Raw genomic sequence first — 111,582 nt, forward strand, 5'->3', positions numbered from 1 at the left:
TTCTGCATACAGGTCATGGAACAACACCTCGTGGCCCGCTTCCGCGAGGGTGTCAGCGACCGTCCCGGCAATGGCGTGGTTGAAACTCCCGGGGCAGGGGTGGGCGAGGATAATGGATATCCTCATGGACCGGTCCTGCGGGGGTACTTTTGTGCGGTCGCCTTGAAGAACGTGTAACAGAAGACGCCGTCCGGTTCGCAGGTGCGGTAGAGAGCCCGGATGCCCCGATCCCACGCCTCCCTCTCCATCAGCCCCTGCTTCAGCACTTCGTCCCGGACACCTTCGACCATGGCGGTGAACGTCTGTTTCGTAAAACCTTCCACAAGGGCCGGGCGGGAAGAGTCCACGTACACCATGCGTGGTGAGACGTGGACGTCTCGGTATCCAGCATCCAAGAGGAGGGGATAGAGCTCTCTCCCTACCAGCGCATTGCCGCCAATGTCCTGCTGGAGCCTGACGAGGCACCCGACAGCCTCATGAGCATCGGCATTGTCAGGGTGGAAAAACGTTGACCCGTGATCCCCTTCGATGACCGTGATCGTGCCACCGTCTTTCAGGAACGGGCGGAGCTGCCTGAGCGCACGCCCGGGGTCTGCAAGGTGTTCGAGCACGAAACAAACGAAGATGTGGTCGAAACTCCCGGGTGGAAACGGAAGGCTGTAGATGTCCCCAACCCGGAACGTGACATTTGTGATCCCTTCCTTCCGGATACGTGCTTCCGCCCCCCGTATCGATTCCGGCGAGATATCGACCGAGGTTATCACGGCACCGGGGCTGTTCCGTGCAAGGATGACGGTCTGGGCCCCGATCCCGCACCCGGCTTCCAGCACCTGAGAGCCCGCGGGGTAGCGGGTGTCATCATGCAGGAGGGCAGTAAGAGCTCCCGCCTGGTCCGACAGGCGCTCCGATTCGCGGGTGGAATAACCGTGGACATAGCGGTTTTCGGGCATACGATCTTCAATGGTCCGGGATGGTGATCCGCAGGCAGGAACCTGCCATACAGAATTGCCGTACAAACTTGGTATTCAATGCACAAAAATGTGCTGTGTTGTTGGGATACCAGACCCAGGATAATTATGATCTTTCCGAGGCCGGACAGGATGGAAAACGGGATGATTGAAACGCTAATAAAGCAGGTTTTCCAAAAAATTACTGGGACCAGGTTCCCATTGCTTTCAAGGGCCAGTTACTGATAGTAATTGTTGCCTTATGATTATCATACAACTCAATGAAACCCGTGTACGTCTCACTGCTCCCTCGCTGCGTAGTGAATAGAATTCTTGCATTGTTTGAAGGATCATATGACCATGTGCCATCCAGAGCTGTATTTGGTCCAACCATTAATCCGATCTTCTTATCCGGATTGACAAATGCTTTGACAGTATAAGACGTTGTTTCAACAGGTGCGTCCACAATAATCGTCTTCATGGGCTGAATGCAATTCGATACAGTATTGGTATTGCAGGTGGGACAGGGAGTTGCCGGGCAGGTTGGACAGTTCTGACAGGGAGTGGTGGTGTTAGGACAGGCAGGCGGTGGACAGAATTCGCAGCAACCGGCGACAAAACATATCCCGCATAATAATACAAGAAGAAGAATTGCTGGTTTCATAAATGTTATGATTATATAATGAATATATAAAATATTACGATTTGTTCTGCTGTTTTTCATGATAATAAAAGATTCGATGAAAACAATGAAGACCGAACTGACCCATCCCTACACCATCTGATAAGGTACCGCTTGCGGATATCCGGGAGCGGAGGGTAAATTATAGCAGCGCGGGAAAAGATCCCCGGGTTCGGGAATGCACGGGAACTGATATTACATTTTCTCTATAAAAGGCAATGAGGAGATGCGATCGGGCAAAACATGAAAGCAGGAACTGATTTTAATTGTTGAGTAAAAGAAGGCCAGGGCCGAGATTCGAACCCGGGTCGGAGGATCCACAGTCCTCTAGGATAACCAACTACCCTACCCTGGCAGATGTCCCTTTTATATTGATTCCGGACTCTGATTAATGTATCCTTGCAAAACCCGGCTCCGCACTGCCGGCCGGCAGCCGGACCATGCGACTGCCATCTGAGGTCAGAGTGATAATTAATAGGGTCAGACATCCATTAGATATCAGGTGGCTCTGAACACTTTTTCCAGAACGTGAGGCGCGGCACGTCGGTGGCGGTGCACCGGGGATCGCGGATCCCCCGTTCAGAGCGGGAACGAGGGGTGGCAGGTGATGGCGGAAAACCCGAAGATCAGGACACCGATTGTCTGTGTCATGGGTCATGTGGATCACGGTAAGACCTCGCTGCTCGACCGCATCCGGGGATCGTCTGTCGTGAGTTCCGAAGTGGGGGCGATCACCCAGCATATTGGGGCAACGATCGTACCTATTGATGCTATCCGCACCATGAGCGGGACGATGGGCAAAGTTCCGATCAATATTCCCGGTCTGCTGTTCATCGACACCCCGGGACACCATGCATTCACCACCCTGAGGGCACGCGGCGGTGCACTTGCCGATATGGCGATCCTTGTCGTGGATATAAACCAGGGATTCCAGCCACAGACGATTGAGGCCCTCCAGATCCTCAGGAACTGCCGCACGCCGTTTGTCATCGCGGCGACCAAGATTGACCGGATCCACGGCTGGCGGGTGAACGAGAACGAGTCGTTCCTCGGATCGTTTGCAAAACAGAACGAGCGGGTCAGGAGCGATGTTGAGAACAAGACCTATGAAATCGTGGGAAAGCTTGCCGAACTCGAATTTTCTGCAGACCGGTTCGACAGGGTCACCGATTTCCAGCGCAACCTTGCCATTGTGCCGGTGAGCGCCCACACCGGCGAAGGTATTTCTGACCTGCTGCTGGTCATGATCGGACTTGCCCAGCGCTACATGGGCGACGAGCTCAAACTCTTTGTCGAAGGGCCCGGGGCGGGGACCGTGCTCGAGGTCAAAGAAGAGCGCGGCCTCGGGACGACCCTCGATGTGATCCTGTACGACGGGACTCTCGCTATCGGGGACGAGATTGCCGTTGCCACCCAGAACGGTGTCGTGGTGACGAAGGTGAGGTCGCTCCTCAAACCACGGCCGATGAAAGAGATACTGGTCGAGGACCGGTTCGAGCGGGTGAAATCGGTTGCGGCTGCGGCCGGGATCAAGGTCACCGCTCCGAACCTTGAAGGAGTCATAGCGGGATCCCCGTTTTTTGTCATCCGCGGCAACCGCGAAGAGATCGAGGAGAAGATCAAAAAAGAGATGACCGAGATCCATGTGACCCTTGCCGATGAAGGTATCGTTATCAAGGCTGACACCATCGGCGCACTTGAGGCACTCTGCAAGGAACTCGAGAGCAAGGAGATAGGGGTGATGCGGGCAGAAGTCGGGGCGGTCAGCAGGCATGACCTGATCGAGACCGAGACCATCAAGAACCCGATGTACCGCGTGCTCCTCTCTTTCAACACTCCCGTGCTGCCGGACGCGGCCGATATGATCAAAAATCCGCTCTACACCCAGGTGAAAGTCTTTGAGGGAAGGGTGATCTACCAGCTGATCGACCAGTATATCGCGTGGCGTGACGAGCAGAAAAGGCTCCAGGAGAAACAGCGGTTCGAGCATGTTGTCATGCCAGCCAAGATCCGGCTCCTCCCGGACTGCGTATTCCGCCAGAGCAACCCGGCGGTCGTTGGCGTGCGGGTTCTGGGCGGCAAACTGCGCAGCGACGTGGGGCTGATCAAGACCGATGGCAAAAAAGTAGGACACCTCAAGACCATGCAGCTCAGGCAGGAAGCGATACGGGAGGCCGACGCCGGTCTCGAAGTTGCAATCTCGATCGAGGGCGCCACCGTCGGCCGTCAGGTCAGTGTCGGCGATGACCTGTTCGTGGACATCCCGGAGCGCCATGTCAAAGTTCTCGAGAAGGAGATGCTTTCTACCCTGAACGTGAGTACGCAGGAGATTCTTGCAGAGTTTACGACGATGCGCCGGAAAGCCGATCCCTTCTGGGGCAAATAAACTTATCCGGCCGGCAGGGAACGCGAGGGTTTAATAGCGTACCGGTATAATAAAATGGGTACTTCTCATGGGTAGGCGAATCTGCCGGCAGCCGGAGATGTGAAACAAGACCCTTCGGGTTTTCTGGATAAATAGACGGAGCAAACAGAAATGGTGGAGTTTAAAATCGTTGTATCAGACCCCAAGACCGGTCGTGCCTTTAATGTTGATGCCAGTGGCGGAGCGGCAGGATCTATTGTGGGCAAACGTATCGGTGACGAATTCGATGCCGGCATGCTGGGCCTTGCAGGCTACAAGATCCTGATCACCGGTGCATCCGACCGTACCGGGACCACGGCAAAAAAAGGCCTTCCGGGTGCAGGGCGCAAGAAACTGCTTCTCTCCGGCGGGATCGGGTTTCACCCGAAGATGGACGGCGAGCGACGGAGAAAGATGATCCGCTCAAATGAGATCACCCAGGACTTCGTGCAGATCAATGCACGCGTCACCGCATACGGTGAAAAGCCGCTGGACGAGCTCTTCCCGAAGGTCGCCGGCGAGAAAAAAGCAGAGAAACCGACGGCAAAAGCCGGTAAAAGATAAAGGCAGATTGCCATTTTAACTACCGATTCGTAAAGAGAATTAAAGGGCAAAACGGTAAAAATCGTGCCCGGAATGTGAGATAAAAAAATATACCTGTTTTCTCATGGGAAAAGGCAGTGTTGCCGGTGCACCTATGAATGCACTCCGCACCGGCTTCCACTCTGTTTTACCAAAGATCAATGGAGAGAAATTATCCCCTGGTTTCTCCCGGAACAGAGTATTCAGGACATCTCGTTCTGTACCGGTCCTGAACGGAAACGCATCCCATGGCACTCACACCGGTTCGGACTGCTCTCACCAAAGAGGGGTGGGCAGGGGTTGTTGATGTTGAAACCCTTCAACCTCCTGTCTCACGGAAAGCATCTACAGGTTTAGTCATTGAACAGGGATTATACCTGAGATCAGGTTCGGAACGGGTTCAAAAAAGGAGCAGCCGGCCGGATGGTTTCGTGATCGTTTGGGTCACCACTCCCATGGTAATGGCAGCAGTCATGCGGCAGTTCCATTACCACTCTAAACCGTTCCCGTTGCGCTGGTCGCCGGTGTCCCTCAAAGGGTCTGCGCAGGTTGGGCGACACCCGTTGTGGCGTCCGCTGACAGTGTCACCGTACCATAACTGGTACTGACGCTTCCCTGCGTAAGCAGCTTGCCGCCCTTGTAGATCTCGACGGTCAGGGCATGTTTTGTCGAACTGTCCAGTTTCTGGAAACTTGCCTGGATACTTCCGTTTGCATTCACTACCTCAAAGTACCTGTCACCGGAACTCTGTACGGTCTGCAGATCCGACGGCATTCCGTAGGTCCCTTTAAATCCGCCAATATAGCTGACATGTACCTGGACACCGGTTGCGGGCACGGCCTGCGTGGTTGTCTCGACAACAACGATGGTCGGAGCCGCCGACCCTGCAGAAGTTGTCGGAACAGGAGATACGGTACTGCTCCCGGAACCTGCTGCCTGCCCGGACGACCCTCCGTTTCCCCAGAAAAATACGAGTGCAACAACCACAACCACAATAATACCCACAATCGTGGCAATAGTTACCCAGGGTTTATCGAAAATATCATTTTTCCTCTTTCTCATGGTTTCCGTCTCCGGATTCGGTTTATGAAAGATAGTGAATCAATCAGCAAAAAACTTTGGGCACCATGCCGGTCCGGGTTTATGCCGGCACGTATACCGCAACACAACTCAGCCTATCCTTTTTTTATCATCTGCCCGAGCGGTTCCAGGAGGTCTTCAAAGGGTACATCGTATTTTTTGGCGAGCAGGACGAGTGCTGCCGGCGGGAGGAGGTTGCCATCATATCCGTCTTTGATGATCCGGTTCATCTCCGCGACAACCGCGGTCTCCTCCATCTTTGCGGAGCGGGTGATCCTGGTAACGAGTTCCTGCACCGGATCATTGCGCTCGAATATGGCAGATGTCGGCTTGAACCCGATCGGGATAATAACCTCCGATATATCAAACCGGGGGGTATACAGGCCGTTCTCCTGGCCGATCAGCCCTTCCTCCTCAGCCCGGCGGAGGAGGAGGTTCGCCTGTTCGGTGCTCATCCATTTACGGTCAAGGGCATAGTAATAGACGATCTCATTTTTCCGCATCCCGTTCTTGCGCGTGTGCCGGAACGGAGCCGCAACGGTGAGCTTGAGGGTCACTTCTGGGCACCCAGGAGGATATTTTTCATATCCAGTGCATCCAGCCCTTCACCGCGCCCTTCCTTTGCAATATCGATATCGGTACGGGAGACCTGATCGGTGAGGCGGAGATAAAAAATATCATTCGCAATCGGGACTTTGCCACCACCGCGCAGGGCGAGCGCGAGAACTGATACCCGCAGGTCGGCGGCTTCGGTGATAACACCGGGCCGCAGGACGTCCGGGGTTATTTCGCCGAATGTCGCACGATCAACTGCTATCTCAACTTTTGTCTTTACCTTGACCAGCTCTTTTCCGGTGGTTTTTGTAGATTCCTCGTTGTTCAGGCCGGCGATATATTTCAGGGTCTCGTTAAACGGCATTCCCATCGCAAACGAGAGATCCACTCTCTGAGGGAAACGATAATAGATCCTTCGCATAGCTAGACTTTGAACATCTGAAAGAAAAAAGATTGCTGAACCGTGCGAAAGACTGCAGTTGTCGTACGTGGTCCGATGGCCGGAGGAAATTACGGGAATCCAAAAAGCCATTCAGGGAAAGGAAAACGGGAAAAAAGGGTTTTGATATCGTATCGGTTATTCGAGTAACAGCGCGTTGATGATACCGTCCTGGCCCGGGCGGCTCATGATGCGGGCGCGTCCGATCTCGGTCTTGATGATCGCACCCTTGGTGAGAAGGTTCCGGCGCACATAGTTCGGGTTTGCCCCATTCTCCTCTACCTTCTCGATCTTCACCTTTCTCGTCTCGCCGTTTGCCAGGTTGGTAACATTTGCAAAACTCGCACGCAGGGCACGCACCTTGTCGTTCCCGCCGAACGTGCGGATGATCCGTCTCCGGTCCTCACCGATATGCGTGTCTGCCGGTGCAAGCCCGATCTCTGCTCTCCGCTTCATCTGTGCCGGGCGGCGCCTGCCACCGGTTACCTTCCGTACTGATTCTCCCTGCCATTGCATGGTGTCACTCTCTTTCTGGTCTCCGGGAATCCTGCCCGAAGGTGGTGCTCTATATATTCCCTTCTGAATTATTTATAGTACTTCCTTTTCCCCGTGCGGTGGGCGGGTCATTTCAGGACAGGATCGCGTCAAGGAGCGGGGCAACCCCGTCTCCGGTCTTGAGGTTTGTCCTGAACACCGGCATCTGCGGGTTGTACCGGCGGATGTCCGACTCCATGCGGTCAAGGTTTGCCCCGACAAGCGGCGCAAGGTCGACCTTGTTTATCACGCCGATCGTACAGTCGCGGAACATCATCGGGTGCTTGTTCACCACGTCGTCACCTTCCGTCGAGCTCACGACAACGATACGCTTCTCGGCCCCGAGCCGGAAGTCCGTCGGGCAGACCATGTTGCCCACATTCTCGATAAAGAGGATATCGATGGTATCGAGCGGGAGGTGATCGATTGCATGCTCCACCAGGTGGGCATCGAGATGGCACTCCTTGCCGGTATTTGCATTATAGGCCGGGATCCCGAGCGCGATGATCCGTTTGAAGTCATCGTCGCCGTACACGTCACCGGCGATCGCCCCTGCTTTCAGGCCTTTTTTCCCGAGCAGCGGAACGATCCGTTCGATAAGGGCGGTCTTGCCTGACCCGATCGCTCCCAGCAGGTCGAACGCCCGCACCCCATGGGCCTTCAGGTGGTTCGCATTTTCGTCAGCAAGGGTGTTGTTGGCGTCGTAGACATCCTTCTCAATCCTGACGTCGATATGATGCATGGTATAACGTGGGAGCGTACACTGTTTATACCTTGACCCACAAACGATCCTGCAATGACAAAAGGTGAGTACACATTATATCCCTGCTACTTCAATGCCGCATATTCACGCGGGGAAGGCAGGAGGGTCCCGCGCAGCCTCGGGGTGAAAGGTCCGGTGCTCACTGACCTTGAGCGCGCCCTCAGGCGGGCCGGGGTGAATTTCAGGGTGGATGACCACCACCACCCGGCCCACTGGGCCCGGAGGGAGGGCCGCATCATCGCGGAATGGGGCGAGAGCAAAGAGCGGCTGATCCGGAAAGTTGCCCAGAAGATGGAGGTACGGAAATGAGCGGCATGTATGACCTCCATACGCACTCGATCCTTTCGGATGGCGAGATGCTGCCGATCGAACTGATCCGCAGGATGGCAGTATCGGGATACACAACAGTTGCGATCACCGATCACGTGGATAATTCCAACACCACCTCCGTGATATCGACGCTCAAGCGAGTGCAGGCATCGGCTGCGCTTTTCGGGGTCAGGCTTCTCTGCGGCGTAGAGATCACGCATGTCCCCCCGTCACTGATCGCGGACCTCGCACAAGAGGCAAAAGATGCAGGGGCGGACATCGTCGTTGTGCATGGCGAGACCCCGGTGGAACCGGTTGCCCCCGGGACCAACCGGGCTGCCTGCTCATGCGGATACGTGAATGTGCTCGCCCACCCGGGTCTTATCACTCCCGAAGATGCCCGGCTCGCTGCAAAAAACCGTGTCGCGCTGGAGATCACATCCCGTGGCGGGCACAACCGGACAAACGGCCACGTGGCAATGGTTGCACGGGAAACAGGCTGCCAGCTCGTCATTGACTCGGACGCGCATGCTCCGGGGGATATTCTTGACCAGCACGCGAAATTTATCGTTGCCCGAGGGGCCGGACTGAACGAGGCCGAGTCTACGCAGGTAATATCTTTAAATATCGACCAAATCCTCAGTTCCTGAAATTTCTATTTATACTTTCACGCAATTTTTAAATACCCTCGCGTCAAACATATATAGATTACCAAATTATTTCAACCATTGTATCCTTGAGGTTCTTTAGCATGAAGGTTGTTGGTCGAGCGATGAGCACCGTTGGCGATCGGATGCTCATCATCCAGTGCGATGCCGCCCAGCTCCCCCCGCTCTACAGTGAGCTCATCGACCGGAAGATGAAACCGGTCGGAAAGATCCTCGACCTCTTCGGAAATGTGAAAGCGCCGTATGCAGCAGTCCTCTGCCGTGAAAAATGCACCGTCCAGCCCAACGAAAAACTCTTCACGAAGTAGGCAAGCAATACGGGATAGCCGGTCAGAACGTTATCAGATCAACCCATGAAAATCAGGTGAATGTGGATGCAGGAAGTAGAGAAATTAAAAGTCCTCCAGTCTGAAAGAGAGGCACTTAAATCACGCACAAAGCAGAAAGAGCACGAGAAAAAAGCCGAAAACCATACGGAGACCGTTTGTCCAGAGTGTGGCGGCAGGCAGCTCGTGCATGACTACGAGCGGGCCGAGCTTGTCTGCCAGAGCTGCGGTCTGGTCATTGACGATGACTTTATCGACCGGGGGCCCGAGTGGCGTGCATTCGATCATGACCAGCGCATGAAGAGGTCCCGTGTAGGTGCACCGATGACCTTCACGATCCATGACAAGGGTCTCTCTACCATGATCGACTGGCGTAACCGGGACTCGTACGGGCGGGCGATCTCCTCCAAGAACCGGGCCCAGTTGTACCGTCTCCGCAAGTGGCAGCGCCGCATCCGCGTGAGCAATGCGACCGAACGGAACCTCGCGTTCGCGCTGTCGGAACTCGACCGCATGGCCTCCGCACTCGGTCTTCCGAGAAATGTCCGGGAAACCGCAGCAGTCGTGTACCGTGATGCTGTCGACAAGAACCTGATCCGCGGGCGGAGCATCGAAGGTGTCGCAGCAGCGGCCCTCTATGCGGCCTGCCGCCAGTGCAGCGTCCCCCGTACCCTTGACGAGATCGCAGAAGTATCGCGGGTCTCCCGGAAAGAGATCGGCAGGACCTACCGGTTCATCTCCCGTGAACTGGGCTTGAAGCTCCTCCCGACATCGCCCATCGATTATGTGCCGAGGTTCTGCTCCGGCTTGACCCTCAAGGGCGAAGTCCAGAGCCGTGCCGTGGAGATCCTCCGCCAGGCCGGCGAGCGTGAACTGACCAGTGGCAGGGGTCCGACCGGTGTCGCGGCCGCTGCAATTTATATCTCTTCAATCCTTGGTGGGGAGCGCCGCACCCAGCGGGAAGTGGCTGAAGTGGCCGGGGTTACCGAAGTAACCATCAGGAACCGGTACAAGGAGCTGGCGGAAAAGCTGGATATCGAAATTATCCTCTGATATTCTGACCTTTTTTATCTGTTTTGATGACACGGATATTTCTACCAGCGTGTCTCCGACAGGTTTGCACAAGGATGATTTCTCAATAGAACCCATTTCAACCGGAGTAACGTTCTCTCTTACCTGTCAAACGGATTATTCCCGGGTGCACCCGGACACCAACAACTATATTCCTGCGGCTCAAAACCTATAATCCACACCAGCAGCGGGCTCGTAGATCAGGGGTAGATCGTTACGTTCGCAACGTAAAGGCCGCGGGTTCAAATCCCGCCGGGTCCATTTAACGCCTTTTAAGATATTTAAGAGGGAGAATTATTTCTTCTGCAGGATCTCCTGCACTTCGCTCTCCAGCGTCGACTTCAGCCGCGAAACCGCTTCGTTGAGGTCATTCGTGGTAGTAACTGTGAACGAGTTATCGCTCTTGGGGTCATGATAGTTGACAGTGTATTCGATCTGTCCGTCTTTGGTCTTCTTGGGCTCTATGATCAGTTTTGCCATGAAAACTCCTTCCCGGATCGATTGCCCGGAGTATGGTTTTAGTATATCTCCCGGTTCACAAAATGGTTATCTATTCCGGCAAAAACTGCCCTGAATCAAAAAAAACGGGAATGGGTTCCCAAAAAAATCCCCGCGTGATCAGTAACAACTATAAGGAATCCGCAGAAAAATAGTATGCCACAGATCTAACGGTAAAAGGGCTCGTAGATCAGGGGTAGATCGTCACGTTTGCAACGTGAAGGCCACGGGTTCAAATCCCGTCGAGTCCATTCTTCATTTCTGCTGAATATCTCTTTATAGACCGCAGGGTCTTTCCGGGTTAGAAGGGCCGAGTCCGAAGGGGTCTTCAGGACCCCGGGGATGAGAAGAACTCATCAGAGTTCTTCGAGCCCTCGCGTTGAGACGGGGTCAAATCCCGCCGGTTTCATCCTTCTGGTATCTTTGTCCGGGACCGCAAGGTCTGGCTGTAAGGGAATCTCCGGCACCCGGGACCAGGAAGTACAGACAGACCTTTGCTGCCGATATCTTTCTACGCAAGGAGATGTTGCAACGGTTGATCCGGGAAGGTCAAATCTTCGGAGTGTTTGCACGGAGGGCATCACCTTGGTACTTGCAATCCGGAAAGAATCAGTCGATCCATTCAAGCAGCTGGTGCGATTTTTCTTCAGCACTCTTCCGGATCATTTTCTGTTTCACTTTTTTTACCGCTTCATCAGCAGGAGAGGGACCCCGCTCGAACTGCCCGTAGTCCATGTAATCACGGGTGATCCCATCATCGCCACCGGCAGTAATCTCATGGGCAGTTGATTCCGGCCCGCTGACCGGGTCGGGATTTGCCTGCTGGTCTCCCGTCCGGAGGACATCATGGACCATTACCGCAGGTATACCCTGGTCCTGATGCGTTTCCAGTGCGGTCATCACCGGAGGAGGTGGAGTGAGAACGGGGGGTGCAGCCGGGGTGACGTCCCGGACCGGCAGCGGACCTGACCGTGAAAGAAGAAAATCCACAAAGTCTTCCACCTCTTTACGTTCGTCGGGTGACAGCTGGCCGAGTTTGCTTTCCAGTGAGTTCATAGGGGACGCCCGGAATGTCCGTATAATAAAATGTCTCGCTGTAATGATATTTTAAGAGAGCGCCGGACCGGATACAAAAAATTATTTCCAGTGGTGCTGGTATCCCCGCTTTTCGAGGGGTTTTCCATCCGCCATCACTGCCTTTTCTGGGACGGCTGTGCCGATGACCGTTGCGGCGACCCCCTGTACCGGAAACCTGCCGGGGGCAATGGTAAAGATCAGTTCGTAGTCCCCGCCGCCATAGAGCGCCAGCTCGCGGGCCTGGTCCGCGGGAATCGCCGCAGGGAGGGGGAGCCGCGACGAATCGATTGAAAAACCGCACGGGTTGACACTCATCAGATCATAGAGTGAGAGGGCGATGCCATCACTGTCGTCCATCATCGCACTCACTCCTGCCCGGCCAAGGATCTGCCCTTCATCCACGCGGGGCTGAGGTTCGAAGAGCGCTTTCTCGTACTGGGGGTATCCGTCCAGTCGCGCCTGGGCCTGTCCCGGCGTGCCGGTGATGCAGACAAGGTCCCCGGGTCTTGCCCCGGTACGGCGCACGAGATGGTCTTTGTCCACGAGGCCGAGGCCGGTCGTGACAACGGTGAGCTCGTCGTGCCGGTCTATGTCCCCCCCGATTATGGCGGCGCCGAACCGGGTGCAGCAGTCTTTTGCCCCCTGCATCACGCCGGAAAGACTCCGCCAGTCATCGAGCCCTACGGCGATGAGCACGTATTTCGGGGCAGCTCCCATGCTCGCGATATCGGAAAGGGTGACGGCGGCGCTCATCCACCCGGCCTGCCAGTCCGTCATGCCGGGAACAAAGTCGGTTGTCCGGTGCAGCATGTCCGTGGTCGCGACCATGAACCGGTCCCCGCAGGGCAGGACGGCACAGTCATCAAGGCAGTTTTCCCGCCCGACGATGTCCATCACGGTTTCAAGGAGTTTCCGATCATCCACCTTTTCGTACCTCCTTACCCCGTTCGCTTTTGTACTCTTTGAAGATGTGCTCTATCATCTCCGATCTCTTCTCCCGCTCTGCCTTTGCCCGCCGGTCCCTCCAGCGGGTAAGCGCGGCTTCCAGGGTTTCTTTTCCGCACAAACCCTGGTTTCCCCGGACCTGCACGCCAGGCTCCGTATCGGACAAAAGCGGGACACCGGCTTCCGCAAACGAAGGCGGGAGCAACGGGTCGCCCTCATAGAGGACCTTTTCTCCCACGATGACTGCCTGTACCCTGAGCTCGGCGAGGTCCTTGATCACGCTCCTCCCCCAGCCGTCCGTGCGGGTCACAAAGATGAGGTCCCCTTCGTCAATTCCTACGTCATCGGCAAGCCTGCGGAGCCCTTCCCTGGTCAGGGTCTCCATGACTTTCACCGGCAGCACATCGCCGTCCATCGAAAGTTCGGCGAACTTTTTGATCCTCCCGAGCCGTTTTACGAGGTTGCGGTTATGCCTCTCTTCCTTGCGCAGGAGCTTTTTCAGGCTCTGGATCACTGCTTCCTTTTTTAGTACTTCTGTATCCTTTGCAAGCTCCACATCCCGTGAAGTATGCACCTTCCTCAGGCGCGACTGGAGCCGGCGGACCTCGTAGTCCTTCTCCTTGACTTCTTCCTGGAGTTCGGCAACAAACGTCCGCAGGCGTTTCACCATGCCGTCGAGCACCCGCACCCGTTCATCGTGTTTTGAATCAACCTGGACCGGCGGAGCGGATGTTTCCGGGACCGTGGCCGGTACTTTCATGTCGCCGAGGACCTGATCAAGAGACTGTCCGCGGATCACCCGGGCGCGGACCTCGTCGAGATCATGCCCGGGCGGGATCCGCTTCACCAGGTTCTGGAACTTCTGGCGGTACTGGCGGTAGGCATCGAGTGCCGCGGAGAGTGCGTCCCGTTCATGGTCGTTGGCATATGCAAACGGGGTGGTAAGGTCCACCTTGGTCTCAACACTCACGTCCTGCCGGGGCGTATAGGCAACCGCAGAAAATGCCCTGCGGATCTTTTCGACCGTATACGGCATCTCCTGCACGTCGGATGCGATGATCAACGGCTTTCCCACTTTGTAGAGTGCCTCGATCACATCGGACATGGTCATCTGCCGGGAACTTGCAAGCCGGAGGAGGTTGCCGTCAAGGTCAAGGGCCGCAATCGCTGTCGTTGTACCTGGATCAATCCCGACGATCATGTAACGGGGCTTGCCGGAAAGCGGGCGGAACTGTATCCGTTCGAGACGCTTGCCGCTGATCCTGACCTGCACGTCAGCTCCCCGGTAGGTCGAAACCGGCACCTGGTCCCGGGTAGCAAAGACCCGGAATGCCACGCGACTGCACCCGCCGAATGCACGGGTCTCCTTCTTGACGTACCTGAGCCCGGCAGCGGCAAGGGCCATCTCGATCTCCCGCCCTTTGAACTGCACGGCCCCGTGCATCTTCCGGACATACCGGTTCTGGCTCCACCCGCCCTTGCCCGGGGAGCGGTGGCGGCTTACGACGACTTCGCTCTCGTTCACAAAGGCTATCACCTCTGCACCCGCGCCCAGCGATGCCACCTGTGCGGTCGTCCTCGCTTCGGCAAAAGGATCGAACCGGTTGAAACTGATGTTGTACCGTGCAGCTACTTTCCCGAGTGTCTCCTTGCGCTCCCCCCCGGTAACCTGAACGAGCCGCGTCCGGGGCGGAAGTCCCTGCAGGAAGAAATAAAGCTCGTGCTGGTCGGCTGCAACCTCCTGCAGGCTGTCAACCGCGAGAATATCCGGTTGCTCATCGGCAAGCATCCGGAAGAGACGGAACATCGAGACCTCCGACTCGCCCTCGATGGTCTGGCCGTCCATGCGGACAAGGGCATACATTGGCCGCCGGGACCTGGACCGGACAGAGCCCCTGATGATATCGATGCCAAAGATCTTCAGCCGGTCACGCATTGGATCGCATCCCTGCTGTCGTATGTCAACTGGTATTTCCGGACAAAGAAGGAGAGGATGTTGTCGATATCCCGTGCCACGATTACGGCCGCATTCGGGTGGGTGGTCTCTACCCACTGTGGCCAGTCGATGAAGACGCACCTGCCGTCCTCAACAAGGATATTGTATTCCGAAAGGTCTGCATGGATGACACCTGCCCGGTAGACACGGCGGACACCATCGAGGATCTCATCGAGCACTTCCCGGGGACATTCCAGGCGGCAGCGGTTGAGGATCGTGCCGTGTATCAATGCCATGACGACCGTGTGCCGGTTCTGGCCGATGGGGAGCGGCACGCTGACGTGGGGGTGCAGTTTTGTCAGTGCCAGGAACTCCCGCTCTGCTGACTTCCGGGAGGCGATGAGCCAGGGACAGTGCCCTTCCTCCATGTACTCCCGGTTCAGCCGTGCGGAAGCAAATGACCGCCCTCCGATCCGGTGGAACTTGATCGCAACCGGCCCGAGCCCGAGGGCTTCGTATACCACGGATTCTTTACCTTCCCCGATAAGCGGGCCGAGGGCCGTAATCGTCCCGTTTCGTGAGAGCGTAGCAAGCGCAAGCGTATCGTATCCGCCAAAAACCAGGGCATAGCCGTCATAGGGGACCGGGTTGAACCGGACCATCCCCCATGCGATCAGGCGGGACAACCGGTAGTTGACTTCTGATTCCGACAGTTTTGTGGCAGTCCGGATCTGCTCGAGCGGGACCCAGGCGTAGCGTTTCATCCCGCGTTCAAGGGCAAGGAGTATCGTCTTTTCGTATTTATTGAGAGTGCGGATATGTTCCGCTGCAACGACCATGATCGTTAGAGTGGTTATTTCGCGGACTATAAAATCACATCTTCCGTACCAGCCCGGGAGGATTATCACAACCTTAAACATCTTTATCGTCGAGAATAGATCGGAAAAAACGAATGCAGTGCGACAAGTGCAGAAGAGAGGCGATCATTTTCCAGCCGTATTCGGGAAAGCATCTCTGCAGGGAGCATTTCCTGGCAGATGCTGAGACAAAGGCAAAGCGAACAATTCGCTCTCACCAGTGGCTGCGTCCAGGCGATCATATTGCAGTCGCCCTTTCGGGAGACAAAAAGAGCAGCGCACTCCTGTTTTTTCTGAAAAAGCTTACCGGAAAACGCCGCGACATCAGGGTCTCTGCCATCTTCATCGACGAAGGGATCGGCGGTTACCGCCATAGTTCCCGCGCCCGGGAGGTTGCGGACGCGCTGGAGACGGAATGCCATACGGGCTCACTGCGGGAAGAGTTCGGCATTACCATGGACAGCCTCGCAAAGGAGAAGGGAGGCAATTCGGTATGCGCCTGGTGCCGCACCCTTCGCGACACCATGCTTATGAAAATCGCTTCTGAACAGGGTGCAACAACGATCGCGAAAGGACGGTCGCTCGATGAAAATGCCCTGTCAACGGTGGAGTTCATGCTGCAGGGAGAGCCGGAGCAGCTGGTCAGTTCCTGCCGGGGGGTGCAGAACAGGATATCGTGGATAGCGCCGTTCAGTCATATTCCCGCCGATGAAGTGGATCTCTACGCGGACCTGCAGGGGATCGGGTTCCCGGCAACCGGATGTCCTTACGGGAAAATGCCGTTTCACCGGGACGTGAAGATCCTGCTGGAGGAGTATACCGCCAGCCATCCCGCAACCCGATATGCCGTTGCAAACCTCGGTGAGACGCTGGCCGGGTACGCGACATCGGCAGGAGGCAGAATCCTCGCCTGCAGACAGTGCGGTTCGGTCATCAGCGGTACGTGCCGGGCCTGTGAGATACGTGATGAGGTGAAGCACCGTGGTGCATAAACCCGGGCATATCTGGAGGGCGATCCGGAACTCCCCGGGGATCCAGATCTCGATCTACTTCGTCGCATTTGCTTCGCTCATCGGCCTGTATACCTATATATTCCATGTGTTCTACCCTATTCTTGAGAACAATACCATATCCTGGTCCCATGCCCTGTTCTTTGTCGTCGAATCGATGACTACGGTAGGATATACGGATATTCCCCCTTTTACCAACAATCTGACGATATTCCTTGCGATCCAGATCATGCTCTCGGGCGTCATCATGATCTTCATCGTCGTCCCGCTCCTTCTTGCCCCGTTCCTCACCACGCTCCTTGCACCAACTCCGCCAAAAAAGACTTCTCATGTCCTCACGGGGCACGCCGTGATCTTCGGCTCGGACGAGCTCACCCGGTCGGTGATTGACAGCCTAACCATATCAGAACATGATATCGTCATCGTTGAGCAGGATAAAGCAACGGCTCTTGAGATCGCGACCCACTACCGCAGGAAAGCGTATGTCATCTGGGGTGGATATACCGACCCGAACACGTGGTCTGCGGCACATATTGCCCAGGCAAACTTCATTGTCATCAGCAAGGATGAGCGACTGACGGCTAATATCATCCTTGGAATACGCAAGACGGCCGGGGGCAGGATCATCTCGGTTATCGATAAGCTCTCATTTGACCGGTACCTGCGCTATGCAGGTGCTGATTATGTCCTCTCCCCCAAAAACTCGACCGGCAGGATTCTTGCCCGCCACGCGGTCCTGAATCCCGAGGGAGATACCGTCCAGGAGATCCCGGGTATGGACCGTATCACCATCAATGTCAACCACACACCTGACCATGAGATCCGGTTGATCAACATTCCCGTGGTGGCGGGATGTATGGCTGAAGGGAAGAGTCTCAGGGAACTCCAGCTGTTCGAAAAGTACGGGATCCTCATCCTGTTCCTCTGGAAGTCAGGGACATTTGTCGCACAGCCGGGCAACGACGTGATCGTCGATGACAGCACCTCCCTTTTCCTTTTCGGCAGGGCGGATGCAATCATCAGAGCGATTCACGCCGAATTCGATGCCGGAGGGGGGAGGGATGCCAGGGCGGTCATCGCAGGGTTTGGCGATGTCGGGAGAGCGGCGTACCAGGAACTCCTCTCATCAGGAACGTCATGTACCGTTGTCGATTCAAGGCAGCACGAAGTTGCTGATCAGGTTGTCGGGAACGCCGAGGACGAACAGATCCTCAAAGATGCCCGGATTGAGAACGCCCAGTTCTGTATTGTTGCCCTGAACGACGATGATGTGAACATTTTCACCACGCTGATGGCCCGCAACCTCAACCCGAATATCCGCATCCTCGCCAGGGCAAATGAACCGGCTTCGGTCGACAAACTGTACCGTGCAGGGGCGGACTATGTAGCCCTTCTCCCCATGATCGGCGGCCAGACAATCGGGAGGATCATCCTCGCCGATACCGTGACCATCCTGCTCGACCTGCCAAACGGCGACATCGTGGTGATGAAACAGGTCATGCTGAGCCATTCCCGGACAGCCGGGTGGTTTGCACAAAAGAGCGGTGTGCGGATCATCGGCATCGAGAGTATGAACCGTTCGATAATCGCCCCGGGCCCAGATGAGGTTCTCAAGAGAGACGATAGTATCATCGCTGTCGGGAACACCGAACAATTAAAAAAGTTTATTCATCTACTTTAACCGGGTGAAATAGTGTCAGAAGATCTGGGGTGCAGGATGGGACAGGTCGAACAGATGATCCGCTACGCCTACTGGAATGCCGGGTGCAGGGGGATCATTGTCGGGCTCAGCGGGGGAATTGACTCTGCAGTTACGGCAGCATTCTGCTGCCGGGCTGTCGGTGCGGATAAGGTGCTCGGGCTCTCCCTGCCTTCAGGAGTGAGCAGGGCTGTTGATATCAGGGACGCCGCGGACCTCTGTACCGGGCTCGGCATGGCGCACCGAACCGTATGTATCGAACCCATGCTTGAAGCGTTCAGGTCCATGCCGGAATTCAGGGACACGCCGTATCTCTCGGGAAATCTCATGGCACGCATCCGTATGACCGTCCTGTACTATCATGCCAACCGGGATAACCGGCTCGTCTGCGGGACATCAAACCGGAGCGAGTACATGCTCGGGTACTGCACAAAATTCGGGGACAATGCAGCAGATATTCAGCCGATCGTCCATCTCTATAAAACTGACATTTACCTTGTTGCCCGGGAACTTGGCATTCCCGACCCGATCCTGCAAAAAACGCCTTCCGCAGGACTATGGGAAGGCCAGAGTGACGAGAGGGAGATCGGCCTTTCCTATACCGAGATCGACACAGCCCTCCGTGCTCTCGAGGACCAGGAATGGTCTGCCAGGACACCGGTGGAAGAGAGAGTTCTCGCACTCGTAAAAAAGAGCGAGCACAAGCGGATCTCCGCCCCTAACCTTTTAGCAATACCTCAAAAATAGCGGCATATTTTTCCGGCCGGTTCAGGAACGCGAGCGCATCCTCGTTCCCGATAAGGTTGTACAGCGGCCCCCTGATGATGCGGCGGGCCCCGTGTCCTGAATTGGGCCGGAGGTGCCGGACCGGTGGCAGGTCCGGATACTGAGGGTTTTTCTCCAGGTCGCCGGAACACAATTCGAAATATGCCGCACCGTGACGTTCCTCGTATTCCCGGTAATCACTCTCGAATGCGGTTGAGACAATATTGGCCATCACCAGGGTCTCGTCAGGAGTGGGATTTATCGAGACGTGCCCGTAACCGGGAGGGATGATAACAAGGTCTCCTGCGCATGCCGCGATCAGCACGATATCGTCAAGGGTGCGTGACTGGAGGAGGTAATGCGCCTGGCCTTCAAGCACTTCATAGATCTCAGGATATCCCACGCCGGCCATATTCTCAGGGTGATAATGGCCTTTGGTCTTGACCCATTCGCCACAGAGATCCCGGGGGGGAATGACCGTGAGATCATACCGGAGGTGGCGGGAATGGAGCCACCGCCAGTCGGCATCCGATCTCGCAAGATCGCGGTACATAAAATAGAGAGGATCTTCGGATGTACAGAGGGGATTGGCAAGGACAGGGCGCATGTCCCCGATTGTCCGGACTGCAGGGGCTGGAAGATCCCCGTCCCATCCAAGCATCACTTCTTCTTTCGCGTTCCAAGTAAATAATACCCGGCGCCGGCCATGAGCAGGACGATGATTACAACCACCGGCAGCAGCACGACACTGCTGAATGCCGGTTTCTGGACTACCTGTACCGGTACCTTGAACGTGTCGGAGACCAGGTTGTTATCCAGGGAATCCTGGTAACTGACCACGGTATCGAGCGCGTAATTATTGACTGCCGCATCAGAACCTGTGCTGATGTCGTAGCGTGCGGTTGCCATATCACCGGGTTTCAGGTCGCCGAGGTATGCGGTGTTGTCAGTACTTGAGAACGGATCGACCGCTGATAACCTCGATTCTGCATGGTAAGCAGTAACCGTACCGGTATTCTGGTACTGGACGGTGATAACACTGTCCGAACCCTGGGTCACCCTTGGCGTTGCGGAGGTGATGGAAAACGTGATCTTGGCCTGGACAGGGACCCCAATCGTCTGGGCTTCCGAGGTTACCGTATCTCCATAGCTGTTCTCGTAGGTCACGGCGACATCAACCGGATAGGTCTGATTTTGTGCATCGCTGGAAGCGGTGACCTCATACCTGCAAAAAACCGGTTGATTCCGCGGGAAGTCCCCGATAAAAATGCTGCTGTCGATCGGTATAACCGGGCTGTTCCCGTTCTGCAGCACCTTTACTATCGCCTCCCTCCCGTCATCTGACCCCATGTTGACCAGGGTGAGGTCCAGGTATCCGGTGGAACCGACACTCAGGTTCTCTGCCACAGATTTGGTTACCTTGATCAGTACCGTCGGGGTGATTTTTATGGTGATCGGAAACGTAACATTTTCCCTGACGTATAGGGAATTGAGGGTATCTGCTGCAGGCTGGGTCGAGGCGGCGAGATACGTGTAGCCGACCGTGAGCGGGAGCTGGTATTCACCGATCGTTGCATCCTGGGTTATTTTTACAATAATATTTACCGGGACCTGGCCCTGGGTGGGGATATCTCCGATGTTCTGAGGATCGCTCTTTACAACAACAGGGGCATCACCCGCTGAAAGTCCGACCGTAACCATTTTTGCCGTGGTCGGGACATCGTCGCGTGGGATGGGACCGGCGGAGTCGCAAATAGTTTGCGTGGATCCCATGGTGCAGGTATAATCCACGGATTCAATGGTACTGATACCGCTGTTCTTCACGATCACGCTTATCGTGGCATCCTGCCCCGGCGAAAATTCGTTGACACCTGATAGTACAGCGGACATCTGGGGGCTTGCGCCAGAATATGTCGTCACACCCATGACCGGAAGCGTGCACAACAGTGACAGGAGCAGGAAAAGGAAGATCTCTTTGCGATATGTCATCGGGCATCACTTGTTGTTATCGCTATAACAACATTTACTATTGCAGGATATAACGTGATGGCTCCATGACAATGCCTTCAGAAAATCCGTTCCGGCTCATTGAAGGTCTCAAATCGCCTGGATTGACAAAATTCGAAGCTCTTGTCTCCATCGAGATTCTTAAGGTGACGAGAGCCACTGCAACGGAAATCCATGGATCATCGGGCGTTCCGCGCGCATCATTCTGTCCGGTCATCGACCAGCTCATGGATAGACCTCGTTTCAGTCTCTCCGTCGATCCCGAAACGTTTTGCAGCCATGCCGCCAGAAGAAGCCATCGCCCGGCTGCGGGTACATGGCGACCGTGACGCGGATTATGCTCTCGGGAACCTCCCGGCCATCCACAACGGCAGGATGAAGGCTGGACAGGGGGTAAAGAACTGATCTGGAATATTCATGGCAGGGAGGGCCTGCAAAAAACCCGTCGATCTCATTTCCCGTGCAAAAAGGATATCCGGTTTTTTGCCCGCACCCGGATCTTTTCCGATGATATCAGAAAGGAACTCAACGCTGTCCCGGATATGGTCGACATAAGGGTTATCACTTCCCCGTGTGAAGGGCCATCTCCGGAAAACATGAAGATCTCTATTAAAAACACCTGCGATGCCAAAGGAACCGGACACAGCTTAGGACATAATGGGCGGGGGCATGTGCATCATTGGCGGGTACAGGGTAGTCGCGATTGCGGGATCCGGTGATGTGGATGCCGTTGCCCTGTTTTCAGAACCGGGAGGTTTTGCCCGTTTTTTTATCCGGTATTACAACCTTAATGTTGAATGGGCAAAAAAGAGACCACAGATCTCCCTTTCTCAGTTCTAGTAATCACGGATCTCTTCCATGTCGGAGATGTCCATGAGGCCCTTCATCGCCTGGGTCTGGACCCACCGCTCCCCTTCCCTGATCGCGGCCATCGGGTTTGTGCCCCCGATCGCCGCGATCGCAACAAACTGGGGGTTCACCGGCACGCCGAGGAGCGGGACATTGGGCATACCCACTTCAAGGATACCCGAGTAGCTGCTGCTCGCGAGTTCATCCAGCACCATACCGACGAGGGGCTCGGCCTCCATGTGGAATTCCCGGATATTGGCAAGGATGTTCCCGCTCCCCCGCCGCATCACGCTGGTGACAGACGTGGTATTCTGGGATATGAGGACCTGGAGCGGGTCGATCGTTGTATGCTCGTAGAGGATGATATGGGTGAACCGCAGGGGGGTGCGGTTTTCGATCTCAACAACACCTCCGCCGATCGGGTTTATCGGGATCCCCCGCCGGATCAGGAGACCGTCGAACGTGATGCTGCACATGGTACAGATTCCCGTACAGCCTTTCGGTATGACATAATCGGCGACCTTCTGTCCCTGTGAATAAAATTTTACCAGTCCGCTGACGCTGACTCCCGTTTTATACGCGTCCTTGAGGACGGATATTGCATAGTCCAGGTCCTCGTTTTTGATCAGGGACAGGTTGTAAACAACCTTCCCCTCCCCCGTAACCGGATCAAACGTGACTTGGATGGCATAATCTTCGATGTTGTGATTGACAAACTTGAGCGGGAGCATCATTACACTAATCTCGGACATCGCAATAGAAAAATTGTTCTATAAGACCATGGCAATTTATTTATGATGGAACACGACATGCGGGAAAAAGCCAAGAATGCGATGCGACTCATTCTTGAAGCGGCTCGTTTTGAAGTCGAAGAGGTCGACGACCCTCTCGACCTTTCAGCAGTGCGTGACGGCACGTGCCTTCTTGTGCTCTGTTCGAATGACCGCGACCAGATCAGCCAGTTCGATAAGACAAATTACAGCCTCATGATCGATGATCACGAGATGAACTGCAAGAAACTTCTGTTTTCACTCGAAAAGGACGTCGCTACCGAGAACTGCATCCAGTGGGGTGTCGACGAGTTCGTACGGTATACGGGAGAGGCTGTCCTTGCAGACATTTTAAACCGCGAGCTGGCACTGGACCTGACTCCTTCCAAGGCAAAAAAGACAGCAGTGGCAGCTGCTGCCGCAGAAAAAGAAGAACCATCGGGGATCACCATCCCCCATTTCCCGATAAAAATCTCCGAGCAGGCCGCCATCAGGACCGGCGGCGTACAGGGAGCGGCAAAACTCCGCTTCATACCGTATTTCCTCTTCCATTACCAGAGCTCGGGCGAGCAGGTCTACAAGGACCGGCGCATCCCGTTCGATGCGGACGGGTGGGGGGCGATCAACGCCATCAACGGCATAAAGATCGACCTCGATGGCAAACTTGTCGAGGATACCGAGATTCCCGGGGGCGCAGAAGTCTGCGACCCCCACATCCGGAAGGAGGAGGCGACCGAGAGGATCGTGAGCGAACTCATCGACCGGCTCACCCAGAAAGTCCGCATCAAGCAGGAGAAGGGAGATGCGATCTTCTATGAGGAGAAGATCCTCAAGCCGGACAAGAAAAATATCACGGTCGACGCAAAGCAGGTCTATATTCCCGTATGGCAGATCAGAGGCAAAAAGATCGTGGAAGTCAATGCATTTACCGGCGAGCTCCTCTCGGAACCGATGGACGAAGGTGTCGAAGTCTTTTAGACGAATGACCATAATTCAACGGATAGTATCCGTGGGGAGCGGTCCCTCCACGTTCTTTTTTGTCACGGGTTTCTCCCGTGGCCATGTGCAGATATCGCCAATGGGCAGCCCGGCATTTCCGGAGCCGTCATGATCGTTATCCTTGGCGGCGGACCTGCGGGGAGGCTGGCTGCAATGCGGCTCGCGTCGGCAGGCAGGGAGGTGAAGCTCATCGAGAAGGGGGGCATCGGCGGCCAGTGCCTCCATTCCGGCTGCATGCCGGTCTGTGCCCTGAACGATGTCGCCCGGCTGGTCCATACCGCCGGGACGCTCAACACGCTCGGTCTCACGGACTCTGTCCCGCGGGTCAACTTCCCGGCCATACTCCGCGAGATGCAGAAAGTCCAGTCAACGATCGCGTCGGTGCTCGACGCCGAGACAAAAGAGGCAGGGGTTGAGATCCTCTATGGTAAGGAGGGAAGGTTCGACGGGAACCATGTTGTCGTGGGCGACGAAAAACTGGACGCCGAATCCGTCATCCTTGCAACCGGGTCCCGCCCCAATATCCCGGAGATCGCGGGGATCACAAGCCCCGGCATCTTCACCCCGCATACGCTCCGGGATATGACGTGCCTGCCGGAGAGACTCGCCATCATCGGCGGGGGGATCGTGGCAGCCGAGTTTGCCTGGATCTTCTCCCGGTTCGGGAGCGAGGTGACCGTCCTTTCCCGGGGTTCGTTCCTGAAAACGATCGACGAACATCTGAGAAAGCAGGCAGCCCGGGAACTGTCCGGTGTGCATATCCGGGAGTGCACGGATGTCCTGGCCGTGGAACGGCAGGGGGGATGCCTCCATCTCGGCCTGGAGAGTGCCGGCTGTGCAGATGTGCTTGACTGCGACGCGGTCCTGATCGCTGCCGGTCTCATTCCCCGTTCCGAAGCACTCTGCGGTGTCAGCAGGCGGGCGAACGGCGAGGTGATCGTAAACGAGTACATGCAGACAAACCTGCCCGGCGTCTATGCCTGCGGGGATGTCACAGGCCCGCCCTACCTGACACCCGTCGCACGGCTTCAGGGGATCGTCGCGGCAGACAATATCCTCGGGAAACAGCGGAAGATGGACTATTCCGCAATTCCCCAGTCGATCAATCTCGGGTACGAACTCGCGTTCTGTTCTGACGGGAGCTCAAGCGCACGGCCCCTCGTCATCCCTGGTCCTGCCGGCCCGGACACATTCTGGTCGGTGCCAGCCTCCGACACCGGGCTCGCCAAGATTATGGTCGAAGCGGACGGCACGATCAGCGGTATCTGCTCTGCCTCTCCGGGTGGCGGGCTCATTGCCGGCTACATGGCGTTTCTCATGAAGCGCCATTTCTCTGTGCACGAGTTCGAGGACTTTGTCGAGGTCCACCCTTCGACTGACGGGGTCTACGGCCTCGCAAAATATGCATCCGAGGTCCTCAGAAAACGTAACAATCCCGGTTAAGCTCCATTTTTGCGAGATTTCCGACGCAAATGCTGATGGTATTATTACGGTTTACATCGCATAATACGATACACAGCATCCATAAGTCACCGTGGTGTTTTCCCCATGACCAGTCCCGCTGAAAACGTTGCATTCGACAGTACCAGGCTCGATAAGATCAGGGCGCTCCAGGACAGAGGCATCACCATCTTCCCGCCCGCCTTTGACCGGCAGAATACCGTTCTCGACATCAGGACCCGGTACAAAGATATCACCCACGAGAAGAGCCCCGAGAAGGTATCCACTGCCGGCAGGGTGTATATCGTGCGGAACCACGGGAAGACCCTCTTTGCGGACCTCGGGGACGAGAGCGGGAAGATCCAGCTCTACATCCGGAAGAACGATATCGGGGAAGAGCAGTTCGATCTCTTCAGCCAGTTCATCGAGCGGGGGGATATCATCGGAGTCACCGGGCAGGTGTTCCGGACCAAACTGGGGGAGATCACCATCTGGGTCGACACCGTCACCCTCCTGTGCAAGGCCGTCTGTTCCCTGCCGGAGAAATTCCACGGCCTCACGGATATCGAGAAGCGCTACCGCCAGCGCTATGTCGACCTGATCGTCAACGAGGATATCAGGCAGACGTTCCGGAACCGGAGCCGGATCGTCTCCCTCATCCGCAGGTACCTCGATGACCAGGGGTTCCTCGAGTTCGAGACCCCGATCCTGCAGCCGGTCTATGGCGGGGCCAATGCCCGGCCGTTCACATCATATCACAACTTCCTCGACCAGAAGCTCTTCCTGAGGATTGCACCCGAACTCTACCTCAAGCGGCTGGTGGTTGGGGGGTTCGAGAAAGTCTTCGAGATCGCCCGGAACTTCCGGAACGAGGCCGTGGATACCGATCACAACCCGGAATTCTCCATGGTGGAGATCTACTGGGCGTACAAGGACTTCCAGGACATGATGGCACTCACCGAGGACATCGTCGCCTCGATCGTTTTTGAAGTCCACGGGAAATTCGAGATCTCATACGGGGAGACCGTACTCAACTTCCAGAAACCGTGGAAGAAACTCTCCATGGCCGACGCCGTATTGGAGATCGCCAGTATCGACATCTTTGCTCAGACCGTAAAAGAGCTGCGTGCGCTCGCAAAGGAGCACAACCTGGACGATTGGGAAAAACCCGCATCCCAGCGGGAGTTTCTCATCCTCTTCTTCGAAGGGCTCGTCGAGGAGAAACTCATCCAGCCGACATTCATCTACGACTACCCGGTCGAGAACTCCCCGCTGGCAAAGCGGCACCGCACCAAGGAGGGATTCACCGAGCGGTTCGAGCTCTTCATCCACGGGATGGAGGTGGGGAACGGGTTCTCCGAGCTGAACGACCCGGTCGACCAGAAGGCCCGGTTCGAGGCGCAGGACGAGAAGCGGAGGCTCGGCGACCTCGAGGCCCAGATGATCGACTACGATTTCATCAATGCACTCGGGTACGGGATGCCACCCACGGGCGGCGTGGGTATCGGGATCGACCGGCTCGTGATGCTATTAACGAATAATAATTCTATTAAAGAGGTCATCCTGTTCCCCTCGATGAAGACGCTGAAGGAGGGGGATGAAGGGAACCAGAGGCAGGCAGAGACTGAGAAGAAGTAACCCCTTCAATGATGAGAATGGGTGATTGCAAAGGATGAATTACGAGTCCATGGACGAGACAACCAGGGTCCTTTCCGATAAGGAACTTATGGCCCAGATTAAAAAGGGCAAGCGAAAAGACGTGAAATCCCGTGACTTTGAAGAACTGGCAAAGGAACTGTGAATCTAAAAATCATCCATGATTTACCCATACACGATCTCGTAGGGGGTGGCAGCCAGATATGAAGGGTGCGCGATGAGACGGGTGTGTTGTGACGGGATGGTTGTAGCACCGGAAATGATCCCGCCCGTGTCCTGTTCCGTCTCTTTCTTTTTTAACAGCAGAATGGTTATGCCCATGTTGCACCCACCTTCATCCATGACTCCCAGCGAAAATCTCAAAAAACACCGGCATCACGAGGTCTTCTCCGCCGCCAGAGCAGATCACCTCGACTCCCGCCTGCGCCGGTTCCTCTACCGCCCAGACCGCCTCGCGGAGCGGTACGTGAAGCCCGGCAACCGCGTGCTTGACTTCGGCTGCGGGCCGGGGTTCTTCACCCGCGAGTTTGCAAAACGGGTCGGGGAGAGCGGGCTGGTCTACTCCGTCGACCTCCAAGAAGAGATGCTCCGGATCCTGCGCGAGAAACTTGAAACGGAGGGCCTGATGCCGCGGATCAGGATGCACCAGTGCGAACCGGACTCAATAAATCTCCCCGGCGACCTGAATGGAACCATCGATGCCGCATTCACCATCTTTGTCGTCCACGAAGTGCCGGACCCGGCAAAGCTGTTCCGGGAGATCGCAGCCCTCCTCAGGCCGGGCGGGACGCTCTACTATACCGAGCCGCCATTCATTGTTTCGGGCAGAGAGTTCCGGGATAACCTTGCGCTGGCTGAAGATGCGGGTTTCCGGCTGGTTGAAACGAAGTTCTTTTTTGTGAACCGGGCGGCGGTGCTGAAGAAGGAGTGAGAGAGCTATTCTCCACCTGTGGGGGAGGGAGACCTTAAAGACAGGGCTACCCACTCCTCCCGTACGAAGATAGGGGGGGGGAGCGGTTCCCGCCATGAGGGAGGGGTGGGGGAGGGGGTACCCCTCCGGGCACATGAGGGGCAGCTACCCTCTCCGCCCGGCAATGATCAGGAGAATGAACTCTCCGACGACACTCCACGCGAAGCGCTGGACACCCGGCTGAAAAACGAGGGGGGGTAGTTACCCCTCCCTTCCTCAGAGGGGGGTAGGAGGGGGGTGCCTCTTTGACATGAGGGGGTGGGAGGTAGGGGTACCTCGTACTGAGGCAGGGGTACCTACCCCCCTATGTCCGAACGGGGCGGCAGAACAGGCCTCCGACGTGAACTCCACGGGAAGACATGGTTTTGGCGATGCGGTTGGGGAGGGGTACCCCCCACCCAGGTGCTGAGGGGGTGGGTACCCCTCTTGTACTCAGGGGGGTGGGGGTACCTGCACCAATGGGCGGGATGGGGCGTTCCAACGGACAAAGAGGATACCGCTACAAGAGAGCCCCGGGGTTCAATGACCGGTAAAGATCAGAGACGGCGGTCATTGTCCTGTACCCCTTGTCCGTGATGATGTAATCCCCCCGCTCGTGTCGCTGGAGGATCATGCCGGAGTCCGCCAGTTTCCTGATGTGGAAGAGGAGGTTGCCCCCCCGCAGGCCGGTCAGCTGGGAAATGTCCGAGAAGGTCCGGGTCTGGATGGCAAGTGCCTTCAGGATCTGGAACCGCTGGAGGTTTGCCACCGGCTCCAGCAGATCCTTTACCACGGTCTCGTCAGGGATTTCCGCAGGAGCATCTCCCGTCTCGCGGGCCTTTGTATAGATCCCCAGCGATTGCATCAGCTCGACCTGCTTCTCGAACAGCCGGGATACTTCGGTGAAGCAGGTGTCGCACCGGTCATAGGGTCCCTTCTTCCGCATCGCCTTCATCTGCTTGCGGTACGACAGGATGATCTCGTCAGAGACCTCCCCATCACGGATATGCTGTGCGGTATTCTGAAGGAATTCCATGAACAGGGCAAAACAGGTGTTCCGCATCTTACAGTCCCCGACCATGTGGGCAGTGAGGTCGGCCTTTGCAGAATCGACCTGGTGGTTGGTAAACATCTCCGCATAATTCTTTTTAAGGTCGCCAAGGACCGAGTCGACGTGCTGCTGGTTCGCACGCTCGATGAACCGTTTCAGCTCGGTCCGGAGCCCGGTGATCTCGGTCTTCAGCTCGCGGATTTCCGTAATGGTTCCCAGTGCCGCACCCATGCTTCATCTCCTCTGTATTGCTGGTAAGAGCACCCTCATTACCGTACGGGTCATTTTTCTGTACCAGCATTCACTTGTATAGTTTAATGCCGCTCAAGTATATATTCATAACAAAGCGGATGCATATCCGGTGAAAGGAAATGACCAAATCAGTCAAGGACCAGATTCATGCACAGATCTCAGGAGCACTCGCGGGAGCAAAGTTCCCGATCAAGACGCCGGGTGATCTCATCGCAGCGTTCCCGAACGGTGCTGATACCACCTGCCAGGTCGGGGACCTTAAGATGACCGCAGGCGAGGCGGGAAAACTCCTGAAGGGGTCAGACTTCCCGTTCAAAAGTGCAAAGGCCGTCGCCGACGTCATCGTCGAAAGGGCAGGACTGTAAACGTTCCTTTTTTTGCACGATTCCGTTTTCCCTCAAGAAGGGGTACATGGGTTCCCGAAAGTACACGAGATGCTACTGTACATCTGGGGAGGGTAGTACTCCCTACTGAGGAAAGAGTGTCCCTACCCGGGATCTTTTGTTTTATGTATCCGGCCGGGTAGAGGAAAGGGATTTGAGCCGGCGGGGTTGCCCCCATCTCACCAGTTCCCGGACCTGCCCAGCATGCTGCCGGCATAGGACCGGATCGCCGGGTCCTCATCCACATCGGCAATAAACTCCTTCAGGCCCCGGACTGCGCCGGTACTCCGGATAGCGGCGAGCGCTGCCGCCGCCTGTTGCCGGGTAGAAACCCGCTCGTCCCGGTCTCTCAGGCGCCCGATCAGGACTTCGACCGCCCGCCCGCTCTTCAGCGTGCCAAGGGCACATGTCGCATAGACCCGGATCTCCGGATCACGGTCGCTCAGGAGGTCCATCAGAGGACGGACTGCCCGCGGGTCATCACTCTCCCCAAGCGCGATCACTGCCTTCAGCCGTTCTCCTTTGCCAGCCCCGTAGGCTGCCGTATTCGCAAGATCGTAGATGCCACCTTTCCCGGACGTGGCATTATACCATTCAATATCAGATTTTTCGATGCTCAAATCCATACCAACACCGTACATACTCTTGATTTTTCACACAACGATACCAGTTCCCTGCCGGATTACCGGAGAGGCCCGGTCCTAACAGATGAAGAAAAGCATCCGCTTACCATGAGCGGATCGTACTGTCCCGGCCATTTTTATTTCCCTAAAGATGCCTCGGTACATTGGACTAATATAATGCACTGGAGATATAAATACTTAATCCGGCTTATCAGTGCTTATGCACATCCGCAAACGCATATCGATGACAGACCTGTCCGGCAAATCACGCTGGCAGGGTTATTTATGGTACGGTTCGCCGTGATTGATCCGTTCTGCCCGGTAGATCTGCTCGAGCAGGATGAGCCGGGCCATCCTGTGGGTAAACGTCATCCGGGAAAGCGAGAGCCGCACCTCGCTTCTCTCAATGACCTGGGGGGAAAGCCCGAGGTCCCCGCCGATTATGAACGTGAGCGGACCCTCGCCTGCGATCTCCCAGCGCCAGAAAGCTTCTGCAAGTTCTTGGCTTGACCAGTCAACTCCCTGGGGATCGAGGGCTATCACCAGGGATCCGGAAGGGATCACCGCCAGGATGCGTTCTCCTTCCTTCTTCTTTACGATCGTCTCAGCGGAGTCCGGGGAAGGGGTCGGTCGCTTCTCTTCAGCTAGTTCGAGGATCTGCAGTTTCACGTACGGCCGCAGGCGTTTTTCATATTCTGCAACCCCTTCCCTGAGATATTTTTCCTTGATCTTCCCGACCGCGATTATTTTGATCTGCATTGACCCGATCCAACTCTCAAACCGATTTGCATACCTGATGCTATATGTTTAAAAAGAGACGGGTGGAACTATGTTACCTATGGATTACTTTTGCGTTCTTTTGTATCGATTTTCTGGTGGGATAACACATCCAGAAGCACTTCTTTCATCATGTTTTTCATGAGCTCCCGGCCCTCATCTGATGACATATAGTCCTTGAACAGCTCTTTGAACTGTCCCATATCGTGGTGATTATCGACGAAGGATAATAAAGCTTGCGTGATGCAGTCAGAGACCGTGGAGAACTTCTTTTCATCATAAACAAGTTTATTGACCTTCTCGTAGATATTGGGCGGCATTTTGTAGGAGATCGCTACACGTTCGCCGCGGACGGCCGGTCCTTTTTCTGCCATTCCCTATAAACTTGGGTAAATTACTATAAATAGCCTGTTAATCGCCCTGAATATTCCATAAGTAATCCAAATTTTCTGATTGTAATTCTTACGTCATACATAAGGAATACTTTTTATAGCGCGGGAGGTAATAGAAAATTGTCGTAAGGTGGTTTTGTTGAACGAGATACTCCTGTTACTCCTGCCAATTGTTGGTGTTTTTGCAATCGGCTGCAGTATTGCACTCCTCGCACTGGGAAAAATGATCGACAGGTTCCCGGTTGGCGATGAATCCCGGCGGGAACGGGGCCTCGCAAGTCCCGTCGAGTCAACAAAGATCGCAGTCGTCATCTTCTGGGTATTATTTATTATCGGGTGCTGGAGCGTCCTGCAGGAGACCACGTTCGGCCTCATCCTTGGTATCACCACCTTCTTTGCTGCCTGTCTCTTCATGTTCACCGCGCTGGTATTTTCCTTTGCGGTCCTCAGCACCATGAGGAGACGCAGGGACCGGGTGCAGACTCCGGTGATCCAGGTCGGCACACCTGATACGATCGTAACTATCTCACAGCAGGGACAGGGACAACCGGCCGTTGTGTCCCGGAAACGGTACAATCACCCCGTATCCAGCTTTATGACGGACGCGTTGCTGAAAAAAGACTAAAAAAATATTATCCGAAAATCTTTTTTGACTGTTCGAGAGCATCCACGGCAGGAAGTTTCTTGCCGGTGAGGAATTCGATACAGGCTCCGCCGCCCGTCGAGATGTGGGTGAAGTCCTTCCCGATACCCAGTTTTTCTATCACGGCTGCCGTATGCCCGCCACCGACGACCGAGAATTCCACATGGGACGCTGCCCTGAGAAGTTCGTACGTGCCGGTCGCAAAGTCCTTATCTTCAAAAACGCCGGCCGGCCCGTTGAAGACAACGGTCCCGGCTTTTTTCAGGGTCTGGACAAGGTGTGCAAGAGCATCCATGCCGAGGTCGAGCACCGGCGCATCCTCGGGAATCTTCGCGACCGGGTATTCAACACGGCGGTTGTTCTCCCGGACAGCCACCGATTCCGGCAGAACAACACGATCGCGGTAGCGGGTGAGGATCTCCTTTGCTTTCCCGATCTCTTCCTGGTATTTGAGCTGGGCAATCAGCTGGGTGGAGGGTTTTCCGATGTTATATCCTGCGGCTATCAGAAACACATTGGCAACAACGCCGATGACGATGACCTGGTCTGCGATACCGTTTTCCAGCACGTGCCGTGCAACATCGATGGAATCGTCGACCTTCGTACCACCAAGGACCATGCAGACCGGGCGGGGTGCTCCGGAAAATACTTTCGAGAGGGTGAAAACCTCCTTTTCCATGAGGAGTCCCCCGGCAGAACGCATGGCGAGCGGGAGCCCGACAACGGTCGGCTGAGAGCGGTGGGCTGTGCCGAATGCGTCGTTCACGAAAATATCGGCCATCGAAGAGAGTTTTTTTACCAGATGCGTCTTTTTGGCTTCCTCGGGTTTCAGGGTCAGGTTCTCTTCTGCATTGAACCTGACATTTTCCAGCATCAGGATATCCCCGCTCTTCATGGCCCGGACAGAATCACGGGCATGGCTCCCGAAGATACTGTCCACGTAGGTAACAGGCTTTCCGAGAAGGTGTTCAAGTTTCTCCGCATGGGCTTCAAGCGTTGTGAAATCCTTTTTCCCGGGCCGGCTCTGGTGGGTAACGATCACGACGCGGCTGCCGGACAGCGCCCTGATGGTCGGGAGGTGCTCCCTGAAACGCTTGTCATCGAGAATAAGGTTGGTGGCAGGGTCAATGGGGGAGTTGAGATCCAGTCGCAACAGGACGGTTTTTCCTTCAGCTCCCAGTTCCTTTATGGTTCCAATGGGCATCCATACCACACTCTGTGTTGTTATGAACTGGTCCTTGCCTTGATCTTCTTCATCCGGAAGAGTTCTTCCCGCTCCATCTCGTCGAGACGCATCTTGATGAAGTCCCGTGCTGCCGTCAGTTCGGGAATGACTTTGAACTCAAGTGCATTGACACGGCGCTTGGTCTTTTCGATCTCATCGAGCAGGCGTTTCATGGTCGTCTCGATCTCCGCGCTCTCGATGATCGATTCCACGAGTTCTTCGAACGCCGATGCAGTCTCGTCGATTACCGTGGAAGTTCCGAGCATACCGTAGCCCCTGTCGACGACCGTTTTCCGGACTTTCGAGGACTCTATCTCGGGAACGACAACCCCCATGATGTTCTTGCTCTTCAGGGTGATCTCCGGCACTTCCTTGACGGAAAATGCGGCAGATTTCACGCCAATGGCACCTTCGACCGTATTTGCCAGCGCCATCATCTCCGCGGCATGCCCGTATTTCCTGAGGAGGTCGCCGCGGCTGTCCTTTGCATTTGCCAGGATCTTGAAAAATTCAAGGATCAGTCCATCGCGCTTCATCTTGAGGATCTTGTAGCCGCGCTCCGAGAGCTGGATCTTCCGTTTCAGGTTGATCAGTTCGGAACGGGTTGGCTTGATATCGCGCAGCGCCATGGACTTCTTACTCCTTCTTTGCTCCGGCCTTGAACTTCGGATGGTACTTGGTGATCAGCTCGCGGTCGATACGGGTCAGCTGCTCTACCGGGAGCGTGGAGAGGAGTTCCCAGCCGAGGTTCAGGGTGTCCTCGATGGTGCGGTCCTCATCGTAGCCCTGCCGGACAAAGCGGTTCTCGAAGAGGTCCGCGAACTCGAGGAGGAGGCGGTCACGCTCGGAGAGCGCGTCCTTGCCGACGATGGCCACGAGGCCGCGGAGGTCGTTCCCTTCTGCATAGCCTGCGTACATCTGGTCAGAGACCTTCTTGTGGTCCTCGCGGGTGTGGCCCTTGCCGATACCGAGGTTCATCAGACGGGAGAGCGATGGAAGCACGTTGATGGGCGGGTAGATGCCCTTGCGGTGCAGCTCACGGTTGACCACGATCTGGCCTTCGGTAATGTACCCGGTCAGGTCGGGGATCGGGTGGGTGATGTCGTCACCGGGCATCGTCAGGATCGGAATCTGGGTGACCGAGCCCTTCTGGCCCTTGATCATACCGGCACGCTCGTAGATACAGGCGAGGTCCGTGTACATGTACCCGGGATAGCCGCGGCGTCCTGGAACTTCTTCGCGGGCGGCCCCGATCTGGCGAAGCGCCTCACAATAGTTCGTCATATCCGTCAGGATAACGAGAACGTGCATACCGAGCTCGAAAGCAAGGTACTCGGCGGTGGTCAGGGCGAGGCGGGGCGTGATGATACGCTCGACGGCCGGGTCGTCCGCAAGGTTGAGGAAGACGACTGCCCGTTCGAGGGCCCCGGTGCGCTCGAAGTCCTGCATGAAGTAATTCGCTTCTTCCTTGGTGATACCCATGGCTGCGAAGACCACGGCGAAACTCTCGGTCGAGCCGGGCACCTTCGCCTGACGGGCGATCTGGAGCGCAACGTTGTTGTGCGGGAGACCCGCGCCCGAGAAGATCGGAAGCTTCTGGCCGCGGACAAGGGTGTTGGTACCGTCGATGGTAGAGATCCCCGTCTGGATGAAATCCGCAGGCATGCCCCGGGCGTACGGGTTGATCGCAGCACCGGTGATGTCGAGGCGCTTCTCCGGGACAATCTCCGGGCCGCCGTCGATGGGTTTGCCGCCACCGGACAGGATACGGCCTAACATCTCTTTCCCCACCGGCATCTTGATGGTCTCACCGGTGAAACGGACGCCGCTGTCCCTGCCGATACCGGTCGTGGTCTCGAAGATCTGGACAACGACCAGCTCGTCGCTCGTGTCGAGCACCTGGCCGCGCTTGGTTGTGCCATCGAAAAGGACTATGTTCACGAGTTCCCCATAGGCAATCGGCTCGGTCTTCTCGACGAAAACGAGGGGACCGGCAATCTTACTTATCGTCCTGTATTCCTTCATGCTGCCGACCTCAGTGTGTTGAACTCAGCGTCCATCTGCTTCTCGATCTTTGCCAGTTCGGGCTTGTAGTCCTTGATGAACTTGATCTGGGGCAGCTCGTTCTTGGACTTGACGCCGTTGATCTGTCCCGGGCTGACACCAGCGAGCTGGGCAGCGTAGGCAAGATCGGCGAAGAGCTTGATCGCCTTCATCATGTCGTACTGCTTCGTCATGTCACAGAACGTGTCGACTGCATCGTACGCGTTCTGCTGGAGGAAGATCTCACGGATCATACGGGCGACCTCGATGGTCACCTGTTCAGACTCGGGCAGGGCGTCGGAACCGACGAGCTGGACGATCTCCTGCAGTTCTGCTTCCTTCTGGAGGACTTCCATGGCCCATGACCGGAGCTTGTTCCATTCGGGAGAGACTTCCTTGTCGTAGTAGTCGTGGAGGGCTTCGAGATAGAGCGAGTAGGAGTTGAGCCAGTTGATGGCCGGGAAGTGCCGGCGCTGGGAGAGCTTGGCATCCAGCGCCCAGAATACCTTCACGATACGCAGGGTGTTCTGGGTGACCGGCTCGGAGAAGTCACCGCCGGGCGGTGATACCGCACCGATGACCGAGACTGAGCCGGATCTCCCGTTCAGGGTCTCGACAAGGCCGGCACGCTCGTAGAACTCGGAGAGCCGGGCTGCAAGGTACGCGGGGTAGCCTTCTTCGCCGGGCATCTCTTCGAGACGGGACGAGATCTCACGCATGGCTTCCGCCCAGCGGGATGTCGAATCCGCCATCAGGGAGACGTCGTACCCCATGTCACGGAAGTACTCCGCGATCGTGATACCGGTATACACGGATGCCTCACGGGCGGCGACCGGCATGTTCGAGGTGTTGGCAATGAGCACTGTCCGCTCCATGAGCGGTTTGCCCGACTTCGGGTCCTCAAGGTGCGGGAACTCGGTCAGCACTTCGGTCATCTCGTTCCCGCGTTCACCGCACCCGATGTAGACCACGATCTCGGCATCCGACCACTTGGCAAGCTGCTGCTGGGTGACGGTCTTGCCGCTCCCGAACGGTCCCGGGATAGCTGCCGTGCCGCCCTTTGCGATCGGGAAGAGACCGTCGAGGATCCTCTGACCGGTGATCAGGGGGATCGTCGGGTTCTTCTTCTCCCTCACGGGGCGGGGGACACGGACCGGCCAGCGCTGGATCATCGGGTACTCGCGCCCGTCGTCGAGAACACAGATGATCTCATCAACGGTAAAGTCCCCGCTCTTGATTGTCTTGACAACGCCTGCCTTTGCATTGGGCGGGAGCATGACCCGGTGGACGATGTTCGTTTCCTGAACCTCGCCGAGGATCGCTCCCGGTTCGACCTTGTCGCCGGATTTTACGAGGGGCTTGAAGGTCCATTTCTTCGTGTGGGAGAGACCGGGCGCCGAGACACCACGCTGGATGAAATTTCCCATCTTCTCCACGAGGACAGTCAGCGGGCGCTGGATGCCGTCGTAGATACTGGTCAGGAGGCCCGGCCCCAGTTCGACCGCGAGCGACAGGCCGGTGTTCTCCACCGGTTCGCCGGGCCGGATACCGGAGGTATCCTCGTACACCTGGATGATGACGTTATCACCCTGGATCTTGATGACTTCTCCCATCAGCGCTTCTTTGCCGACCTTCACCACATCGTACATGTGGGCGTCAAGGTTGACTGCCGTAACGACAGGGCCGGCGATTCTTTTGAGAACCCCTTGTTTCTGTTCTTTTGCTTGTTTGTCTTTTACTTCCACAGATCAACACCCACCGATCTCTTGATTCTGTCTCTCATTGAAAGGCCCCCTTCCTCGCCGCCGATCGCAATCACGGTCGGCTTCACGGAGTTTTCCAGCGTGGTGCGGAGCCTGCGGGGAATCTTCTCCATATCGCTGCTGTTGAGGACGAGGATCCCGACTTCCCCATCCTGCAGGACGCTGGTGATTTGCCCACTGAGTTTCTCGTCATCGTCCGTCGCGTAGGTCTTGCGGATGCCTGCGAGGCGGAACCCGAGGATGAACTCACTGTTGCCGATTACTGCGATCTCCATTTTACATCACCAGGTATTCCGCTATCTTGTCCGAAAGGAGTCTTGACTCCTTTCCTCTGGCAAGCGCCCGAAGGTTGAAGACCTCATATTTCTTCTTTTCCAAGTAGACAAGAATCGGGTAGATGGAGACAGGATTGCGTTTGGATATCTGCTCCATCCGTTCAAGCTGAACACGCGTAAGCCTTACCTCGAAGTCCCGTATCGTTTTTTCGCTCCTCATCTCGTCGAGCAGCGAGATCAGCAACTTCTGGCGGAACCTTGGCTTGAGTGCATCGATGAATTCGCCCTGGTCCCGGATTGCATTCAGGTTTGCGAAATCCGATGCCTCAAATGTCCCGCCCTTGATGTACATTTCCCGGACATCTTCTTCCAACCTGTCGGCACGCAATCGGAACAGGGTCTTGACATTCTTGATGTCGATATCAAACCTGATGAAATCAAGGAACAGTCTGCCTCCCTTGATGCCGCTCTCGGCTTCAGCGATGATCTCAGCATAGAACTGCTTATAGAGCTCATTTTCCATATGGGAAAACGATCCGCTCTCCCTGGCAAAGGGGTATTCACGTGCCAGCACGGAATACATACGGTGGCCTCTCAATGCTTCGATGATTCTCTCGGGGTTGTCTTCGGCCAGAAAACGATCGAGTACGGAACTGTCAAGACTGCCGGCAGGGATCAGGATCTCCTTGATCTTCCCTGCCTTGACACCCTGCATCTTGCCCCGGAGGATCGTGAGAATATTCTGGATATCCCAGCGACGAAGATACGCCTGGGTGAACTGTTTTAAGTTGCCCGGTGTGATCTCCTGGATCTTCTGGTATTCCTTGGCAAGGTTCCAGCTCAGGGCAACCTCAATCAGGTCAATACCTTTGAAGATCGTCCCAAGCTCATCTATCTCCTGTTTGTATTCAGTTTCTCCGATGAACCGGGTGATCTCGGGGAGGCTCATATTGAGCATCCGCATATATTCCTCGCGCGGGAGGAGTTTTGCCTTTCTCACCCGCATCCTGGTACACACGTAAATGTACGGTGCTGAGATATACCTCACGCCTGCCATACGTGTACCTCCTTACCCGAACAGGATATCGGATGCATCCTTCAACCCGGATTCCCACACCTTCGCAAGGAATGTCCGGTAGCTGTAATCAATCTGCAACGCGCCCCCTTCACCTTCGACGAGGAGCCCCCCGTCGATATCCACGGGAGTACCGACCCTGAACCCGGCAAATTCCGCACTCTCGGCGATGACGGCCTTCGCGGCCCCGACATCGCGTGCATTACAGGAGATGGTGCCTGAGGGGATCTCCTTTTTTGCCTCGGTGAGGAGTTTCTTAATGGCTTCACGATGGAAGCTTTCGGGGAGACGGGCAATCTCTCCGCGAGTGGATTCATACACGGTATCCAGCAAAGATTTCTGTGTGTTCAGGAGCTCGCGTTTGACCAGCAGGTTTGCTGCAGAAGCTTCCTGGCCGATAATATGGGCAGTCTGCTTTTCAGACTCTGTTTCTGCGGCAAGTTTGATCTCCTTGACCCGCTTGTCTACTGCCGAGATTATCTGGTCGGTCTCCTGCTTGGACTCCGCATGTATCAATTCTGCTTCTTTTTTGCCCTTTTCCCTGATATCTTCAACTACGGCTTCCAGTCCCATTGTCCGCCCCGTTTTATACGAACAGCAGCAGGAGCGCAACGACCAGACCGAAGATGACGATTGTTTCAGGAATAACCGTGAAGAGCAGCGCAAGTCCGAACATGTCCTTGTCCTCTGCAACCGCACCAACTGCTGCTGAACCGATCCCCATTTCGGCAACACCGGTACCGATACCGGTCAGACCAACTGCGATACCTGCGCCGAGTGCCTTCATTCCCAACTGCGATGCCTGAACAGATGCAAGATCTGTTGCTGCTACTGCTACTGCTTCTGCTGCCATAATTTAATCCTCCGTAAATCTTCGATTCATTCCGAATGGAACGTACTTTTTGCCTCCACCCTTGTAGAACTTGGTGAAGAATTCAACATAGTGCAACCTGATTGAGTGGAGCCCTCCACCCAGAATGCCCAGTGCCGTGTTGAGCGCGTGCCCGATGATAAACACCCCAATACCGGCAATGATAATGAAAATTCCAACAATTGTGAGATTTTTGAGCTGTGGCGTAATAAACATCGTAATGGACATAAAATTAACGACCATCGCGATAGCGACCGACGAGAGCCCGACTGCGACAAGACGGGCATAGGACAGCACGTGGGACACAATCGTCGGGATTTCAACAACCTCGAGGAATGAGTCCCGTGCAATGAACACTACACCGGCAACGATGAGTACTGCCCCTGTGAAAATGCCCAGGTTCAACCCGGCCACGATCACGGGAAGGCCGGTCAGATTGGGCATCAGCGGTACTGAAGCTACCGACCAGATGGCGATGATAAGCCCCCACATTACCGTAAGCCAACCGAAATTTGCAAGCACGGCTTTTATCCGGTGCCCCCCATGGTCCTGACGTGCATGGTTCACCATGCCGAGAACTCTCCCGAGGGTGATATGCAGGATGCCGATCCAGATCGACAGGACCATCAGTTCCGGGATATTGGGACCATGTCCTCCATTCTCCGCAGCCATCAGGTGCCGTGAGTAAAACACGGGGCTCCATCCCGGGATCGGAAATCCGAGGAACTCTGAAAAAAGGATACCAAAGAAGATGCTTGAGATACTCGCGTTCCGCAGCACTGCAAGCATCTGCCGTCCTTCCTCCCCTTTCAGGAATTTCCGGAGCCCGAACGCCATCGCGAGCAATATCAGACCATATCCCACATCACCGAGGATCAACCCAAAAAAGATGGGAAAGACGATGGATACCATCAGGGTTGGATCAATTTCAGTATACCTGGGCCGGCTGTAGACATCCATGAGCACCTGAGTTGGTGTTGCAAACGATGGATTGTTATACTCTACAGGCACGTTCTCATGTTCATAGTCTACAGATAATTCGGTAACAAAAATTTTGCCGCCTGCAGCCTTTTCCAAAGCCTGAGTTACGGTGGCAACATTTTCGGAAGGGACCCACCCCTCTGCCACGAAGGTCTGTTTTGTCGTCGCAAACCGGAGCGGAGCTTCGGTCTGCTCAACTTCAGCTTTTAAGAATTCCTCGCAAGCAACAAGGAAGTCCGCATGGCTCTTTCTGACTTCCCCGAGCTTCTGGTTAATCTCCGCAATTTCCTGATTGAGTGCAGAGATCTGCCCGGCATAATAATCGATACGTCCCTGTGGGGCACCGGATTCGTCCGGGAGCGGTACCGACTGGAACGCTGCTTCCTGGAGCGCCTTTTCGACCTCTGTCCGCTGTTCGGCGGGAACAATGGCAACGAGGAAATTCTTCTCCTTCCCCTTTGAAAAATACATCTCGCTCGGAACGGTCAGGGTAACTTCGCGGGACACAAAACCGGCAAAAACGATGAATCTTTTATAACCGTGGTAGAGATCCAGATCAGCCGGAACGTTTATGAACGGGGTGATCTCGGAGATCTTCTGTTCGTACTCTTTCACCTGGGTATCAAGTTTTGAGCGCCTGGCCGTCAGGTCCTCAACTTCTCGTTCGAGAACCGGAAGTTCCTGTTCAATCCTTTTTCTGCTCTCCGCCCGCGAAGAGGGCTTCGCCGCCTCGATGTCATCCCCGCGGACCGAGATGGCATTGGCGATCGCCCGTATCTTGATGAGATCAGCGGACTTTTCGCTTGCTCCCGGAAGAGGCGTCCCGATCTTAAAGCCCTCGTAGCCTTCTGCCCCGGCATCGACAAATTCTTCGATATGGAACAGGTTATGACGGTATAATTCCGCAATAACCGGGACCATCTGGTCCCGTGAGGCGGCGATGAGGAGCCGGCTCATCTGCTTAGGCTTTAACATGCAGCTGCTCCTTAAACCGCAAAACCAGCAGCTGCACCGCTTTTGAAAGGTTCTTTTCTCCTTTCTCTTTCAGTGCCGCTGCGCGCTGATTGCCACGTTTTATGATTTCAGCGTGCTTAAGTGCCGCCTGGTGCCGTGCTTCTTCCAGTTTCAGCTTTTTGTATTGTTCTGCATTGCTCTGCGCTTTTGTTACCAGGTTATCAGCTTCAAGCTCCGCCTGAGAATGCCTGAATTTTTTCTCATCCTGGGCCTTGCTGATTACCGACTGGTACTCTTCTTCAGCTTTTTTGATGTCTTTTAGGACCTCAGTCTTCATCCAACCCTCCTCTCACGGCAGTACAATAATTGGTGAAAAAAACCATATATGTATTGTTATTTATGACCGGACGATCGCTGCCGGGAGGAAAAGAACGAAAATTTACCCGGGGATCAGGAAAATTCAGTTGAAATATGGCATTTCACGTATCGCCGGGTAACACCCACGGGCAGGCCGGAAATGTCCACGCCCCCCAAGATCCCCTTCAGGGTCAGGCCGGCCAGCTCATGACTCGAACAGACGAGATGCTGCTCCGGATGAGTCCCCCTCCGGATACTGCAGCTGGTGGTGATCACCGGGCCGACAGAGACGAGGTATGAGAACCGCTTTGAACCGGGATGATCCTTTGCAATGACGATCAGAGGCATATGGTAAGTCCTGACGAACTCGGCCAGCATGATCGCCGGCTCCAAGGCACCACCTTCCGGCGCTGAAACTACCACGAGGTCGTCGGGCTCGATGGTCTGGCAGTACTCCTTCTCCGGGGTCTCGATGCGGAGAGCGAACAGGGAACCTGCCTTTGCAGCCAGTAAAAAAGAATGCGTGCCACACAGCTGCAGCAACTCGTCACGCAGGGGCACTAGCATATTTCAGTCACGTTATCGGACTGACAACTGGAGCAGATGGGTTTCCTGCTGACGCTTTCGAACTTTTCGCCACAGTCTTTGCAGCGGTAGTTCTTCCCCTTTACCCGCTCGTCGAAATTGAGATCTCCCGTAGGCCCGCCACCAACAGTGCACATCTTCTATCACCTCACTACGACATCTTCATGCGAAGATTTAATGGTATCTGCCTGTAATGGTATCTGCCTGTAATGGTATCTGCCTGTAATGCAGCGGGGTCCTGGGAGTATTTTCCCCGGAGACCTATATGATGAGGTAATTGAACACCACGAGGGAGATGATGAGGAGGATACAGGAGTGCTTTACTCCTGCTGCTATCGATGACTCCCCCATCTGTCCCGCGATCAGCCCCGAGAAGAGTGCCTGGACGAGGCAGGCGTGGTACAGGAGCCTCCCGAATGTCACGATGGGTATGGTACCAATACCGGAAAGTGCTCCGGTAGTAGGGGCACCGTTGAGATTGATGTGGGCAAGGACCGGCAGGAACTGCGTAGTCAGGACCCCCACGACAAAGAGGAAGACAAAAAATGACAGGTACACAATTGCCGTGTAGATGAACATCTCGGCAGTTCTCTCTTTTTTCAGCACTTCGCTCATCTTGGCATCACTGAATGCGATAGACAGGACTTCGCTGATCTGTCCGCTCATCTCGCTGGCCTTGGTGATGAGCGTGACGGTACGTGAGATAGAGGGGGTGCTTACGCGTTGCTCGAACCGCATCAGCGCCTCCGTGAAGTTCGCTCCCCAGTCCATGTCCCGCTTGATCCTCCGGATCTCGTAACTGAGCAGCCCGAGGTTGGTATTCACCATGATGGCAATGGCCTGTACAATTGTCAGCCCGACCTGGTTGATGCCCGACATCCGCTCAAGAAAATCCGGGATCAGCGCCTGGATACCGAGGACTTTTCTGGACCAGAGCTCATAAAAGATTGCATACGGGATGAGCACGATGAGGAGCGCTATAACGAAGTGGCTGTCAACGATCCTGATAAGTATCTCGAAGTTCTGGTAGTGGGACACCCGCGTCCAGACGAGTACCATGTAGAGGACTGCAATGGGTATTGTGACATAAAGCGTGAGGTTGACATTGTGGACAAAACTTTCCAGGGGATGGCGGAGATGGTGGAAGAACGTCCTGACCCGGTCATATTTTTTCAGCTGCTCAAAAAGCGGTTCTTCATCGGTTTTTTTGATGATGGTAACATCGGAATAGGTATGGAGCCATTTTGTCCTGACATACCGTTCAGTCTTTTCCGCTTTTATCGAGATCAGGTCGATCAGCAGGATGAATATCATCGAGCCAACGGGCATAACTGCATAAACGACCAGTGACAGCTGCAGTACCGCAGATCCCCCCATCATTCCCATGACTACCATGATGATGATAAGGAAGAGGGGGCCGGCCACGAACAGGGTGACGTACGATTCGGCTACGATGGAGAGGAGATTGAGGAACTGCCGCTGCTCAAACTTCGCTTCTTCCTGGTACAGCCGGACTCTCGTCGAGAGGAAATCTGCCATATCCCCGCCGCTTTCTATGACGGAGAGGAGGTCTTCAAGGAAATTTTTCAGTTTTTCTGAGGGGGTGGTTTCCGAGAGATGGTGGATTGCCGAGACGACGTCATAGCCGAAAAAATCTGCATCCCGGACAATCTGGCGGAATTCAAGGGCAACTTCGCCATAAATATTTGCCCGGTCCGAAAGGGAGCGGAAGATAGTCATCAGCTCGGCTCCGCCACGTCTCATTGCATACATATAGGCAACGGCGTTATGCAGGGTCAGGTTGATCTTAATCGCCCGGGTCTTCTTTTCAATACCGGGGATTTTCAGCATGAGAACATAGCCGGCATACAGCCCTATGAAAAATGAGATTACCATCACGGACGCATGAACATAGATTACAGGAAGGACCGTGTTGAACAATACCGGTATCTGTACATTAAAAACATTGGTGATACCGGCGTTTCCCGGGAGGAGCGGCAGGAATACGAAAGTGGAAACGAAATACCCGACTACTGAAAAAAAGATTGCCGTAAGACCTGCAATGCACACGGATCTCCAGAGGTACTGGTCTAAGGTCATGCCGACCCTTGCTGATATCATATCCGAGTGCAGGCTGTGGTACCGCAGGGGGTCGCGTTTGATCCACCGGTAGACATACTGCCTGAAGATCATTTGAGTACCTTTCGCAGGTCGGCGATGTTGGCAAGAACAGTTTCCGGTTCAATATAATAGGCATGGAAAAGGGAGGCAACAGAGATATAATCCATGATATCCTGCTTTTTCATGGCATCAAGTACGGATTTTCTGGAGGTTATCTCCGCTTCGAGCTGGTCCCGGGTCCACCCTCTCTTTTCGGCGATATCCGCGTATACCTGGGATCTGCCGGTGTACGTGAACATGTCCCGGACCGGATCGTAGACAAAAACATTGTTGACCCTCAGGTTCCCGGTCGATGGATCGATGCCGGCAATCTCAACGATCTCCTGGACACGCCTCACGCGTTCAGTGCCGCGGTAGATCAGGGCCTGGACGCTCATGATATTCAGCGCCTGCATCATGTTCCGGGGTACATTCAGCGGCTCACTTTCAAGCCGGTGGATGGCAGCATCCACACTGCCCGCGTGCATGGTTGAAAACGTCGTATGGCCCGTGTTCATTGCCTGGAAGAGCGTCTGGGCCTCCGGGCCACGGACCTCTCCTACGAGAATGAATTCCGGCCTCTGCCGCATAGCAGCCCGCAGGAGATCGAACATCGTGATCTCATTTCCTCCCTCGGTCAGTGATCCGCGGGTGATGCTGGCAATCCAGTTGTCATGATGGAGGGTGATTTCACGGGTATCTTCGATGCTCACTACCTTTGCACCGGGAGGGATGAACAGGGAGACCGCGTTCAGGGACGTGGTCTTGCCGGATGCGGTCCCCCCGATGAAGATCAGGCTCTTGTTGTTCTCGATGGCAAGCCAGAAATATGCCAGGGAATCTGCGTTGAACGTGCCATTCTCCATCAATTCGACAGGGGAGAACGGCTCTTCCCTGAATTTCCGTATGGTGAACGAGGTCCCCCTCGTTGTCACTTCCGTGCCGAGGGTGAGCTGCAGACGGGACCCGTCAGGCAGGGTTGCATCGATCATGGGTGATCCCGTGGAGATATGTTTACCGGAACGCTGGGCAAGGGTAATTGCAAGTGAATAGAGGGCCTCGGATTCAAAGGAGATATTGGTCTTGATATTGCGGTACCCCCGGTGGTACAGGAAGAGGGGGATTTTGTTCCCGTCGCAGGAAATATCCTCGAGGAGCGGATCCTTCATGAGGGCATCGATCCGGGACCAGCCGATAAAGTTCCTGATGAGATAATACTGGAGTTTGAAAAGGGCCGCTTGTTCGAGCGAGAGGCCGTAATTATCCAGAAGGCCCTGTATTTTTTCTAGAAGGATGCGCTTGCGGTCCTTTTTGATCTCAGCCGATGTGAGGATCAGTACGTCACGTAAATCCTCGTAGAGGCGTTCAAGCAGCTCATATTCGAAGTCGGAAAGCGCCGGTTCAAAAAGGAGGTACTCTTTCTGGTTGGTCTTCCTGTTATTGGCGATGATGACCAGCGAGCGCCCGCGTTCAATCCAGTACTGGTCCAGCTGATCGTAACCCTCAGGGACGACCGCTTCGACCAGCGACCCGTGGAGGTCGAAATCATATTCCTCGATGATCGATTTTTCCTTCCCTTTGAGGAGGTGAAAGTAATGGCGGAAACTCGAATCGGGTTTTTTTGGTACCGGCAAGGGAACCGGGGCTGCCTCATCCTTCCCGGAGTCCGTCTTTCCGGAGATGGTTCCCGGGGGTGTGGAATCCTGTACCGGAGCCGGCTCATCCGTCTTCCGGGTCTTGAGGATCGATCGAAAAAATCCGGGTACCTGCATATATCAGCGCCCTCGCCCGATGGCGATTGGTTCTCTGTTTTATGATTCGGGGGATCAGCCTATTAAATTATGTGTGGTTTCGGAACATTTCAGGGTTTCAGTCCGTTTTTCGCCGCCGTTCCGGTTTTTACCCCAAACAACAGATATATTTATCACTCACGTAATGAGAGTTTCTTTCGAGATTTGTCATATCCATCGCCAGCGAGGCTTCAGATGCAGGAATCAACACACCAGAAAATGCCAACCGGGATCTCTTCACTCGATCCCATTCTTGACGGGGGAGTCCCGCCGGGTTCGGTTATCCTTCTCCTCGGAGATCTCGGTGCCGGCAACTATGAATATGTTTACAGCTCGATCGTCAATATTCTGCAACTCGCAAAAGAGGGGGCTCCCCGGGGAGCCGGAACTCCCCAGGAGATCCGGTATATCACCTTTACACGCCTTGAGGAAGATGTCAGGCAGGAGATTACCAGTTCGTTGCACATAGATGGGCTGGACGTTCTTCTGGACTCGGTCCATTTCGACGATCTTTCCGAGCTCTATTTTGATAACAGCGTCGTGCCTGATGAGTGGTACAGCCACAGCGATATCATGACAAGGCTCCAGAAAAGGACGAGTCGTGAAAATATCCTTCTCCAACTTTCCAAGGTAGTCAATGGCGTCAAACCCGGCAGCCTGATCGTACTGGACTCCATCACGGATGTGGCAACGCAGTCGACCATCCCCAATTACTGGACCAACCTCACCGGTTTTTTGCGGGGACTGCAGCGGGTTTCAAAACAGAGGGGGATAACAAGTTACCTGCTTCTCAGCCGGGGGATCCTTGATTCCTCAAAAGAGATAGAACTGGCTGACATCGCAGACGCAGTCCTGCTCTTCCGATGGGAAGAGACCACCGGTGCACGGCGGCAGCGGGTGATGTATTTCGAGAAGTTCCGGGGAGTGATGTCGCACCTTGAAGAGAGGGACCTGGTAAAATTCGCGGTGCGTATCTCGACAACCGGCGGCTTTGAGGTAAGTAATATCCGGGTGGTCATATGAGCGGTGAACGGGTCAAAATGGGGATTGCCGGGCTTGATGACATGCTGGGTGGAGGGCTTATCCCCGGCAGTATCTGTGGTATCATCGGCACCTACGGCACGGGCAAGACCACGTTTTCCATCGAATTTGTCTGGGAGGGGCTGAAAAAAGGCGAGAACATCATCTACATAAGCCTCGAGGAGCGCGAAGAACGGATCATCGGCTATATGGAACAGAAGGGATGGGATGTCGTTCCGTACCTGAATAAATCCCTGTTCGTGATCAAACTTGACCCGACAGATTTCAACCTTGCAAACAACCGGATAAAAAATGAGCTGCCGAAACTCATTGATGAAGTGAAAGCCAGCAGGGTGGTGATCGACCCCATCTCCCTTTTCGAGGATCTTTTTACCCTGGACTCCGAACGGCGCCAGGAGATGTTCCGGTTTGTCGAAGGCCTCAGGGACAAGAACTGCACGATAGTGCTGACATCTGAGACCGACAAGAGCAATGTATTTTCAAGCCGGCATGCACTCATCGAGTTTCTTGTCGACACCGTGATACTTCTGCGCTATGTCCGGGCTTCAGATCTGACTGATGTCCATCTTGCCCTCGAAGTTGTAAAAATGAGGATGTCCGCCCACTCCCGCGAGATCAAGCCGTACGAGCTGATGCAGGACCAGGTGCTGGTCTATTCTGAAGCGAACGTCTTCTGATTTTTTCTTATTTTCAGACAGTTATTCCGAACATGTTCAGCAGGATGAGGATCAGGACTCCCGGCAACCCCCCGACTGCACAGATGATCACGGTTGCAAGAGTGTACCCGAGATCGGGTTTTCCTATCCACTGCATGATATGAAAAAAATTGACAATGAACAGGCAGATCAGCCCCAGAACCGCGTTGATCGCAAGGACTGCAAGTTTTTTCACGAGGTACCAGGCAATGGCGATAACCGCTATGATAAGGACGATGGCAAGGAGAATGTCGGTCATTTGTTCCCTATTTACCAATAATATGCAGGTTATTTATTTTTATTGAAGGGAGGATGAGAGAGCCGACACTGCGCGACTCTTTGCTCAGCCCTGACACGGAGCGGTGCATATCAAAGACATTTCCCGACAGCATGGCACTCCGGACCGGTTTCCGGAACTCCCCGCCCTCCATCCAGAACGCATTCGAGAGTTCAACCGAGAACTCCCCGCTCATCGGGTTTGCGGTATGAGCCCCTACGACATTATGCACAAATACGACCCGTTCGTCATCGACTGTGCCGCGTTTCCCGTCCACTACAAAGTTATGGTGGCCGATTGCCGGCAGCCCGCCAAACCCGTTCCGGACAGCATTCCCGGTGCTCTTCTTCCCGAACCGGGAACCCGTCTTTATATCGTAGGCAAAGGATTCGAGGATCCCGTTCCGGATAAAATCTGTCCGCTTCGTGCGGGTGCCTTCCGCATCCCAGAGGACGCTCCCGTTTGCTCCGGGCAGGTGGGGATCATCGTACATGGAGATCCGGGTGTCGGCAACCGGTTCACCAAGCGACTCTCCGAAGCGGGACCGCCCGGCATGGACATTGCGACCGCTTAGTGCAGGAACAAAAACGTTCCCGAGCAGCTCCGCATAGGCAAGCGGTGAGAGGAGGAGGTCGTAATCGCCGGTAGGGATATCTTCTCCCCCGGCGGACCCGCACGCGTAGAATGTCGCACGTTCGCCGACGTTTTCAGGGTCGATCCGGTCGATGGACCAGGCGTGATCGAATTCATATCCGGTTGACTGCCCGCTGATGGCCTCAAGTGAGACAGATACACCGGTATGACGGTCGGTATAGAGGATTCCCCTGCTGTTCGCAAGAGTCACTTCCGCTGAAGAAAGTCCTGCAGAACCTGACGTAATTTCTGCAGGATGTTTTTTTGCCCCTCCGATCATGGTTTCCAGCAGGTCCCGGGCAATTTCGGGTTCAACCTTCATGGATGGATCAAAGGTGAGGGAACGCTGCGGGATCTTTTCGGCATCAGGCAGCCCGTCCCACTTCTGCGGGGTTGCAAGTTTTCCGCTCGCAATTGCAGCGTCCAGACATTTCCTCCACTGATCGGGGTTGTTGGTACTCGATGATCCAATCCGGCCTTCATGGATTGTGCGGATGCCAAGGCCACAGTCTCTGGAGGTTGTGGCAAGGTTAACCTTCTCTTTTTTCAGGTCGGCAGAAACCGTAGTGCCCGTGACATAGTAGACCTCAGCCTCGTCAACGGCCTTTTCTGCTTCCTGCAGGATCTGATCAATCCACGCCACTGCCACCAACCACCGCATCAGCCAGGAGGATGTGGGGAGCCCCGTCGCTGACCGGAACATTCTGTCCACCCTTCCCGCAATATCCCGGGCTCATGGCCCGGTCGTTCCCGCAAAGGATTATCCCGTGGAGCGTCATCAGTATCTCTCCGGAAAGCGATACGTCCCGCACCATCGCTGTGCATTCCCCACCCTTGACCAGGTACCCGTATTCTGCATTGAACTGGAAGATCCCCCGCCCGGGATCGACCTGCCCGCCGCGGGAACCCTTGAGGAAGATGCCGTCCTTGCATTCCGCGAATATCTCCTCGACCGTGGCGTCACCGGATTCGATGAAGGTATTGCTCATCCGCACAAGTGGCGGTTCTCCGGGCATCGCGCGTGCATGGCCCGCAACACCGTCGCCAACTGCTGCCAGCGACTCCCGGTTATGGAGGAATGCGTTGATAACCCCTTTCCTGATGATCTCGGTCCGGGACACGGCAACCCCTTCTGCATCTACCGGATCAAACCCGAATTCATGAAGGCCCGGATCGTCGACGATGGTGAGATTCCCGTCCCCGATCCGTTCCCCGTTCCTTCCTTTCAGGACCGAGTTTCCTTCGTGTATCAGGTCTCCCTCGCTCGCATGGCCGACGGCTTCATGAGCGAACACTCCCGCAAGTTCCGGGTCAAGGACTGCGCGCATCTTTCCGCCTTTTGCCGCGCCTGCGTCCAGCAGTGCAACGGCGATGTCAGCAGCTTTTTTGCCGGTATCCTGCTGGTGCCGGAGATTCAGACCGTGGATGGAGTGCTCGCGCTCGTACCCCATCTGCACATTCCCGTTCCGCGATGCGACCGCGAGTACGTTGAACCCGGACCTGCTCATCTCATATCCGTATTCATTTCCCGAACTGTCGGAGAACCGGACCTGCTCGATACGTTCGATATAGTTTGCCCGGCGGTTAACCACAGAAGGATGCACGGCACTTCTCTCAATTCCTGCCAGGAGTGCCGATTTCTCCTCAATGGTCACGTCACGGGGGTCTTCCTTCAGCGGGGGAACGGCAAGAACACCCCGGGGTGCATCCCCGAGCACGACGTTCTCCCGGGTAATACCGGCCAGCCTTGCTGCACGCCCGAGAAGTTCATCAAATCTTGTACCGGAACAGGGCGTATAATTGTCAATCTGGAGAACTCCCCAGCCAGTCCCGGTAAGCACCCTCAGTACGGCCTTGTTGAAAAAAGAGGTCCCGGCAGATTCTACAACACCGTTATCGATATCGATGTGGGTGATCTCGCCGGTCACATGCCGCAGGTCGTAATAGGAGATGCCGCCCATCGTATTCAGGCCGTTGTCTGGTTGATCCCCGGCGCATCTGCGATCATTGCTGTTGACCGGATCGCCATCTTCCTGAGTTTGGAGAGGAACCCGTCGGAATTTTCCGGGACCAGGGCGATCTTGAGGACGTCTTCGATATTGTCGACTGGTATGATCGTGACCAGGGATTTGAACCGCTCTTCGATGAGGACATCCCCGAGATTCATGCGGGGGATGAGGACGCTCTTTATCCCCGCCTTTGCCGCAGCCTCGATCTTGTATGTCACGCCGCCCACCGGCAGGACATCGCCGCGCACGGAGAGCGAGCCGGTCATTGCGACATCCTGACGGACAGGAATCCCTTCAATGGCGCTTACGACCGCAGTTGCAACACTCACGGATGCCGAATCACCCTCCACACCCATGTAGGTGCCGATGAACTGGATGTGGATATCGATGTTCTTCACATCCTTGCCGGTAAATTTTTTCAGGATCGCGCTGACGTTCTTGATGGATTCCTGTGCAATCTCCTTGAGCAACCCGGTCGCGATAACTTCCCCGCCTTCTTTTCCAATGGCAGGAGTCACCTCCGCCATGATCGGCAATACCGAACCGGCATCGCTCCCGGTGACGGCAAGCCCGTTTACGCGTCCGATACGGGTCCCCTCGACAACCGTCATCTCGTATTCCCGGAGATGCCGGGTGATCTCGTCCGATACCTGGTCTTCGATCGATCGGGCTGTCTTCTTCGCGGTAGTCACATGAGCTGCTGTTGTGATGGAAGCGTTTTCCTGCCGGGCGATATCCCCGGCCACCCGGATCAGTCCGCCGATGTCACGGAGTTTCAGGGTAAGATGTCCCTTGCGGTTCGAGCGCCTGCGGGATTCCCGTATGATCTCATCGATGGCACTCTGGTCGAAATGCGGAATCTTCCCGTCATTTTTCACTTCCTGTGCAATAAACCGGACATACTTCTGCCGGTTTTCCGGGGTATCCTCCATGCTCTCGGCCATGTAGACCTCGTAGCCGTACCCGCGGATACGGGACCTGAGTGCCGGGTGCATCCCCTGGATTGCATCAAGATTGCCTGCTGCGATCATCACGAACTTGCAGGGCACCGGTTCGGTCCGCACCATGGCACCGCTCGACCGTTCGCTCTGGCCGGTTATCGGGAATTCCCCTTCCTGGAGGGCCGTGAGGAGGTTCTGCTGGGAGTGGGGGTCGAGTGTATTGATCTCATCGATAAACAGGACGCCCCCGTTTGAACGGTGGATTGCACCGGGTTCGACCCGGTCATGTGCCGGCGTCTCCAGGCCCCCGCTCTGGAACGGATCGTGGCGGACATCGCCGAGGAGGGCACCGGCGTGGGAACCGGTCCCGTCGATAAAGGGAGCAATGCTCTTGGTATCGTTCGAAACAAGGAGCTTCGGTACCATCGTCTCTTCCCGCGGGGTGCTATACCGCAGTGCGATGAATACGAATGCGCCTGCAATGAGACCCATCAGGAGCTGCATGGTGATGATCGCATACCCTGCGATACCCAGCAGGAGCAGCATCAGGAGGGTCTGGCGGAACTGGATCTTCTTTTTTGCCTCGGCTTTATGGGCGGTAACGATCTGTTTCCCACGCCCTGCTGCCACGGTCCTGACAACCGGGTTATTAGGGTCATCGGAATTGGGGTATACCAGGATATCCAGAAGGTCTTCCTTGGGCAGGAGCTCGGCCATTGCCTTGGCGAGCATCGATTTGCCGGTCCCGGGACTGCCAATCATCATGACATGCCTGCGCTGGATTGCAGCCTTCTTGATGACTTCCACGGCATGTTCCTGGCCGATGACCTGGTCGATCAGTTTGGCAGGTACTTCGACCTGCGATGATGTGCCGGCAGTGCTTTCAGTGACAGCTGCTTCCGGGTTTGCACCGTCGGCAGTGGCCGGTTCCTGCGGCGGAGATAGGTGTTCAGAATTTTCCATTGCGGTTTTGCCCTCTTTTTACCCTTGGAGTTTCATATAAATTGTCTCATGATAGTTTAAGTACTTTCAGCTGATTGCATTCTTTCTGCCGCATTAAACCCTGCAAAGACATACATTCAATGCGAAAAAACTACAATACCTGTCATCCCATACTACGTTGCTCAGGCAAACCGCACAAATCCCGGATTCAGGATCGATAGCATGAAAGTAGTCTGTACAGAAAATTCCCAGGTTCTTGCCACCCGCCTTGCGAAGATACTCAGGACTCCCGTTGTAGATGTCCAGTTCTCCCGTTTTCCTGATGGCGAGCAGTACCTCGTGGCAGGAGATCTGGATGACGAGACCATTATCGTCGGGAGTGTCATGGGCAACGACGCACTTGTCCAGCTGCTGCTGCTGGTGGATGCGTGTGACAATTCTGTAAACCGGCTCGTTCTCCCCTACATGGCCTATGCACGTCAGGATAAGCGGTTCAGGCAGGGTGAACCGATCAGTGCCCGGGCCGTTGCACAGGCTCTCAGCCGGGGAGTATCGGATGTTATTACCGTCAATATCCACGAGAAAGAGATCCTGAAGTACTTTTCCGTCCCGGCACAGAACATCTCCCTTGCCGGGGATATAGGTGCATATATCAGAACACTGCATCTGGACAAACCTCTCATCCTTGCACCTGATGACGGGGCCCTCGCGTTTGCTGAACAGGTGGCTTCCGCCAACGGCTGGGACTTTGACCACCTCGAGAAGACCCGGCTCAGCGGGTCTGAGGTCAGGATGGCGCCCAGACAGTTGTGTGCAGCTTCACGGTCCGTCGTCATTGTCGATGATATCATCTCCACCGGGGGGACCATCGCAACGGCGACCGGGATGCTGTACCAGCAGGGTGCTAAGGACGTCTATGCTGCATGCGTCCACGGGGTCCTCACGGGCGGTGCGTATGTCAGGCTCATGGCGACCGGCATCCGCGACGTGATCTGCAGCGATACGATAGAACGGGCGTGCAGCAAGATATCCGCTGCAGACCGGATAGCCAGTGCCATCAGAAGACCCTGAGGAGTGCACGCATGGCGATTCATTTTCTGCACTCCAAAGGCTCCTGAAATGCGCTCCGTCCTCGATTCCAGCATCTTTTTTTCCGAATGCCCGGTGGCCGGTGAGATATTTACCACCCCTTCCGTGTGCGGCGAGCTGGTGGATATCCGGTCCCGGGGAAATTTTGAAAAACTGTGCGCAAACGGCTTACAGGTCATCTCCCCGGGAGGCCAGAGCAGGGAAACAGTGCGGGCTGCAGCTATCACGTCCAGGGACGCCGGGGTGATCTCAGAAACCGACATCGATCTCCTCGCCCTCGCTCTTGAACTGGAAGCTGCCCTCTACACGGATGATTTCGCCATCCAGAACGTTGCCGCCGTTCTTGGTATCCGGACCGTTCCCATCCACCAGCGGAAAGCGCGACGCGTCCACTGGAAATATCGCTGCCGGGGCTGCGGCAGGTATTTTGACCATGATGGCGAATGCCCGGTCTGCGGTTCGGCAATCAAAAGAAAACTTAAATAGATACCGGCGAATCTTTTTTCATGTCTTCCCTTGACGATCTGATTGGCAGGGCAAAGATGCTCCTTGCAGAAGGGCACAGCCCGGGTCAGATTGCAGACGAGCTCTCCCTTTCGATGGAAACGGTAACATGGCTTCTGACCCAGGCCAAAGGAACGAGCGCCCCGAAAGATGTCCATATCGACTGGACTGCAGTCTCGAGCCATGCTCCTCTCCTCGAAGAAACGGCACAGATGCTCCTGAACCGGTACTATCTGTCCCAGGTCGGGGATAAGGTCGGGTCTCCCGCAGCGGATGTCATCGTGGGCATCGCCCTATCGGGAATCCCGCTGGCAACGCTCATCGCCGTTCAGGAGGCCGCCAAGCTCTCCATCTACCACCCGGCCAAACAGAACCAGAGCAAGCAGCCGACGGGATCCATCAGCGGGAATTTTGCCATGGTCAACGACCAGCGGTGCATCATTGTCGATGACACCATAACATCCGGGAACACGATGCTGGAAGTGGTGAAATATCTGAAGAAACACAAGGCCATTCCCATTGCGATCTGGGTGATATTCGACAAGCGCGGCATCACGGATGTTGACGGTGTACCGATCTATTCGCTCTTCAAAATCTCCCGTATTGACTGATCCATCCTTTTTTCCTGAACACTTTCAGTATAATTTATATAGAAGTTCAATTCCACCTTTTACAACATCGGAGGATCCATTATGCTATCTGGACAGCCAATTATCATCTTAAAAGAAAATGTAGAGCGTAATTACGGGAAGGAAGCCCAGCGCTCGAATATTGCGGCAGCAAAGGCGATTGCCGGTGCTGTCAGGTCAACGCTTGGTCCGCGGGGAATGGACAAGATGCTCGTCGGCTCCACCGGCGATATCGTCATCACCAATGACGGCGCGACCATTCTCGGCGAAATAGCCGTTCAGCACCCTGGCGCAAAGATGGTGATCGAAGTCGCGCGGACCCAGGATGACGAGGTCGGCGACGGTACCACAACGGCAGTCATTCTTGTCGGTGCCCTGATGGAGCAGGCTGAAACCATGCTCGAACAGGGTATCCACCCGACCGTCATCGCCCAGGGCTACCGCATGGGCATGGAAAAGGCGCTCGAGATTGCGAGCAGCCTCTCCCTCAAGGTTGACCCGGCGGACCGGAAGACCCTGATCAAAATCGTCGATACCGCCATCACTGGCAAGTCGATCGAGTCGGTCAAGACCAAGCTGGACAGCATCATCGTCGATGCGGTCATGGCCGTTGCCGAGAAGGTCAACGGGAAGACCAGCGTTGACGAGGAAGATGTCATGATCAAGAAACAGAAGGGACAGTCGATGAACGATGCGGAGCTGATCCGGGGCGTCGTTATTGACAAGACCCGTGTCCAGGAGGGCATGCCCAAGAAGATCTCCAAGGCAAAGGTCGCCCTTGTGGCCACCCCCCTTGAGATCACCAAGACCCAGGTGAAGGCCAAGATCAAGATCTCCACCGCCGAACAGATCACGGCATTCAGCGAGCAGGAACGCGATGCCCTGAAGAAGCTCGCCGATTCGATCATCGACAGCGGCGCAAACGTCCTCCTCTGCCAGAAAGGCATCTCGGACGCAGCCCAGTTCTACCTTGCAAAGAGCGGGATCCTTGCGATCGAGGATGTGCCCGAGAAAGACATGAAATATGCTGCACGGGCTCTCCATGCAAACATCGTCAACAAGCCCGAGTCCCTGACCGCAAAGGACCTTGGCATCGCAGATCTCGTAGAGGAGGACACCGAGGGCAAGGTCACCAGGATCTCGGGGTGCAAGAACCCCAGGACCATCACCATCCTGCTCCGGGGCACGAGCGACTACCTGCTCGACGAGCTCGAGCGTGCGGTCGTTGACGGGACCCGCGTCGTGATGGACGCCATGGAAGACGGGACGTATGTTGTTGGCGGCGGGGCAGTCGAAACCGAACTTTTCATGAAGATCCGGGACTACGCCCAGACGGTCGGCGGCCGTGTCCAGCTCGCACTCGAAGCCTATGCGACAGCATTCGAGTCCATCCCTCTGACGCTTGCCGAAAACTCCGGTTTCAACCCGATCGACAAGCTGGTCGAGCTCAAGAACGTCCATTCCAAGGGGAAGAAGAATGCAGGCCTCAATGTCTACGAAGGCAAAGTCGTCGACATGCTTGCGGAAGGCGTTATCGAGCCCCTGAGGTCAAAACGCCAGTCCATCCAGAGTGCTTCCGAGACGGCGATCATGCTCATCCGCGTTGATGACATGATGATCACCCAGCAGGGTGGCAAGGGCGGTGCCGCTGCCCACGGAATGTAAACTTCCTGAAAGACAAAAAACTCAGAAGCCGGCAAAACCGGCCTCCTCTTTTTGGCATATCCTCCAGTACGAGACGGAAAGCCATAAGGTGTTTTCGGGTTTGTCAGTACTCACGAAGGGTACGGGCAAACGCAGATAACTATTAGAACAATCGATGAAAAAAATAAGAGAACCGGGTGCCGAGGTAGTCTAGCCCGGGAAGGCGGTAGCCTCGAAAGCTACTGGCGCTCCGCGCCTCGGGAGTTCAAATCTCCCCCTCGGCGTAAAAAATAATCGTTTTTCCATTTCCAGGGGGTTTCCGGGTATATTCCTGCCACGACCGTCTTTTTGTGTATATCAGATCCCTTTTCACAGGGTACCCACCCCCGGAAGCGTTCCAGAGAGCCGGACCAGCAGCGCAGGGTTCAACACAATACGCAGGACAACAGGGTACAAAAACAACCGGATACGGCATTTCCTGCCAGAATGCCACAATACCCCGGACAGAAGCCGAAAAAACAGATTAAATACGAAGATTCATGGAAAAAAGTGATATATTGTATTTTTTTCATTTCCTGCCATTTCAATAAAATTAAATAGGCCATGTTCTAAGTATATGGTTACAGGTGATCAGGATCTCCCACATAGGGGATCGTCATGTCGGGGTATGGTGAACCAGGATGATCCGGATAAAACCAAACAAACCAACAATTTCACCGGAAGTGAGGTCCTTTCGCGCCATACGCAGACTGAACCTTAACCGCACCTATATGCCTCTGAAGATTGGTGCGATAGTAGGATATATCCTCCTTGGTATGCTGTCAGCATCCACGTCCATGTTCGGCATCCTCGTCGGTGCAGCCCTCCGCATCGTAGGGTTATAACCGGATCTATTCATCTTTTCAGGGATGTCTCTTTTTTAGTCAGGCGAATTTTTTAGATCACGGCAAGGCAGAGGGCGACAGCCGCGCACCGTGGGTGCCACGTGAACAATATGGTAGGGATCCCTCTGGGATCCAAGATCCCTCGCCGCGAGGAAAAATGCCAGGATACCCAGGATACGTAATCAGCGGTTTCCCGGAGATAAGAGCACAGGTGATATCCTGGACCATCGATCAGACAACCGTGACCGTTCCCTGTTCATTCATCTGCACCAGACACGTGTATGGATATACCCCCGGACTATCAAACTTCTGGCTGAAAGACTGGCCTGAGCTGATGAGAAATGATAGAAACTGCTTATCGGCGAACTGGATCCGGTGTGCGGTGCTGGTGTCTGCATTAAACCACCTGACTGTCGAACCCACGCTCACGGTTACGTTTGCCTGGCTGAGCTGGGAATTCATGATAGTAATATCTGATTCCGAGGGTGTCTTTTCCACGGTTACAACTATATGCGTCGGCTGTTGCGTTGGTGTGGTGGGTTTTGCCGTCGTTACTATCGGTGTCGGGGCAGGCGTCGCGGGCTGCGTAGCCGGGGGTGAAGGGGATGCCCCGGTGCATCCGCAGGAAAAAACCAGAAAAGCGGCCATGAACAGGAGCACAAGGATTCTTTTCATAGATGTACCTCGACAGTATGCCTTATAAAAAGTGATCTTCCTCCCCGTGGATGCCGCCGGTCTCCGGAACCTGCAGGGTTTTTATGGCCATTTCTTCCATCCCGGCCATAAACTCCCCGATATGGTAATGGTCCGACCACACTAATTCACAGAACATGGGTGCAGGGAGCAGTCGTCCAAATTTCCAGTTGTCCGGGGGCGGGAGGGGGAGCAGGACACCGATTTCGTGCCGGTCAAGAGTCCTGATGGTCCGCAGCTCATCTACAATTCTTTCCGTGGCACCGGTGCTGCCCGCCCCGGTAATCCTGACAATAAAATCATTGTACCTCACCCGTGCTTTGCCACCGAGGCGTTTCCGGAGTACGAAGGCCAGCACCCGGTTGAACCTGCTTCCGTTCATGGAATAGATGAGAACCCCCGGCCTTCCGGGATCTCGTTTTCCGATGACGTGCAGCCCGGCCTGCCCGATAGCTTCCGGAATTTTTACGAGTATTTTCTGCAGGGCTTCACGCTCATCCGCACCCAGCGGCAATACCGAGTCACGTCGTGCCAGGATCTGCTGTACCTTACGGCAGACCAGGGATGTAAGTCCTCCTTCACTGCTCCCGGTCCAGAAGGTACGCGATGTTTCGGAACCGGATGGGACGACAACCACGAGATTGTGCCCTTCATCGCACTTTATCATCGTCCAGGTACGACCGCCAAGCGAGATCTCCCCGGCATCATGGCTGTTGACAAAGCGTGCATCAAGTTTCCCGACCACGTCTCCCTCCGGGGTCACGGCACGGTACTCGCCGCCCCCGGTTATCACGGAATACAGGTCTTTCCAGTTCGAACGCCCGAACTCCCGCTCCGCTTCCGTCCCCGGCATCACCATCTCCCCGTCGGTCGCGATATATCCCGAGCTGCCAAGATACCCGATCAGCTGGTCCATCATCGCCGGAGTGATCCCGGAAAATATGGGATACGAGAGCAGATCCGAACGGAGTTTCCTGCGGCTCACTCTCGGGTGGTTATGGAGGTAGAGGAAGACCTGCTGGAGAAGGACGTTGTAGGGTCTTTTTTGTGGCAGGAGGTCCTCGACCTCCCCGTTCATCGCGCATTCCATGACCGCAATACTGCAGAGCAGTTCGCACGGGCCGGTGAGCACCCATGCGACGTGCGCAGGCCCGCCACGCCTCCCGCTCCTGCCCATCCTCTGGAGAAACGAGGAGACTGAATCGGGGGGGCCGACCTGGACGACAACATCGAGATCCCCTATGTCGATCCCGAGTTCAAGGGTGCTCGTACAGATAATACAGGCACCGTCACCGGAGGAAAACGCCTCCTCGGCCGATCTCCGCGTGGCCGGAGAGAGCGAAGAATGGTGGACATGAAGGTTCCGGACCCTGCCGGAGAGTGATTTCACCATCTCCTCCGCAACGCTCCGGCTGTTCACGAATACCAGCGCCTTTTTCCCGGACACGATCCGTGCCAGCGCCTCAGTCCTCCGGCTCTCTTCCGGCTCGATGATGAACCGGAAGTGTTTCTCTTGCGGGAGGGCGGGGACAGAGACCACTTCGGTGCCATGGCGGCCTTCGGAAAGCCAGCGGAGAACCTCTTCGGGGTTTCCCGTTGTGGCAGAGAGCCCGATGCGCTGCACAGCCCGCCCGGCTATCCTGTCCATCCGGCTGAGGAGGACCCTGAGGTGTACCCCCCGCTCGGATTCTACAAACGCGTGGAGCTCGTCAACGATGATGTACCGGACCTGCCTGAGGTCTGCCGACAGTGCCTTATCCTGTAGCAGGACCTCAAGGGACTCCGGCGTGATCATCAGGAAGTGGGGGGGTTCGCCGTCTTTCCACGAACGGTCCCCCTTTGCTACGTCGCCATGCCTTTTCATGACGCTCAGGGAGGTCGGGACACAGAACGCGGAAAACCGCTCCTCCTGGTCATTGATCAGTGCCTTCAAGGGTGAGAGGTAGAGGCAGGCGACCCCGGGCCGCCCGTTTTTCAGGATGTCATCCATCACGGGGATGAGCGCCGCTTCGGACTTGCCCCCTGCCGTCGGGGCGATGACCAGTACATCGTTTCCTGAAGACACGCTTGCGAACGTCCGCTCCTGCACTTCCCGGAGCTCGGTCCATTCAAACCGCTGGGCCAGCACCTGCTGGAGCGATTCGTGCAGTGCTGAAAATACGGATGACACGTTTTCCTTACCAGCGTTGTGCCTGTGGTCTTATGGTCTTTCCGGATCCGCGCGACCGGGGAGTTGCCGAAGGAATGTTTGAACATCCGGACAGGGCCTGGCGGAGAGGGCGGTTTCGCCCGCCTCCCGGGAGAAACTATTTTGTCCTGAAGGTCGAGTCATAACCATGGAACTCGCACAGAAAAAGTGCACAACCTACAAGGCCGGCTCCCCGCCGCTGACACGGAAGGAGACCCTGGAACTCCTCAATGAGGTGCCCGGCTGGTCGCTCCATAACGGGCACATAACCCGAACCTTCGGGTTTTCGGATGCTGTACAGTGCATTGCATTCTTTTCAGAAGTCACCGATCTCTCGATGCAGGAAGGTCATTTCCCGGACATCTGCATGAAGGAGTCGCGGTTCGTGGAGGTCTCGTTTTACACCTACCCTGCCGGCGGGCTCACCCTGAACGATTTCATCCTTGCCGCAAAGCTCAACGCAAAAGGGAAAGGCCAGTAATTTTTTTTGGTCTACCGCATCAGTCAAGCGCGAATTTCCTGATGATCTTTTCCCGGATCGCTTCCTTGGGATACGCGCCGATGATCCGGTCTACCAGCTGCCCCTTGGAGAAGAGCATCATGGCAGGTATCGCGTCGATGTTGAACTGCATGGCGAGGCGGCGGTTGTCATCGGTGTTACACTTGCCAAACGTCACCCTGCCGGCAAACTCCTGCGAGAGCTCGTCCATGATCGGGGATATCCTCCGACAGGGCCCGCACCATTCCGCCCAGAAATCCACCACCACGAAGGGGTGGGTGGCGATGAACTGCTGGAAATGCATCTCGTCGACATTTTGTACCCCGCCTTTTCCCGCCTGGTTCATCTTCCCGGTTATCTCCTGTATCCTCTTCTCCCGAATCCGCTGGATCTCCTCATCCATGTTTCACAATATACCGGCGCTTTTCATTTAATCCTAGCGAAGCCACCAATGGTGGCATGAAGTGCAAAGTGAGTAAAGTATATCTGCGAATGCCATCTATATTATTACCCTGATTTACTAATGAAGCGAGGTAGGGTAGTCAGGATATCCCGACGGGCTCATAACCCGTAGATCGATGGTTCAAATCCATCCCTCGCTACTGGACTGTTCTGAAGATTTTTATCACCGAAAACGGTAATTTTAGCTCTGTAGAGATCTTGTTTTATCGTATTGATTCGCTTATAGTTTTTGACAGTTATGAGTGTGACCCCCTCTCTCCCCTAGAGGGGGAGGCAACGCAAGGGGAGCATCCCCTTGACCCTCTATTTTTCGGCGGGAGTTTCACTAACCATCTGAGGGACTATCCCAATATGGGGGAAATCTGCCGTTGCTCAAGGCAAGGGCAGATGCAAGAAGATGCGAGAGCATCTTCGCTGTGCCATGGTGGCAGCCAATCCGAAGAACGCTTACGCGTTCTTCTCTTGTCTCCATGACTCCGTCATGTCGACATCCCCAAGAGCGTCTAGGTCAAAAACCGATGATTTCTACAGAGCCGTTATTTTCTCATTCCGAGAACGATGAGTGCGCCGGCAACGCTGATAACTGCGATCCCGCTCGCCGTGGATTTCGTGGGTGGCGGGTGTGAGGATGCCTGCGTTGCCGGCGTGCAGGTGGAGTCCAGGGCTGCAAGACTCTCCCGCGCACCTGAAAAGCCGGGCCACGGCAGGGTGTAATCGGGATCGATTACCAGTGACTTCTCAAGGGCTTCCCGGGCATCCGTGCAGTTCCCGCCTGCAGCGAGGAGGACGCCTTTCACGTGCCAGTAATGGGCACTCTCGGGATCAAGGGCAAGTGCCTGCTCAATTGCGGCAAGCGCCCCGGTATTCATGCCCATGCCCTGCAGTGCCAGTGCTTTCACGCTATAGGTCGCCGGGTAGGAGGCGTTGAGCGCGATGCCGGTTTCTGCATCAGCGAGGGCAGCCTGGTAATTCCCGAGCGCGAGGTAGCTGTATCCCCGGTTGGCATACCGGACCGGTTTTGGATCCAGCAGGATGCCTTTCGACACGATATCGACCGATTTTGCGTACTGCCCCATCTTCCGGTAGCTATAGCTCTGGATGCAGAGAAGGTCTGCATTGTCAGGGTACCATGCGATGCCTCTTGTGGTTACGAGAAGAACATCCGTCCAGTTCCGCTCGGCTACCGCCGCTTTTGCATCGCTGATGTAGACAGAAGCATTCTGCGGGGGCATTCCCGGGGAGCCTGAACCCACGGATAATGTTGCCGTGAGGGTATCCCCGGCCCCCGCCGGCATGATGAAACAGATCAGGGCACCAATGATCAGCAGTTGCAGGATTTTCATGGATGGTTTTCCTGTAAGTGTGTTCGGTATTTGTGCCTCTTGATTTTTATTGTCGACGGTTTTGGGAGCGGTAGCTCAGGGCCTGCAGGCCACGGAACACACACGGTTTGCCGGTCCGGATTGGGGGAGAGACCAGCACCAGTGAGGGGGAGTAAAGGCGAAGTTGACAGCAGGAACAGGAAAAGAAAGGGGAGCCGGATCTTCTGTCACCCGCGCTTCACCACCGTCGTCCAGTTGTTTGTGAGCAGGAGGTCCACGTCTTCATTGCACGTGTCGCAGGCGATCTTCGGGCTCTGCACGACCATGCGGAACATCACGGCATTGCCCGGGTCGGGGACGATCGGGATATCGACATCGTTCTGGATGATGTACCGGTACGGGTCGAGGCTGCCGAAGTAGTATTCCTTCCACCGGTGGACCTGATCGGGTGTCGCGTTGTATGCCCAGTCGCCCCCCTCCGCGATGGTCACGTCCACCGGGACCCAGCCGTACCCCACAAGGTAGTACTCAGCCCAGAAGTGGGTTCCTTCGAGGCCCGGCACGAGCTGGTACCCGCCGACGGCCCGGGCCGGGATGCCCAGCGAGCGGCAGAGTGCGGCAAAATACATGCTCTGGCTCCCGCAGTCTCCGATGCCGGTATCGAGGACGTAGGTGGATTCTGGGATGCCGGCCGCATCGAGATAGATATGCGGGGCGTGGCTGTACGGCAGGGTATTGACGATGTACCAGTAGATCATCCGGGCCTGCAGGTACGGGTTGGTCTCGTTGCCTACGATCTCCTGTGCCTTCTGCTTCATCTCCGGGGTGATGACAATGTTCTTCCCGGAAGCTGTATACTTCAGGTATTCGGGGTCGCTCGTATTGTAGGCCCTGACTTTTGCCGGGTCGATAACGAAGCGCTGCTCGTGCTGAATAAACCCGTACCTGGTGGTGATGTTGAGGTACTCTCCGGTCAGGCTGGAAAGCGGGACCTCCATGTACGCAAGACCGATGTCAGCCCGGGTGTCGGGCATAAATTTCACATACTGCACCGGCTCGATGGAGATGACAGTCACGTTCGTCTGGGAGCCTGAATTGATGGGTGCCGGGACCCAGAGTCTGAGAACTCCGGTCTTCGGGAGGCTGTCCACCGGGACCGAGAGCTGCTGGGTGATTTCAAAGGTGACCGGTGACCGGTAGGGTCCGCCGGCCGTAACAGGCGGGGCGAGCGTGAGGTTTTTCACTTCGTCAAAGAGTGGATCCCTGCCCGCAACCGGCGGGTCAAGCGCGAGATCCTTCACCTCGTCATAGAAGGGGGATTTGCCCGACGCTGCGGTCATCATGCGCATCCGTGCCGGGTCGTGGTACCGGATGTTGGCGACGGTATCATAGAAGAACAGTTCCCGGCCGTCGCTCGTTATCCTTGCCGTATCCCGGGCCGAGAGCCAGGCGTTCACCTGGTCGGCAGAGGCGTCCGGGAAGGCTGCGCGGACCGCACTTTCCGCATCGGTGCGGTTGAGCGGGAACTCGATGATCATGCGGTACGCGGTGAACTCGTGGTTGAGGGCGTCGCGTGCGGCACTCGTATTCCCGGCCGCGGTGTACTGCGTGTACGAGTCGTTATAGAGCTGGGCGGCGGTCATGTAATTCGCGTTCCGGTATGCGAGGTCGGCCTGTACAAGGAGAGCATCTCCCGATGCTGCGGGGGATGCCGGTTGTCCCGTGGTGCAGCCGGCGGTGAGCAGGGCAGCGATGATCAGGACGGTAATTGCCAGGAAGGAAACGGGTATCTGTCTCATGGGTCACCTTGGACGAAAGGGGTATAGTAAAAGGACGTGGGGGTGGTACTTGAAGCTAGTGAAATGAGCGTGAGTGGGGGAGGTCGATCCGGAAAAAGGGGGTTCTTTCAATTTCCAGATACTAAACCCCATCGAAAAAACGGGACGATTACCGGCCCGCTAAATTGCAGGTTGAAAAATTGATAAATTCAGGTAATTTCACAAAATACCGGTTTTAATCAATATTTTCCATGCGCGTGGACATACCTTCCGGTGCAGAAAAAATGACCTCCCTCCGTTTGCCAAAAGGAGCCCTATTTGGGCTCAGATAACTTCAACTATCCTGTATAGAGGGAAATGGTGCGAAATTGGGTCGTGCGGCAAGGAGATTTCCCGGCGCGATCCGGCACGGGCCAAAAATATTTTTGGACCGATCGCGGGTGAGGCCCATATATTTTTGGGGCGTACTGAGTTGCGCCGGAAATTTTTAGATTGACTGGGGAGCGAGCTGCGAGCTATATGATGTCAGGACCGAACGGGTTTTGGGTCGGGGTGGGATGCAGATCCGGATCGTACGTATCGGGAGCTGGAAGCAACAAGTATGAACGGCGGGGGAGCGGTCCGCTCCCTACCCCTTCCTCGCCACCGTCACGATGAACGTCCGGTTCCGGTACACGACATCCACATCGGCAAACCCCGCCTCCCGCAGCCACGCGAGCTGATCCGAGAGTTTCTCGTTCTTGTCCAGCGTATCCCGGCGCTTCAGGATCTCTTCCCGCTGTGCGCCGGTCATAGGACCGTTTTGCAGAAATTCATTCCAGCAATCGAGATACCGCTGCCGGAAGTAGGGGGTCTCCCCGTCCGCCTGGTCGGCATTGACAAAGATCCCCCCGGGCCGCAGCACTGCATAAATCCGCCGGAAGAGCTCCCGCTTGTCCTCTGCTGCAAGGTGGTGGATCGACAGTGCCGAGCAGATGATATCGTACGGCCCGCCCAGCTCGCCCGTAGAATAATCGCTCACAACGTACCTGGTTTCCGGCCGGTCGGCAAACCGCTTCTTTGCCATCTCCAGCATGTTCTCGGAGATATCCATCAGGGTCAGCCGGGCATCCGGGAACTTCTCCAGAAGAAACGCGCTCAAAAGACCGGTACCCGCCCCGACATCGAGAATTTCCGGTTGCTGTTCACGGGATTCCATTGCCCAGACTGCTGCACCATAATACTGCCGCATATCGGGGATGATATACTCCCGCTGCGAGTCATAGTCCTGCGCGAACCTGTTGAACGCCTCCCTGATATGCTCCATGAAAAGTCCTGCCCGGATTCGGTGGTGACCAGAATCACCTATAGGTTTTCTTATTCTCCTTAAGGGACATAACCGAGGCAATGAGGCGGTCGTGGTTGTCCCTGATCGGGCGGATGGTGAGGATCACCTTCCTGCGCTTCGAGGTCGTTGTCACAATGGAGATGCCGGCATCATAGATGGAGCCTGCCATATGCTTAGTGGCCGCGGTGACCGGGTCGCTGACCTCTTCCCCGTTCGTCTCGCTTACGAACATCATGACATCCCGCCAGTGCCGCATGAATGCCTCTTTGAACGATTTGTCCACAAACCACGAGGCATAGGTATTGAACAATATGACCCGGCCCCGTTTGTCCAGAATGATGATCGCTTCACTCTCACTGTCCATCATCTTCCGGGGGTCGCCGACAGGCAGATTCCCCAGCGTCCTGACCCGGTCGGCGGAGATCGACAGCGCGAGATCCACGCTTGCCGTGATCTCGATTGCAGCGAACGGTTTGAAGAGGATCCCGCAGGGCTGTGCATACGTGATGCGTGCCACCTTCGTCTCATCGGAGGTCCCCGCGATGAAGACGACCGGAACATGGAAGAGCTGGAAGATATAATGGGCCGCATCGATCGCATCCATCAGCCCGGTGAGGTTCACATCCATGACGACGAGATCGGGGGCTGCATCAATTGTTTTTACAAGTGCTTCTTCACTGTTCTTGATCGTCCCCGCGATACTGTATCCTTTGTTCTGGAGTATCGGAGACATGAGGTTTACAATGATGGCATCGTCGGCGGCAAACAGGATACGGGGGGCGAGGGGCATGGGGCACCAGATGAGCGATCAGCCTATGCTGCTAGTATCAGTATCTGATGGTTAAAAAATTGATTCCGGGAAACCTTGCTGCAAGGAGGAAAAAAGTTCATGAAGTGGTGCACGCCTCAAACGGACAAAGATATTCCGGCCTGTCGGGTTCTCTTCACCGGCGGCTTACGCTTCAAAGGACCCGGATCAGGACTCGAACGTGACCAGCTTGGACTGGAACGTCCCGTCCACGAAATTGATCTGGCAGGTCTTCGCCTTCTCGCCTTCGATCGGCAGCGGGTAACAGCCGGTGAGACAGCCCGTGCAGAGGTCTTCGCGATCAAAACCGATCGCCTCGATCAGCGCCTCGATCGAGACATGGTGGAGCGTGGTCGCCGTGATGTTGTGCCGGACTTCCTCCTCGATACGGTTGCTTGCGATCAGTTCCTCGCGGGTCGGCATGTCCACCCCAAGGTAACAGGGGGCCTTGATGGCCGGGGAGCCGATCCGCATATGCACTTCCCGGGCGCCTGCGTCCCGCATCATCTCGATGATCCGCTTCGAGGTCGTTCCCCTTACGATGCTGTCGTCCACCAGAACCACCGATTTGTCCTTCAGGTGCGCAGGTATTGGGTTGAGCTTGATCCGGACCGCCTTCTCCCGCTCTTTCTGGGAAGGCATGATGAATGTCCGTCCCATGTACCGGTTCTTCATCAGAGACTCGACGAACGGGATCTTCGACCCTTCCGCGTACCCGATCGCGTAGGTGGTCCCCGAGTCAGGGACCGAGCAGACCGAGTCCGCCTTGACCGGGGCTTCCTCGTGAAGTTTATGGCCGATCTGGCGCCGGACATCATAGACCAGCACGCCGTCGATTATCGCATCGGCCCGGGCAAAATAGATATACTCGAAGATGCAGTGCGCCCGTTTGCCGGCCACGGCGATCTGCGTGCACCGGATCCCCTCTCCGTCGATCCGGATAAGTTCCCCGGGCCTGACATCCCGGATGAACTTCGCACTCAGGGCATCAACGGCCACACTCTCGGACGCAATCATGTAGCCGTTCTCGGTCCTGCCGATGCAGAACGGCTTGATCCCCAGCGGGTCCCGGAAACCGTAGAGGATCCCGTCGATCAGGATCACGACCGAGTAGGAACCCACGAGCCTGCGCATGCAGAGATTGACCGCATCTTCCACGGAGCCGGAGTTGCTGATCGAATCGATGAGGATCTTGGCGATGATCTCCGTATCAGTAGTGGTGGTAAAGATCTGGCCTGCCTGTTCGTATTCGGCCCGGAGCTCGCAGGTATTGACCAGGTTCCCGTTGTGGGCCACGGAAATGGAATGGTCCTGGAACTGGAAGTTCAGGGGCTGGATATTCTCGGGAAGGTTTGCACCGGTGGTCGGGTAGCGGACATGCCCGACACCGGCCGTGCCCTTCAAATCGGATAAAACAGACGGGGAAAAAACATCGGCAACCAGTCCGTTCCCCTTGAACTTATGGAGATTGGTGCCGTCAAACGTGGATATTCCGGCGCTCTCCTGGCCACGGTGCTGGAGAGCGTACAGGGCATAATAGAGCTGGATTGATACACCGCCAGCATCGACGATGCCAACGATTCCACACATGGTACAACTCTAATGCGTCGGGATTTTCGGTCGCTTGTTGTTCCACTTGTTGCTGATCATCTTGGTGCTTCTGCCAAAACCGCAGGCAGAGCAGACTTTCTTCTGGGCATGGAACGAGATCTTTCCACACCGCCGGCAGGCGATATGGGTGAACTTGTTCATCTTGCCCATGGATGGAGTGCCTTTTGACATGTTACTTCACCTTATTGTTCGAGTGATGGAGAGATATAAATCACGTTATCCCCACGGACGATGAGCGTGCCGACCTTCTGGGCCTGCCCGTTCTCCACTTCCTCGGCCTTGTCGAGGACGAGGTTCATATGTACATCATATCCCTGGAGAACGCCCCGGATCTCTCTCCCCCCTTTGAGAGATACAATAACTGGCTGACGGTTCAGCACCTGATCCAAAATATCCAACGGCCTTTTGGTCATAATACTACCCTGTTACCATCGCTCTGGAGTAATATATGTGTGCGAGCAGGTTACTTAAACATACCGTAGATCTCCCTGGGGCAATAAGGTTTCCTGCCGATCAGAGGCTTAAAAAGAGGGGGAGTTTTCATAGCGAGGCAAATTTTTTTCATGCCTGCACTCTGATTGTTGAAGCAGAACAATGAAAAAAATTGTTGTAAAGAAACGCCATTCCATCCGGAAAAGCCAGGGGCAGGAACTGCTGGCGCGGCTTGCAGAACAGATCGGGCCATCGGCAAACCTCTTCCATGGGGACATGATCGAAGTGCTCGAAACGAACGCGGATGTCTCTCTCTTCATGGTCCACAAGAAGCCGCTCCTCATGGCCACGGATGCGTGGGTCTTCCCCACCCTCAAAGGTGCAGTCCAGCTCCCGTTCCCGGAACGGCGGGTTGTTGTCGACGCCGGGGCCATCCCCTACATCGTCAATGGTGCGGATATCATGCGGCCCGGTATCACCTCGGTCACGGATGACGTGAAGGCACAGGCACCGGTCCAGATCGTTGACGAGCGGCACGGCAAACCCCTTGCCATCGGAATCTCGCTCTTTGATGCGCCCGATCTGCGTGCCAGTACGGCCGGAAAGATGGTAAAAAAATTCCATCACGTCGGTGATGAGATCTGGAACATGGAGATCTGACCAGCGTCCGGGACGTTGGGCATGCGGAAAACAGCCGGTTTTTCCCATTTTTTTTGCCTAAAACCCTGAGATGAGGCTTCAAAATAGATACTATTAAATAAGTTTCGTCATACAGTTTTTTTATGGTTAAAATCATAGATACCCTTCTTGGTAAGAGTTCCGCAAGCTCGGACGACGATTACATGGAACTCGATCTCGCTTCTTACGAAGAGCACGGCGGAGCCGGCCCGTCACTGCTCGTAAAGATCGCGACCATCACAGACCTCAAGGATACCCCCCGCGTCAAGGACGAAGTCTATTCCGGTAATATCGTGATCGTCGATATCTCCCGCCTGAAGATGGACAAGATCTCGTACGAGCGCGTCCTGAAGGACCTGAAAGAAGTGGCAAAGGATGTCAACGGGGACATCATCGGCCTCGGGGACCAGCGCTATGTCGTCCTGACCCCCATGTCCGTGAAGATCTCGCGCGACAAGATCGGTGGAGCGTAAGTGCAGACCGTCGTCCCGGGTCCGTGTCCGTCTTGCAATACTGAAATCGAATACCTGTATAAGACAGAAAATATTCCCTATTTTTCTGATATCCTCATCATTTCGGCGGTTTGTCCCTCCTGCGGGTACAAGTTTGTTGACACGCAGCTCCTGAAACACGGCGATCCTGCACGGTACACGATGGCCGTTGAATCGGAAGACGATCTCGCAGTCCGGGTCGTACGGAGCATGAGCGCCAGCATCGAGATCCCAGAAATTGGAGTACGCATCGATCCCGGCCCGGTCTGCCAGGGGTTCGTGTCCAATGTGGAAGGCGTGCTCGACCGGATCGAGCAGGTCGTGAAAGGGGCGCTTACCTGGGGCACTGACGTGGAGAAGGAGAATGCGGCGGCACTCCTCGCGGATATTGCCCGGGTGAAAGCCGGGACGTTTTCGGTCACCCTGATCCTTGAAGACCCGTGCGGGAACAGTGCGATTGTATCGGAAAAGGCGGAGAAGTGTGCGTATGTGCCGGAAGAGGAATATTCTCAGGAAAAAAATCCTGAAGAGTGAGTGCCGGATCTTTTTTCACGAGATCTATTTTGAAACTTTTCAGATAGAACGTATACAACGGGCGGCTACCTCAGGAATTTTGTACCTACATGACCCCCCCAAGCCCGTGATACTCGTTTCCCTGATGGCAACGTCGTAAATTTTCAGAAAACTGAGATCCCCCGGAAATTCTTGAGGGCGGGTCGCGTGGGTACAAACTATTTTTCACCAGCATTAATCCCGGGAAATTGCTGGAAAAATATGTCGGAGTCTCCATGATCGGGAATCTCCGGAACCGGACGGTGTGTACCCATGCGACCCCCCCTCTTGTGCCACCAGTCCCCCAAAGGGGGACGGGGCACATTACGATGCCTCTGAATGAGGGCCCAGCACACCTCAATGACTGATATTTTTCGGTAATGCAGAGGCATCGCAATGCTGGGGATGCCCACGCGGCGGTGGCGAGCCAAAGGCGGAGCCCCCAAGAGCGTCAAACCTGAAAAATAATGTGCGTTTTTCCTAGAAAAATCAAAGTCCGGTCGATCCGGATCATCTTTTCAATCACGTACACTGCAAAAAAGATCAATCTGCCCCTGCCCGACCCCCCGGGATTCCTTTTTCCGGAAAATGTCCTGTCATTTTCAGAAAAAACCCGATTCGCGATCAATCTGCAGGATGACCCGGAGACAGGAACATCCCTCCCCGGGCCGGCAGGGATTACCGTCGGAGTGGGGAGAAATCCCATCGGGAAAAACCCCTGTGGGAATTCCGGTATATCAGAGCACGCTGCGAGCCCGGTTGTACCACTTTTCCCCCAATCCCTAAATTTGAGAGGTCATAATTCGGAAAAACGCGGAACCGGGCCGGAATGAAAAGGCAATCTCCGGAGGGAATAGATGAGGTCGTATTTAGCAACGTTACAAGGACCGAAAGTGGGAGGGGATGCGGTTTGGGACGTGGGAGTATGACAGGATTCCGATACGCAGGCCGAAATCCCAAAAAAGTACCAGAGGTTACCTTCAGGTTATCTCCATCTCCCCGAGCCATGCTCCGGGCTCCTTCACGACCTCGCCAACAACCTGTGCCCCATTCACCATCTTCAGAACGCAGGCAACGCTCTCTTTCGGCACGACATACGCATAGCCCATGCCCATGTTGAAGGTGCGGTACATCTCTTCAGCCGAAATGTCGCCGGCCTTCTGGATCCACGAGAAGATCTCCGGGGGGGTGATGGGTGAATCGAACCGGAAGCCGTGGTCGCTCAGGCGCCTGAAATTGAGCAGCCCCCCGCCGGTGATATGGCACATGCCGTGCACCGTGCAGGCTGCTGTGACTTTCAGGACCTCGTGATAAATCCGGGTCGGGACGAGCAGCTCCTGCCCGAGTGTCCGTCCGTTCTCCAGCTTCTCATCGTATCCCGCGTGCTTCTCCACGACGCTCCGGGCAAGGGAGAGCCCGTTGCTGTGGACACCGGTTGACCGGACACCGATGATCTTGTCACCGGGCCGTATCTTTTCACCGGTTATGATCCTGTCCTTCTTCTGCATGCCGAGACAGGTGCCCGCAAGGTCGAGGCCGTTGACAAGCCCACGGAGCGATGCAGTCTCCCCGCCCACGATATCGATGTTCGCCTGCCGTGCGCCCTCGTTCAGGCCGATCCCGATCTGGGACATCTTCCTGGTCGAGAGCTTGTCGGTCGCGATGTAGTCCACGAACGCGACCGGTTCCATGTTCATGACGTAAAGATCATTCACGTTCATCGCGATGCAGTCGATGCCAACCGTGCTCCAGTCATTCATCCGGTCCGCAACGAGCATCTTCGTCCCCACGCCGTCTGTGGTCAGTGCAAGGGCCATCTCGCCGAAATCGATCAGCCCGGCGAAATGCCCGACCGATCCCATCATGGTGGCACTCCCTTTCCGCCGGAAGGTCAGGTTCCCGATGAGGGCTTTGATCGCCGTTGCTTCGAGATCGATGTCCACGCCGGCTTCCGCATACGCGTTCTTACTCATCGCTCTCCTCCGAGAGTCGGAACTCGTCGTGGAGGACGCGGACCGCCCGGGAGCCGTCATCCTGGCTCACCACGAACGAGATGTTGGCTTCCGACGACCCCTGCGAGATCATCATCACGTTGATGCCGGCTGCCCCCATTGCGGTAAAGATCCTTCCGCCGGTCCCCGGTGCCCCTGCCATCCCTGCCCCGACTACCGCAACCGCACAGACATCGTGGTTGTGCGATACTTCGCGCACAATACCCTGCTTCACGAGGTCGGAGAGGGCTTTTACTGCCGCCGACAGGTGCGACTCGTCGACGATCAGGGAGATATTGGCTTCCGATGACCCCTGCGAGATCATCATCACGTTCACTTCATGATCGGCGAGGATAGTAAAGATCGCTTTTGCCACGCCGGGTCTCCCGATCATCTGTGCCCCGTTGATATTGATGGCTGCGACCTTGTCGATATACGTGAGGGCCTTTACCACGCGGTTGTCCTGCTGTCCGTTCCGGACGATGACCGTACCCGGGTGGGAAGGGTTGAAAGTATTCTTCACCCGGACGAGGATATTCTTGCGCATGGCGGGCTCGATGGAGCGGGGGTGCATTACCTTTGCCCCGAAATAGGAGAGTTCCATGACCTCGAGGTAGGAGAGCGAGGGCATCACCCGGGCATCATTGATGACCCGGGGGTCGCAGGTCATGATCCCGTCGACATCGGTCCAGATCCAGATCTCGTCCGCATCGATCCCGGCACCGATGATGGAGGCGGAGTAGTCCGAGCCGCTCCGCCCGAGGGTGGTGAGGACCCCCTCCCGCGTGCAGCCCATGAACCCCATGATGACCGGTATCTCTTTTGCAAGCAACGGGCCGACCCGCCGTTTGATCCGTTCGTCGCTCTCGGGAAGGGATGTCGACTCGCCGTGCTGGGGGGTGGTGAGGATACCGGCCTCGCAGCCGTCCATCACCGTGGATGCAATGCCCCGCTCGCGGATGGCCGCAGACAGGATCGGGGCGAGCAGCCGTTCACCAAACGAGATGATATAATCCTTCGAGCGGGGAGTGAGTTCCCGCAGGTTATAGACCGCGAAGAGGATGTTCTGGAGACTGATGAGCTGCTCTTCGATCTCTGCACCGACATGAGCGACATGGTCCGGCGCAGCCCCTTCGAGGGTAGTCATGTGCCGCCGGGAAAGGGCCTGGATCAGGGGGGCGATGCCGGAGTCGTCCTTTGCAGTCGGGAGCTTGCCGGCTATCTCGATGAGCTGGTCGGTGACACCCCGCTGTGCCGAGACGACAACGGCAAGTTCGTCGCCTTTCCCGTGGTGCTCTTCGAGGATGTCGACAACGCGTCTGATACACTGTGCATCGGCAACGGATGTCCCGCCGAATTTCATCAGAAATCTCATGTGTTCTCTCACTCTGGACGTGCCATTTATTTATGTAACTATACGATCCACAAAATAATAAGATGCTTGCAGATGAGGTTGTGGACTGCCACGTGCTGGTGATCGGGAGCGGAGGTGCTGGTGTCCGCGCTGCCATTGAGGCATCGCAGTATGGCGATACGGTCCTCATCTCAAAGACCATCGTGGGAAAAGGGGGTTGCACCCCGATGGCGGAAGGGGGGTACAATGCGGTCCTGAGGGAAGAGGACTCGTGCGGGATCCATTACGAGGATACGATGAAGGGGGGAGCGTACCTCAACGATCCCGAACTTGTGAATATTCTCGTGAAGGAGGCCCCTCTGCGGATGGGAGACCTCGTAAAATGGGGGGCGGTCTTTGATTTTACTGACTCCGACGAGGTTGCCCAGCGCCCGTTCGGGGGGCAGCGTTTCCCGAGGACCTGTTATGCCGGTGACCGCACCGGCCACGAGATGATGACGACCCTCGTCGAGCGGCTCGATGCAACGAAGGTCACGACTCTGCAGGAGGTTACGGTCATCGACCTGCTGAAAGACGGAGAGGCGGTTATCGGGGCGATGGCACTTGACGAGAAAGGCGGCCTTGTCCTCTTCAAAGCAGACAGTACGGTCCTCGCGACTGGCGGCGGGACAAAGGTCTACGACATCTCCACCAACTCCTCGAGCGGGACCGGTGACGGGTTTGCCATGGGGTACCGTTCAGGTGCCGAGCTGATCGATATGGAGATGGTCCAGTTCCACCCGACCGGGGCAGTCTCCCCCTATGATGCCCGGGGGAGACTCGTGACCGAAGCGGTCCGTGGCGAGGGGGGTATCCTGCTGAATACGAAAGGCGAACGGTTCATGAAAAACTATGATCCCGGGCGGATGGAGCTCTCCACCCGGGACATCGTCGCACGGGCGATCGCGACCGAGATTGTGCAGGGGAGGGGAACGGAGCACGGCGGGGTCTATCTCGACGTGACCCACCTCCCGCGGGAGCAGGTCGAGACCCGCCTGCCGGTCATGCTCGAACAGTTCCTGAAGTTCGGTGTGGATATCCGCACGGAGCCGATGGAGGTGGCACCCACAGCCCACCACATCATGGGAGGACTCCGGATCACGCCCGAAGGGCGGACTACCCTGCCCGGGCTGTTTGCCTGCGGGGAGGTCGCAGGAGGCGTGCACGGTGCAAACCGGCTCGGCGGGAACTCGCTCGCCGACACGCAGGTTTTCGGGAAACGTGCCGGTGAGGCAGCGGGAAGATCTGAGAAACGGGAGAAAACGGTCGACCTGCGCCAGGTCGAGACCCAGCAGGTGCGGCTCGCGGGCTTCCTCTCCGGGAACACCAACCCGGCTCTCGTCCGAAGGGAACTCCAGCTGGCGATGTGGCAGGGGGCTGGCATCTTCAGGAATGCGGGGGATCTCGACAAGACGCTCCGGACGATACGGCAGCTCTCGGCAGTCAATCTCCGGGCAGCTTCCTTAAGGAACCTTGCCGAGTGCTGTATCGTCCAGAACATGTGCCTTACCGCATCGCTCATCTGCAGGAGCGCTCTTCAGCGCAAAGAATCCCGGGGGGCGCACGTCAGGACCGATATTCCCCAGTCGTATGATGCCGAACACTCCCCGTTCGGCCACACCTTTATCTCGCAGTCCCGCGAGGGAATCGAAAACCGGGAGGGAATCGCATGAAGGAACTGACCGTCAGGGTATTCCGGTTCGACCCGGAACACGAGCGTGAGGGGCATTTCGAGACCTACATAGTCACGGTCAATGAGGGTGCCCGCGTTCTTCATGTGCTCCATGCCATCCATGACGGGATTGACCCGACCCTCTCGTACCGCTATTCCTGCGCCTCCGGCCAGTGCGGGAGCTGTGCCGTGCGGGTGAATGGTGAACCGGTGCTCGCCTGCATGGACGAGGCTCACGACGGGATCACGATCGAACCCCTGAACCTCGCGGTGAAAAAAGATCTCGTGACCGATCTGGTGCCAAGACTTGAGGAAATTGCGTACCTGCTGCCGAAGAAGGAGACCGTGCTTCCAAAAAAGGCAGACATCGATGCCATGAAACCCCTCAGGGACTGCATCGAATGCCTCTGCTGTGTCTCGGTCTGCCCTGCTGTCGACGTGACAAAGTTCCTCGGGCCGACGGCGATGCGCCAGGAGATGCGGCTCGCGCTCGATCCCCGCGACAGCGGGGACAGGATTTCAGATGCAGTCCGGGAGGGCCTTTTTACCTGCACCAGCTGCCAGGCCTGCTGGAAGGTCTGCCCGAAGGAGATAGAGATCCCGGGAAAGGCGATCGAGAAACTCAGGGCGCACGCATACAAGAGGGGGTTCACCCTGCCCCGTCACCGTGAAGTGGCAGCACTCATAAGGGAGACCGGACGGAGTGTGCCCCGCACCACGGAATCGTTCCTTGAAAGAGTGGGTGAAGTTATCGAACCGTACGGCCCGGTGAAGGCGACCGTCGGCTTCTTCATCGGCTGCATGTACAATCTGCGCCAGCAGCAGTCAGCGATCGACGCACTGGAGGTACTCCGGCGCAACGGGATCCGGGTCATTATTCCCCGGGAACAGGTCTGCTGCGGTTCGCCCCTGATCCGGACCGGGCAACTCGACTACGTAGACACCCTGAAGAGGCGGAATATCGAGACATTCACATCGCGGGGCATCGACACGGTCATGACGATGTGCGCCGGCTGCGGCTCAACGCTGAAGAACGATTACAAAACGCCCTTTAAGGTCATGGACATCAATGAGATCCTCACGAAGTATGGCATTGAACCCCCGGCACGTCTCCCGATCAAGGCAACGTACCACGACCCCTGCCACCTCATGCGCGGGCAGGGCATCCGCGACCAGCCCCGCGAGCTGATCCGGCAGGTCGTGGACCTCGTCGAGATGCCCCCGATCTGCTGCGGTTCCGGCGGGGGCGTCCGGGCCGGCAACCCCGAGGAGGCGGCAGCCTTGGGCAGCCGCCGGGGAGAGGAGATACAAAAGACGGGTGCGGAGATCGTGATCACCTCCTGCCCGTTCTGCGAGTTCCACATTGCGGGACACACCGATAAACCGGTCAGGAATATTGCAAGTGTCCTTCTGGAAGGATACCGGGAGAAAGACCGGAAAAAAGGGATGCGAGCCGGGCACTGATCTGCTGAGAAGCCGGTGCTCTTTTTACAGGTTCCGGCTCTGTTAGAACCGTATTTTTCTGATCATTTGTTCATACTCTGCTGCGGTTAGGAGGGTGACCCCCGTTTTTTCGGGATTTTCATCAACCTTCAGAGGAACTATCCCTATATGGGGAGGCCCGAGCGGCGGGGAATTAATCGTCGCATCAGCGAAGAGAGCCTTATGGCTCTCTTCTCGTGTTCCTTCGTCACACAGCGAGGATTAATTGGAGAAGAATTCGTCAGAATTCTTCGACTGCGGATTCGAGAATAGTCGAAGAACGCTTCGCGTTCTTCTCCCGCCTCATCTCACGTTCCGTGAGGTTCGTCGCCCCCAAGAGCGACTGCATGTTTCTCTGAGGATTTCAACAGAGCCCCGGTTCCTTAGTCTTTGAACGTTCTCATCAGATACTCGTACGTTTCCAGAGCCGCCTTTGCCCCGTCACCGGAGGCAATGACGATCTGCTTGCTCTTGACGTTTGTCACGTCTCCTGCAGCAAAAATGCCGGGCGTGCTGGTTCGGCCGTTCAGATCGACGACAATCTCCTGCTTCTCGTTCAGTTCGACGAGTCCTGCCACCATATCCGTATTGGGCAGCCAGCCGATTTCGATAAATAGACCGTCGAGACCGATCTTCTGTTCTGCCCCGTTCTCGTCCCTGATGGTGACAGCGTCAAGGAATTTGTCGCCATGAAGTGCGGTTACCGTGGTGTTGGTATGGACGGTAATGTTCTTCCTGGTCTTCAGTTTCTCGACGTAGACCGGGTCTGCCCGGACAGAGCTGCGGACAATCAGGATTACGGACCGGGCAATCTCACTCATTTCGAGCGCGGTCTGCAGTGCGGAGTTTCCCCCGCCAACAACTGCAACCCGTTTTTCCCTGAAAAGGGGGCCGTCGCAGGTAGAACAGACCGACAGCCCGCGGCCGAGAAACTTCCCCTCGTCTGCAACACCCAGGTTCCGGGGGCGGTTGCCCTGCGTGAGGATCAGGCTTTTGGCCCGCACGGTATTATCCGAGATGGTTCTGATAATGAAGATATCGTCCTCTTTTGAGATAGAAGTGACCTTATCGAGTTCAAGTCGTATGTTGAGCGTCCGGGCCTGCTCCTCAAATTTTTTCATCAGGTCTTCCCCGGTGATCATGCGATAGCCCATGTAATTCTCGATCGCCCACGACTCCAGTGCCTGCCCCCCGATATTTTCACTGATAATCAGCGTGTACAGCATTTTCCGGGCACAGTAGACACCGGCCGTAAGCCCCGCCGGGCCTGCACCGACGATCAGGACATCATACGTATCTGTCACTGGCGGCTCTCCGAAGAGTTCGTTCAGCCTCTGGGTATCGAAACCGACGATTACTTCATCGCCAACGGTGATGACCGGAACTCCGCGCTGGCCGGAGAGCTCGATCATCGTTCTTGCAGCTTTTTCATCGGCACCTACATCGACGTTTTCGTAAGGCACACCGTATTTTTCGAGAAATGACTTTGCCATCCGGCAGTACGGACAGTTTTTTGTCGAATAGACGGTTACTTTGGTCATCATGCCGGAAATGTTCCGGTATACCATAAAGATATTGACAGGAGCAGATATTCGGATTCAATGCATGTATCGCAATCTTCTTTTTGGTCGACTCCCAATACACCATTGATACGAGACTATGAGCGCCGTACCTTCCGTCCGGGATATTCCTGTCAGAATCTTTTTTTGTCTCCTAGTCCTCTTTCTGGTCAGCGGGGTTCAGGCTTCCGCCTCAACTCTGAATGCCCCTCTGGAACCGGGAGTATATCTCAATTTTAATGAAGGAATCGGTACAATTGCCATGGATGCATCCGGGCATGGAAACGCCGGAACCATAACCGGTGCCGAACGGGTCGACAGCGGGGGGTGCGGGCAGGCACTTGTATTTGACGGAACGGATGATTACGTCAGCATTCCATTCAGTTCCGAGAACCACCCGGAGAAGCAGATTTCCGTATCCACGTGGTTTTATGTTGATTCGTACTATCCCCAGGTTTTGATCTCCAGTTATGATGAGGGCGGCTATCGGCTTGGCTTTGATGACGGTAGTGACCTGTGGTGGACAATAAACCTGGAGGGTAGCGGAGACGTATCAATTCCTGTCCAACATGAGGGTATTACGCTATCCCAGTGGCACCACGTTGTGGCTACCTATGACGGAAAAACCTCAAAAATATATCTTGATGGCATATTGAGAAACGAAGTGAATGCATCCGGCCCGATCCATTACGAATATCAGAACTATGTCATGCTGGGTGCCGATGCAGGACCTTCAAATACACCCGATTCAGACTGTCCACAGTATTTCGGGGGAGGTCTCGACGAGGTCAAGATATACGATACAGCGCTGACATACAGCCAGGTGATGGATGACCGGTTCAGCTGCTCCATGGAGCCGGTCGTACAATCCCAAGGTGTTCCGAAGATAAGAACTCCAGTATATTTCTGCACTGGCAGCGGTACTTTCTATCTTGGAGCCCGTGAACCGGTATCCCGTGTCCTCACATTTTTTGGCAGGGATGAGAATGAGACATTGAAGATTATCACACAACCGGGTTCAACGCTTATCGCAAAAGTATCTGATCGTTATACGAAACCATTCCCGGATACCTGGTACGTTGAAATTTCGGATGAACACGGAAGAGCGACACAATCCATCATATCACCCAATACCAGCAGCACGCTGGTTACTGCAATCATACCTTCAGGCAATGCAACGATAATTGTCAGTTACTACGACGGGAAGGATCGTTTCCCCTCGAGTGCCGCCCTATGGTTTGAAAGTATTCCGCCCCCTCCCCCGCTCTCCGTCATACAGCAGAATATCCTGATCAACCCGATCATCGTGATTTACTCGGCATCCTGGGCAACCCTGATAGCGTTGATCCTCGTCGTCGTGTGGCTTCACAGGCGCAGGATCGGTTCAAAATAAAAAATCGGGCTGCGGGGGTGAAATCCTCCCGTTCACAACGTGATTTCCCTGAACTGCTTGCCGAAAACTCCGCAGATCGGGCATTTCTCCGGGGGCTTCCCGAGTTCAATGTTCCCGCATACCGGACAGAGAAAAACCTTTTCCCGGCTGAAATCCTTTCCTGATTTCACTGCATCAAGCGCTCTTTTGTAAAGAGATGCGTGCACCTGTTCTGCCTTCATCGCATGGGTGAAGGCCAGCACCGCGTCCGTTCTCTTTTCGCCTTCAGCGACACTGATAAAATCAGGATACATTTTCATATATTCGTGAGTTTCGCCTGCAAGGCCCGCCTCAAGGTTCTTCTCCGTGGATCCGACTGTCGCAAGCACCTTGAGGAGTTTTTTGGCATGAATCGCCTCCGCTTCAGAAGCTGCCTTAAAGAGGGTTGCTACCGTTTTGAACCCTTCTTCCGCGGCTTTTTCAGAAAACGCCTGGTATTTCCGGTTTGCCTGGGATTCTCCGGCAAACGCCTCCTTTACATTCTCAACTGTTGCCATACGGCAATGGTATGGTGAGAGACTGACTTAAAGATTCTTCATGGGGCATACGCGGGAAAATTCTCCTTTTTGAGGATTTAGGAAAATAATTTATGGTGAATATAAAAAGAAAGATATTTGTTATCCCGCGGACAATTCTATTTCCACGCAGTACCTGAAGAAGGTAACCTGCGGACAATTACCGGGTTGTTCCATGAAAAAAATGAAAGATCTCCCTCTGCACGACCGGCCACGTGAAAAAATTGCCCGGCGGGGGGTATCGGTACTCTCTGATCATGAGTTGATCGAAGCAATTATCGGAAGGGGGACAAAGAGGAAAGACGTCCGGGAAATTGCAAAAGAGATCGATGTGATCCTCAGGGAACAACGACCGGGGGTCCGGTTTGAGGATCTCATGTCAATTGAGGGGGTCGGCTCGACCAAGGCATCCCAGATGATGGCATGTTTTGAACTGGGCAGGCGGTATTTTACCACAGCCGGTGATGCGCACAAGATTACCAGACCGGAAGATATCCTTCCTCTTGTAGCTCATCTTAAAGATAAAAAACAGGAGTATTTTATCTGCATCACCCTCAATGGTGCAGGGGAAGTCCTCGGTAACCGGATCGTAACGGTCGGTCTCCTGAATCACAGTCTCGTGCACCCGAGAGAGGTGTTTGCCGATGCCATCACCGATCGGGCGGCCTCAATTATCTGTGTACACAACCATCCATCGGGCTCTCTCGAACCAAGCAGCCAGGATATTGCCATCACGGCCCAGCTGAGAGATGCGGGATCGCTGGTCGGCATCCAGCTCATAGACCATATCATCATCGCAAAGAGCGGCCACTTGAGTATGAGGGAAAGAGGCTTCCTGTCGTGATTCTGAGGGTTTTAACCCATGTGGTACAGTGGCCGGCTGATGTACGATCATACGTGCCCAACTAAATTATGATAGGCCATCATGATGTTTTTCCGGACAGACAAGGAAGCTTTCACAGCCTTCTGTTCCGTTGAATCTGCAAAAAATTATGTATATTACGGCCAATATCCCATGAGGAGCTGAATGGTTTTTGGAGGATGTGGTGAGAGAGATCATCCGTATAATGGCAGCACCGGTTCCTGATTCTCTGGAGAAACATTGCTCATCCTGCCATCCCAGGTACTCCCGGCAGTTCCTGCTTGTGATACTGGTGGCCGTGTCTCTTATCATGTTACCGGTATCCGCTGCAGACCAGAATGGGCCAGGCGGCTACGCCGGCATACAATGGGAACGGATGTTCGGGGGATCCCTCGCGGGGCAGGGGCACGCAGTTATCCGCACCGGAGAGGGGAACTACGTCGCCACGGGATCAATAACCGGCTCTGACGGGAAAACGGTTCTTTATGCCGTTATGACTGACGGATCCGGCAACCAGATCTGGGATTACCATGGGAAGAAGGAGACCTATGAGGGGAACTCCATTATAGAGACAGCGGATAACGGTTTCATTATTGCCGGAAGTTCCGGGGACCGTTATGGCGACGGCCTGCTGCTCCTGAAACTGGACAGTTCGGGCACCAAAGTGTGGAGTAACATTTTCAGGATCGGGAAATACGGGCAGGCGAACTCCGTAAAACAGACCGGCGATGGCGGGTTCATTGTTGTGGGTTCCGTAAAAAGTGACGATTCTTCCCCGACCGGCTGGGACGGGTATATAGTCAAGACCGATGACAAGGGCAATGAAGAGTGGAACCGGAATTTCAAAGGCCAGAAGGATGATTTTGGCAACGATATCGATCAGCTGCCTGACGGGAGTTATATCGTTACGGGATCAACCGAAAGTTTTGGTTCCGGTGGCAAAGACCTCTTCCTGATGAACCTGGATTCAAAAGGTGATATGGCGGGCTTTACCACGTTTGATGGTCAGGGCAATGCTACGGGGATCTCCGTTTTCCAGAAAAGCAACGGCGAGGTGGCACTGTCCGGGACCAGCTGCCCGTCTGCCAGCCCAGGATCCGGTTGTGAAGCCACCATTATACGGACCACTGCCCTGAATGAGACCCAATGGGAAAAAAGCATCCCGCTCTCAGATCCCGGCGCAGGGATCGCTGCCGCTGAATCGTATAATGGCGGGTACATGGTTGCCGGGTTTTTAGGGCCAGACGACACGCGGGGACCTGCCGGGGACCTTTTTGTAACTGCCATCGATGATACCGGAAATGAGGTGTCTACCCGGACATTTGCCCTGGAACAGATTACGGTGATTTCGGGTCTCGCGGCGCTGCCGGATGGGGGGTTCGTGATCACGGGATCGGCCGGGGGAACCAGCTCTCAGTCCGGGACGAAATTTGCAATCGCCCGGATCGGGGCTGCCGGCGGGAATACGGCAATTGCTCCTGCCCAGACCACTGAACAAAAAAAATTTGATCTTACAGTACTGGTGAGGGGGGAGCATACCGGCGCAGATATCGGGAATGCCCTTGTCTATCTCGACGGCAGTGCGGCGGGTTTGACATCCGATACGGATTGGAGCCTCCTCCTTTCCGCGGTAAGTCGCGGACAACACTCTTTCAGGGTGACAAAGGACGGTTACGAGGAGATTACCAGGACGGTGGATGTGGAGTCCGACACGAGTTCGACCATCACGCTCAGCCCTTCAAAAGTCACCCCTATCATTGTTCATGGCCCGGTGGAAGATAAGATAGACGTGGTTTTTGTGCCGTCAGAGACCGAATACAACGGGGATACAAACCAAAAAATACCTGTGGACACGTATACTTCATGCCGCACCGCTTTTGAAAACGATGTAAACCGTCTGATCTCCTCGTACCTCAGTCTCGATTCGGTAACCTCCCGGAACATAGGGTTGCCGGCCGATTTCAGGAAGCGTATGAATTTTTATTATTACTGGGATCCGGATAATTTTGCCGATGCTTTTGACGGGTGCGCCGGGACGCTGCCGGCTCACTTCTGGGAGAATGCCCCGTTCACGGATGTTGCAGTGATCGTATATCCGACCTATATCGGATACTATACCGGCCCGCCCGGCAAACCCAACGGTTGCGCCAGCGGTCTGGGGCTGGGGTCTCATATCTGGTTCAAGATTTCTGCGGACGCAGGACAACTCATGTACCACGAGAACGGGCATGCCATGTTCGGACTTGTCGACACCTATTGCGGGAATACCTATTACGTGGAGAATGATCCCGATCCAAATGTCTGGAGCAGCGAGAGTGCCTGCATCGCCAGTGCAAAGGCCGGCGGGTGGGACGCATCCGTCTGTCACCAGATAAGCGGAATGACTTCCGGCAGTTCCTCCGGAACCTGTATTAAACCGTTCTGGGACTGGGATCCTGAACCGGACATCATGGGCAACGGAGCGTATTCGGGGACCTTTGGCAATTCCTCGACGACACGGATAAAATATATCTTCGATTCCATAAACGGGGGGAAATCATGACGAAAACGGCCCTGGCTTTCGGGATACTTCTCATCAGTCTTCTGATCGTGCCTGTCCACGGGTACCCCGGGGAAGACTACACCAAGATCCTCGTACTGCACCTGAACTTCAGCCATGGCCAGATAACAGAAGAGTCGGTTGAGATGCAGTACGGGCATCCGCCAGACCTGGGGATCGAGAGCGGCAATATCCTGGGCAGCCTGAAAACAATTGACGGAACGATCATCCGTGAGTTCAGTCTCTCGGATCCCCGTGTCCAGCTGGGCGATGCAATTGTAGAGAATAATGGTACGAACGTGTCTATTACCGGATCGGCTTATTACTCTGACAGCGCGGACTTCACTCTCGTCATGCCCTATTACCAGAACCAGATGACCCTCGATCTTACGGACAAAAACACCGGCAGGTTGTTGAAAAGCGTCAATTTTTCGCAGGCTATCGAACGTTTCCAGAGAGAATATCCGGATGACCCTGGTGGGTTGCCGGTTTACCAGTTGCCGGAGATAGGATCCACGCTTTACCTGGTCGCGGGAATCGGGCTCTCCGTGCTCTTACTGATAACGATCCTCATGATGGCGCGAAGGAAATAACCCGGGTGGCGACCGGTCTTCCAGTGCACTCCCTTCGTTCAGAGATCGTCAGGATTTCAGCTCAGGGATTGAGGGTCTTTCCGAGCGCGAATCCCTTGGCGTAAGCAGCTTCAAGGAGATCCGGCTGCGTACGAAGGTCTCCTTTCGTATCCATTCCGCTGATCAGCAGCTCGTCCCGGAGCTTGCAGTCAATAATCGTGAGAAACGCAGAGATGGTCAGTTTGGCCCCTACGAAAACCTCGGGGATATCCATTCCTGAAATACATATGACAAACGCTTTTCGCCGGGCTCTTTGTTCTGCAGTGAAAAAAGATTGTTTCCTGACATACTTTGCCATGAAGAATACCTGGAACCGGTCAAAGAACGATTTCAGTTTTCCCGGAACCCCCATTGTCATAACAGGCGTTGCGATGATCAGGCTGTCCATTTCCCTGAATTTCTGGTACATTGCCTGCATGTCATCGTCCAGGATACAGGTCTCGTGCTCTTTGCAGAACATCATCTCCATACAGGGCTGGAAATCCAGGTTCGCGACCACAATTTTTTCAACCGTGCACCCGGCATCCTCGGCCCCTTTAAGAGCCCTGTCCAGTAGCAGTGCAGTATTTCCTTTCGGTAACGGGCTGCCAAGTATCCCGATGATCTTCCCGGTCATACTACAACTGAAGAAAAATATGCAATAAAGGTTTGCAATGGTCTACTACGAGAAAGATCACGGCCCGTACGGTGCTTCGGGGAAAAAGTGCACGAACACAAACTCATATATATCTTTGACGTGAATGAGAGGTTTGGTGTTTTCTTATGACCGAACAGAAGACGTACGTTGCAGGACAGAAAGTGGGTCCGGGCAAATATGTGTGCATAGACTGCGGAAAAGAACTTACGCTCGACAAGAGCGAGCAGGACCTCAGGAAGTGTCCTGCCTGCTCCTGCGCAGAGTACCAGTGCTTCCCGATGACCCATATCCGCCCGGATGTCAAGACTCCAGAAGATGCCAAAAACCCGCCCAAACGCGGCAAGAGTTTCCAGTAACTTCTTATTTTTTCAATCGCTGTACCGTCGTGATGAATACGGGTGTTGAACGCCTGAGAGACTATTGAATGTCCCATGGGCGCTCAGCCCCGGGAAGAGTCCTGAAAGCAAGGAATCATGGTTAACGTATCGAAAGAGGGGCAGGTCTTCAAATGCGAGATCTGCGGGAATGTCGTTGTCGTGAAGGAAGCCGGTGGCGGCGAGCTCGTCTGCTGCGGAGAACCAATGCAACTGGTAGAGTGAGTGATTATGACCGAGAAAAAACTGAAAGAACTCGAGAAAAATATCGGCAAAGTCCCGAAATTTTTCAGGGAACTAACCGTAAAGGATCCTGAGATGTTCAACCTCGTGATGAAATTCGAGGAGCATATCTGGAACGATGGGAAACTGTCAAAGAAGACCAAGAAACTGATCGCTATTGCGATTGCTGCGGCACTCCGTGACCAGCACGCTGTCCGCGCACAGATCGCCGGGGCTTCCAGTCTCGGCGTGACCAAGGAGGAGGTAGAGGAGGCCCTCCGCGTGACATTCCTGCTCTCAGGAATGCCCGCCTATGTATACGGGAAGGCCCAGCTCGATGAAGTGATGAAATAAAGGAGCAGGCACATGACTGATGAGACTTGTCCCGCTTTGCCGGTGCTGGGAGAGTCCGCTCCCGAATTCGATGCGGAAACAACCCAGGGCCCGATCACGCTCTCCGGCCTGAAGGGAAGATGGGTGGTGATGTTCTCCCACCCTGCAGATTTCACTCCGGTGTGCACGACTGAGTTCCTTGCATTCGCATCGATCTACGATGAACTCAGGGCGCTGAACGTCCAGCTGATCGGCCTCTCGGTGGACAGTGTTTCATCTCACCTTGCCTGGATCCACGCTATAAGAGAGAAGATGGGCGTTCGGATCCCGTTCCCGATCATCGCCGACCTGAACATGAATATAGCCCGCAGGTACGGCATGATCCACCCGGGCCAGAGCTCGACTACCGCTGTCCGGTGCGTCTTCTTTATCGATGACAAGAGCATTATGCGGGCAATGATCTATTACCCGCTCCAGAACGGGCGGTTCATGCCCGAGATCCTCCGGCTGGTCAAAGCGCTCCAGACCACGGATAAGCACAAAGTTTCCACACCGGCAAACTGGCAGCCGGGAGACAAGGTCGTTGTCCCCCCGCCAAAGACTGCTGCCGAGATGGAGAAGCGGCTTACGGAAGGGTACGAGTGCAAGGACTGGTACCTCTGCTTCAAGAACGTGTAAGTGTACTGGTGGTGTAGCCTTTCATATTTTTGTGCGATCTGCAGCCTGTGAAACCCATCCCAGCCAGGTGCCATAGAAAAAGTCCCCATCTCCCCGGCAGTCCGTTCACCATCCAATCTTTTTTCACTGCGAATATCCTAGAAGAGTGTGATGACCATCAAAGTCCTCGCTTTCGCCGGCAGCCCGCGCCGGAACGGCAACTCTGAAACGCTGCTCGACTGGGTGCTTGCGTCCATGGGCGGGGAACCTGAGGTCGCCATAGAAAAAGTCCCTCTCACAGAGGCCAATATCAACCCATGCAGGGGGTGCAATGCCTGCGAAAAACTCAACAAATGTGTCCAGCGCGATGGCATGGATATCTACCACGACAAGATCATCGGAGCAGATATTATCCTACTCTCATCCCCGATCTTCTGCATGGGGCTCGCGTCGCAGGTAAAAGCGCTGGTCGACCGCGCACAGGTCTTCCGCTCCCGGAAATACGTGCTCAGGCTTCCCATCGTCCCACCCGAACGGAAAGGTAAGCGGCTCGGCGTTTTCCTCGCAACCGCAGGACAGAACTGGGATCATGTGTTCGATGCTGCAGTCCCTTCAGTGAAATGCTTCTTCCATGTCATCGATATAAAGGACGAGGACATCAGCTACCTGATGATAAACGGAGTCGATGAGATGGGGGCGATCGGGCACCACCCTACTGCAAAAACGGATGCGGAAAAACTCGGAAGATCCGTGATCGCCGAACTGAAAAAACGGCTCGCAGCGTGAAGCTTCATGACAATCAAGGTCCTTGGTATCTCGGGAAGCCCGCACCGGCATGGAAACACGGAAACCCTGCTCGACAGTTTTCTCGACGGGGCAAAAGCAGCCGGTGCCACGGTGGAGAAAGTCGTGCTCAAGGATCTCACCTATTCACCGTGCCGTGGATGTAACGCCTGCCACAAAACCGGTGAGTGCGTCGTCAGGGATGATGCGATCACCCTTTTCAATAAGGTACTGAACGTGGACTGCCTTGCCGTTGCCTCTCCCATTTACACGATGGGCATCACCGCTGAGCTCAAAGGGCTGATCGACCGGGGACAATACCTCTGGGCACGGAAATTCATCTTAAAAACGCTCTTTTTTTCCGACGACCATATCAAACGCCATAAAGGGCTCTTCATCTCTACGGCGGGCCAGTCGTGGGACCATGTCTTCGACGGGGCGTTCCCCATGATCACTGCCATCTTCAATGGCACCGGATTCGAATACTATGACAATATCATTGCGAATAACATGGACGAATACAAAGGGATCAAAAACCACCCGACAGCACTGAAAGAGGCGTTTCTCAAAGGGCAGAAAGTCGTTGCTGTACTACAGAAACTAAAAGATGAAGGACTGATTCAACCGGTCGCAGAGAAAACTCAAAATAATTAGAGGAGATAGAAGGATCCGAGCAGGATCCCAAACGCGGCGATGATGAGCACTGCGAAGACCGGAATGCTCCAGGCCATGACTTTTCTGCCATCGAGGATACTGATCGGCAGCAGGTTGAACGCTGCAATCATGGCATTGATCTGGATCCCGAAAATGCCGATTACGGTGAGGAGACCGGATGGTGAATGTGAAAGGAACTCTCCGAGAAGAACTACCCCTACAAAGACGCCGCACAGGAGAAGATTGACAACGGGGCCGGCAGCAGAGATTATCCCGTTCTGCTCCCGGGAAAGTCCCCGCCCGTCAGCAGAATTGGTATAGATTACCGTGGCCCCCGGGGCGGCAAACACGAAGCCGACCAGGGCGGCAAGGACAACGGCGATGAGGAGCATCGAGTTGTCCTTCCTGAATTCTGCCCAGTACCCGTACCTGATCGCGGTAAACTTGTGCGCCATCTCATGGAAGATGAACCCAATCCCGACGGTCAGGAAAGCAATTCCAAAATAGATCAGGACAACAACGGGATCGAGCCGGGGGATCTGGCCGAGTATTCCGTAAGGAGCAATTTTGATGATGGCAAAGGAGAGCGAGATCGCCATCCAGGCAATAAAAAGATCTGCCTCTTCGCGTCTTGTTATTCGTTCGAGCATGGAAAACACCAGATCAGATAGGATTTGCTTGGTTAATTGTTTTGGTCTCCATGCTCGTAAGGATTACGTTTATGTGAAATCTCGGATATGTATATGATATGTGCCTCGAGACAGTACGGGCTGAGATCACAAGGGTCGACCGGGAGATCATCCGGCTCATCGCACAACGACAGGAACTGGCCGGAAAAATCGCGAAGATCAAGGTACATACCGGGATTCCCATTCATGATGAGAGCCGGGCGGCAGATGTTCTCGGGGCTGCGTTCGAACAGGCTGTCGAGCGCAGGATCGATCCTGTTTCAGTCCAGAAAATTTTTGAGACGCTCATCGCCATGAGCGAAGACCGCCAGCGGGAATGCTCGGGAGAAGGAAATCTCCCATGACAGCGCCCCTTTTAAAAAAATGGTTCTGTAGAATTCCTATTTGATAGTGTAATTCGCTTTATATTCTTCAACGGAATGAGTGTGACCCCATCTCTCAAATCGAAGAACCCTTCGGGTTCTTCTCAAGCCTGCTCTTCCCTTTTGGAACAGCGGGCTCCTCCAAGAGCGACTGCATGTTTTTCTGATGATTTCCACAGAGCCAAAAAACGGCGATGAGAGCCGGGTGGCTTTCATGTATCTCTGATAAAAGGGAACTGGCTTTTTCATGCCGGATTTCAGCGGGTTATCCCAGTAACCCGAGAAAAATGATAGCGCTGAGACCTATCATTATCAGTCCGATGATCAGGCGGAGAGTCCGCCGGTTGTTCGTCTTCCACTCGTCTGCCCGCTCCGGAGAGAGCCCGAAGGCAAAGAGCAGGGTGACGATGACGAGCGGCAGGATAAAAATGAGATTATAGAGTAGAAGCCAGGAAAGGCCGGTGGCCAGGGTCAGGCTGCGACCCATAAGCGCAAGGATACCGATATAAATACCACCGGTACAGGAAAAACCGAATAATCCGGCAAGTATGCCCAGTACGAAAGCAGCGGGCAGTGATGCGGTCCGGACATAGCGGCCGATAAGACCCTTCCCTGAATCAGCGATCGCAAAGGTAAACCGGTCCGTGTTTTTAACGACATCGAAAATGGTTATAGCACCGAGAATAAATGCGATAGTTGCGCCGATGAGCGAGAATGGTTCTGACAGCCCGGAGAGGGAGATCATCGACAAAAAACCGATGCCAAGGAGGAGGTGGAACAGGAACACGGCTGCCGTGTACAGGCCGCCGGCAAGCAGGATTCGTTTCCTGTTCTCTGCCGCAGCGATAGAGACAAGAAGGAAGATCAGGACGGATAAGGCACAGGGATTGGAACTGTCGGCCAGTGCGGAGACCGTGACAACAGGGACGGAAAGGGATGTAGCCGGGGAGCAGTTCTCATGTTGCAGATTGGATAGTGCGGGTGCATTAGAGGTACAGGGAGCCGTCCGTTGCTCCTCTGCGAGAATACGTTCCTCGAAATGGTCCTTTATTTCGGTTTCCCCGACGAGGGCCTGGTCACCGATAAATATGACGGGAATACCGGAATTTCCCGTGTTGTACTGCCGGTTCATCTCCACAAAGGTTTGCTGGTTCGTGGTGTTATGGTACACTTCCAGCAGTTCCAGATGAAGATTGGGATATTTCTGTCGGAGTTCATCAAGAAGGGGTTGTACCGTTTCACAATGGGTGCACCCGTCACCATAAAAATATACTGCCGTAACGGTAGTATTTGAAAGGATATTATTTCCGGTGAGGGGGACACTTTCCGGTCCCTGCCGATCACTCACTGTTTTTTTTTGAGATAGTCCTGGACAAGACCTTCCAGTTTTGCGGGGATATCACGTTCTCCCACAAGCACGGTCTGGCCTATGACCACTTCAGGGACACCAGGGGGAATGGATATCCCTGCCGCAGCGTTTACCTGATTGTAGATAACCTGGTTTGTCTGGTTATGCCAGACCTCAAGGACCTGGATATGGGCATCGGGATATTTCTGCGTCAGGTTGTGCATGAAAGGCTCGATGTTGTGGCAGTGCGGGCACTCCTCACCATAAAAATAATAGATCGGGCTGTTGCCTGGTGATGTCACCGACGGGGCCGGTGCGCCTGAAAAAAAAACCGCGAGGCATGCAATGATCACAAAAGCGAGGATGGCGGCAACAATTTTTATTGTTCTGTCCATATCGGGAAACCCGTTACTAGTTTGCGGGTTATTGATTTAAAAAAATACCTGTCAAGGAAAAGATTATTTGAGGGAGATCATCGTGCCGACACCCTCGCGGGTGAAGAGCTCGAGGATGAGATTGTGCTCGATGTTGCCGTTGATGATGTGGGAAAAGCAGACCCCGTTTTCCACTGCCTTTATCACCGATCCGACCTTAGGGATCATACCTTCGGCAATGGCGCCGGATTTCTGCAGCTGATTTGCTTCATTGATTGTAAGTTTCCGGAACACCTTCGTCCTTCCGGCATCCATCACGCCGTCGACATCGGTCATGTTGACCAGTTTGTACGCCCTGAGCGCAATCGCGATATCCCCGGCAGCAGTATCGGCATTGATGTTCAGGCTGCCCCCGAACCGGTCGATGGCAATCGGCGCGACGACCGGGATATAGTCCTTGTCAAGCAGGGTGTTCAGGAGCGCCGGATCAATCCACTCGATCTCGCCGACGTGCCCGAGGTCAACTTCTCTCTGCACACCTTCTACTTCGACACGCTGGAGATCCATCTTCTTTGCAAGGATCAGATTCCCGTCGCTGCCGGACAGGCCGACTCCTTTTGCACCGCACTTGGCGATGAGAGAGACGATCCCACTGTTGATCTTCCCGACGAGGACCATCTGCGCGATCTCAAGGGTCTCCTGGTCGGTTACCCTGAGCCCGCCAACGAAAACCGACTCCTTCCCGAGAGCTTTCATCTTCTCGCTGATCTCTGGGCCGCCACCATGGACCAGCACGACCCGGATCCCGACGTAGTGCAGGAGCACGGCATCCCGGATGGCATTTTCCAGCACTATGGGATCGACCATGGCATGCCCGCCGAGCTTGATCACGATGGTCTTTCCGTGAAACTGCTGGATGTAGGGGAGGGCCTCGATGAGGACGTCTTCGCGTTTCATCATGTGGTATACCTCCCGTTGATCTCGACGTAGCGCTCGGTAAGGTCACAGCCCCACGCTGTTGCCTCCTTTTGTCCTGCTGCAAGATCAAGGATGAAGATCACCTTTTTGCCATGCATCGCCTCTTTCGCCGTCTTCAGATCCGCTATGATCTTCCCTGATTTCACCAGGGGGTGCTTTTCCGTTCCGTCACTGATCCAGAGAGAGACCGCGTTGGGATCAAAGTCGACCCCGGCGCGGCCGGCCGCAGCAATAACCCGCCCCCAGTTCGGGTCTTCACCATATACTGCAGTCTTTACCAAGGGCGATTCAATGATCGTACGGGCAACCTTTGCCGCCTCGTCTTCTTTGCGGGCGCCCCTGACCGTCACTTCGATGAGCTTTGTTGCACCCTCGCCATCTGCGGCGATCTGCCGGGCAAGGGAACGGCAGCATTCCTCGAGGGCTTCGGAAAATTCCCCGGCTTTCACCTTGCCGGACTCACCTGTCGCTGTGCAGAGCGCAATGTCGTTCGTGCTCGTGTCTCCGTCGACAACGACACGGTTGAAGGTTCTCGTGGTGGCCAGTTTGAGGGCTGCTGCGAGGGGTTTTGCACCAACGTCAGCATCGGTATAGATGAAGGCCAGCATCGTTCCCATGTTCGGGGCGATCATCCCGCTCCCCTTCGTTATCCCGCCAACGCTGAACGTCTCCTTCTCCACGAGTGCATGCTTGGGGAACGTATCCGTGGTCATGATCGCCTGTGCAGCGAGAATTTCTGCTTCCGGAGTGCGGTCGAGTTTTGGTGAGATCGTGTCACACTGGCGCTGGATGAGCGGGAGATCGAGGTACCTGCCAATCACGCCGGTGCTTGCTACACCGACACGGGCAGGGCTGATACCCAGCGCGGAACCGGCGTACTCTGTCATGGCAACCGCGTCCTCATATCCCTGCTTTCCCGTATAGGCATTCGCACAGCCGCTGTTGACGATTACAGCCTCCAGTTTTTCTGCCTGTATCTGTCTGCGCATAAGTTGTATCGGAGCGGCCTTGACAAGGTTCTCCGTGAACACGCCGGCTGCGGTGCCGTTCGCCCGGATGAGCGCGAGCCCGGATTTTCCCTCTTTGATACCCCAAGCAGTCACACCTTCAACAGCACAGATGTTCTGACAGTTCATTCCGCATCAGCCCCGGTTTTCCCCGGATACGAAGATCCGATCGCATTGATGATATCCGCCCGCGTTATTATCCCGACAATTTTTTTGGCGCGGAGGACCGGGAGCCGCGCTATCCCTTCCTTAAGCATGAGGGCGGCCGCGGCCTCGACGTCCATATCCTCCGATGCCGTCACAACCCGGTGCGTCATCACTTTTTTCACCGGCATATCCCCGATGTTCCGCAGCGCGTGTTTGGTCTTCTCCCAGTTGATATATTCGCGGATAGGAACTTCTATGATCTCAAAGGGTGAAGGCAGCCAGAGATCGTCAGAAATTCTTTCCGTCTCGAGGAGCGCGATGAGATCGGACTCGGTTATGATGCCGACGAGCTCCGTCCCGTCCGTCACGGGCAATCCCCCGATGTGATGTTTCCGGAAAAGCGCCACCACTTCGCGGAGAGAGGTCTCAGCTGAACAAACAATCGCCTCTTTTGTCATTGCATCCTTTACCAGCATGATATCCTCCTAGGGAAGCATCCCCGCACTGACGAGGCCGTCCCGTTCCGGGTATCCGCACATCAGGTTCATATTCTGGATGGCCTGCCCGCTTGCACCCTTCACGAGGTTGTCGATTGCGGATATGGCAACGACCCGCAATCCCTCGCTCTCCACCATGACATCGCAGAAATTACTGCCGCGGACGGCTGCAAGCACAGGTTTCTGAAGACGGACAAAGAATTCATCCCTGTAGAAATCCTGATACATCTTTTCCACTTCTTTCTGGTCAAGGGGCTCATTGAGCAGGATGTGAGCGGTTGTCAGGATACCACGGTTGACCGGGACAAGATGGGGGGTGAAGTAGCATTTCGCTGCCGAACCTAGGTACGCAAGCTCCTGTTTCATCTCCGCAAGGTGCCGGTGGGTCGTCCATTTGTAGGGCCCTACATTGTCCCCGACATTCGGGTAATGGGTGGTTGCCGAGGGGTTGTCTCCAGCCCCGCTCACGCCGGTCTTGGAATCGAAGATTACCGTGTGGGCATATTTTGCGAGAGGTGCTGCGGCAAGGGTAGCCCCGGTCGGGAAACAGCCGGGGTTTGCAACAAATTTCGCGTTGACGCATTCCTTACGGTGAAGTTCTGGGATACCATAGGGTGCGGAGAAAAAATCTGTGTGGGGTACACCGTACACTTTTTCAAATACTTCTTTTGGCAACCTGTAGTCCGCGCTCAAGTCGACAACCTTAATCCCACGTGAGAGGAGTTTGCCGGCATGGGTCATTGCCGCGGTATGGGGAACAGCGAGAAAGGCGAGGTCCGCATCAACAGCATCAATTTCCGGGTTTTCAAATTTGAGATCCGTGAAGCCTTTCAGGTGGGGGTGGACCTGGTCAAGGGGGGTTCCCGCAAGTTTGCGTGAAGTGGCACATACGACTTCTGCAGCGGAGTGGTGAACAAGGAGGCGGACCAGTTCACCACCGGCATAGCCGGAGGCCCCGATAATCGCAATTTTCATACAAGAGTATCCGAGTGTAAAAATTTAATGCTTTTTAAGCCGGCTTTTATAATCTGACCTGTTATTCCCGATATTTGATGAACCGGCTTACGGTTGTTCAAGTTTACGGGTATAAAGGCTGTACAGCCGCGATCCGAGTAGTTCTATCCTCTGCCGGTCCTCGAGGCCGTCCAGCAGATCTGCGGGAAGCGCGTTCATGCCTCTGGCTGCCCCGAGGTACGCCCCGCACAGGAGCGCGATGGTATCCGTATTTCCCCCGGTATTGGCGGCAACGGTGAGGAGATCGGGGGGATGCGGGTAACGGCTGATCAGGAAAAATGCGATTGGAAGGGTCTGGAAGACCGAGACATCATTGCCGATCTTGAGTAGAGCGGTTTCGGTATCCATCCCGTCTTCTTCGAGAACCAGGGCGTTCCGGATCTTCCCGCCGAGCACTTCGTCCTCGACTTGTGCTTTCTCAAGGGCCTTTTCCACAGGTTTCGGGGTATCATGAAGTGAATGGTAGAGAAGCGTTACCAGGGTTGAAACCGCCGCATGTGCTGCCGGGTGAGTGTGGGTCACGTTGCATGCCCTGACGGCGCGTTCACATCCCTCATTCATGTCGGGGAATGTCAGTGCAAACGGGACAGCTACGGGAAGGCAGCCCGATGTCGTGGATTTGACCCCTTTCTGGGGGATATTGTCAATTACCGGGTGTTCCAAGACGGCCGATACGGAACCATCAGGAAAACGAAGTGCTCCCCGTGCATACAGTTCACGGAGTGCTGCAGCATAGCGTTCTTCGTTGTACTTGCCATCTGCAAGGAGTGTCCCGACAAGAACCATCATCTGGGTATCATCAGTATACTGGCCGGGATTCAGTCTCTCGTTGGGATGTCCCTTGTACGGGCGCCGGTAACCGTACTTCATCTTGTTCAGGTTGGGAGAAGTACTCTCATTGGGCATGCCGAGCGCATCGCCAACTGCCGCACCGAGCAGGCACCCCTTGAACTTATCAAGCATTGATCTTATATTGAAAAACCCGGATAGATAACCCTTTTTATATCCCTCGTGTATTCAGGGGTGTTCATTAATAAGAAATTTAGAAATTTTTTTCATTCCGGCGGGCGATCCCTTCATTTGCGTCCTGACTGTCTTACTGAACTGTCTTACTGAGGTAGTTCTTCACATTTCCTGTCGAATTACTTTTCGACAAATTATATATACCATGTTCAACATGATTAATAATGTAAAATAGGTGGGTTCATGACAGGAGATTTCGATGTCAAACTCGTCGAGGAGGCGAAATATTTCACTCCCGACCCACAGTACAGGAAAAATGCATGGACGGGCGACTATCAGGAAGCATACAACAAATTCCTGAAGGATCCGGATGCGTTCTGGAGTGGTATTGCCCGTGAGCTCGAGTGGATCCGCCCATGGGACTCGGTCAAGGAACTGGACTACCCGTATGCGAAGTGGTTCACCAATGCAAAACTAAACATCTCGGCCAACTGTCTTGACCGCCATGTCAACAACGCACGGCGCAACAAGGTAGCCTTGATCTGGCGGGGGGAGGAGGGCAGGGAACGCATCTTCACGTACCAAAAGCTCCTTTCCCAGGTTGCCCGTTTTGCAAATGCTCTGAAGGAAATCGGGGTGAAGAAAGGGGACCGGGTCTGTATTTACATGCCGCTTGTTCCCGAGCAGATCATCGCCATGCTTGCCTGTGCCCGGATCGGGGCCGTCCACAGTGTCGTGTTCGGCGGATTCGGGGCAGCTGCCCTGAACATGCGGATCCAGGACGCTGAGGCTAAAGTTGTCATTACTGCAGACGTAGCCATTCGGCGCGGAAAAGCGATCCAGCTCAAAGCAATCGTCGATGAGGCCATCATCCACGCCCCGACTGTTGAGCATGTTATTGTCCTCAGGAGGAGGGATCCACCCGTGGACCTCCACCCCAAACGTGAGCTGGACTTCCACGAGATGATGGATGGGGTATCCGATGAGTGCCCGCCCGAAGTTATGGATGCTGAGGATCCGTTCTTCATCCTCCATACCAGCGGTTCAACGGGCAAGCCGAAGGGCATTGTCCATACCTGCGGCGGGTACATGGTCGGGACGTATTACACGAGCAAATACGTCATGGACATCAAGGACAACGATATTTACTGGTGCACTGCCGACCCGGGCTGGATCACCGGCCACAGCTATATCGTCTATGGCCCGCTGGCAGTTGGGGCGACGGTATTTATTACCGAGCTCACGCCGGATTACCCGGATGCCGGCAGCTGGTGGCACCTTATCGAAGAGCAGAAGATCACCATTTTCTATACGGCGCCTACTGCCATCCGAATGTTCATGAAGCTCGGGGAGAGCTGGCCCAACAAGTACAACCTGAAATCACTCCGCATCATCGGTTCCGTCGGCGAGCCCCTGAACCCGGAAGCATTCGAATGGTATTATCATGTGATCGGCAAGGACCGTTGCCCCATCCTTGATACCTGGTGGCAGACCGAGACCGGGATGCAGATGATTACCACAATGATCGGTGAACCGATGCGCCCCGGTTTTGCCGGGAAACCTGTCCCCGGCGTACTGGCAGATGTTGTCGATAAAGACGGAAAATCCGTAAAACCCGGTACCGGCGGGTTCCTCGTCATCAAATCGCCGTGGCCTGCAATGCTGCGCACGGTATACAAGGATGATGAGAGATACCGCAAGTACTGGACCACGATAAAAGACGTCTATGCAGTGGGGGACCTTGCCGTCAAGGGAAAAGACGGGTATATCATGATCCTCGGGCGGGCGGACGATATCATCATCGTTGCCGGCCACAACATCGGTACTGCCGAAGTCGAAAGTGCCCTCGTCTCCCACCACGCAGTTGCAGAAGCCGCTGTTATCGGCAAACCGGACCCGCTGAAAGGCAACTCCATCAAGGCGTTTGTTATCCTCCGCGTAGGGCACCAGCCAAGTGATATGCTCATGCAGGACCTGTTCCATCATGTGCGTACGACACTGGGTCCGATTGCCGTACCCCATGAACTCGAATTTGTCGAGAAACTTCCCAAGACCCGGAGCGGGAAGATCATGCGGCGTGTCCTGAAAGCAAAGGAGATGGGGATCGACCCGGGGGATATCTCGACCCTGGAAGAATGAGGAGTCCGGTTTCGGAAACCTGAACATGAACGAAAAAATCTGAAGGAATGGTAACAATGAGTTCGGAAAAGATGGAAACTATGGTAACAACCCGCGATCTGACCGGCAACCCGGCACCGCTCGGGTTGATGGGCTTTGGAATGACGACTGTCCTGCTGAACCTCCAGAATGCAGGATTATTTACGTTGGGGAGCATAATCCTCGCAATGGGAATTTTTTATGGAGGAATTGCACAACTCATCGCCGGGTCGATGGAATGGAAGAAGGGGAACACCTTTGCAACGACTGCATTTTGCTCCTATGGCCTGTTCTGGCTCTCTCTTGTGGCGCTCATCATGATCCCTTCGATGGGACTCGGAGAAAAGACCTCGCCTACAGCAATGGCAGCCTACCTTGCAATGTGGGGATTGTTCACCGCGGTGATGTTCATCGGCACACTCCGGTTCAACCGGGCGATGCAGGTCGTCTTTGCGACGCTCGCGATCCTCTTCTTCCTCCTTGCTCTCGGGGAGCTTACGGGGAATTCGGCAATCACCCAGATTGCCGGGTGGGTAGGGATCCTGTGCGGGTTCTCTGCGATCTATACCGCCCTTGCCCAGGTGGTCAATGAGACGTACGGGAAAGGATCGATGATCGTTCCGCTGTGGCCGGTGAAGTAACCACCGGATATTAATTCTCCTCTTTTATCCGTTCTGGTTCGGACGGGTAATGATCCATTCTTACCGTCGTGGTTTTCAGATCCGCAACAACAAGGCCACAACATCCGCCCCGGCGAACATCACTTTTGTTCGTTCCGGATCATTCCCGCAGGATCTGTGAACGAATGAAGAAAAAATGAAAATTCCCTTATGACAAGAGAGCATTCACCGGAGTACTTCTGGAATGTGTCTTGTTATCGCCGGGGAGACCGCTGGATTTTCTTCCGTTGGGCAATCCGGTACCCGGATACCACCTGGATGCTCCCGCCAAACGTTTCATTCAGCGCTGGATCCCCGGTATCGATATAGAGCACCGCTGTTTCCCTCAGCTTGTGCGGTGTGGCAGCAAGAATGATATTGTGTATTCCCACGCGCCGAATAACGTCTGCACTCAGCTGCTGGTTCCCCCGCCCGAAAACGAAACCCTGTGCACCGATCGGGCTGACGATGATCCGCATGTCTTTTTCCTTTTCGATCAGGCCAAGGAGCGTTCTTTCATCGGCGTCTTCTGCGACCAGCCTCCCGTTTTTTATCGCATCCACGCCGAGCAGGGTTTTTTTCACGCCGATCTTCCCGGCAATAGCTTCAGTCGTCGTGCCCGCACCAAGGATATACAGCGTTTCCGGATGCATGATCTCAACAATGAACCTGGCGATCTCCTCCTTTGCCCGTTCCTCGTCCGCCTCCTCAAAGACCTGCTTTGAGGCCTGCACCGTTCCGGGAACAGCCGGGACGCAGGCGATACCGTACAGGCGCGTCCTGAACTCCCCGGCCCGGTAGGCCTCCTCGTCGACGTCCAGCAGTTCGGCATCCCGCAAGACACCCGGCTTTTTCCCGCCAACGATCCCGGCTACGGTTGCCGGATCGATAGCAAATACCCCGGAGTACATCTTGACACCGGCCGGTATACCGAGAATGGGGACGTTTCTGCCAACAGCGTCAAAAATGTCCCGTGCTGTTCCGTCGCCCCCGCTGAAAAGGATCAGGTCAGCACCTTCCCCAAGGAAGACCCTGGCTGCACGTTTCGTGTCTTCTGCGGTGCTCTTATCAGGCGCATGATAGTGGACGACATAGTTCTGCAGGCCGGTTTTCTTAAGAACCTCCTCTCCCATGCTGCCAGAACAGGTAAGAAAGAGCAGCCCGGTCTTCTGTTTCAGGCCCCCGAGGGTGATCCCGGCACGATCAGCTGCATGTGGCTCTGCCCCGCGCCGTATAGCCTCGGCAAGTACGCCATCCGTCCCTTTCAGCCCCACCGATCCCCCCATGCCCGCTACAGGATTGACGATAAAACCGATCCGGTACATAAAAAAGAGATTTCAGGAGATTTTGGGTATCCGGGCAATTGATTCCCGGATCAGTTCGTCGGGATATTCGTAATCGACCAGAGTGCCGGCATAAAATGCGTCATAGGCCGACATATCGAAGTTGCCGTGCCCGGAACAGTTGAAGAGAATGGTCTTTGCTTCTCCGCTCGATTTGCATTTGAGTGCCTCATCGATGGCCGCTTTCACTGCATGGGACGTCTCCGGGGCGACGATGATCCCTTCCGTGCGGGCAAACGTCTGGGCTGCATCGAATACTTCGCTCTGGTGGTAGGCAACCGCCCGCATGACACCGTCATTGACGAGCCGGGACACGATCGGTGAGTCCCCGTGATACCTCAGCCCCCCTGCATGGATGGATGGCGGGACAAAGTCATGGCCAAGCGTGAACATCTTGAGAAGCGGGGTCAGGCCGGCCACATCTCCGAAGTCATACGTGAAGAGACCCTTGGTCAGGGAGGGACAGGAAGCCGGTTCAACACCGATGAGATCCACATCTTTGTGTTTCCCGGTAAGTTTGTCACCGGCGAACGGGAACGAGATCCCCGCGAAGTTGGACCCCCCGCCGACGCAACCAATAACAACATCCGGATAATCATCCACCATCGCCAGCTGTTCCCGGCATTCGAGTCCGATCACGGTCTGGTGGAGGCAGACGTGGTTCAGGACCGAGCCAAGCGCATAATTCGTGTTGCTGTGAGTTGCTGCATCCTCGACGGCTTCGGATATTGCGATACCAAGACTCCCCGGTGTCTCCGGGTCCTTTTCGAGCACCGCCCGCCCGGAATTCGTCTTTGTGCTGGGACTGGGGATACACTCGGCACCCCAGACGTGCATCATCGACTTCCGGTACGGTTTCTGCGTATAACTCGAACGGACCATGTAGATGGTGCATTCGAGCTCGTAGAGCATCGTCGCGAAGGCGAGGGCCGAACCCCACTGCCCGGCGCCGGTCTCGGTCGCTATCCGTTCTATACCGGCTTTCATGTTGTAATAGGCCTGGGGGACAGCGGTGTTGGGTTTATGGCTGCCGGCCGGGCTTACACCTTCCCATTTGTAATAGATCTTTGCCGGGGTCTTGAGGAATTTTTCGAGCCGGTGGGCGCGGTACAGGGGGCTCGGCCTCCAGAGACGGAGAATATCGCGCACATCCTCGGGTATATCGACGTAACGGTCCGTGGTCACTTCCTGCCGGATCAGCTCCATCGGGAAGATGGCGGACAGGTCCTCCGGGCCGACCGGTTTCTGGGTCGCGGGATGGAGGGGCGGATCGAGAGGGGATGGCAGGTCAGCCTGGACATTATACCATTTTTTTGGTATCTGCTCCTCATCGAGGAGGATTTTTGTCTGCATACAAGCTAGTTTGTCTTGTACAAATATATACATTATGGTACAGTATTGTTTATTTGTGTACCCGATTAGACATTTTTTGGCGATCCACCGGAATTGCCACAAACGATCTGGAGAGATATCAGGGATCAGAATGCGATCGGACATACCACCAACCGTCTCTTTCCGGTTTTATCTCCGGATATCCTTCAAAGTCTCAATCCACCTGATCTGCGGCATCATCCCGGCATGGCTGGAGGCATACATCCATCCCATCGATCCACAAGGGCTCGAGTACCCTCTTTTTTGTCTGCTCCAAGGCTGCATTGAGCGAAATCAGAAACCTATAACCGGTACCGCGGGTACTCAATGGTATGAGTCCTGACCCCTCGCCAGCCTGCGATGATGCCGACTGGAACGAGATCTGGAAGGCCCGGCAGAAGCGACACGAGTCCTCGCATTCCTTCAACGACCCTTCGCACAACTGGAACAGAAAGGAGAACGCGGAGCGCTACGATGCTAATTCCCGGAGCCGGTACGATGAGCGGGTGAAGTTTACCATCGAAGGCCTCGACATAAACAGGAACTCCCGGGTGCTGGATATCGGCTCCGGGCCGGGCACGCTCGCCATCCCCCTCTCGCCGCTCGTGAAGGAGATAACGGCGGTCGAACCGGGCGAGGGAATGGTCGCCACCCTGAACGAGCATATCCGGAACGAGGGGATCACCAACATCTCATGCGTCCGGAAGTGCTGGGAGGATGTCGATATCTCCCGGGATCTTGGAGGGCAGTACGATGTGGTCATCGCATCCCTCTCCCTCACCATGCACGACATCCGGGCAGCGCTCGCAAAGATGGACGATGCCTCCCGGAAGTACGTGTACCTCTACTGGTTCGTGGACTCGCCGTTCTGGGAGAAGATGTATAACGATCTCTGGGAGCCGCTCCACGGAGATCCCTACTATCCCGGGCCGAAGACCGACTGCCTTTTCAACGTGCTGTACCAGATGGGCATCTACGCGAACGTGGAGATACTGCCGCTCGACAAGGAGTACCGGTTCACGTCCCTGGAGGAGACGGTCGCGTTCTTCCGTAGGCGGTTCAGCGTGATGAATTCGGAGCAGGAGGGGGTGCTCGTGGAATATCTCACACCGCTGATCCGTCAGGACGGCCGCGATCTCGTCCTATCGGGCGACTCCACCTTTGCAAAGATCTGGTGGAAGAAAAAAAGAGGTGATGAATGGAGTTAATGAGGATTCCAAACCGGAATCAGCCCAGTCTTCGTATCCTTTTCACGGCTTCTTCGAGTTTCTCCATTGATGCCGCATACGATATCCGGATCCATCCTGGTGCATCGAATGCGCTGCCGGGGGTCACCGCGACATGTGCCTTTTCCAGCCAGCGGTTCGCAATTTCCATATCATCGCCGGTCACTTTGACGAAGGCGTAGAACGCCCCGTCTGCAGGAGCGGTCCTGTATCCCATGGCGGTCAGTTGAGCAATGATGTATTTTCTGCGCCGGTCAAATTCCCGCCGCATCTCTTCGACGCAGCGCTGGTCGCCTTTGAGGGCAGCAACTGCCCCCCACATTGCAAATGTCGTGGCCTGGCTGACCGAGTGCTGCTGGACTTTGGACATCGCACGAATGATCTCGACCGGAGCTACTGCATATCCGAGCCGCCAGCCGGTCATCGCGTACGACTTCGAGAACCCGTTGATGGTGATTGTCCGCTCTGCCATGTTGCCAAGTGAAGCGAGCGAGATGTGTTTCTTCCCGTACACCAGTGTCTCGTAGATCTCATCGGACATCGCATAGATGTCCCTGTCCTGGCAGAGATCCGCCACCAGGTTCATCGAGTTTTTGTCAAAAACAGCACCCGATGGGTTGGAGGGCGAGTTGACCACGATCATCTTGGTCTTCGAAGTGACCCGTTCGAGGATCGAGTCATCGAGCTGGAAGGTTTTCCGGTTGAGGGCATGCTTGACGACGTTTCCGCCGGCGATCTGCACGCATGGCTCGTAGGAGACCCACGCGGGAGTCAGGAGGATCGTCTCATCACCCGGGTTCAGGACTGCCTCCATCGCCTCGTAGATCGCGTCCTTCGCCCCGCAGGCGACAATGACCTGCCCGGGAGTACAGGGGAAATGGTTGTCGCGCTCGATCTTCTCGCTGATCGCACTGAGGAGTTCCGGGATCCCGTTGCTCGGGGCGTAATGGGTCTCGCCCCGGTTCAGCGCATCGATGCAGGCGTCCCTGATATGCCGGGGTGTGTCGAAATCCGGCTCACCGATCGAGAGGTTGATGACATCGATCCCTTCCCGTACCATCTTCTTGGCCTTGTCGGAGATCGCAATCGTTGCGGAAGGGGCAACGGCCGCGATCTTCTCCGAGAGCCGTTTCATTTCAATCGTTTGACCAGCTTGATGGCAGATTCGACGGCCCGCTTTGCGTAGTCGATCCGCTCGTTTGCCTCCAAGCGGGTCATCCCCGGCCCGGAGATGCCCAGCGTGACCGGCTTCCCGAACTCAAGCGAGAGGTCGATGATCTTCCGAGCCGCGTGCTGGACAACGATCTCGTCGTGCCGGGTCGAACCCTCGATCACGCAGCCGATGGTCACCACGGCATCGACTTTGCCGGCAGCGAGCATCTTTTTGATCGCGAGCGGCATGTCGTAGGCACCCGGGACATACAGGCATTCGGTCACTTCTGCCCCGAGAAATGCTGCGTGTTCACGGCCTTCTATCTCCATCATGTAGGTGATGTCGCGGTTGAACTCCGCGACAACGAATCCCAGTTTTATCGGGTCTGTTTCACACATATCAGATCAACTCTTGTGAATGGTTCCTCATAAATCCGTACGCTCAATCGGTTACTGTCGTGCCGGCCCGGCATCGGCAAATCCCTGCCGCTGCCCGGTCCCAGCTTCCTTCTCCAGCTCTCCGGGGTGGAGGACCAGTTTTACCGCATTGACCGCATGTTCGCGGGTGCGCTGTTCGGCAAGCCATGCCAGCTCCCGCCCGTCCTTTGCCTCGTCTTCGTGCACGAACACTTCGATTATATGGGTATTGGTCATGAGCTGGCACACGATGAGCCCCTGCGATGCCTCGTGGGCGCACATCCGGTCCTTGTCCTTGCCCCCGGGCATCCCGAGTGCCATCACGATGTCGCACCTGCGTTCCTCGATCAGTTTCTTGCAGGCCACGGGAAGATCCTTTATCCCAGGGACGGTTGCCCGTTCGATTGCAACGCTGGCGTGTTTCTTGAGCTCGTCGATGGCTATGGCTCCCATGTTGACGCGTGAAAAAGTGGTATCGGCGACCCCCACCTTCATCCCAGCACCTCGCCTGCTGCCTGGACGCCATCACCTTGCAGTTTGTATCCGTATTTCTTCAAAGCAACCTGTGTCGCAGCAAGGGTCGCGAGGATCTCCGGGGCGCTGACCGCACCCATGTTCCCGATCCGGAAGATCTTCCCCTTCAGGTGGTCCTGGCCACCCGCAATGACAATCCCCATCTTCTTGATGAACGCCCGCACCTCGTCATCCTTGACACCGGTAGGGTATTCAACCGCAGTGACTGTTGCCGAATACCCGTGTTTTGCATCGATCTTCGGAAAGAGCGACAGGCCCCATGCTTTTGCAGCTGCCTGGACAGCCTGCGACATCTTCCGGTGGCGGGCGATCCGGGCGGCAAGTCCCTCTTCCTCGATGAGGAGACACGCCTCGCGGAGTGCGAGAAAGAGCGGGACCGCCGGTGTATAGGGGGTCTCCATGGGTTTTCCGGCTGCACTCTTCTTGTAGGCCGCAAGGTCGAGGTAATAGGGAGGGTTTTTCGTCAGCCGTTCCCATGCCCGGTTGCTGACCGATACCATTGCCAGTCCCGCAGGGGCTGCGAGGCACTTCTGGGAGCCGGTGATTGCGATATCGACGCCCCACGCATCTGCCTCGACAAGATCGCCACCGATGGACGTGATGCCGTCCATGATGAAGAGCGCATCATGGTTCCTGGCAAGCCTTCCTACTTCCTGCGCAGGGTTCCTGATACCTGCCGAAGTCTCGTTGTGCACGAGCGTAACGACCTCTGCACCCTGCTCCAGCCGTTCTTCCAGCGCTGCAAGGTTGAGCGGTGTCCCCCACTCCGATGCGATCTCGTGTGCTTTCCCGTAGCGCTGGCTGATCTTGTAGAGCCGCTCGCCGAACTTCCCGTTGACAAGACAGGCGATCTCCTTCTCCTTTCCCACGTTTGCAACCGCGGCTTCCATGCCGGCGGTGCCGGACCCGCTGATCACAAAAAGGTCGTTGGTGGTCCCAAACGCGGTCCTGAGTACCCGCACACAGTCGGCATACACGGCGCCGAACTCGGCGCTGCGGTGGTTTATTGCCTGACGCATCATTGCATACCTGACCCGTTCCGGCATCGGTACCGGGCCCGGCAGCATCAGGAGAAGTTCTTTTTCCATGTGGATCTGCTCATAGTATATTTATATAGACAGGATATAAGTTTGGATGGCAGACATGGCAGACGTAGCAGTTATCTCGGGATCCGCATCCGATGCAGCCATTACGGACAAGGTGAAGAAGGTCCTCGGCGAGAACGGAATAACCTTTGACGACCAGATCATCTCGGCCCACCGCGATCCGGACCGACTGGACGCGTACATCAAGAAGAGCGGGGCAAAGGTCTTCATCGCGATCGCCGGGCTCTCCGCCGCGCTCCCCGGCGTGATCGCATCAAAGACGGATAAGCCGGTGATCGGTGTGCCGGTGAGCGGCACGCTCAACGGGCTCGACGCCCTCCTCGCGATCGCCCAGATGCCGAAAGGTGTCCCGGTCGCCTGTGTTGGGGTGGACAACGGGGACAATGCCGCGTGGCTTGCCATCCGGATCCTGAAACTGACACGATAACGGAGCATCACGCTCATCACCTTTGACCACCAACATTTTTTCTCATGACCTCGGAGCAGGAGAAGCGGGTCCTCCTGATGGTCACCTCGCTGGCTTCATTCCTCGTCCCCTACACGGTCTCTTCCCTGAATGTTGCGCTGCCGGCGATCAGCGCATCCTTCGACATCGATGCCGTGACGCTCGGCTGGGTCACCTCGGCATACATGCTCACCGCCGCGATCTGCATCGTCCCGTTCGGCAAACTTTCTGACGTTTACGGGAGAAAGCGGTTCTTCATTCTGGGAAATATCCTGTTCGCCCTGGGATCGTTCCTTGCCGCGGTCTCCTGGTCGGCTCCGGTCATCATCACCGCCCGGGTGATCCAGGCTTTCGGGGGCGCCATGGTGTTCTCTACCTCGATTGCCATCGTTACCTCAGTCTTCCCTCCCGGAGAACGGGGGAGGGCTATCGGGATCATCACGGCGACCATTTATGCCGGCCTCTCGCTGGGGCCTTTCCTCGGCGGCGTCCTTACCCACAACATCGGCTGGCCCAGCATCTTCCTGGTCAATATCCCCCTTGCGATCCTCGTCGTTATTCTCACACTGCTGTATATCCCCGGGGAATGGGTAGAGTCAGGGAAACGGCGGTTCGATCTGCCCGGCGCCTGCCTCTACGGTGTGATGCTCTTTGGCTGCATGTATGGCCTCACCCTGATGCCCTCCCCTTCGGGCATTTCCTGGATGGTACTCGGTCTTACAACCCTTGCTGTTTTTGTCTGGTGGGAGCAGAATGCACCGGCACCGATGGTCGAGATCGCGCTGTTCCGGAAGAGCCCGGTCTTCCTCTTTTCGAATGTCGCCGCCCTTATCAACTATGCCGTAGTCTTTGCCGTCGGATTCCTGCTCAGCCTGTACCTCCAGTACAACCGGGGCATCGATCCGCAGACCGCGGGACTGATCCTCGTTGCCCAGCCGGTCGTCCAGATGATCGTCTCACCGGCTGCCGGCCACCTCTCGGACAGGATAGACCCGCGTGTCCTCGCAACTGCAGGCATGGCATGCACCACGGCCGGGCTCGGTATCCTTATGCTGATCTCCGCTTCAACATCTATCTGGGTTATTGTGGCGGGCCTGGTCATCCTCGGGTTCGGGTACGGCCTCTTTTCTTCCCCGAATACCAATGCTATCATGAGTTCTGTCGAGGGACAACACCTCGGCCTCGCGTCCGGGATGGTCTCCACGATGAGGGCGATCGGCCAGATGCTCAGCCTTGCCATCGCGATGCTGGTCTTCTCTGCCGTAATCGGGACCGTGCAGATTACCCCTGCTGTCTATCCCCAGCTGCAGCAGAGCGTCAATATCGCATTTGCCGTTTTCTTCATTATCGGTCTGGGCGGTATCGCTGCATCGTATGCCCGCGGCACAACGCGGGACTGATCTCCGAAGCGTTGCCGATGCAGGGGTATTATGAGCCGGCCGGTTCCATGGAGGTACTATGCCTGTCCTGCGCGAACCGGTCGTGACCCTTGGGGATGTTTCTGTCCGGTCTGTTTCGCTTTCATCGCTTGACCTGGACGTGGCGATCCGGGTGCAGAACCCGAACCTGTTCGGGGTAACCCTCCGGGAACTGCCTTTCACGGTCACGTTCCGGACAGAGGGCAGTGACCGGCAGATCGCAGCTGGAAATACCGGGAGGGTGAAGATACCAGCCCGTACCAGCACCGTGCTGAGAGTCCCGGTCACTTCGCATAATTCAGCCCTTATCGGCGCGCTGGTGGCTTTTGTAGCCACGGGCGGGATAGAAGTGACTATACAGGGAACCGCCGTGATAAACCTCCTTGTTACCGGCTGGTCGGTACCTTTCAGAAAGACGGTCCCGGTTACGGTCGCGCAGGTTGCCAGGACGATTGCCGGGCAAAAGAAGTAAGAGTGGGCGATGACTGGCCTGTCACGGTCATGAAAGGGGGGGGGTCGATGCCCAACCCCCCCACCGTTTGGTTTTCATTTCGCGTCGACCCCCCCACCATTTCATAATAATATGGCAGGTGATCCCCTGTCTGACCGCTGCAAAAGGCAGTTGTTCAAAAGTGAATTTTATGGAAAACCGGGGGCTTGGGCTTGCAAATGTGGGGGGGAGGGGAGGGGCCCTTATCAGGTCCCGTTGAAGAGTACCTCTGCGGACGGCCCGGCCATTCCTGCCTCATCATGGCCTATCCCCGGCACTATGTGGTATTCCCAGTTCAGCGGCACATTCCGGCGAGCTGCTTCTGCCTGTGCCGTGGCAAAATACGTCTTTGCCCGCTCGAACCGGGTGCTTCCCTGCGCCTCCGCCTCAGGGAAGTTCGCAAGGCTGCTGTCGTTCGGGTTCGTGTCCCTGTCACCGGACATGATGATGAGTTTCCGGGCAAACACGTTCGGGAGCTCGCTCTCGTAAAGCGGCGAGTCTTTCAGCCCCATCGCGTAGGGGATCGTATAGACCGGCATGACATAAACCCCCGCGTTCGCTGCGACTGCCCGGCTGTACCTGGCTTCGGGAAGGAACGTCACCAGCCTCTGGACAAACTGGGCACCGGCACTGTGCCCGTCGAGGAGGTAGGTGTCCTGTGTTGCCCCGCTCTTTTCGCGGACGTAATCGAAGAGATGTTCGACTGCCATATAGGTCCAGTTCGCTTTCGGCTCCCAGTTCGTGGCACCATAGGTGTACCCAAGAGGATACCAGATGTCCCCGGGATAATACTTCTGGGAGAATTCCGGAACGATAAGGAGACTGGAATACTTTTCAGCGTAGCGAACCCAGGTGTCCCTGGGTGACTGTCCGCTGCGACCCGCTCCGGGCATGACGATCAGTATTGGCCCTGATTGGTTCCATGCAGCCGGACGATAGTAGTAGACCGTGATCGGGCGATCGGCGTTTCCGAGCGAATCGTTGAAGACAAACTGACCTCTTCCGACCGGAATGCCCATTGTTTCGGGGTTTATCGTTCCGAGGTTTATCGTTCCGGGAGTTATTACAAAGCGGGTTACGGGAGAGGTGAGTTCGTTCTGATTATGAGGTGGTGGCGTGGAGCACCCGCATACGGCAAGGGTGAACATGAGGATCATGCAGAAGAGAAGTGTTATGCCGGTTTTCATGTAATCAGGAGTGGGATATGCTCCATAAATAGGATTCGGTTATCCTCCGGAGACAGGAGGATCCGACGAAATAGTGGCAGACCTGATCAAGAAACAGAACTTTCCCGGACTTACACCACGGATAGGTTGGCATAGGTCGCGGATTCCCTACCCGGGCAGAAGAAGTAAGAGCGGGCAATGACCGGGCTGTCACGGTCATGAAAGGGGGGGGGGTCGATGCCCAACCCCCCACCGTTTGGTTTTCATTTCGCGTCGACCCCCCCCCTCCCAACATTTTTCAAATCCGATCTGACCCCCCGCCCCCTCAGCTGATTCTGACCCCCCTTATCAATTCTGGGAATCCCGCGATTCTGGGAGGTCTCGTCAGAAGTTCCATATGATGCGATGGCTATTCGGCTGCGTAAAACTGCAGGTTACTTACCTTTGAGAAGGGGGTCAGCAGCCGACCCCCCCCTCCATGTAATTTTCAAAAAGGGTTGACCCCCCCCCACCCTTTCACAATAAAATGGCAGGTGACCCGCTCGCTCTGGTCATTTCACTAGGGTGCATGAGTCAGCAGTGTGTGTTTACTTTTTTCCCATCAAGGTCCGGTACAAATTTTTCAACCAGGATTTGATTGATACGGAAATGATTTTCAATCGGGGTCATGATCATGATGAATTTTTCGAAATCAAAGTTTGATGAAAAAATTTAGGATCGATGCGCTGGTGTACGAGCTCTACTGGCTGACGGCCGATGAGATTATGGTGGTGGAAGAGAGCGTCGGGAAGTAACACATTCACATTTTTGCTCTGAGAATTCCCCTGATGTTCCCGGGGAGGAGGCAAGCATATCCCCATGCCGGTACTCGCCGCGTCCCAAACCGCATCCCCTCCCGCTTTGGGTCTCCATAACGTTGCTATATATGACCTCATCCATTCCCGCCGGAGATTGCCCGATTATTCCTGGCCGGGTTCCGCATTTTTCCGAATTATGACCTCTAAAATCCAGGGTTCGGGGGAAAAGAGGTACAGCCAGGCCCGCAGCGGGCTTTGATGTACCAGAATTCCCGCAGGGGTTTTTGACAGTGAAAGCCGCTCCATCTGACGATAACATCTGGCTTGGTCTTCGGTGAGATCACTCCTTTAAAACAGGATTTCTACAAAGCAGAATTTTCAATGATGTTTATTCTAGAGATAAACAGACAGAATATATTATATGGAGAAGTCGGCATCCCCGATATTGGATAAATCCTTATTTTGAAGATCTTTATCCAGGAAATAAACCACAAGATTTTCAGCCGATGTATCTCAATTCCCAAATTGAAAAAGAAATGGCATTTTTAATTTTACAGTCATCATTATTTTATCTATTTTGGATGATTTTTGAAAATGAGAGAGATTTAAATTGGCGGGACATTAATGCATTTCCATTCCCAGAAATTGAATTACTCGAGGGTCAATCCGATTATATTAGATCGCTAACAGATACATTATGGTCGCAAATGCGGATACGGTTTAATCCAAAAGCTGGATTAATAGGGGAATTGCAAGGAATGTCGGAACTTAAACCATTGGTTGATGAAATTGATGATTTCATCGGGCCTCTATATGGATTAAGTCCAGATGAAATCCTTTATGTCAAACAATATGATGCCGAGTATCGAAGTGTAAAAGAAGAAATGTGAGTGCCCGACACTCAATTCTGATTAAATACTCACTTCCCCTTCTTCCCCTTCCCCTTCTCTCCGGTCCCGAACAGCTCGTTCACCATCTTGACCGCACACAAATCCCCGCACATCGAGCAGGTCTCCATGTCCCCGTCGCGGCAGTGGATCTTCTTCGCATGGTCACCGTAAAGAGCGAGCCGGAACTGTTCGTCCCAGTCGAGGTTGTGCCGGGCCTCAGCCATCTGCACCTCGCGTTCCATCCGGTACCCCCCGGGCCTGCGGACGGTATCGCCGACGTGCGCTGCGATCTTCGCGATCCGGGTGCCTTCGATAATATCCGCGACATCCGGCAGGGCGAGGTGCTCGCTCGGCGAGACCATGCAGAGGAAGTCGGCCCCGTTCAGGCAGGCGACCGACCCTCCGATTGCCGCTACGACATGGTCATAGCCCGGCGCGATGTCCGTCACCAGCGGCCCGAGCAGGTAGAGCGGGGCATGATCGGTGATCTCCTTGATCATCCGAACGTTGTAGCCCACCTGATCGAGCGGCATATGACCCGGGCCCTCAATCATCCGCTGGACACCAGCCGCATGCGCCCGTTTCGCCAGTGTCCCGAGCGTCACGTACTCCACGGATTTGGCGAGTTTCTCCGCGTCCTGCAGGCAGCCGGGCCGCATCCCGTCGCCGAGGCTGATGGTCACGTCGTATCCGGCAAGCATCTCCAGGAGGTAGTCGTACTCGGCATAGAGGGGATTCTCCTCGTCGCGCTGCATCATCATTGCGCAGTGGAACGATCCGCCCCTGCTCACGATCCCCATCAGCCGTGGGTCTGCCCGGAGGGCGGCAAGGGCCTGCCGGTTCACCCCGCAGTGGAGGGTCAGGAAGTCCACTCCCTGTTCGCAGTGCTCGCGGATGACCTTGAAGAGCAGATCGGCGTCTACATCACCGGCATTGCCCGCCCTGCGGACGGCTTCGTAGACCGGGACCGTACCCACCGTTGTGTCGAACGCAAGGATCTTCTTCCGGATGGCAACGAGATCCCCCCCGGTCGAGAGGTCCATCAGAGCATCGGCACCATTCTCCAGCGCTGCCTGTGCCTTCTCCTCCTCAAGCGCAGGATCGCACCGGGTACCGGACGTACCGATATTCACGTTGACCTTGACTTGG

General features: G+C 55.4%; 118 protein-coding genes and 5 tRNA genes (2 of these 123 only partly in view). 53 read left to right on the forward strand and 70 right to left on the reverse strand.

What is annotated here, in order from left to right; all coding sequences use genetic code 11:
- The 3 genes from ABSB80_RS00630 to ABSB80_RS00640 form a co-directional block, all read right to left on the reverse strand.
- Positions 1-126: the beginning of an NAD(P)H-dependent oxidoreductase gene (locus ABSB80_RS00630; protein ID WP_428367109.1), read on the reverse strand. It extends 474 nt beyond the left edge of the window; 126 of the gene's 600 nt are visible here — the first part of the coding sequence; its start codon is at positions 124-126; its stop codon lies beyond the left edge, outside the window.
- Entirely contained in the window at positions 123-950 is an 828-nt protein-coding gene (locus tag ABSB80_RS00635) for a class I SAM-dependent methyltransferase (protein WP_428367111.1), read from the reverse strand. Before ABSB80_RS00635 ends, ABSB80_RS00630 begins: the two co-directional genes overlap by 4 nt.
- A gap of 961 nt (positions 951-1,911) precedes the next feature.
- Positions 1,912-1,984 (reverse strand) — tRNA-His (locus ABSB80_RS00640).
- Between the two features lie 252 nt (positions 1,985-2,236).
- On the opposite strand from ABSB80_RS00640, the gene infB reads away from it, so the two are divergent.
- A complete protein-coding gene (gene infB / locus ABSB80_RS00645; RefSeq protein WP_428367113.1) occupies positions 2,237-4,015 on the forward strand; it encodes a translation initiation factor IF-2 in 1,779 nt (592 codons plus the stop codon).
- Positions 4,016-4,165: 150 nt separating this feature from the next.
- Positions 4,166-4,597, forward strand: a complete 432-nt coding sequence (locus tag ABSB80_RS00650; RefSeq protein ID WP_428367115.1) for a 30S ribosomal protein S6e — start codon at positions 4,166-4,168, stop codon at positions 4,595-4,597.
- 549 nt (positions 4,598-5,146) lie between these two features.
- Here ABSB80_RS00650 and ABSB80_RS00655 read toward each other — a convergent pair.
- From ABSB80_RS00655 to hypB, 5 genes are all read right to left on the reverse strand, one after another.
- Entirely contained in the window at positions 5,147-5,677 is a 531-nt protein-coding gene (locus ABSB80_RS00655; RefSeq protein WP_428367117.1) for a hypothetical protein, read from the reverse strand.
- Positions 5,678-5,790: 113 nt separating this feature from the next.
- The gene (locus ABSB80_RS00660; RefSeq protein ID WP_428367119.1) at positions 5,791-6,252 is read right to left on the reverse strand and encodes a DUF2240 family protein; all 462 of its coding nucleotides are present in this window, start codon (positions 6,250-6,252) and stop codon (positions 5,791-5,793) included.
- The gene (locus ABSB80_RS00665; protein ID WP_428367121.1) at positions 6,249-6,671 is read right to left on the reverse strand and encodes a hypothetical protein; all 423 of its coding nucleotides are present in this window, start codon (positions 6,669-6,671) and stop codon (positions 6,249-6,251) included. Before ABSB80_RS00665 ends, ABSB80_RS00660 begins: the two co-directional genes overlap by 4 nt.
- Before the next feature lie 156 nt (positions 6,672-6,827).
- Positions 6,828-7,205 (reverse strand): 30S ribosomal protein S8e, encoded by a 378-nt coding sequence (locus ABSB80_RS00670; RefSeq protein ID WP_428367123.1) that lies wholly within the window; start codon positions 7,203-7,205, stop codon positions 6,828-6,830.
- A gap of 112 nt (positions 7,206-7,317) precedes the next feature.
- A complete protein-coding gene (gene hypB, locus ABSB80_RS00675) occupies positions 7,318-7,965 on the reverse strand; it encodes a hydrogenase nickel incorporation protein HypB (RefSeq protein WP_428367125.1) in 648 nt (215 codons plus the stop codon).
- A 54-nt stretch (positions 7,966-8,019) separates the two neighbouring features.
- On the opposite strand from hypB, the gene ABSB80_RS00680 reads away from it, so the two are divergent.
- From ABSB80_RS00680 to ABSB80_RS00700, 5 genes are all read left to right on the forward strand, one after another.
- Positions 8,020-8,295: a signal recognition particle subunit SRP19/SEC65 family protein gene (locus tag ABSB80_RS00680; protein ID WP_428367127.1), complete on the forward strand. Its 276-nt coding sequence runs from the start codon at positions 8,020-8,022 to the stop codon at positions 8,293-8,295.
- Positions 8,292-8,945, forward strand: coding sequence for a histidinol phosphate phosphatase domain-containing protein (locus tag ABSB80_RS00685; protein ID WP_428367129.1), 654 nt, complete (start codon positions 8,292-8,294; stop codon positions 8,943-8,945). Before ABSB80_RS00680 ends, ABSB80_RS00685 begins: the two co-directional genes overlap by 4 nt.
- A gap of 101 nt (positions 8,946-9,046) precedes the next feature.
- Positions 9,047-9,271, forward strand: coding sequence for an H/ACA ribonucleoprotein complex subunit GAR1 (locus ABSB80_RS00690; protein ID WP_428367131.1), 225 nt, complete (start codon positions 9,047-9,049; stop codon positions 9,269-9,271).
- A 66-nt stretch (positions 9,272-9,337) separates the two neighbouring features.
- Positions 9,338-10,342: a transcription initiation factor IIB gene (locus tag ABSB80_RS00695; protein ID WP_428367133.1), complete on the forward strand. Its 1,005-nt coding sequence runs from the start codon at positions 9,338-9,340 to the stop codon at positions 10,340-10,342.
- A gap of 207 nt (positions 10,343-10,549) precedes the next feature.
- Positions 10,550-10,621, forward strand: a tRNA-Ala gene (locus ABSB80_RS00700).
- 33 nt (positions 10,622-10,654) lie between these two features.
- On the opposite strand, the gene ABSB80_RS00705 is transcribed toward ABSB80_RS00700, so the two are convergent.
- Complete coding sequence (locus ABSB80_RS00705) at positions 10,655-10,840, reverse strand: hypothetical protein (RefSeq protein WP_428367135.1); 186 nt, start codon at positions 10,838-10,840, stop codon at positions 10,655-10,657.
- 197 nt (positions 10,841-11,037) lie between these two features.
- Between ABSB80_RS00705 and ABSB80_RS00710 the strand changes: the two genes are divergently transcribed.
- Positions 11,038-11,109: transfer RNA gene (locus ABSB80_RS00710), tRNA-Ala, on the forward strand.
- Positions 11,110-11,467: 358 nt separating this feature from the next.
- Here the strand turns inward: ABSB80_RS00710 and ABSB80_RS00715 are convergent.
- From ABSB80_RS00715 to ABSB80_RS00730, 4 genes are all read right to left on the reverse strand, one after another.
- Positions 11,468-11,914, reverse strand: coding sequence for a hypothetical protein (locus ABSB80_RS00715; RefSeq protein WP_428367137.1), 447 nt, complete (start codon positions 11,912-11,914; stop codon positions 11,468-11,470).
- A gap of 81 nt (positions 11,915-11,995) precedes the next feature.
- The gene (gene thiL, locus ABSB80_RS00720; RefSeq protein ID WP_428367139.1) at positions 11,996-12,859 is read right to left on the reverse strand and encodes a thiamine-phosphate kinase; all 864 of its coding nucleotides are present in this window, start codon (positions 12,857-12,859) and stop codon (positions 11,996-11,998) included.
- Entirely contained in the window at positions 12,852-14,816 is a 1,965-nt protein-coding gene (locus ABSB80_RS00725) for a DUF460 domain-containing protein (protein ID WP_428367141.1), read from the reverse strand. The genes thiL and ABSB80_RS00725 overlap by 8 nt, the downstream gene beginning before the upstream one ends.
- Positions 14,801-15,655, reverse strand: a complete 855-nt coding sequence (locus tag ABSB80_RS00730; protein ID WP_428367979.1) for an RIO1 family regulatory kinase/ATPase domain-containing protein — start codon at positions 15,653-15,655, stop codon at positions 14,801-14,803. The genes ABSB80_RS00725 and ABSB80_RS00730 overlap by 16 nt, the downstream gene beginning before the upstream one ends.
- A gap of 113 nt (positions 15,656-15,768) precedes the next feature.
- Between ABSB80_RS00730 and ABSB80_RS00735 the strand changes: the two genes are divergently transcribed.
- From ABSB80_RS00735 to ABSB80_RS00745, 3 genes are read left to right on the forward strand one after another with little or no spacing between them, the layout of a single operon-like run.
- Entirely contained in the window at positions 15,769-16,665 is an 897-nt protein-coding gene (locus ABSB80_RS00735) for a PP-loop family protein (protein ID WP_428367143.1), read from the forward strand.
- Positions 16,655-18,364, forward strand: a complete 1,710-nt coding sequence (locus ABSB80_RS00740; protein WP_428367145.1) for a potassium channel family protein — start codon at positions 16,655-16,657, stop codon at positions 18,362-18,364. Before ABSB80_RS00735 ends, ABSB80_RS00740 begins: the two co-directional genes overlap by 11 nt.
- A 12-nt stretch (positions 18,365-18,376) precedes the next feature.
- Positions 18,377-19,129 (forward strand): NAD+ synthase, encoded by a 753-nt coding sequence (locus tag ABSB80_RS00745; RefSeq protein ID WP_428367147.1) that lies wholly within the window; start codon positions 18,377-18,379, stop codon positions 19,127-19,129.
- Here ABSB80_RS00745 and ABSB80_RS00750 read toward each other — a convergent pair.
- Positions 19,101-19,808 carry a glucose-6-phosphate isomerase family protein gene (locus ABSB80_RS00750; protein ID WP_428367149.1) on the reverse strand — a complete coding sequence of 236 codons (708 nt, stop codon included), beginning with the start codon at positions 19,806-19,808 and terminating at the stop codon, positions 19,101-19,103. The two genes, ABSB80_RS00745 and ABSB80_RS00750, sit on opposite strands and share 29 nt — an antisense overlap.
- Complete coding sequence (locus ABSB80_RS00755; protein ID WP_428367151.1) at positions 19,808-21,136, reverse strand: COG1361 S-layer family protein; 1,329 nt, start codon at positions 21,134-21,136, stop codon at positions 19,808-19,810. The genes ABSB80_RS00750 and ABSB80_RS00755 overlap by 1 nt, the downstream gene beginning before the upstream one ends.
- 297 nt (positions 21,137-21,433) lie before the next feature.
- Between ABSB80_RS00755 and ABSB80_RS00760 the strand changes: the two genes are divergently transcribed.
- Positions 21,434-21,559 (forward strand): hypothetical protein, encoded by a 126-nt coding sequence (locus ABSB80_RS00760; protein ID WP_428367153.1) that lies wholly within the window; start codon positions 21,434-21,436, stop codon positions 21,557-21,559.
- A 431-nt stretch (positions 21,560-21,990) separates the two neighbouring features.
- Here ABSB80_RS00760 and ABSB80_RS00765 read toward each other — a convergent pair whose 3' ends face one another.
- A complete protein-coding gene (locus ABSB80_RS00765; protein WP_428367155.1) occupies positions 21,991-22,737 on the reverse strand; it encodes a DUF128 domain-containing protein in 747 nt (248 codons plus the stop codon).
- 60 nt (positions 22,738-22,797) lie between these two features.
- On the opposite strand from ABSB80_RS00765, the gene ABSB80_RS00770 reads away from it, so the two are divergent.
- The 4 genes from ABSB80_RS00770 (at position 22,798) to ABSB80_RS00785 (ending at position 27,013) form a co-directional block, all read left to right on the forward strand.
- Positions 22,798-23,751, forward strand: a complete 954-nt coding sequence (locus tag ABSB80_RS00770; protein ID WP_428367157.1) for a two-component system regulatory protein YycI — start codon at positions 22,798-22,800, stop codon at positions 23,749-23,751.
- Between the two features lie 129 nt (positions 23,752-23,880).
- On the forward strand, positions 23,881-25,215 hold the full coding sequence (locus ABSB80_RS00775) for a dihydrolipoyl dehydrogenase family protein (protein WP_428367159.1): 1,335 nt from the start codon (positions 23,881-23,883) through the stop codon (positions 25,213-25,215).
- Between the two features lie 105 nt (positions 25,216-25,320).
- Positions 25,321-26,850 carry a lysine--tRNA ligase gene (lysS, locus tag ABSB80_RS00780; protein ID WP_428367161.1) on the forward strand — a complete coding sequence of 510 codons (1,530 nt, stop codon included), beginning with the start codon at positions 25,321-25,323 and terminating at the stop codon, positions 26,848-26,850.
- A 34-nt stretch (positions 26,851-26,884) separates the two neighbouring features.
- Complete coding sequence (locus ABSB80_RS00785) at positions 26,885-27,013, forward strand: hypothetical protein (RefSeq protein ID WP_428367163.1); 129 nt, start codon at positions 26,885-26,887, stop codon at positions 27,011-27,013.
- Between the two features lie 20 nt (positions 27,014-27,033).
- On the opposite strand, the gene ABSB80_RS00790 is transcribed toward ABSB80_RS00785, so the two are convergent.
- Positions 27,034-27,189 (reverse strand): hypothetical protein, encoded by a 156-nt coding sequence (locus ABSB80_RS00790; protein WP_428367165.1) that lies wholly within the window; start codon positions 27,187-27,189, stop codon positions 27,034-27,036.
- 19 nt (positions 27,190-27,208) lie between these two features.
- Between ABSB80_RS00790 and ABSB80_RS00795 the strand changes: the two genes are divergently transcribed.
- Complete coding sequence (locus tag ABSB80_RS00795; RefSeq protein ID WP_428367167.1) at positions 27,209-27,799, forward strand: class I SAM-dependent methyltransferase; 591 nt, start codon at positions 27,209-27,211, stop codon at positions 27,797-27,799.
- Positions 27,800-27,893: 94 nt separating this feature from the next.
- Positions 27,894-28,022, forward strand: coding sequence for a hypothetical protein (locus tag ABSB80_RS00800; RefSeq protein ID WP_428367169.1), 129 nt, complete (start codon positions 27,894-27,896; stop codon positions 28,020-28,022).
- A gap of 315 nt (positions 28,023-28,337) precedes the next feature.
- Here the strand turns inward: ABSB80_RS00800 and ABSB80_RS00805 are convergent, their stop codons facing one another.
- Positions 28,338-29,099, reverse strand: a complete 762-nt coding sequence (locus tag ABSB80_RS00805) for a winged helix-turn-helix domain-containing protein (RefSeq protein WP_428367171.1) — start codon at positions 29,097-29,099, stop codon at positions 28,338-28,340.
- A 140-nt stretch (positions 29,100-29,239) separates the two neighbouring features.
- Between ABSB80_RS00805 and ABSB80_RS00810 the strand changes: the two genes are divergently transcribed.
- Positions 29,240-29,485 carry an MTH865 family protein gene (locus ABSB80_RS00810; protein ID WP_428367173.1) on the forward strand — a complete coding sequence of 82 codons (246 nt, stop codon included), beginning with the start codon at positions 29,240-29,242 and terminating at the stop codon, positions 29,483-29,485.
- 197 nt (positions 29,486-29,682) lie between these two features.
- On the opposite strand, the gene ABSB80_RS00815 is transcribed toward ABSB80_RS00810, so the two are convergent.
- The 3 genes from ABSB80_RS00815 to ABSB80_RS00825 form a co-directional block, all read right to left on the reverse strand.
- Entirely contained in the window at positions 29,683-30,129 is a 447-nt protein-coding gene (locus ABSB80_RS00815; RefSeq protein WP_428367175.1) for a HEAT repeat domain-containing protein, read from the reverse strand.
- 276 nt (positions 30,130-30,405) lie between these two features.
- A complete protein-coding gene (gene rlmH, locus ABSB80_RS00820) occupies positions 30,406-30,885 on the reverse strand; it encodes a 23S rRNA (pseudouridine(1915)-N(3))-methyltransferase RlmH (protein WP_428367177.1) in 480 nt (159 codons plus the stop codon).
- 77 nt (positions 30,886-30,962) lie between these two features.
- The gene (locus ABSB80_RS00825) at positions 30,963-31,277 is read right to left on the reverse strand and encodes a hypothetical protein (RefSeq protein WP_428367179.1); all 315 of its coding nucleotides are present in this window, start codon (positions 31,275-31,277) and stop codon (positions 30,963-30,965) included.
- 157 nt (positions 31,278-31,434) lie between these two features.
- Between ABSB80_RS00825 and ABSB80_RS00830 the strand changes: the two genes are divergently transcribed.
- Positions 31,435-31,920, forward strand: a complete 486-nt coding sequence (locus tag ABSB80_RS00830) for a hypothetical protein (RefSeq protein ID WP_428367181.1) — start codon at positions 31,435-31,437, stop codon at positions 31,918-31,920.
- A 7-nt stretch (positions 31,921-31,927) separates the two neighbouring features.
- Here ABSB80_RS00830 and ABSB80_RS00835 read toward each other — a convergent pair whose 3' ends face one another.
- From ABSB80_RS00835 to ABSB80_RS00900, 14 genes are all read right to left on the reverse strand, one after another.
- A complete protein-coding gene (locus ABSB80_RS00835) occupies positions 31,928-33,142 on the reverse strand; it encodes a phosphoglycerate kinase (RefSeq protein WP_428367183.1) in 1,215 nt (404 codons plus the stop codon).
- A gap of 20 nt (positions 33,143-33,162) precedes the next feature.
- On the reverse strand, positions 33,163-33,792 hold the full coding sequence (locus tag ABSB80_RS00840) for a V-type ATP synthase subunit D (protein WP_428367185.1): 630 nt from the start codon (positions 33,790-33,792) through the stop codon (positions 33,163-33,165).
- 7 nt (positions 33,793-33,799) lie between these two features.
- On the reverse strand, positions 33,800-35,188 hold the full coding sequence (locus ABSB80_RS00845; protein ID WP_428367187.1) for an ATP synthase subunit B: 1,389 nt from the start codon (positions 35,186-35,188) through the stop codon (positions 33,800-33,802).
- On the reverse strand, positions 35,185-36,951 hold the full coding sequence (locus tag ABSB80_RS00850) for an ATP synthase subunit A (protein WP_428367189.1): 1,767 nt from the start codon (positions 36,949-36,951) through the stop codon (positions 35,185-35,187). The genes ABSB80_RS00845 and ABSB80_RS00850 overlap by 4 nt, the downstream gene beginning before the upstream one ends.
- The gene (locus ABSB80_RS00855) at positions 36,942-37,244 is read right to left on the reverse strand and encodes a V-type ATP synthase subunit F (protein WP_428367191.1); all 303 of its coding nucleotides are present in this window, start codon (positions 37,242-37,244) and stop codon (positions 36,942-36,944) included. The genes ABSB80_RS00850 and ABSB80_RS00855 overlap by 10 nt, the downstream gene beginning before the upstream one ends.
- A 1-nt stretch (position 37,245) precedes the next feature.
- Positions 37,246-38,301, reverse strand: coding sequence for a V-type ATP synthase subunit C (locus tag ABSB80_RS00860; RefSeq protein WP_428367193.1), 1,056 nt, complete (start codon positions 38,299-38,301; stop codon positions 37,246-37,248).
- Positions 38,302-38,313: 12 nt separating this feature from the next.
- Positions 38,314-38,892, reverse strand: coding sequence for a V-type ATP synthase subunit E family protein (locus tag ABSB80_RS00865; protein ID WP_428367195.1), 579 nt, complete (start codon positions 38,890-38,892; stop codon positions 38,314-38,316).
- Positions 38,893-38,905: 13 nt separating this feature from the next.
- A complete protein-coding gene (locus tag ABSB80_RS00870; protein WP_428367197.1) occupies positions 38,906-39,172 on the reverse strand; it encodes an ATPase in 267 nt (88 codons plus the stop codon).
- 3 nt (positions 39,173-39,175) lie between these two features.
- Positions 39,176-41,146 (reverse strand): V-type ATP synthase subunit I, encoded by a 1,971-nt coding sequence (locus ABSB80_RS00875; RefSeq protein WP_428367199.1) that lies wholly within the window; start codon positions 41,144-41,146, stop codon positions 39,176-39,178.
- Positions 41,133-41,462: an ATPase gene (locus ABSB80_RS00880; RefSeq protein ID WP_428367201.1), complete on the reverse strand. Its 330-nt coding sequence runs from the start codon at positions 41,460-41,462 to the stop codon at positions 41,133-41,135. The genes ABSB80_RS00875 and ABSB80_RS00880 overlap by 14 nt, the downstream gene beginning before the upstream one ends.
- 113 nt (positions 41,463-41,575) lie before the next feature.
- Positions 41,576-42,049, reverse strand: coding sequence for an alpha/beta hydrolase (locus tag ABSB80_RS00885; RefSeq protein ID WP_428367203.1), 474 nt, complete (start codon positions 42,047-42,049; stop codon positions 41,576-41,578).
- Positions 42,043-42,204, reverse strand: a complete 162-nt coding sequence (locus ABSB80_RS00890) for a hypothetical protein (RefSeq protein ID WP_428367205.1) — start codon at positions 42,202-42,204, stop codon at positions 42,043-42,045. The genes ABSB80_RS00885 and ABSB80_RS00890 overlap by 7 nt, the downstream gene beginning before the upstream one ends.
- Before the next feature lie 124 nt (positions 42,205-42,328).
- Positions 42,329-44,260 (reverse strand): type II secretion system F family protein, encoded by a 1,932-nt coding sequence (locus ABSB80_RS00895; RefSeq protein ID WP_428367207.1) that lies wholly within the window; start codon positions 44,258-44,260, stop codon positions 42,329-42,331.
- Complete coding sequence (locus tag ABSB80_RS00900) at positions 44,257-45,999, reverse strand: type II/IV secretion system ATPase subunit (RefSeq protein ID WP_428367209.1); 1,743 nt, start codon at positions 45,997-45,999, stop codon at positions 44,257-44,259. The genes ABSB80_RS00895 and ABSB80_RS00900 overlap by 4 nt, the downstream gene beginning before the upstream one ends.
- A gap of 213 nt (positions 46,000-46,212) precedes the next feature.
- Between ABSB80_RS00900 and ABSB80_RS00905 the strand changes: the two genes are divergently transcribed.
- Both ABSB80_RS00905 and ABSB80_RS00910 read left to right on the forward strand, forming a co-directional pair.
- Positions 46,213-47,040 (forward strand): RAD55 family ATPase, encoded by an 828-nt coding sequence (locus ABSB80_RS00905; RefSeq protein ID WP_428367211.1) that lies wholly within the window; start codon positions 46,213-46,215, stop codon positions 47,038-47,040.
- Positions 47,037-47,735: a KaiC domain-containing protein gene (locus ABSB80_RS00910; protein ID WP_428367213.1), complete on the forward strand. Its 699-nt coding sequence runs from the start codon at positions 47,037-47,039 to the stop codon at positions 47,733-47,735. Before ABSB80_RS00905 ends, ABSB80_RS00910 begins: the two co-directional genes overlap by 4 nt.
- Positions 47,736-47,748: 13 nt before the next feature.
- Here the strand turns inward: ABSB80_RS00910 and ABSB80_RS00915 are convergent, their stop codons facing one another.
- From ABSB80_RS00915 to lonB, 4 genes are read right to left on the reverse strand one after another with little or no spacing between them, the layout of a single operon-like run.
- Positions 47,749-48,012: a pro-sigmaK processing inhibitor BofA family protein gene (locus tag ABSB80_RS00915; protein WP_428367215.1), complete on the reverse strand. Its 264-nt coding sequence runs from the start codon at positions 48,010-48,012 to the stop codon at positions 47,749-47,751.
- A 7-nt stretch (positions 48,013-48,019) separates the two neighbouring features.
- Positions 48,020-49,306 (reverse strand): TldD/PmbA family protein, encoded by a 1,287-nt coding sequence (locus ABSB80_RS00920; protein ID WP_428367217.1) that lies wholly within the window; start codon positions 49,304-49,306, stop codon positions 48,020-48,022.
- The gene (locus tag ABSB80_RS00925; RefSeq protein ID WP_428367219.1) at positions 49,293-50,624 is read right to left on the reverse strand and encodes a TldD/PmbA family protein; all 1,332 of its coding nucleotides are present in this window, start codon (positions 50,622-50,624) and stop codon (positions 49,293-49,295) included. The genes ABSB80_RS00920 and ABSB80_RS00925 overlap by 14 nt, the downstream gene beginning before the upstream one ends.
- A gap of 5 nt (positions 50,625-50,629) precedes the next feature.
- Positions 50,630-52,576: an ATP-dependent protease LonB gene (lonB, locus tag ABSB80_RS00930; protein WP_428367221.1), complete on the reverse strand. Its 1,947-nt coding sequence runs from the start codon at positions 52,574-52,576 to the stop codon at positions 50,630-50,632.
- 201 nt (positions 52,577-52,777) lie between these two features.
- Between lonB and ABSB80_RS00935 the strand changes: the two genes are divergently transcribed.
- From ABSB80_RS00935 to ABSB80_RS00960, 6 genes are all read left to right on the forward strand, one after another.
- A complete protein-coding gene (locus ABSB80_RS00935; RefSeq protein ID WP_428367223.1) occupies positions 52,778-53,626 on the forward strand; it encodes a ribose-phosphate diphosphokinase in 849 nt (282 codons plus the stop codon).
- A gap of 48 nt (positions 53,627-53,674) precedes the next feature.
- Positions 53,675-54,130 (forward strand): NOB1 family endonuclease, encoded by a 456-nt coding sequence (locus ABSB80_RS00940; protein ID WP_428367225.1) that lies wholly within the window; start codon positions 53,675-53,677, stop codon positions 54,128-54,130.
- Positions 54,131-54,150: 20 nt separating this feature from the next.
- A complete protein-coding gene (locus ABSB80_RS00945) occupies positions 54,151-54,759 on the forward strand; it encodes an orotate phosphoribosyltransferase-like protein (RefSeq protein ID WP_428367227.1) in 609 nt (202 codons plus the stop codon).
- A gap of 81 nt (positions 54,760-54,840) precedes the next feature.
- Positions 54,841-56,442 carry a thermosome subunit alpha gene (gene thsA, locus ABSB80_RS00950; RefSeq protein WP_428367229.1) on the forward strand — a complete coding sequence of 534 codons (1,602 nt, stop codon included), beginning with the start codon at positions 54,841-54,843 and terminating at the stop codon, positions 56,440-56,442.
- Positions 56,443-56,620: 178 nt separating this feature from the next.
- A tRNA-Ser gene (locus ABSB80_RS00955) sits at positions 56,621-56,705 on the forward strand.
- Positions 56,706-57,101: 396 nt separating this feature from the next.
- Positions 57,102-57,305 carry a hypothetical protein gene (locus tag ABSB80_RS00960; RefSeq protein WP_428367231.1) on the forward strand — a complete coding sequence of 68 codons (204 nt, stop codon included), beginning with the start codon at positions 57,102-57,104 and terminating at the stop codon, positions 57,303-57,305.
- Positions 57,306-57,536: 231 nt separating this feature from the next.
- On the opposite strand, the gene ABSB80_RS00965 is transcribed toward ABSB80_RS00960, so the two are convergent.
- Positions 57,537-57,980, reverse strand: a complete 444-nt coding sequence (locus ABSB80_RS00965) for a hypothetical protein (protein ID WP_428367233.1) — start codon at positions 57,978-57,980, stop codon at positions 57,537-57,539.
- 22 nt (positions 57,981-58,002) lie between these two features.
- Positions 58,003-60,168 carry a DEAD/DEAH box helicase gene (locus ABSB80_RS00970; RefSeq protein ID WP_428367234.1) on the reverse strand — a complete coding sequence of 722 codons (2,166 nt, stop codon included), beginning with the start codon at positions 60,166-60,168 and terminating at the stop codon, positions 58,003-58,005.
- Between the two features lie 166 nt (positions 60,169-60,334).
- Here ABSB80_RS00970 and ABSB80_RS00975 point away from each other — a divergent pair, with 166 nt between their 5' ends.
- The gene (locus ABSB80_RS00975) at positions 60,335-60,667 is read left to right on the forward strand and encodes a 4a-hydroxytetrahydrobiopterin dehydratase (protein WP_428367236.1); all 333 of its coding nucleotides are present in this window, start codon (positions 60,335-60,337) and stop codon (positions 60,665-60,667) included.
- 19 nt (positions 60,668-60,686) lie between these two features.
- On the opposite strand, the gene trxA is transcribed toward ABSB80_RS00975, so the two are convergent.
- Positions 60,687-61,088: a thioredoxin gene (gene trxA / locus ABSB80_RS00980; protein ID WP_428367238.1), complete on the reverse strand. Its 402-nt coding sequence runs from the start codon at positions 61,086-61,088 to the stop codon at positions 60,687-60,689.
- Between the two features lie 124 nt (positions 61,089-61,212).
- Here trxA and ABSB80_RS00985 point away from each other — a divergent pair.
- A tRNA-Met gene (locus tag ABSB80_RS00985) sits at positions 61,213-61,287 on the forward strand.
- Positions 61,288-61,683: 396 nt separating this feature from the next.
- Here the strand turns inward: ABSB80_RS00985 and ABSB80_RS00990 are convergent.
- From ABSB80_RS00990 to ABSB80_RS01020, 7 genes are all read right to left on the reverse strand, one after another.
- Positions 61,684-62,490 carry a tetratricopeptide repeat protein gene (locus ABSB80_RS00990; RefSeq protein WP_428367240.1) on the reverse strand — a complete coding sequence of 269 codons (807 nt, stop codon included), beginning with the start codon at positions 62,488-62,490 and terminating at the stop codon, positions 61,684-61,686.
- Positions 62,491-62,696: 206 nt separating this feature from the next.
- Positions 62,697-64,268 carry a transglutaminase-like domain-containing protein gene (locus ABSB80_RS00995; RefSeq protein ID WP_428367242.1) on the reverse strand — a complete coding sequence of 524 codons (1,572 nt, stop codon included), beginning with the start codon at positions 64,266-64,268 and terminating at the stop codon, positions 62,697-62,699.
- A gap of 607 nt (positions 64,269-64,875) precedes the next feature.
- Positions 64,876-65,553 carry a class I SAM-dependent methyltransferase gene (locus ABSB80_RS01000; protein WP_428367244.1) on the reverse strand — a complete coding sequence of 226 codons (678 nt, stop codon included), beginning with the start codon at positions 65,551-65,553 and terminating at the stop codon, positions 64,876-64,878.
- Positions 65,554-65,587: 34 nt separating this feature from the next.
- Positions 65,588-66,364, reverse strand: a complete 777-nt coding sequence (locus tag ABSB80_RS01005; RefSeq protein ID WP_428367246.1) for a response regulator — start codon at positions 66,362-66,364, stop codon at positions 65,588-65,590.
- A gap of 186 nt (positions 66,365-66,550) precedes the next feature.
- Positions 66,551-67,972: an amidophosphoribosyltransferase gene (gene purF / locus ABSB80_RS01010; RefSeq protein ID WP_428367248.1), complete on the reverse strand. Its 1,422-nt coding sequence runs from the start codon at positions 67,970-67,972 to the stop codon at positions 66,551-66,553.
- A 9-nt stretch (positions 67,973-67,981) separates the two neighbouring features.
- Positions 67,982-68,164, reverse strand: a complete 183-nt coding sequence (locus ABSB80_RS01015; RefSeq protein ID WP_321506163.1) for a 50S ribosomal protein L37e — start codon at positions 68,162-68,164, stop codon at positions 67,982-67,984.
- Positions 68,165-68,175: 11 nt separating this feature from the next.
- Positions 68,176-68,406, reverse strand: a complete 231-nt coding sequence (locus ABSB80_RS01020) for an LSM domain-containing protein (RefSeq protein WP_428367251.1) — start codon at positions 68,404-68,406, stop codon at positions 68,176-68,178.
- A gap of 181 nt (positions 68,407-68,587) precedes the next feature.
- Here ABSB80_RS01020 and ABSB80_RS01025 point away from each other — a divergent pair, with 181 nt between their 5' ends.
- The 3 genes from ABSB80_RS01025 to ABSB80_RS01035 all read left to right on the forward strand — a co-directional run bounded on the left by ABSB80_RS01025 (position 68,588) and on the right by ABSB80_RS01035 (position 70,128).
- Positions 68,588-69,085, forward strand: coding sequence for an RNA-binding protein (locus tag ABSB80_RS01025; RefSeq protein WP_428367253.1), 498 nt, complete (start codon positions 68,588-68,590; stop codon positions 69,083-69,085).
- A gap of 122 nt (positions 69,086-69,207) precedes the next feature.
- Positions 69,208-69,576: a cell division protein SepF gene (locus tag ABSB80_RS01030; protein WP_428367255.1), complete on the forward strand. Its 369-nt coding sequence runs from the start codon at positions 69,208-69,210 to the stop codon at positions 69,574-69,576.
- The gene (locus tag ABSB80_RS01035; RefSeq protein WP_428367257.1) at positions 69,577-70,128 is read left to right on the forward strand and encodes a ZPR1 zinc finger domain-containing protein; all 552 of its coding nucleotides are present in this window, start codon (positions 69,577-69,579) and stop codon (positions 70,126-70,128) included.
- Between the two features lie 998 nt (positions 70,129-71,126).
- On the opposite strand, the gene purM is transcribed toward ABSB80_RS01035, so the two are convergent.
- Both purM and ABSB80_RS01045 read right to left on the reverse strand, forming a co-directional pair.
- On the reverse strand, positions 71,127-72,119 hold the full coding sequence (purM, locus tag ABSB80_RS01040) for a phosphoribosylformylglycinamidine cyclo-ligase (RefSeq protein ID WP_428367259.1): 993 nt from the start codon (positions 72,117-72,119) through the stop codon (positions 71,127-71,129).
- Positions 72,112-73,500 (reverse strand): aspartate kinase, encoded by a 1,389-nt coding sequence (locus ABSB80_RS01045; RefSeq protein ID WP_428367261.1) that lies wholly within the window; start codon positions 73,498-73,500, stop codon positions 72,112-72,114. The genes purM and ABSB80_RS01045 overlap by 8 nt, the downstream gene beginning before the upstream one ends.
- A gap of 74 nt (positions 73,501-73,574) precedes the next feature.
- On the opposite strand from ABSB80_RS01045, the gene tfrA reads away from it, so the two are divergent.
- Positions 73,575-75,203 (forward strand): fumarate reductase (CoM/CoB) subunit TfrA, encoded by a 1,629-nt coding sequence (gene tfrA / locus ABSB80_RS01050; protein ID WP_428367263.1) that lies wholly within the window; start codon positions 73,575-73,577, stop codon positions 75,201-75,203.
- Positions 75,200-76,666, forward strand: a complete 1,467-nt coding sequence (tfrB, locus tag ABSB80_RS01055) for a fumarate reductase (CoM/CoB) subunit TfrB (RefSeq protein WP_428367265.1) — start codon at positions 75,200-75,202, stop codon at positions 76,664-76,666. Before tfrA ends, tfrB begins: the two co-directional genes overlap by 4 nt.
- 401 nt (positions 76,667-77,067) lie before the next feature.
- Here the strand turns inward: tfrB and ABSB80_RS01060 are convergent, their stop codons facing one another.
- Positions 77,068-78,225, reverse strand: a complete 1,158-nt coding sequence (locus ABSB80_RS01060; protein WP_428367267.1) for an FAD-dependent oxidoreductase — start codon at positions 78,223-78,225, stop codon at positions 77,068-77,070.
- A 280-nt stretch (positions 78,226-78,505) separates the two neighbouring features.
- Between ABSB80_RS01060 and ABSB80_RS01065 the strand changes: the two genes are divergently transcribed.
- Positions 78,506-79,636, forward strand: a complete 1,131-nt coding sequence (locus ABSB80_RS01065) for a LamG domain-containing protein (protein WP_428367269.1) — start codon at positions 78,506-78,508, stop codon at positions 79,634-79,636.
- A gap of 32 nt (positions 79,637-79,668) precedes the next feature.
- Here the strand turns inward: ABSB80_RS01065 and ABSB80_RS01070 are convergent, their stop codons facing one another.
- Positions 79,669-80,172 carry a rubrerythrin family protein gene (locus ABSB80_RS01070; protein WP_428367271.1) on the reverse strand — a complete coding sequence of 168 codons (504 nt, stop codon included), beginning with the start codon at positions 80,170-80,172 and terminating at the stop codon, positions 79,669-79,671.
- A 193-nt stretch (positions 80,173-80,365) separates the two neighbouring features.
- On the opposite strand from ABSB80_RS01070, the gene radC reads away from it, so the two are divergent.
- From radC to ABSB80_RS01085, 3 genes are all read left to right on the forward strand, one after another.
- The gene (gene radC, locus ABSB80_RS01075; RefSeq protein WP_428367273.1) at positions 80,366-81,034 is read left to right on the forward strand and encodes a RadC family protein; all 669 of its coding nucleotides are present in this window, start codon (positions 80,366-80,368) and stop codon (positions 81,032-81,034) included.
- A gap of 223 nt (positions 81,035-81,257) precedes the next feature.
- Positions 81,258-83,594, forward strand: coding sequence for a PEGA domain-containing protein (locus ABSB80_RS01080; RefSeq protein WP_428367275.1), 2,337 nt, complete (start codon positions 81,258-81,260; stop codon positions 83,592-83,594).
- Positions 83,591-84,184, forward strand: coding sequence for a hypothetical protein (locus tag ABSB80_RS01085; protein ID WP_428367277.1), 594 nt, complete (start codon positions 83,591-83,593; stop codon positions 84,182-84,184). Before ABSB80_RS01080 ends, ABSB80_RS01085 begins: the two co-directional genes overlap by 4 nt.
- Before the next feature lie 61 nt (positions 84,185-84,245).
- On the opposite strand, the gene ABSB80_RS01090 is transcribed toward ABSB80_RS01085, so the two are convergent.
- Positions 84,246-84,839 carry a flavodoxin family protein gene (locus tag ABSB80_RS01090; RefSeq protein ID WP_428367279.1) on the reverse strand — a complete coding sequence of 198 codons (594 nt, stop codon included), beginning with the start codon at positions 84,837-84,839 and terminating at the stop codon, positions 84,246-84,248.
- Between the two features lie 146 nt (positions 84,840-84,985).
- On the opposite strand from ABSB80_RS01090, the gene ABSB80_RS01095 reads away from it, so the two are divergent.
- From ABSB80_RS01095 to ABSB80_RS01120, 6 genes are all read left to right on the forward strand, one after another.
- Entirely contained in the window at positions 84,986-85,216 is a 231-nt protein-coding gene (locus tag ABSB80_RS01095) for a zinc ribbon-containing protein (protein ID WP_428367281.1), read from the forward strand.
- Between the two features lie 117 nt (positions 85,217-85,333).
- On the forward strand, positions 85,334-85,459 hold the full coding sequence (locus ABSB80_RS01100) for a desulfoferrodoxin FeS4 iron-binding domain-containing protein (RefSeq protein WP_428367283.1): 126 nt from the start codon (positions 85,334-85,336) through the stop codon (positions 85,457-85,459).
- Between the two features lie 6 nt (positions 85,460-85,465).
- Positions 85,466-85,810: a carboxymuconolactone decarboxylase family protein gene (locus ABSB80_RS01105; RefSeq protein ID WP_428367285.1), complete on the forward strand. Its 345-nt coding sequence runs from the start codon at positions 85,466-85,468 to the stop codon at positions 85,808-85,810.
- 12 nt (positions 85,811-85,822) lie between these two features.
- Entirely contained in the window at positions 85,823-86,467 is a 645-nt protein-coding gene (locus tag ABSB80_RS01110) for a peroxiredoxin (RefSeq protein WP_428367287.1), read from the forward strand.
- Positions 86,468-86,617: 150 nt separating this feature from the next.
- Complete coding sequence (locus ABSB80_RS01115) at positions 86,618-87,232, forward strand: flavodoxin family protein (protein ID WP_428367289.1); 615 nt, start codon at positions 86,618-86,620, stop codon at positions 87,230-87,232.
- A 6-nt stretch (positions 87,233-87,238) separates the two neighbouring features.
- Positions 87,239-87,883, forward strand: a complete 645-nt coding sequence (locus ABSB80_RS01120; RefSeq protein ID WP_428367291.1) for a flavodoxin family protein — start codon at positions 87,239-87,241, stop codon at positions 87,881-87,883.
- On the opposite strand, the gene ABSB80_RS01125 is transcribed toward ABSB80_RS01120, so the two are convergent.
- Complete coding sequence (locus ABSB80_RS01125) at positions 87,880-88,533, reverse strand: zinc metalloprotease (RefSeq protein ID WP_428367293.1); 654 nt, start codon at positions 88,531-88,533, stop codon at positions 87,880-87,882. The genes ABSB80_RS01120 and ABSB80_RS01125 overlap by 4 nt on opposite strands.
- A gap of 98 nt (positions 88,534-88,631) precedes the next feature.
- Here ABSB80_RS01125 and ABSB80_RS01130 point away from each other — a divergent pair, with 98 nt between their 5' ends.
- Positions 88,632-88,916 carry a chorismate mutase gene (locus tag ABSB80_RS01130; RefSeq protein ID WP_428367295.1) on the forward strand — a complete coding sequence of 95 codons (285 nt, stop codon included), beginning with the start codon at positions 88,632-88,634 and terminating at the stop codon, positions 88,914-88,916.
- Positions 88,917-89,199: 283 nt separating this feature from the next.
- Here ABSB80_RS01130 and ABSB80_RS01135 read toward each other — a convergent pair whose 3' ends face one another.
- The 7 genes from ABSB80_RS01135 to ABSB80_RS01165 all read right to left on the reverse strand — a co-directional run bounded on the left by ABSB80_RS01135 (position 89,200) and on the right by ABSB80_RS01165 (position 95,262).
- The gene (locus tag ABSB80_RS01135) at positions 89,200-90,282 is read right to left on the reverse strand and encodes a hypothetical protein (protein WP_428367297.1); all 1,083 of its coding nucleotides are present in this window, start codon (positions 90,280-90,282) and stop codon (positions 89,200-89,202) included.
- Positions 90,279-90,677: a thioredoxin domain-containing protein gene (locus tag ABSB80_RS01140; RefSeq protein WP_428367299.1), complete on the reverse strand. Its 399-nt coding sequence runs from the start codon at positions 90,675-90,677 to the stop codon at positions 90,279-90,281. The genes ABSB80_RS01135 and ABSB80_RS01140 overlap by 4 nt, the downstream gene beginning before the upstream one ends.
- 63 nt (positions 90,678-90,740) lie before the next feature.
- The gene (gene argB / locus ABSB80_RS01145) at positions 90,741-91,613 is read right to left on the reverse strand and encodes an acetylglutamate kinase (protein WP_428367981.1); all 873 of its coding nucleotides are present in this window, start codon (positions 91,611-91,613) and stop codon (positions 90,741-90,743) included.
- Positions 91,613-92,770 (reverse strand): bifunctional ornithine acetyltransferase/N-acetylglutamate synthase, encoded by a 1,158-nt coding sequence (gene argJ, locus ABSB80_RS01150; protein ID WP_428367301.1) that lies wholly within the window; start codon positions 92,768-92,770, stop codon positions 91,613-91,615. Before argJ ends, argB begins: the two co-directional genes overlap by 1 nt.
- Entirely contained in the window at positions 92,767-93,264 is a 498-nt protein-coding gene (locus ABSB80_RS01155) for a CBS domain-containing protein (RefSeq protein ID WP_428367303.1), read from the reverse strand. Before ABSB80_RS01155 ends, argJ begins: the two co-directional genes overlap by 4 nt.
- A gap of 9 nt (positions 93,265-93,273) precedes the next feature.
- Positions 93,274-94,260, reverse strand: coding sequence for an N-acetyl-gamma-glutamyl-phosphate reductase (argC, locus tag ABSB80_RS01160; protein ID WP_428367305.1), 987 nt, complete (start codon positions 94,258-94,260; stop codon positions 93,274-93,276).
- Between the two features lie 87 nt (positions 94,261-94,347).
- On the reverse strand, positions 94,348-95,262 hold the full coding sequence (locus ABSB80_RS01165; protein ID WP_428367307.1) for an ADP-ribosylglycohydrolase family protein: 915 nt from the start codon (positions 95,260-95,262) through the stop codon (positions 94,348-94,350).
- 243 nt (positions 95,263-95,505) lie between these two features.
- On the opposite strand from ABSB80_RS01165, the gene acs reads away from it, so the two are divergent.
- Positions 95,506-97,401, forward strand: a complete 1,896-nt coding sequence (gene acs / locus ABSB80_RS01170; protein WP_428367309.1) for an acetate--CoA ligase — start codon at positions 95,506-95,508, stop codon at positions 97,399-97,401.
- Between the two features lie 56 nt (positions 97,402-97,457).
- A complete protein-coding gene (locus ABSB80_RS01175; RefSeq protein ID WP_428367311.1) occupies positions 97,458-98,060 on the forward strand; it encodes an acetate uptake transporter in 603 nt (200 codons plus the stop codon).
- Between the two features lie 233 nt (positions 98,061-98,293).
- Here ABSB80_RS01175 and ABSB80_RS01180 read toward each other — a convergent pair whose 3' ends face one another.
- The gene (locus ABSB80_RS01180; protein ID WP_428367313.1) at positions 98,294-99,403 is read right to left on the reverse strand and encodes an ATP-NAD kinase family protein; all 1,110 of its coding nucleotides are present in this window, start codon (positions 99,401-99,403) and stop codon (positions 98,294-98,296) included.
- A gap of 12 nt (positions 99,404-99,415) precedes the next feature.
- Positions 99,416-100,774: a TrpB-like pyridoxal phosphate-dependent enzyme gene (locus tag ABSB80_RS01185; RefSeq protein WP_428367315.1), complete on the reverse strand. Its 1,359-nt coding sequence runs from the start codon at positions 100,772-100,774 to the stop codon at positions 99,416-99,418.
- 350 nt (positions 100,775-101,124) lie between these two features.
- Between ABSB80_RS01185 and ABSB80_RS01190 the strand changes: the two genes are divergently transcribed.
- The gene (locus ABSB80_RS01190; RefSeq protein WP_428367317.1) at positions 101,125-102,000 is read left to right on the forward strand and encodes a class I SAM-dependent methyltransferase; all 876 of its coding nucleotides are present in this window, start codon (positions 101,125-101,127) and stop codon (positions 101,998-102,000) included.
- Positions 102,001-102,019: 19 nt separating this feature from the next.
- Here the strand turns inward: ABSB80_RS01190 and ABSB80_RS01195 are convergent, their stop codons facing one another.
- The 4 genes from ABSB80_RS01195 to ABSB80_RS01210 are packed head-to-tail and all read right to left on the reverse strand — an operon-like array spanning position 102,020 to position 105,209.
- Positions 102,020-103,153, reverse strand: coding sequence for a pyridoxal phosphate-dependent aminotransferase (locus ABSB80_RS01195; protein ID WP_428367319.1), 1,134 nt, complete (start codon positions 103,151-103,153; stop codon positions 102,020-102,022).
- Positions 103,150-103,569: a 6,7-dimethyl-8-ribityllumazine synthase gene (gene ribH / locus ABSB80_RS01200; protein WP_428367321.1), complete on the reverse strand. Its 420-nt coding sequence runs from the start codon at positions 103,567-103,569 to the stop codon at positions 103,150-103,152. Before ribH ends, ABSB80_RS01195 begins: the two co-directional genes overlap by 4 nt.
- Positions 103,570-103,620: 51 nt before the next feature.
- Positions 103,621-104,082 (reverse strand): riboflavin synthase, encoded by a 462-nt coding sequence (gene ribC / locus ABSB80_RS01205; RefSeq protein ID WP_428367323.1) that lies wholly within the window; start codon positions 104,080-104,082, stop codon positions 103,621-103,623.
- Positions 104,079-105,209, reverse strand: coding sequence for a pyridoxal-phosphate-dependent aminotransferase family protein (locus ABSB80_RS01210; protein ID WP_428367325.1), 1,131 nt, complete (start codon positions 105,207-105,209; stop codon positions 104,079-104,081). The genes ribC and ABSB80_RS01210 overlap by 4 nt, the downstream gene beginning before the upstream one ends.
- 55 nt (positions 105,210-105,264) lie before the next feature.
- On the opposite strand from ABSB80_RS01210, the gene ABSB80_RS01215 reads away from it, so the two are divergent.
- From ABSB80_RS01215 to ABSB80_RS01225, 3 genes are read left to right on the forward strand one after another with little or no spacing between them, the layout of a single operon-like run.
- Positions 105,265-105,654 carry a 5-(carboxyamino)imidazole ribonucleotide mutase gene (locus ABSB80_RS01215; protein WP_428367327.1) on the forward strand — a complete coding sequence of 130 codons (390 nt, stop codon included), beginning with the start codon at positions 105,265-105,267 and terminating at the stop codon, positions 105,652-105,654.
- Positions 105,655-105,698: 44 nt separating this feature from the next.
- Positions 105,699-107,072, forward strand: coding sequence for an MFS transporter (locus ABSB80_RS01220; protein ID WP_428367329.1), 1,374 nt, complete (start codon positions 105,699-105,701; stop codon positions 107,070-107,072).
- Positions 107,073-107,130: 58 nt separating this feature from the next.
- On the forward strand, positions 107,131-107,562 hold the full coding sequence (locus ABSB80_RS01225) for an LEA type 2 family protein (protein ID WP_428367331.1): 432 nt from the start codon (positions 107,131-107,133) through the stop codon (positions 107,560-107,562).
- 224 nt (positions 107,563-107,786) lie between these two features.
- Here the strand turns inward: ABSB80_RS01225 and ABSB80_RS01230 are convergent, their stop codons facing one another.
- Positions 107,787-108,767 carry an alpha/beta hydrolase family protein gene (locus tag ABSB80_RS01230; protein ID WP_428367333.1) on the reverse strand — a complete coding sequence of 327 codons (981 nt, stop codon included), beginning with the start codon at positions 108,765-108,767 and terminating at the stop codon, positions 107,787-107,789.
- Between the two features lie 1,282 nt (positions 108,768-110,049).
- On the opposite strand from ABSB80_RS01230, the gene ABSB80_RS01235 reads away from it, so the two are divergent.
- Positions 110,050-110,433: a hypothetical protein gene (locus ABSB80_RS01235; RefSeq protein ID WP_428367335.1), complete on the forward strand. Its 384-nt coding sequence runs from the start codon at positions 110,050-110,052 to the stop codon at positions 110,431-110,433.
- Between the two features lie 29 nt (positions 110,434-110,462).
- Here the strand turns inward: ABSB80_RS01235 and thiC are convergent, their stop codons facing one another.
- Positions 110,463-111,582: the 3' portion of a phosphomethylpyrimidine synthase ThiC gene (thiC, locus tag ABSB80_RS01240; RefSeq protein WP_428367337.1), read on the reverse strand. 182 nt of this gene lie beyond the right edge of the window; the window shows 1,120 of its 1,302 coding nt (coding positions 183-1,302); its start codon lies beyond the right edge, outside the window; the stop codon is at positions 110,463-110,465.

This window comes from Methanoregula sp., assembly GCF_050010295.1.
In the GTDB taxonomy this organism is placed as follows: Archaea; Halobacteriota; Methanomicrobia; order Methanomicrobiales; family Methanospirillaceae; genus Methanoregula.

Coding starts and splice junctions, on each gene's coding strand:
- ABSB80_RS00635 (WP_428367111.1), bottom strand. CDS start 950: ATGCCCGAAAACCGCTATGTCCACGGTTATTCCACCCGCGAATCGGAG.
- infB (WP_428367113.1), top strand. CDS start 2,237: ATGGCGGAAAACCCGAAGATCAGGACACCGATTGTCTGTGTCATGGGT.
- ABSB80_RS00650 (WP_428367115.1), top strand. CDS start 4,166: ATGGTGGAGTTTAAAATCGTTGTATCAGACCCCAAGACCGGTCGTGCC.
- ABSB80_RS00655 (WP_428367117.1), bottom strand. CDS start 5,677: ATGAGAAAGAGGAAAAATGATATTTTCGATAAACCCTGGGTAACTATT.
- ABSB80_RS00665 (WP_428367121.1), bottom strand. CDS start 6,671: ATGCGAAGGATCTATTATCGTTTCCCTCAGAGAGTGGATCTCTCGTTT.
- ABSB80_RS00670 (WP_428367123.1), bottom strand. CDS start 7,205: ATGCAATGGCAGGGAGAATCAGTACGGAAGGTAACCGGTGGCAGGCGC.
- hypB (WP_428367125.1), bottom strand. CDS start 7,965: ATGCATCATATCGACGTCAGGATTGAGAAGGATGTCTACGACGCCAAC.
- ABSB80_RS00680 (WP_428367127.1), top strand. CDS start 8,020: ATGACAAAAGGTGAGTACACATTATATCCCTGCTACTTCAATGCCGCA.
- ABSB80_RS00685 (WP_428367129.1), top strand. CDS start 8,292: ATGAGCGGCATGTATGACCTCCATACGCACTCGATCCTTTCGGATGGC.
- ABSB80_RS00690 (WP_428367131.1), top strand. CDS start 9,047: ATGAAGGTTGTTGGTCGAGCGATGAGCACCGTTGGCGATCGGATGCTC.
- ABSB80_RS00695 (WP_428367133.1), top strand. CDS start 9,338: ATGCAGGAAGTAGAGAAATTAAAAGTCCTCCAGTCTGAAAGAGAGGCA.
- ABSB80_RS00705 (WP_428367135.1), bottom strand. CDS start 10,840: ATGGCAAAACTGATCATAGAGCCCAAGAAGACCAAAGACGGACAGATC.
- ABSB80_RS00715 (WP_428367137.1), bottom strand. CDS start 11,914: ATGAACTCACTGGAAAGCAAACTCGGCCAGCTGTCACCCGACGAACGT.
- ABSB80_RS00725 (WP_428367141.1), bottom strand. CDS start 14,816: ATGCGTGACCGGCTGAAGATCTTTGGCATCGATATCATCAGGGGCTCT.
- ABSB80_RS00730 (WP_428367979.1), bottom strand. CDS start 15,655: ATGGTCGTTGCAGCGGAACATATCCGCACTCTCAATAAATACGAAAAG.
- ABSB80_RS00735 (WP_428367143.1), top strand. CDS start 15,769: ATGCAGTGCGACAAGTGCAGAAGAGAGGCGATCATTTTCCAGCCGTAT.
- ABSB80_RS00750 (WP_428367149.1), bottom strand. CDS start 19,808: ATGCTTGGATGGGACGGGGATCTTCCAGCCCCTGCAGTCCGGACAATC.
- ABSB80_RS00755 (WP_428367151.1), bottom strand. CDS start 21,136: ATGACATATCGCAAAGAGATCTTCCTTTTCCTGCTCCTGTCACTGTTG.
- ABSB80_RS00760 (WP_428367153.1), top strand. CDS start 21,434: ATGCCGCCAGAAGAAGCCATCGCCCGGCTGCGGGTACATGGCGACCGT.
- ABSB80_RS00765 (WP_428367155.1), bottom strand. CDS start 22,737: ATGATGCTCCCGCTCAAGTTTGTCAATCACAACATCGAAGATTATGCC.
- ABSB80_RS00770 (WP_428367157.1), top strand. CDS start 22,798: ATGATGGAACACGACATGCGGGAAAAAGCCAAGAATGCGATGCGACTC.
- ABSB80_RS00775 (WP_428367159.1), top strand. CDS start 23,881: ATGATCGTTATCCTTGGCGGCGGACCTGCGGGGAGGCTGGCTGCAATG.
- lysS (WP_428367161.1), top strand. CDS start 25,321: ATGACCAGTCCCGCTGAAAACGTTGCATTCGACAGTACCAGGCTCGAT.
- ABSB80_RS00785 (WP_428367163.1), top strand. CDS start 26,885: ATGAATTACGAGTCCATGGACGAGACAACCAGGGTCCTTTCCGATAAG.
- ABSB80_RS00790 (WP_428367165.1), bottom strand. CDS start 27,189: ATGGGCATAACCATTCTGCTGTTAAAAAAGAAAGAGACGGAACAGGAC.
- ABSB80_RS00795 (WP_428367167.1), top strand. CDS start 27,209: ATGACTCCCAGCGAAAATCTCAAAAAACACCGGCATCACGAGGTCTTC.
- ABSB80_RS00800 (WP_428367169.1), top strand. CDS start 27,894: ATGAGGGAGGGGTGGGGGAGGGGGTACCCCTCCGGGCACATGAGGGGC.
- ABSB80_RS00805 (WP_428367171.1), bottom strand. CDS start 29,099: ATGGGTGCGGCACTGGGAACCATTACGGAAATCCGCGAGCTGAAGACC.
- ABSB80_RS00810 (WP_428367173.1), top strand. CDS start 29,240: ATGACCAAATCAGTCAAGGACCAGATTCATGCACAGATCTCAGGAGCA.
- ABSB80_RS00815 (WP_428367175.1), bottom strand. CDS start 30,129: ATGGATTTGAGCATCGAAAAATCTGATATTGAATGGTATAATGCCACG.
- rlmH (WP_428367177.1), bottom strand. CDS start 30,885: ATGCAGATCAAAATAATCGCGGTCGGGAAGATCAAGGAAAAATATCTC.
- ABSB80_RS00825 (WP_428367179.1), bottom strand. CDS start 31,277: ATGGCAGAAAAAGGACCGGCCGTCCGCGGCGAACGTGTAGCGATCTCC.
- ABSB80_RS00835 (WP_428367183.1), bottom strand. CDS start 33,142: ATGCCCATTGGAACCATAAAGGAACTGGGAGCTGAAGGAAAAACCGTC.
- ABSB80_RS00840 (WP_428367185.1), bottom strand. CDS start 33,792: ATGGCGCTGCGCGATATCAAGCCAACCCGTTCCGAACTGATCAACCTG.
- ABSB80_RS00845 (WP_428367187.1), bottom strand. CDS start 35,188: ATGAAGGAATACAGGACGATAAGTAAGATTGCCGGTCCCCTCGTTTTC.
- ABSB80_RS00855 (WP_428367191.1), bottom strand. CDS start 37,244: ATGGAGATCGCAGTAATCGGCAACAGTGAGTTCATCCTCGGGTTCCGC.
- ABSB80_RS00860 (WP_428367193.1), bottom strand. CDS start 38,301: ATGGCAGGCGTGAGGTATATCTCAGCACCGTACATTTACGTGTGTACC.
- ABSB80_RS00865 (WP_428367195.1), bottom strand. CDS start 38,892: ATGGGACTGGAAGCCGTAGTTGAAGATATCAGGGAAAAGGGCAAAAAA.
- ABSB80_RS00870 (WP_428367197.1), bottom strand. CDS start 39,172: ATGGCAGCAGAAGCAGTAGCAGTAGCAGCAACAGATCTTGCATCTGTT.
- ABSB80_RS00875 (WP_428367199.1), bottom strand. CDS start 41,146: ATGTTAAAGCCTAAGCAGATGAGCCGGCTCCTCATCGCCGCCTCACGG.
- ABSB80_RS00880 (WP_428367201.1), bottom strand. CDS start 41,462: ATGAAGACTGAGGTCCTAAAAGACATCAAAAAAGCTGAAGAAGAGTAC.
- ABSB80_RS00885 (WP_428367203.1), bottom strand. CDS start 42,049: ATGCTAGTGCCCCTGCGTGACGAGTTGCTGCAGCTGTGTGGCACGCAT.
- ABSB80_RS00890 (WP_428367205.1), bottom strand. CDS start 42,204: ATGTGCACTGTTGGTGGCGGGCCTACGGGAGATCTCAATTTCGACGAG.
- ABSB80_RS00895 (WP_428367207.1), bottom strand. CDS start 44,260: ATGATCTTCAGGCAGTATGTCTACCGGTGGATCAAACGCGACCCCCTG.
- ABSB80_RS00900 (WP_428367209.1), bottom strand. CDS start 45,999: ATGCAGGTACCCGGATTTTTTCGATCGATCCTCAAGACCCGGAAGACG.
- ABSB80_RS00905 (WP_428367211.1), top strand. CDS start 46,213: ATGCAGGAATCAACACACCAGAAAATGCCAACCGGGATCTCTTCACTC.
- ABSB80_RS00910 (WP_428367213.1), top strand. CDS start 47,037: ATGAGCGGTGAACGGGTCAAAATGGGGATTGCCGGGCTTGATGACATG.
- ABSB80_RS00915 (WP_428367215.1), bottom strand. CDS start 48,012: ATGACCGACATTCTCCTTGCCATCGTCCTTATCATAGCGGTTATCGCC.
- ABSB80_RS00925 (WP_428367219.1), bottom strand. CDS start 50,624: ATGGGCGGCATCTCCTATTACGACCTGCGGCATGTGACCGGCGAGATC.
- lonB (WP_428367221.1), bottom strand. CDS start 52,576: ATGGAAAATTCTGAACACCTATCTCCGCCGCAGGAACCGGCCACTGCC.
- ABSB80_RS00935 (WP_428367223.1), top strand. CDS start 52,778: ATGAAAGTAGTCTGTACAGAAAATTCCCAGGTTCTTGCCACCCGCCTT.
- ABSB80_RS00940 (WP_428367225.1), top strand. CDS start 53,675: ATGCGCTCCGTCCTCGATTCCAGCATCTTTTTTTCCGAATGCCCGGTG.
- ABSB80_RS00945 (WP_428367227.1), top strand. CDS start 54,151: ATGTCTTCCCTTGACGATCTGATTGGCAGGGCAAAGATGCTCCTTGCA.
- thsA (WP_428367229.1), top strand. CDS start 54,841: ATGCTATCTGGACAGCCAATTATCATCTTAAAAGAAAATGTAGAGCGT.
- ABSB80_RS00960 (WP_428367231.1), top strand. CDS start 57,102: ATGATCCGGATAAAACCAAACAAACCAACAATTTCACCGGAAGTGAGG.
- ABSB80_RS00965 (WP_428367233.1), bottom strand. CDS start 57,980: ATGAAAAGAATCCTTGTGCTCCTGTTCATGGCCGCTTTTCTGGTTTTT.
- ABSB80_RS00975 (WP_428367236.1), top strand. CDS start 60,335: ATGGAACTCGCACAGAAAAAGTGCACAACCTACAAGGCCGGCTCCCCG.
- trxA (WP_428367238.1), bottom strand. CDS start 61,088: ATGGATGAGGAGATCCAGCGGATTCGGGAGAAGAGGATACAGGAGATA.
- ABSB80_RS00990 (WP_428367240.1), bottom strand. CDS start 62,490: ATGAAAATCCTGCAACTGCTGATCATTGGTGCCCTGATCTGTTTCATC.
- ABSB80_RS00995 (WP_428367242.1), bottom strand. CDS start 64,268: ATGAGACAGATACCCGTTTCCTTCCTGGCAATTACCGTCCTGATCATC.
- ABSB80_RS01000 (WP_428367244.1), bottom strand. CDS start 65,553: ATGGAGCATATCAGGGAGGCGTTCAACAGGTTCGCGCAGGACTATGAC.
- ABSB80_RS01005 (WP_428367246.1), bottom strand. CDS start 66,364: ATGCCCCTCGCCCCCCGTATCCTGTTTGCCGCCGACGATGCCATCATT.
- purF (WP_428367248.1), bottom strand. CDS start 67,972: ATGTGTGGAATCGTTGGCATCGTCGATGCTGGCGGTGTATCAATCCAG.
- ABSB80_RS01015 (WP_321506163.1), bottom strand. CDS start 68,164: ATGTCAAAAGGCACTCCATCCATGGGCAAGATGAACAAGTTCACCCAT.
- ABSB80_RS01020 (WP_428367251.1), bottom strand. CDS start 68,406: ATGACCAAAAGGCCGTTGGATATTTTGGATCAGGTGCTGAACCGTCAG.
- ABSB80_RS01025 (WP_428367253.1), top strand. CDS start 68,588: ATGAAAAAAATTGTTGTAAAGAAACGCCATTCCATCCGGAAAAGCCAG.
- ABSB80_RS01030 (WP_428367255.1), top strand. CDS start 69,208: ATGGTTAAAATCATAGATACCCTTCTTGGTAAGAGTTCCGCAAGCTCG.
- purM (WP_428367259.1), bottom strand. CDS start 72,119: ATGAGTAAGAACGCGTATGCGGAAGCCGGCGTGGACATCGATCTCGAA.
- ABSB80_RS01045 (WP_428367261.1), bottom strand. CDS start 73,500: ATGAAATTCGGCGGGACATCCGTTGCCGATGCACAGTGTATCAGACGC.
- tfrA (WP_428367263.1), top strand. CDS start 73,575: ATGCTTGCAGATGAGGTTGTGGACTGCCACGTGCTGGTGATCGGGAGC.
- tfrB (WP_428367265.1), top strand. CDS start 75,200: ATGAAGGAACTGACCGTCAGGGTATTCCGGTTCGACCCGGAACACGAG.
- ABSB80_RS01060 (WP_428367267.1), bottom strand. CDS start 78,225: ATGACCAAAGTAACCGTCTATTCGACAAAAAACTGTCCGTACTGCCGG.
- ABSB80_RS01065 (WP_428367269.1), top strand. CDS start 78,506: ATGGATGCATCCGGGCATGGAAACGCCGGAACCATAACCGGTGCCGAA.
- ABSB80_RS01070 (WP_428367271.1), bottom strand. CDS start 80,172: ATGGCAACAGTTGAGAATGTAAAGGAGGCGTTTGCCGGAGAATCCCAG.
- radC (WP_428367273.1), top strand. CDS start 80,366: ATGAAAAAAATGAAAGATCTCCCTCTGCACGACCGGCCACGTGAAAAA.
- ABSB80_RS01080 (WP_428367275.1), top strand. CDS start 81,258: ATGGCAGCACCGGTTCCTGATTCTCTGGAGAAACATTGCTCATCCTGC.
- ABSB80_RS01085 (WP_428367277.1), top strand. CDS start 83,591: ATGACGAAAACGGCCCTGGCTTTCGGGATACTTCTCATCAGTCTTCTG.
- ABSB80_RS01090 (WP_428367279.1), bottom strand. CDS start 84,839: ATGACCGGGAAGATCATCGGGATACTTGGCAGCCCGTTACCGAAAGGA.
- ABSB80_RS01095 (WP_428367281.1), top strand. CDS start 84,986: ATGACCGAACAGAAGACGTACGTTGCAGGACAGAAAGTGGGTCCGGGC.
- ABSB80_RS01100 (WP_428367283.1), top strand. CDS start 85,334: ATGGTTAACGTATCGAAAGAGGGGCAGGTCTTCAAATGCGAGATCTGC.
- ABSB80_RS01105 (WP_428367285.1), top strand. CDS start 85,466: ATGACCGAGAAAAAACTGAAAGAACTCGAGAAAAATATCGGCAAAGTC.
- ABSB80_RS01110 (WP_428367287.1), top strand. CDS start 85,823: ATGACTGATGAGACTTGTCCCGCTTTGCCGGTGCTGGGAGAGTCCGCT.
- ABSB80_RS01115 (WP_428367289.1), top strand. CDS start 86,618: ATGACCATCAAAGTCCTCGCTTTCGCCGGCAGCCCGCGCCGGAACGGC.
- ABSB80_RS01120 (WP_428367291.1), top strand. CDS start 87,239: ATGACAATCAAGGTCCTTGGTATCTCGGGAAGCCCGCACCGGCATGGA.
- ABSB80_RS01125 (WP_428367293.1), bottom strand. CDS start 88,533: ATGCTCGAACGAATAACAAGACGCGAAGAGGCAGATCTTTTTATTGCC.
- ABSB80_RS01130 (WP_428367295.1), top strand. CDS start 88,632: ATGTGCCTCGAGACAGTACGGGCTGAGATCACAAGGGTCGACCGGGAG.
- ABSB80_RS01140 (WP_428367299.1), bottom strand. CDS start 90,677: ATGGACAGAACAATAAAAATTGTTGCCGCCATCCTCGCTTTTGTGATC.
- argB (WP_428367981.1), bottom strand. CDS start 91,613: ATGAAACGCGAAGACGTCCTCATCGAGGCCCTCCCCTACATCCAGCAG.
- argJ (WP_428367301.1), bottom strand. CDS start 92,770: ATGAACTGTCAGAACATCTGTGCTGTTGAAGGTGTGACTGCTTGGGGT.
- ABSB80_RS01155 (WP_428367303.1), bottom strand. CDS start 93,264: ATGCTGGTAAAGGATGCAATGACAAAAGAGGCGATTGTTTGTTCAGCT.
- argC (WP_428367305.1), bottom strand. CDS start 94,260: ATGAAAATTGCGATTATCGGGGCCTCCGGCTATGCCGGTGGTGAACTG.
- ABSB80_RS01165 (WP_428367307.1), bottom strand. CDS start 95,262: ATGCTTGATAAGTTCAAGGGGTGCCTGCTCGGTGCGGCAGTTGGCGAT.
- acs (WP_428367309.1), top strand. CDS start 95,506: ATGACAGGAGATTTCGATGTCAAACTCGTCGAGGAGGCGAAATATTTC.
- ABSB80_RS01175 (WP_428367311.1), top strand. CDS start 97,458: ATGAGTTCGGAAAAGATGGAAACTATGGTAACAACCCGCGATCTGACC.
- ABSB80_RS01180 (WP_428367313.1), bottom strand. CDS start 99,403: ATGTACCGGATCGGTTTTATCGTCAATCCTGTAGCGGGCATGGGGGGA.
- ABSB80_RS01185 (WP_428367315.1), bottom strand. CDS start 100,774: ATGCAGACAAAAATCCTCCTCGATGAGGAGCAGATACCAAAAAAATGG.
- ABSB80_RS01190 (WP_428367317.1), top strand. CDS start 101,125: ATGAGTCCTGACCCCTCGCCAGCCTGCGATGATGCCGACTGGAACGAG.
- ABSB80_RS01195 (WP_428367319.1), bottom strand. CDS start 103,153: ATGAAACGGCTCTCGGAGAAGATCGCGGCCGTTGCCCCTTCCGCAACG.
- ribH (WP_428367321.1), bottom strand. CDS start 103,569: ATGTGTGAAACAGACCCGATAAAACTGGGATTCGTTGTCGCGGAGTTC.
- ribC (WP_428367323.1), bottom strand. CDS start 104,082: ATGAAGGTGGGGGTCGCCGATACCACTTTTTCACGCGTCAACATGGGA.
- ABSB80_RS01210 (WP_428367325.1), bottom strand. CDS start 105,209: ATGGAAAAAGAACTTCTCCTGATGCTGCCGGGCCCGGTACCGATGCCG.
- ABSB80_RS01215 (WP_428367327.1), top strand. CDS start 105,265: ATGGCAGACGTAGCAGTTATCTCGGGATCCGCATCCGATGCAGCCATT.
- ABSB80_RS01220 (WP_428367329.1), top strand. CDS start 105,699: ATGACCTCGGAGCAGGAGAAGCGGGTCCTCCTGATGGTCACCTCGCTG.
- ABSB80_RS01225 (WP_428367331.1), top strand. CDS start 107,131: ATGCCTGTCCTGCGCGAACCGGTCGTGACCCTTGGGGATGTTTCTGTC.
- ABSB80_RS01230 (WP_428367333.1), bottom strand. CDS start 108,767: ATGAAAACCGGCATAACACTTCTCTTCTGCATGATCCTCATGTTCACC.
- ABSB80_RS01235 (WP_428367335.1), top strand. CDS start 110,050: ATGTATCTCAATTCCCAAATTGAAAAAGAAATGGCATTTTTAATTTTA.